General features: G+C 71.9%; 98 protein-coding genes and 3 tRNA genes (2 of these 101 only partly in view). 16 read left to right on the plus strand and 85 right to left on the minus strand.

The window, feature by feature from the left end; genetic code table 11:
* A protein-coding gene (locus tag G339_RS0118550; RefSeq protein ID WP_026341572.1) for a hypothetical protein crosses the window boundary here: on the plus strand, positions 1–1,209 show its 3' portion. 900 nt of this gene lie to the left of the window's left edge; the window shows 1,209 of its 2,109 coding nt (coding positions 901–2,109); its start codon lies off the left edge, out of view; it ends in the stop codon at positions 1,207–1,209.
* Between the two features lie 257 nt (positions 1,210–1,466).
* Here the strand turns inward: G339_RS0118550 and truA are convergent, their stop codons facing one another.
* From truA to infA, 8 genes are all read right to left on the minus strand, one after another.
* A complete protein-coding gene (truA, locus tag G339_RS0118555) occupies positions 1,467–2,321 on the minus strand; it encodes a tRNA pseudouridine(38-40) synthase TruA (protein ID WP_019632580.1) in 855 nt (284 codons plus the stop codon).
* A gap of 149 nt (positions 2,322–2,470) precedes the next feature.
* On the minus strand, positions 2,471–2,959 hold the full coding sequence (rplQ, locus tag G339_RS0118560) for a 50S ribosomal protein L17 (RefSeq protein ID WP_019632581.1): 489 nt from the start codon (positions 2,957–2,959) through the stop codon (positions 2,471–2,473).
* Positions 2,960–3,110: 151 nt separating this feature from the next.
* On the minus strand, positions 3,111–4,124 hold the full coding sequence (locus tag G339_RS0118565; protein WP_019632582.1) for a DNA-directed RNA polymerase subunit alpha: 1,014 nt from the start codon (positions 4,122–4,124) through the stop codon (positions 3,111–3,113).
* Positions 4,125–4,243: 119 nt separating this feature from the next.
* Positions 4,244–4,870, minus strand: coding sequence for a 30S ribosomal protein S4 (gene rpsD / locus G339_RS0118570; RefSeq protein ID WP_026341573.1), 627 nt, complete (start codon positions 4,868–4,870; stop codon positions 4,244–4,246).
* A gap of 22 nt (positions 4,871–4,892) precedes the next feature.
* The gene (gene rpsK / locus G339_RS0118575; RefSeq protein WP_018657564.1) at positions 4,893–5,294 is read right to left on the minus strand and encodes a 30S ribosomal protein S11; all 402 of its coding nucleotides are present in this window, start codon (positions 5,292–5,294) and stop codon (positions 4,893–4,895) included.
* Positions 5,295–5,351: 57 nt separating this feature from the next.
* Positions 5,352–5,732, minus strand: a complete 381-nt coding sequence (gene rpsM, locus G339_RS0118580) for a 30S ribosomal protein S13 (protein WP_019632584.1) — start codon at positions 5,730–5,732, stop codon at positions 5,352–5,354.
* A gap of 199 nt (positions 5,733–5,931) precedes the next feature.
* Positions 5,932–6,045, minus strand: a complete 114-nt coding sequence (rpmJ, locus tag G339_RS0118585; protein ID WP_019632585.1) for a 50S ribosomal protein L36 — start codon at positions 6,043–6,045, stop codon at positions 5,932–5,934.
* 64 nt (positions 6,046–6,109) lie between these two features.
* Entirely contained in the window at positions 6,110–6,331 is a 222-nt protein-coding gene (gene infA, locus G339_RS34335; RefSeq protein ID WP_018657567.1) for a translation initiation factor IF-1, read from the minus strand.
* 312 nt (positions 6,332–6,643) lie between these two features.
* Here infA and G339_RS0118595 point away from each other — a divergent pair, with 312 nt between their 5' ends.
* Entirely contained in the window at positions 6,644–7,225 is a 582-nt protein-coding gene (locus G339_RS0118595; protein ID WP_019632586.1) for a hypothetical protein, read from the plus strand.
* Between the two features lie 36 nt (positions 7,226–7,261).
* On the opposite strand, the gene G339_RS34340 is transcribed toward G339_RS0118595, so the two are convergent.
* Positions 7,262–7,951 carry a sortase domain-containing protein gene (locus G339_RS34340; protein ID WP_019632587.1) on the minus strand — a complete coding sequence of 230 codons (690 nt, stop codon included), beginning with the start codon at positions 7,949–7,951 and terminating at the stop codon, positions 7,262–7,264.
* Positions 7,952–8,206: 255 nt separating this feature from the next.
* On the opposite strand from G339_RS34340, the gene G339_RS34345 reads away from it, so the two are divergent.
* A complete protein-coding gene (locus G339_RS34345; protein WP_019632588.1) occupies positions 8,207–9,028 on the plus strand; it encodes a metallophosphoesterase in 822 nt (273 codons plus the stop codon).
* Here G339_RS34345 and G339_RS34350 read toward each other — a convergent pair.
* From G339_RS34350 to G339_RS39905, 36 genes are all read right to left on the minus strand, one after another.
* Positions 9,012–23,324, minus strand: a complete 14,313-nt coding sequence (locus G339_RS34350) for a non-ribosomal peptide synthetase (protein WP_051107884.1) — start codon at positions 23,322–23,324, stop codon at positions 9,012–9,014. The two genes, G339_RS34345 and G339_RS34350, sit on opposite strands and share 17 nt — an antisense overlap.
* A gap of 3 nt (positions 23,325–23,327) precedes the next feature.
* Entirely contained in the window at positions 23,328–36,287 is a 12,960-nt protein-coding gene (locus tag G339_RS39900) for a non-ribosomal peptide synthetase (protein WP_084693310.1), read from the minus strand.
* 1 nt (position 36,288) lies between these two features.
* Positions 36,289–37,593: a pyridoxal phosphate-dependent aminotransferase gene (locus tag G339_RS0118620; protein ID WP_019632592.1), complete on the minus strand. Its 1,305-nt coding sequence runs from the start codon at positions 37,591–37,593 to the stop codon at positions 36,289–36,291.
* Between the two features lie 2 nt (positions 37,594–37,595).
* On the minus strand, positions 37,596–39,725 hold the full coding sequence (locus tag G339_RS37950; protein WP_019632593.1) for a cytochrome P450: 2,130 nt from the start codon (positions 39,723–39,725) through the stop codon (positions 37,596–37,598).
* Between the two features lie 3 nt (positions 39,726–39,728).
* Positions 39,729–39,971, minus strand: coding sequence for an acyl carrier protein (locus tag G339_RS0118630; protein ID WP_019632594.1), 243 nt, complete (start codon positions 39,969–39,971; stop codon positions 39,729–39,731).
* Positions 39,968–41,515 carry an AMP-binding protein gene (locus G339_RS0118635; protein WP_019632595.1) on the minus strand — a complete coding sequence of 516 codons (1,548 nt, stop codon included), beginning with the start codon at positions 41,513–41,515 and terminating at the stop codon, positions 39,968–39,970. Before G339_RS0118635 ends, G339_RS0118630 begins: the two co-directional genes overlap by 4 nt.
* 348 nt (positions 41,516–41,863) lie before the next feature.
* Positions 41,864–42,289, minus strand: coding sequence for a DUF1707 SHOCT-like domain-containing protein (locus tag G339_RS0118640; RefSeq protein ID WP_033323613.1), 426 nt, complete (start codon positions 42,287–42,289; stop codon positions 41,864–41,866).
* Between the two features lie 48 nt (positions 42,290–42,337).
* Complete coding sequence (gene map, locus G339_RS0118645) at positions 42,338–43,174, minus strand: type I methionyl aminopeptidase (RefSeq protein ID WP_019632597.1); 837 nt, start codon at positions 43,172–43,174, stop codon at positions 42,338–42,340.
* A gap of 20 nt (positions 43,175–43,194) precedes the next feature.
* Positions 43,195–43,845 carry an adenylate kinase gene (locus G339_RS0118650; RefSeq protein WP_019632598.1) on the minus strand — a complete coding sequence of 217 codons (651 nt, stop codon included), beginning with the start codon at positions 43,843–43,845 and terminating at the stop codon, positions 43,195–43,197.
* Complete coding sequence (gene secY / locus G339_RS0118655) at positions 43,846–45,141, minus strand: preprotein translocase subunit SecY (RefSeq protein WP_026341575.1); 1,296 nt, start codon at positions 45,139–45,141, stop codon at positions 43,846–43,848.
* Between the two features lie 195 nt (positions 45,142–45,336).
* A complete protein-coding gene (gene rplO / locus G339_RS0118660) occupies positions 45,337–45,798 on the minus strand; it encodes a 50S ribosomal protein L15 (RefSeq protein WP_019632600.1) in 462 nt (153 codons plus the stop codon).
* Between the two features lie 2 nt (positions 45,799–45,800).
* On the minus strand, positions 45,801–45,983 hold the full coding sequence (rpmD, locus tag G339_RS0118665; RefSeq protein WP_019632601.1) for a 50S ribosomal protein L30: 183 nt from the start codon (positions 45,981–45,983) through the stop codon (positions 45,801–45,803).
* Positions 45,983–46,600, minus strand: coding sequence for a 30S ribosomal protein S5 (gene rpsE / locus G339_RS0118670; protein WP_019632602.1), 618 nt, complete (start codon positions 46,598–46,600; stop codon positions 45,983–45,985). Before rpsE ends, rpmD begins: the two co-directional genes overlap by 1 nt.
* Positions 46,601–46,634: 34 nt before the next feature.
* A complete protein-coding gene (gene rplR, locus G339_RS0118675; protein ID WP_019632603.1) occupies positions 46,635–47,021 on the minus strand; it encodes a 50S ribosomal protein L18 in 387 nt (128 codons plus the stop codon).
* Positions 47,022–47,076: 55 nt separating this feature from the next.
* Positions 47,077–47,613 (minus strand): 50S ribosomal protein L6, encoded by a 537-nt coding sequence (gene rplF, locus G339_RS0118680; RefSeq protein WP_026341578.1) that lies wholly within the window; start codon positions 47,611–47,613, stop codon positions 47,077–47,079.
* Between the two features lie 16 nt (positions 47,614–47,629).
* Entirely contained in the window at positions 47,630–48,028 is a 399-nt protein-coding gene (gene rpsH, locus G339_RS0118685; protein ID WP_019632605.1) for a 30S ribosomal protein S8, read from the minus strand.
* Positions 48,029–48,158: 130 nt separating this feature from the next.
* Positions 48,159–48,344, minus strand: coding sequence for a type Z 30S ribosomal protein S14 (locus G339_RS0118690; protein ID WP_019632606.1), 186 nt, complete (start codon positions 48,342–48,344; stop codon positions 48,159–48,161).
* A 37-nt stretch (positions 48,345–48,381) separates the two neighbouring features.
* On the minus strand, positions 48,382–48,954 hold the full coding sequence (gene rplE / locus G339_RS0118695) for a 50S ribosomal protein L5 (protein WP_019632607.1): 573 nt from the start codon (positions 48,952–48,954) through the stop codon (positions 48,382–48,384).
* Positions 48,955–48,956: 2 nt separating this feature from the next.
* Positions 48,957–49,265 carry a 50S ribosomal protein L24 gene (gene rplX, locus G339_RS0118700; RefSeq protein WP_019632608.1) on the minus strand — a complete coding sequence of 103 codons (309 nt, stop codon included), beginning with the start codon at positions 49,263–49,265 and terminating at the stop codon, positions 48,957–48,959.
* Entirely contained in the window at positions 49,265–49,633 is a 369-nt protein-coding gene (gene rplN / locus G339_RS0118705; protein WP_018657588.1) for a 50S ribosomal protein L14, read from the minus strand. Before rplN ends, rplX begins: the two co-directional genes overlap by 1 nt.
* 105 nt (positions 49,634–49,738) lie before the next feature.
* Entirely contained in the window at positions 49,739–50,014 is a 276-nt protein-coding gene (gene rpsQ / locus G339_RS0118710) for a 30S ribosomal protein S17 (protein ID WP_019632609.1), read from the minus strand.
* A complete protein-coding gene (gene rpmC, locus G339_RS0118715) occupies positions 50,011–50,256 on the minus strand; it encodes a 50S ribosomal protein L29 (protein WP_019632610.1) in 246 nt (81 codons plus the stop codon). The genes rpsQ and rpmC overlap by 4 nt, the downstream gene beginning before the upstream one ends.
* Entirely contained in the window at positions 50,256–50,675 is a 420-nt protein-coding gene (gene rplP, locus G339_RS0118720; RefSeq protein WP_019632611.1) for a 50S ribosomal protein L16, read from the minus strand. Before rplP ends, rpmC begins: the two co-directional genes overlap by 1 nt.
* Positions 50,676–50,683: 8 nt before the next feature.
* The gene (gene rpsC / locus G339_RS0118725; protein ID WP_019632612.1) at positions 50,684–51,547 is read right to left on the minus strand and encodes a 30S ribosomal protein S3; all 864 of its coding nucleotides are present in this window, start codon (positions 51,545–51,547) and stop codon (positions 50,684–50,686) included.
* Positions 51,547–51,924: a 50S ribosomal protein L22 gene (gene rplV, locus G339_RS0118730; RefSeq protein WP_018657593.1), complete on the minus strand. Its 378-nt coding sequence runs from the start codon at positions 51,922–51,924 to the stop codon at positions 51,547–51,549. Before rplV ends, rpsC begins: the two co-directional genes overlap by 1 nt.
* Positions 51,925–51,955: 31 nt before the next feature.
* On the minus strand, positions 51,956–52,237 hold the full coding sequence (gene rpsS / locus G339_RS0118735) for a 30S ribosomal protein S19 (RefSeq protein ID WP_026341579.1): 282 nt from the start codon (positions 52,235–52,237) through the stop codon (positions 51,956–51,958).
* Positions 52,238–52,249: 12 nt separating this feature from the next.
* Positions 52,250–53,083 carry a 50S ribosomal protein L2 gene (rplB, locus tag G339_RS0118740; protein ID WP_026341580.1) on the minus strand — a complete coding sequence of 278 codons (834 nt, stop codon included), beginning with the start codon at positions 53,081–53,083 and terminating at the stop codon, positions 52,250–52,252.
* A gap of 42 nt (positions 53,084–53,125) precedes the next feature.
* A complete protein-coding gene (rplW, locus tag G339_RS0118745; protein ID WP_019632615.1) occupies positions 53,126–53,428 on the minus strand; it encodes a 50S ribosomal protein L23 in 303 nt (100 codons plus the stop codon).
* A gap of 11 nt (positions 53,429–53,439) precedes the next feature.
* Positions 53,440–54,042, minus strand: coding sequence for a 50S ribosomal protein L4 (gene rplD / locus G339_RS0118750; RefSeq protein WP_019632616.1), 603 nt, complete (start codon positions 54,040–54,042; stop codon positions 53,440–53,442).
* The gene (gene rplC, locus G339_RS0118755) at positions 54,039–54,689 is read right to left on the minus strand and encodes a 50S ribosomal protein L3 (protein ID WP_019632617.1); all 651 of its coding nucleotides are present in this window, start codon (positions 54,687–54,689) and stop codon (positions 54,039–54,041) included. Before rplC ends, rplD begins: the two co-directional genes overlap by 4 nt.
* 15 nt (positions 54,690–54,704) lie before the next feature.
* On the minus strand, positions 54,705–55,013 hold the full coding sequence (gene rpsJ / locus G339_RS0118760) for a 30S ribosomal protein S10 (RefSeq protein ID WP_018657599.1): 309 nt from the start codon (positions 55,011–55,013) through the stop codon (positions 54,705–54,707).
* A 132-nt stretch (positions 55,014–55,145) separates the two neighbouring features.
* Positions 55,146–56,339, minus strand: coding sequence for an elongation factor Tu (gene tuf / locus G339_RS0118765; protein WP_019632618.1), 1,194 nt, complete (start codon positions 56,337–56,339; stop codon positions 55,146–55,148).
* An 81-nt stretch (positions 56,340–56,420) separates the two neighbouring features.
* Positions 56,421–58,532 carry an elongation factor G gene (fusA, locus tag G339_RS0118770; protein WP_026341581.1) on the minus strand — a complete coding sequence of 704 codons (2,112 nt, stop codon included), beginning with the start codon at positions 58,530–58,532 and terminating at the stop codon, positions 56,421–56,423.
* Between the two features lie 42 nt (positions 58,533–58,574).
* Complete coding sequence (gene rpsG, locus G339_RS0118775) at positions 58,575–59,045, minus strand: 30S ribosomal protein S7 (RefSeq protein ID WP_019632620.1); 471 nt, start codon at positions 59,043–59,045, stop codon at positions 58,575–58,577.
* Positions 59,045–59,419: a 30S ribosomal protein S12 gene (gene rpsL / locus G339_RS0118780; protein ID WP_019632621.1), complete on the minus strand. Its 375-nt coding sequence runs from the start codon at positions 59,417–59,419 to the stop codon at positions 59,045–59,047. The genes rpsG and rpsL overlap by 1 nt, the downstream gene beginning before the upstream one ends.
* 659 nt (positions 59,420–60,078) lie before the next feature.
* The gene (locus G339_RS39905; RefSeq protein ID WP_026341582.1) at positions 60,079–61,419 is read right to left on the minus strand and encodes a hypothetical protein; all 1,341 of its coding nucleotides are present in this window, start codon (positions 61,417–61,419) and stop codon (positions 60,079–60,081) included.
* A 207-nt stretch (positions 61,420–61,626) separates the two neighbouring features.
* Between G339_RS39905 and G339_RS0118790 the strand changes: the two genes are divergently transcribed.
* Positions 61,627–62,349, plus strand: a complete 723-nt coding sequence (locus tag G339_RS0118790) for a MerR family transcriptional regulator (protein WP_019632622.1) — start codon at positions 61,627–61,629, stop codon at positions 62,347–62,349.
* A 109-nt stretch (positions 62,350–62,458) separates the two neighbouring features.
* Here G339_RS0118790 and G339_RS0118795 read toward each other — a convergent pair whose 3' ends face one another.
* Complete coding sequence (locus G339_RS0118795; RefSeq protein WP_019632623.1) at positions 62,459–62,992, minus strand: hypothetical protein; 534 nt, start codon at positions 62,990–62,992, stop codon at positions 62,459–62,461.
* 220 nt (positions 62,993–63,212) lie between these two features.
* A complete protein-coding gene (locus tag G339_RS0118800; RefSeq protein ID WP_019632624.1) occupies positions 63,213–63,962 on the minus strand; it encodes a GntR family transcriptional regulator in 750 nt (249 codons plus the stop codon).
* Between the two features lie 101 nt (positions 63,963–64,063).
* Between G339_RS0118800 and G339_RS0118805 the strand changes: the two genes are divergently transcribed.
* From G339_RS0118805 to G339_RS0118815, 3 genes are all read left to right on the plus strand, one after another.
* Positions 64,064–64,900, plus strand: a complete 837-nt coding sequence (locus G339_RS0118805) for a phosphoribosylaminoimidazolesuccinocarboxamide synthase (RefSeq protein WP_019632625.1) — start codon at positions 64,064–64,066, stop codon at positions 64,898–64,900.
* Positions 64,901–65,168: 268 nt separating this feature from the next.
* On the plus strand, positions 65,169–65,720 hold the full coding sequence (locus G339_RS0118810) for a UTRA domain-containing protein (RefSeq protein WP_026341584.1): 552 nt from the start codon (positions 65,169–65,171) through the stop codon (positions 65,718–65,720).
* Between the two features lie 68 nt (positions 65,721–65,788).
* On the plus strand, positions 65,789–66,316 hold the full coding sequence (locus tag G339_RS0118815; RefSeq protein ID WP_019632627.1) for a GntR family transcriptional regulator: 528 nt from the start codon (positions 65,789–65,791) through the stop codon (positions 66,314–66,316).
* 133 nt (positions 66,317–66,449) lie between these two features.
* Here the strand turns inward: G339_RS0118815 and G339_RS0118820 are convergent, their stop codons facing one another.
* Entirely contained in the window at positions 66,450–67,040 is a 591-nt protein-coding gene (locus G339_RS0118820) for a TetR/AcrR family transcriptional regulator (RefSeq protein WP_019632628.1), read from the minus strand.
* 123 nt (positions 67,041–67,163) lie between these two features.
* On the opposite strand from G339_RS0118820, the gene G339_RS0118825 reads away from it, so the two are divergent.
* The gene (locus G339_RS0118825; RefSeq protein WP_019632629.1) at positions 67,164–67,616 is read left to right on the plus strand and encodes an iron chaperone; all 453 of its coding nucleotides are present in this window, start codon (positions 67,164–67,166) and stop codon (positions 67,614–67,616) included.
* A gap of 95 nt (positions 67,617–67,711) precedes the next feature.
* Here G339_RS0118825 and G339_RS0118830 read toward each other — a convergent pair whose 3' ends face one another.
* The 22 genes from G339_RS0118830 to G339_RS0118935 form a co-directional block, all read right to left on the minus strand.
* A complete protein-coding gene (locus G339_RS0118830) occupies positions 67,712–71,590 on the minus strand; it encodes a DNA-directed RNA polymerase subunit beta' (protein WP_019632630.1) in 3,879 nt (1,292 codons plus the stop codon).
* A 20-nt stretch (positions 71,591–71,610) separates the two neighbouring features.
* Positions 71,611–75,084, minus strand: a complete 3,474-nt coding sequence (gene rpoB, locus G339_RS0118835) for a DNA-directed RNA polymerase subunit beta (RefSeq protein WP_019632631.1) — start codon at positions 75,082–75,084, stop codon at positions 71,611–71,613.
* Positions 75,085–75,569: 485 nt separating this feature from the next.
* Complete coding sequence (locus tag G339_RS0118840; RefSeq protein WP_026341585.1) at positions 75,570–76,817, minus strand: hypothetical protein; 1,248 nt, start codon at positions 76,815–76,817, stop codon at positions 75,570–75,572.
* On the minus strand, positions 76,814–77,326 hold the full coding sequence (locus G339_RS0118845) for a hypothetical protein (RefSeq protein ID WP_157407859.1): 513 nt from the start codon (positions 77,324–77,326) through the stop codon (positions 76,814–76,816). The genes G339_RS0118840 and G339_RS0118845 overlap by 4 nt, the downstream gene beginning before the upstream one ends.
* Entirely contained in the window at positions 77,293–78,687 is a 1,395-nt protein-coding gene (locus G339_RS0118850; protein WP_019632633.1) for an MCE family protein, read from the minus strand. Before G339_RS0118850 ends, G339_RS0118845 begins: the two co-directional genes overlap by 34 nt.
* Positions 78,684–79,931 (minus strand): MCE family protein, encoded by a 1,248-nt coding sequence (locus G339_RS0118855; RefSeq protein WP_019632634.1) that lies wholly within the window; start codon positions 79,929–79,931, stop codon positions 78,684–78,686. The genes G339_RS0118850 and G339_RS0118855 overlap by 4 nt, the downstream gene beginning before the upstream one ends.
* Positions 79,928–81,160: an MCE family protein gene (locus G339_RS0118860; protein ID WP_240489849.1), complete on the minus strand. Its 1,233-nt coding sequence runs from the start codon at positions 81,158–81,160 to the stop codon at positions 79,928–79,930. Before G339_RS0118860 ends, G339_RS0118855 begins: the two co-directional genes overlap by 4 nt.
* Positions 81,161–81,174: 14 nt before the next feature.
* On the minus strand, positions 81,175–82,245 hold the full coding sequence (locus G339_RS0118865) for an MCE family protein (RefSeq protein ID WP_019632636.1): 1,071 nt from the start codon (positions 82,243–82,245) through the stop codon (positions 81,175–81,177).
* Positions 82,245–83,267, minus strand: a complete 1,023-nt coding sequence (locus tag G339_RS0118870; protein WP_019632637.1) for an MCE family protein — start codon at positions 83,265–83,267, stop codon at positions 82,245–82,247. The genes G339_RS0118865 and G339_RS0118870 overlap by 1 nt, the downstream gene beginning before the upstream one ends.
* A 5-nt stretch (positions 83,268–83,272) precedes the next feature.
* Entirely contained in the window at positions 83,273–84,634 is a 1,362-nt protein-coding gene (locus G339_RS0118875; RefSeq protein ID WP_019632638.1) for an MCE family protein, read from the minus strand.
* A 7-nt stretch (positions 84,635–84,641) separates the two neighbouring features.
* Positions 84,642–85,493 carry an MlaE family ABC transporter permease gene (locus tag G339_RS0118880; RefSeq protein WP_033323615.1) on the minus strand — a complete coding sequence of 284 codons (852 nt, stop codon included), beginning with the start codon at positions 85,491–85,493 and terminating at the stop codon, positions 84,642–84,644.
* A 121-nt stretch (positions 85,494–85,614) separates the two neighbouring features.
* Positions 85,615–86,466 (minus strand): ABC transporter permease, encoded by an 852-nt coding sequence (locus G339_RS0118885; RefSeq protein ID WP_019632640.1) that lies wholly within the window; start codon positions 86,464–86,466, stop codon positions 85,615–85,617.
* A complete protein-coding gene (locus G339_RS0118890) occupies positions 86,466–87,509 on the minus strand; it encodes an ABC transporter ATP-binding protein (protein WP_019632641.1) in 1,044 nt (347 codons plus the stop codon). The genes G339_RS0118885 and G339_RS0118890 overlap by 1 nt, the downstream gene beginning before the upstream one ends.
* Positions 87,510–88,110: 601 nt before the next feature.
* On the minus strand, positions 88,111–88,500 hold the full coding sequence (gene rplL / locus G339_RS0118895; RefSeq protein WP_019632642.1) for a 50S ribosomal protein L7/L12: 390 nt from the start codon (positions 88,498–88,500) through the stop codon (positions 88,111–88,113).
* A 68-nt stretch (positions 88,501–88,568) separates the two neighbouring features.
* Positions 88,569–89,147: a 50S ribosomal protein L10 gene (rplJ, locus tag G339_RS0118900; RefSeq protein ID WP_019632643.1), complete on the minus strand. Its 579-nt coding sequence runs from the start codon at positions 89,145–89,147 to the stop codon at positions 88,569–88,571.
* 340 nt (positions 89,148–89,487) lie between these two features.
* Positions 89,488–90,336, minus strand: a complete 849-nt coding sequence (locus G339_RS0118905) for an SCO4651 family lipoprotein (RefSeq protein WP_240489850.1) — start codon at positions 90,334–90,336, stop codon at positions 89,488–89,490.
* A gap of 282 nt (positions 90,337–90,618) precedes the next feature.
* On the minus strand, positions 90,619–91,479 hold the full coding sequence (locus G339_RS0118910) for an SCO4651 family lipoprotein (RefSeq protein ID WP_240489851.1): 861 nt from the start codon (positions 91,477–91,479) through the stop codon (positions 90,619–90,621).
* A gap of 201 nt (positions 91,480–91,680) precedes the next feature.
* Positions 91,681–92,397 carry a 50S ribosomal protein L1 gene (gene rplA, locus G339_RS0118915; protein WP_019632646.1) on the minus strand — a complete coding sequence of 239 codons (717 nt, stop codon included), beginning with the start codon at positions 92,395–92,397 and terminating at the stop codon, positions 91,681–91,683.
* Between the two features lie 87 nt (positions 92,398–92,484).
* Entirely contained in the window at positions 92,485–92,913 is a 429-nt protein-coding gene (gene rplK / locus G339_RS0118920; RefSeq protein ID WP_019632647.1) for a 50S ribosomal protein L11, read from the minus strand.
* Positions 92,914–93,158: 245 nt separating this feature from the next.
* The gene (gene nusG, locus G339_RS0118925) at positions 93,159–93,986 is read right to left on the minus strand and encodes a transcription termination/antitermination protein NusG (RefSeq protein WP_019632648.1); all 828 of its coding nucleotides are present in this window, start codon (positions 93,984–93,986) and stop codon (positions 93,159–93,161) included.
* Between the two features lie 104 nt (positions 93,987–94,090).
* Positions 94,091–94,339, minus strand: coding sequence for a preprotein translocase subunit SecE (secE, locus tag G339_RS0118930; protein WP_019632649.1), 249 nt, complete (start codon positions 94,337–94,339; stop codon positions 94,091–94,093).
* 120 nt (positions 94,340–94,459) lie between these two features.
* Positions 94,460–94,532: transfer RNA gene (locus tag G339_RS0118935), tRNA-Trp, on the minus strand.
* Positions 94,533–94,847: 315 nt separating this feature from the next.
* On the opposite strand from G339_RS0118935, the gene G339_RS0118940 reads away from it, so the two are divergent.
* Positions 94,848–96,059, plus strand: a complete 1,212-nt coding sequence (locus G339_RS0118940; protein ID WP_019632650.1) for a pyridoxal phosphate-dependent aminotransferase — start codon at positions 94,848–94,850, stop codon at positions 96,057–96,059.
* 168 nt (positions 96,060–96,227) lie between these two features.
* Positions 96,228–97,298 carry an adenosine deaminase gene (locus tag G339_RS0118945; RefSeq protein ID WP_019632651.1) on the plus strand — a complete coding sequence of 357 codons (1,071 nt, stop codon included), beginning with the start codon at positions 96,228–96,230 and terminating at the stop codon, positions 97,296–97,298.
* A gap of 46 nt (positions 97,299–97,344) precedes the next feature.
* On the opposite strand, the gene G339_RS0118950 is transcribed toward G339_RS0118945, so the two are convergent.
* From G339_RS0118950 to G339_RS0118990, 9 genes are all read right to left on the minus strand, one after another.
* Positions 97,345–98,760, minus strand: a complete 1,416-nt coding sequence (locus G339_RS0118950) for a DHA2 family efflux MFS transporter permease subunit (protein WP_019632652.1) — start codon at positions 98,758–98,760, stop codon at positions 97,345–97,347.
* A 54-nt stretch (positions 98,761–98,814) separates the two neighbouring features.
* A complete protein-coding gene (locus G339_RS39910) occupies positions 98,815–99,375 on the minus strand; it encodes a TetR/AcrR family transcriptional regulator (RefSeq protein WP_205625578.1) in 561 nt (186 codons plus the stop codon).
* Between the two features lie 36 nt (positions 99,376–99,411).
* Positions 99,412–99,996: a TMEM165/GDT1 family protein gene (locus G339_RS0118960; RefSeq protein WP_019632654.1), complete on the minus strand. Its 585-nt coding sequence runs from the start codon at positions 99,994–99,996 to the stop codon at positions 99,412–99,414.
* 186 nt (positions 99,997–100,182) lie between these two features.
* Positions 100,183–101,265: a UDP-N-acetylmuramate dehydrogenase gene (locus G339_RS0118965; protein ID WP_019632655.1), complete on the minus strand. Its 1,083-nt coding sequence runs from the start codon at positions 101,263–101,265 to the stop codon at positions 100,183–100,185.
* Between the two features lie 79 nt (positions 101,266–101,344).
* Positions 101,345–101,770: a MaoC family dehydratase gene (locus tag G339_RS0118970; protein ID WP_019632656.1), complete on the minus strand. Its 426-nt coding sequence runs from the start codon at positions 101,768–101,770 to the stop codon at positions 101,345–101,347.
* Complete coding sequence (locus tag G339_RS0118975; protein WP_019632657.1) at positions 101,770–102,207, minus strand: MaoC family dehydratase N-terminal domain-containing protein; 438 nt, start codon at positions 102,205–102,207, stop codon at positions 101,770–101,772. The genes G339_RS0118970 and G339_RS0118975 overlap by 1 nt, the downstream gene beginning before the upstream one ends.
* A gap of 180 nt (positions 102,208–102,387) precedes the next feature.
* Positions 102,388–102,552: a 50S ribosomal protein L33 gene (gene rpmG, locus G339_RS0118980; protein WP_019632658.1), complete on the minus strand. Its 165-nt coding sequence runs from the start codon at positions 102,550–102,552 to the stop codon at positions 102,388–102,390.
* Between the two features lie 117 nt (positions 102,553–102,669).
* Positions 102,670–102,743, minus strand: a tRNA-Met gene (locus G339_RS0118985).
* A 268-nt stretch (positions 102,744–103,011) separates the two neighbouring features.
* Positions 103,012–103,084 (minus strand) — tRNA-Thr (locus G339_RS0118990).
* Between the two features lie 151 nt (positions 103,085–103,235).
* Between G339_RS0118990 and G339_RS34380 the strand changes: the two genes are divergently transcribed.
* Positions 103,236–104,294 (plus strand): hypothetical protein, encoded by a 1,059-nt coding sequence (locus G339_RS34380; protein WP_019632659.1) that lies wholly within the window; start codon positions 103,236–103,238, stop codon positions 104,292–104,294.
* Here the strand turns inward: G339_RS34380 and G339_RS0119000 are convergent.
* Positions 104,275–105,018: a protein phosphatase 2C domain-containing protein gene (locus tag G339_RS0119000; RefSeq protein WP_019632660.1), complete on the minus strand. Its 744-nt coding sequence runs from the start codon at positions 105,016–105,018 to the stop codon at positions 104,275–104,277. The two genes, G339_RS34380 and G339_RS0119000, sit on opposite strands and share 20 nt — an antisense overlap.
* Positions 105,018–105,245, minus strand: a complete 228-nt coding sequence (locus G339_RS0119005; RefSeq protein ID WP_019632661.1) for a hypothetical protein — start codon at positions 105,243–105,245, stop codon at positions 105,018–105,020. Before G339_RS0119005 ends, G339_RS0119000 begins: the two co-directional genes overlap by 1 nt.
* A 465-nt stretch (positions 105,246–105,710) precedes the next feature.
* Here G339_RS0119005 and G339_RS0119015 point away from each other — a divergent pair, with 465 nt between their 5' ends.
* Entirely contained in the window at positions 105,711–106,250 is a 540-nt protein-coding gene (locus G339_RS0119015) for a GlcG/HbpS family heme-binding protein (RefSeq protein ID WP_019632663.1), read from the plus strand.
* Between the two features lie 166 nt (positions 106,251–106,416).
* Here the strand turns inward: G339_RS0119015 and G339_RS41115 are convergent, their stop codons facing one another.
* Positions 106,417–106,953 carry a mycothiol transferase gene (locus tag G339_RS41115; protein WP_420804497.1) on the minus strand — a complete coding sequence of 179 codons (537 nt, stop codon included), beginning with the start codon at positions 106,951–106,953 and terminating at the stop codon, positions 106,417–106,419.
* Positions 106,954–107,803: 850 nt separating this feature from the next.
* On the opposite strand from G339_RS41115, the gene G339_RS37960 reads away from it, so the two are divergent.
* Both G339_RS37960 and G339_RS37965 read left to right on the plus strand, forming a co-directional pair.
* A complete protein-coding gene (locus G339_RS37960) occupies positions 107,804–108,934 on the plus strand; it encodes an AAA family ATPase (protein ID WP_084693311.1) in 1,131 nt (376 codons plus the stop codon).
* Positions 108,935–109,074: 140 nt separating this feature from the next.
* Positions 109,075–111,174 (plus strand): S8 family peptidase, encoded by a 2,100-nt coding sequence (locus G339_RS37965; RefSeq protein ID WP_205625580.1) that lies wholly within the window; start codon positions 109,075–109,077, stop codon positions 111,172–111,174.
* Between the two features lie 48 nt (positions 111,175–111,222).
* On the opposite strand, the gene G339_RS37970 is transcribed toward G339_RS37965, so the two are convergent.
* From G339_RS37970 to G339_RS0119050, 3 genes are read right to left on the minus strand one after another with little or no spacing between them, the layout of a single operon-like run.
* On the minus strand, positions 111,223–112,038 hold the full coding sequence (locus tag G339_RS37970) for a phosphotransferase (protein ID WP_169514765.1): 816 nt from the start codon (positions 112,036–112,038) through the stop codon (positions 111,223–111,225).
* A complete protein-coding gene (locus G339_RS0119045; RefSeq protein WP_033323621.1) occupies positions 112,035–112,703 on the minus strand; it encodes an HAD family hydrolase in 669 nt (222 codons plus the stop codon). The genes G339_RS37970 and G339_RS0119045 overlap by 4 nt, the downstream gene beginning before the upstream one ends.
* 17 nt (positions 112,704–112,720) lie before the next feature.
* Positions 112,721–113,593 (minus strand): GntR family transcriptional regulator, encoded by an 873-nt coding sequence (locus G339_RS0119050; protein WP_019632668.1) that lies wholly within the window; start codon positions 113,591–113,593, stop codon positions 112,721–112,723.
* 335 nt (positions 113,594–113,928) lie between these two features.
* Here G339_RS0119050 and G339_RS34385 point away from each other — a divergent pair, with 335 nt between their 5' ends.
* Together G339_RS34385 and G339_RS0119060 are read left to right on the plus strand one after the other, a co-directional pair.
* The gene (locus G339_RS34385) at positions 113,929–114,303 is read left to right on the plus strand and encodes a hypothetical protein (RefSeq protein WP_157407865.1); all 375 of its coding nucleotides are present in this window, start codon (positions 113,929–113,931) and stop codon (positions 114,301–114,303) included.
* An 84-nt stretch (positions 114,304–114,387) separates the two neighbouring features.
* Positions 114,388–114,929, plus strand: the 5' portion of a protein-coding gene (locus tag G339_RS0119060) for a DUF4097 family beta strand repeat-containing protein (RefSeq protein WP_019632670.1). 325 nt of this gene lie beyond the right edge of the window; the window shows 542 of its 867 coding nt (coding positions 1–542); it begins with the start codon at positions 114,388–114,390; the stop codon falls past the right edge of the window.

Below are 114,929 nucleotides of genomic sequence, written 5' to 3' on the forward strand. Positions count from 1 at the left end.
CTCGTGGACGCGGGCGGTCCCGCATCGACCTCGCCGCCCAACGACCTCCCGCCCGGTGAACGGCCCGGCGCGGGCGGCCTTCCGGCGAACAGCCCTCCGAAGGGCGCGCCGCTGACCGGCGCGGGCAACCCTCCGGCGAACGGCCTCCCGCCCGGCGCTGCGGGCACAAGCGCCCTCGCTCCAGGCAGCGCGGGCGACCGTCCGGACGGGTTTCCGCCGGGCAGCGTCGGCAACCACCCCGGCGCGCTTCCGCCGGGCAGCGCGGGCGACCGCCCCGGCGTGTTTCCGCCGGGCAGCGTGGGCGACCGCCCGGGCGCGCTTCCGCCGGGCGGCGCGGGCGGGCGTCCGCCGGGCGACGCGGGTGATCTCCTGCCGGGCGGGTTCGCGCCGGACGGCGGCGAGCGGGACGCCACCGCCCCGCAGCCCGCCGTCGTCGGCGGGGCGCAGCCGCCGTTCGGTCCCGGGCCGATGGCACAGGGCGCGGGCGCGCCCGCGCGCGGCGGGAACAAGCGGCGCGCGACGCTGTTCGCGGCGGGCGGCGTCGCGGCCGTCATCGTGCTCGGCGCGGCCGGATACGCGCTCGCGGGCGGCGGCGACGGCGCGCCGGAGCGGGCCGCGTCGGCGAAGCCCGCGTCCCCGGCCGCGTCGCCCTCGGTCTCCGGCCAGCCGCCGATCACGCCGACCGCGCCCACCGCGCCGTCCGGCATCGACACCGAGAAGACCGACCCCCGGCCGCTCGCGCTCATCGAGGTCTTCCCCGCCAACGCCGTGACGCTCGGCGGCCACGCCTACGTGCGCGACCGCTCGTCGGTCAACCACGACTGCTCGCTCACCGCGCGCGGCGCGATGGCCGCGGCCCTCGCCCACGAGAAGTGCCGGGGCGTCGTGCGGGCGACGTTCATCGACCGGGAGCGCACCGTCGCCGTGACGACGGGCGTCGCGATCCTCCCGACGAAGGCCGCCGCCCTGCGCGCGGGCCGCGCCGGGGACCCGAGCCGCTACGAGTGGTTCCGGGGCATGCAGGGCAAGCGCTCCACCGAGATCGACCGCGCGGGCGGCTACGCCGCCGCGACCGTCCGCGGCCGCTACATCATCTACGCCTACGCCCAGTACGCGAAGGGCCGCCCCGCCCCGGGCGGCCCGAACCTCAAGACGGTGACACGCCAGTTCATCGACTACGCCGTCCGCCCCATCGAGGCCCGCGCGTAACCCATCCGACGACGCGGCGCCGGGGGCGCCGCGTCACCACCCGCGACCAGAACCGACACGCACGGCCGCATCACGCATCCTCAAGCCCCGTCCGCGGCCGAGCAGGCGGGCACCTAGTCCCGACACGGCGGGTACATCGGACGGCCGAATCAAACGCGACGACGCGTCACGCCATCCCGAGCCACGCCGATCCGCAGCACCCAGGACGCAGCATCGAGCCATCCCGGTGTCGCTGCGGCGAGGCCCGTCGTGGGCGTTCAGGTCTCGTCGGCGGACGGTTCCGGCGCGGAGGCGGCCAGCGTCCGGACGCGGCGCGTGCGTTGGGCGCGTTCGGCGAGGCCCGCGGCGTCCGGATAGCGGACCTCCTCCAGCGTCAGGCCGTGCGCGGGGGCGACGTTCACCGCCGAGTCGCGGACGCGCGCCGCGAGGACGCGCCCCGGCCAGTCCGGCTCGCGGCGGCCGTCGCCGACCGCCAGCAGCGCGCCGACCAGCGCCCGCACCATCGAGTGGCAGAACGCGTCGGCCTCGACGGTCGCGACCGCAAGGCGCGGCTCGACCCGCTCCCACCGCAGCGTCTGCAGCTCGCGGATCGTCGTCGCGCCCTCGCGCTTGCGGCAGTACGCGGCGAAGTCGTGCTCGCCGGTGAGGAGCGCGGCGGCCTCGTTCATCCGGTCCACGTCGAGCGGGCGGGGGTGCCACAGGACGTCGTGGCGGCGCAGCGGATCGACGCCGACCGGGTCGTCGCAGACGCGGTACGCGTAGCGGCGGGCGAGCGCGGAGAAGCGGGCGTCGAACCCGTCCGGCGCGACCGACACCCGCCACACGCGGACGTCGGCGGGCAGCAGCCCGGCGAGGCGGCGCGGCAGCGTCGCGCTGACGGTCCCGTACGCGGCGACGGGCAGCACCACGTGCGCGACCTGCCCGCGCGCGTGGACGCCCGCGTCGGTGCGCCCCGCGACGGTCAGCATCGGCGGCGGGTCGAGCCGCAGCGCGCGCCCCAGGGCGTCCTCGATGACGCCCTGCACGGTGCGCTGGCCCGGCTGGCGCGCCCAGCCCGCGAACGCGGCCCCGTCGTAGCCGAGGTCGAGCCGGAGTCTCACCAGGGCGGTCATGTCGGCCGGGTCTCCCGGCGGCCGGTGATCGTGTTCGGGCACGGTGACGACGACTCCCTCGGCCTGACCATGCGGCCAGTGTGGCAAAGATCAGGCCCGCCGTCCCGTAGCGGGACGGCGGGCCTTCGCGCATGTCGCGCGGGCGCCGATTACTCGGACTTGGCGGTCTCGTCGGCCTCGGCGGCGGGCGCCTCGGTCGGCTCGGCGGCGGCCTCGGTCGCCTCCGGGGCCTCGGCGGGCTCCTCGGCGGCGGGCTTGGCCGTGCCGGTGGACGCGGCGAGCTGCTCCTGCACCAGCTCGATGACCGCCATCGGGGCGTTGTCGCCCTTGCGCGGCCCGAGCTTGGTGATCCGGGTGTAGCCGCCCGGACGGTTCGCGAACCGCGGCGCGATCTCGGTGAACAGCTCGTGGACCACGCCCTTGTCGCGGATCACGGCCGCGACCTGGCGACGGTTGTGCAGGTCGCCCTTCTTGGCCTTGGTGATCAGCTTCTCCGCGAGCGGGCGGACCCGGCGGGCCTTGGCCTCGGTCGTGGTGATGCGGCCGTGCTCGAACAGCGCCGTCGCCAGGTTGGCGAGGATGAGCCGCTGGTGCGCGGCGCTGCCGCCGAGGCGGGCGCCCTTCGTGGGCTGGGGCATGGTCTGTCCTTCCTGCGCCGGCCGTGTCAGGTACCGGCGTCAGCCGAACCCCGGGGCCGACCGGCCCCGGGGGTGTTGCGTGTGGCGTGTCACCTGTGGGGGACGACCCCCACAGCCCCGCGGTACTGAGAAACGACGCGGCGGTCGTTGCTCAGTACTGCTCGGTCTCCGCGTACCCGCCGTCGTCGTCGCCGTAGGAGTCGGCGGCGGCGCTCGGGTCGAACCCGGGCGGGGAGTCCTTCAGCGAGAGGCCCATGTCGTTGAGCTTCTGCTTGACCTCTTCGATCGACTTGGCGCCGAAATTCCTTATATCGAGGAGGTCCTGCTCGCTCCGGGCCACCAGCTCGCCCACCGAGTGGATGCCCTCGCGCTTGAGGCAGTTGTAGGAGCGGACCGTCAGGTTCAGCTCCTCGATCGGCAGCGCGAGGTCGGCGGCGAGCGCGGCGTCCGTCGGCGACGGGCCCATGTCGATGCCCTCGGCCTCGACGTTCAGCTCGCGCGCCAGGCCGAACAGCTCGACCAGCGTCTTGCCCGCCGACGCGACCGCGTCGCGCGGCAGCAGCGACTGCTTGGTCTCGACGTCGAGGATGAGGCGGTCGAAGTCGGTGCGCTGCTCGACTCGGGTCGCCTCGACCTTGTAGACGACCTTGAGGACCGGCGAGTAGATCGAGTCGATCGGGATGCGGCCGATCTCCTGGCCGGGCTGCTTGTTCTGGGCGGCGGAGACGTAGCCGCGACCGCGCTCGACGGTCAGCTCCATCTCCAGCTTCGCCTTGTTGTTCAGCGTGGCGATGTGCAGGTCGGGGTTGTGGACCTCGACGCCCGCGGGCGGCGCGATGTCGGCCGCGGTGACCTCGCCCGGACCCTGCTTGCGCAGGTACATGACGACCGGCTCGTCGTGCTCGGACGAGACGACCAGCTCCTTGAGGTTCAGGATGATGTCGGTGACATCCTCCTTGACCCCCGGGACGGTCGAGAACTCGTGCAGCACGCCCTCGATGCGGATGCTGGTGACCGCCGCGCCCGGAATGGACGACAGCAGCGTGCGCCGCAGCGAGTTGCCGATGGTGTAGCCGAAGCCCGGCTCCAGCGGCTCGATGGTGAACCGGGACCGGTACTCGTCCACCTGCTCTTCGGCGAGGGTGGGACGCTGAGCGATGAGCATGAAAGCTCCTTCTTCCCGCGGTGCCCGCTATTTGACGACCGCGTTCGGTGTTCCGTTCTCGCATTCCCCGCCGGGCGGGCGCGCAATCCGGCGCCCGCCCGGCGGGGAATCCCGAAGCCCTACTTGGAGTAGAGCTCGACGATCAGCTGCTCCTGGACGGGAGCGTCGATCTGCTGCCGGACCGGCAGCGAGTGGACGAGGATGCGCATGCGCTCCGCGTCCTGGCCGAGCCACGCCGGGACGGGGCGCTCGCCCGCCTCGGCCTTGGCGACCTGGAACGGCGTCGACTCCAGCGACTTGGCCTTGACGTCGACGATGTCGGCCTCGTTGACCAGGTACGACGGGATGTCGACCTTCTTGCCGTTGACCCGGATGTGGCCGTGGCGGATGAGCTGCCGGGCCATGTCGCGGGACTTGGCGAAACCGCCGCGGTACACGACGTTGTCCAGGCGGCGCTCCAGCAGCGACAGCAGGTTCTCACCCGTCTTGCCGCCCTGGCGGTTCGCCTCGACGTAGTAGTTGCTGAACTGCCGCTCCAGCACGCCGTAGATGCGCTTGGCCTTCTGCTTCTCGCGGAGCTGGAGCAGGTACTCGGTCTCCTTGGGGCGACCGCGGCCGTGCTCACCCGGCGGGTAGGGCCGGATCTCGATCGGGCACTTCGGCCCCTCGCACTTGCTGCCCTTGAGGAACAGCTTCATCTTCTCCCGACGGCAGAGCTTGCAGTCGGCACCGGTGTAACGAGCCATGTCTCCTGGTTCTCCCTCGGCCTCAGACGCGCCGGCGCTTGGGCGGGCGGCAGCCGTTGTGCGGGACGGGCGTGACGTCCTGGATCGAGCCCACCTCGAGGCCGGTCGCCGACAGCGAGCGGATGGCGGTCTCGCGGCCCGAGCCCGGGCCCTTCACGAAGACGTCGACCTTGCGCATGCCGTGCTCCATCGCGCGCCGGGCGGCGGCCTCGGCGGCCTGCTGGGCGGCGAACGGCGTGGACTTGCGCGAGCCCTTGAACCCCACGTGGCCCGAGGAGGCCCAGGAGATCACGTTGCCGTTGGGGTCGGTGATCGAGACGATCGTGTTGTTGAACGTGCTCTTGATGTGGGCGTGCCCGTGAGCGACGTTCTTCTTCTCCTTGCGGCGCACCTTCTTGGCGCCGACACGGCTCTTGGGAGGCATCTGCTCTCTCTACTGTTGAGGTCGTCGATCCGGCGGACCCGAATCGGCCCGGACGGACTACTTCTTGCCGGCCTTCTTCTTCCCGGCCACGGTCTTCTTCTTGCCCTTGCGGGTGCGCGCGTTGGTCTGGGTGCGCTGGCCGTGGACGGGCAGGCCGCGGCGGTGCCGGATGCCCTGGTAGCAGCCGATCTCGATCTTGCGGCGGATGTCCGCCTGGACCTCGCGGCGCAGGTCGCCCTCGGTCTTGTAGTGCGCCTCGATCCAGTCGCGGAGCTTGACCAGGTCGTCGTCGCCGAGCTGGTGGACCCGCAGGTCGCCGCTCACGCCGGTGCCCGCGAGGGTCTCCAGCGCGCGCGTCCGGCCGATGCCGAAGATGTAGGTGAGAGCGATCTCGACCCGCTTCTCGCGGGGGAGATCGACGCCGAGGAGGCGTGCCATCGTGGGCAGTTCCCTTCATTGGCGGAGGTATCGGCGCATCGCGTCCGCACACACCCTGCCCGGGTGGCGGCCTCGGCCTCCGTGTCCGAGGGTCGGTCCTTCACACGACCGTGCCGCACGGCCCCTGCGGGACGTACGGCATGCGGTGCGCGAAGGCTGCGATGCGTGGTGCTGGGCGCTTCGCCGCGCCCGGGTCGCGTCAGCCCTGGCGCTGCTTGTGGCGCGGGTCGGTGCAGATGACCATGACCCGGCCGTGGCGCCGGATGATCCGGCAGTTCTTGCAGATCTTCTTGACGCTCGGCTTGACCTTCACTGGGTCTCCTCTGGTTCAGGGTCACCCCCGCGCCGCCACGCGCGGGGAAGGCAACCCCAGTGGGTTACTTGTAGCGGTAGACGATCCGACCGCGCGTGAGGTCGTAGGGGCTCAGCTCCACGACGACGCGGTCGTCCGGCAGGATTCGGATGTAGTGCATCCGCATCTTGCCGCTGATGTGGGCGAGCACCTTGTGCCCGTTGTCGAGTTCCACCCGGAACATGGCGTTCGGCAGCGACTCGATGACGGTGCCCTCGATCTCGATGGCGCCTTCCTTCTTGGGCATGTCCTCCGCGCTTCGCTGATCGGCTCATTGGACGTCGGCCCGAGGCGTCCACGACGCGTCCCGGAAAAGGGACCACCGAAGGAAACCCGACCGCGACCTGGAAGAGAGCCCGAGAGGTCGCGCACCCCGTGAGGGGACGCGCGCAGGCATCGTTGAGGGCGGCCGAAAACGGACCGACACAGGAGTGTACGTCACCCACCCACCGGATGCGAAACCGACACATGACCCGAGGGTGGAGACCGCTCCCGATAACAGCATACCTCGCTCGCGCGTTGTACCTTTCGAGGAGAGATACGTCCAAGGAGGATCGGCATGCCGAGCTATGACTTCGCGCTGATCCTCAGCCGTCCGTTCTACGAGGACGAGCTGGACCCGCTCTTCGACCGCACCCGGGGGGACGTCACCGTCTCCATCGTCACCGAGCCGCAGCACGCCGACCGTCCCGGGAACGCGTCCTGCACGTGGTCGGCCCGGACGCTCGCCGCCGCGATCATGGAGGTCGTCGCGCACGTCGAGGAGAGCGCCGCCGGGCTCCGGGTCCTGCGCGTGGAGGCCGATCCGCTGCTGACCATGCGCGACATCGCGGAGCGCACGGGCCGCTCCGTCGACTCGGTGCGGCTGTCGGTCACGGGGGCGCGCGGGTCCGGACGGGGGCTGGGGCGCAGCCCCGAGGAGCGGTTCCCCGCCGCCGAGATGTCCACCGGCGGCCACCGGCTGTGGCGCTGGTCGAAGGTCGCCGCCTGGTACGGCGTCGAGGACCCGGTGCTGCGCGAGGCGCGGCCGACCGCGCGGGCGATCAACGGGTGGCTGGCGCTGCGCGACGTCGTCCCGGACATCGCGCCCGCCGCGGACGACGTGACGACGGCGCTGTCGGCGGTCGTGCAGGTCGCTTGAAGGAACCGCCCGGACGGGACGTGACGTTCGCCTCGGTCAGAGGGACGCCAGGTCCGTCAGGCGGTACGCCGCCGTGAACGCCGCGTAGACGATGACGCGGGCCGGATGGCTGCGGGCGTCCGCGTCGTAGCGGCCCGCGCCCGCGATCAGCCGCAACTCCGGGCCGTCCACCGGCCCGTGGACGCGGGACTCGGGGAAGTCGTCCCACGGCACCCGCTCGGTGCCGGTCACCCGGAACACCGCGACCGTGTCGTCGGCGCGGACGATGCCGACGATGTCGCCGCACGCCAGGTCGCCGAGGCGCGCGAAGCCCGCGCCGGGCGAGCCGAGCGGGTTTCCGACGATCACGGCCGCGCCGGGGCGGCCCGGCGTCGGGCCCGCCGCGTACCAGCCCGCCAGACCGGGCTCGTCGGCGGGCGGCGCGGCGACGCGGCCGGCGGCGTCGCGGCCGACGCCCGCCAGCGCCGCCGAGACGCCGATCGCCGGGATCGCGATCGTGCAGGGCAGCGCGTCGCCGAGGTCGCCCGTCAGCGGGATTGGGCGCAGCCGGTCCGCGCCGGGGGCGTCCGGCGCGTGGTCGGCGTACGGCGTCTCGTGCGGGAACGGGACCGGCGCGGCGTCCCGGCCGAACCGGCAGCCCGGCGGCGGCTGCGGCGCGGGCGGCGCGCAGCGGTTCCGGCCGGTCCGGCGGGCGGCGGCGCGGCCCCACGGGCAGCGCCTAGCCATCGCGTCCGTCCCGGGGCGGCCGCGCGGGCGCGCGCGGCGGGATCGGTGCGCGGTCCCGCGCTCGGGCGGCCGTCCGGTGACGCAGCATGCACTCTCCCCACCCGGCCGCGGTCGGACGCGCCCGGTGTCTTCCTTCTCCCCGGCGAGAGTCGACAGTGCCGCCAATCGGGGTTAAAGATCGTGCCAGCGCTCACGGCGGCGGCTCCCCCACTCTCATCCGCGCCGCCGGACGCCTGACTAGGGGGTTCACGGTCAATGGCGATCATCGCCCAGCTCAGCGACATCCATCTGGCGGCGGGCCGGGACGGCTCCGTCGACGACGGCTCCGGCCCCGTGCGCGCGCTGCGCGCCGCCGTCTCCAGCCTGCTGTCGCTGCCCGCCCGGCCCGACGCGGTCGTCCTCACCGGCGACCTCGCGGACGCGGGGCTCCCGGCGGAGTACGCGCGGCTGCGCGCGCTGCTGTCGCCGCTGCCGATGCCCGTCTTCCCGCTCGCGGGCAACCACGACGTCGCGGACGACCTGCGCGCCGTGTTCGACGACCAGCCCGCCGTCGCGGCGAGCGGGGACCGGCCGGGCGCCGCGCTGCAGTACGCGGTGGACGTCGCGGGGGTCCGGCTCGTCTGCTGCGACACCAGCGTGCAGGGGCGCGCGGCGGGGTTCATGGACGACGACCGGCTCGCGTGGCTCGACGCGGCGCTCGCCGCCGCGCCCGCGGTGCCGACGATCGTCGCGACGCACCATCCGCCGTATCCGATCGGCATCCGGTTCATCGACGACATGCGGTTCCAGAACTCGGAGGCGTTCGTCAAGATCGTCTCGTCGTATCCGCAGGTGGTGCGGGTGATGAGCGGGCACGTCCACCGCGGTTCGGCGGGGTCGCTGGGCGGGGTGGTCTGCACGACGTGCCCGAGTACGTACCGGCAGCTCTTCCTGGACCTGACGCAGCCGGGGCACGCGGCGGTGACCGGGGAGCCGGCGGGGTTCGCGGTGCATCTCGTCACGACGGAGCCGCCCGTGACGGCGACGACGCACTTCGTCCCGACGGGGAGCTACCGGCCGCTCATGGACGTCGAGTAGCGCGCTCGCACAGGACGCGGGCGATGCCGGCCAGGGGGCCGGGGCGGGCCATGAGGGCGTGCTCGGCGTGGACGTCGTGGTTTTCGATCGCGCCGGTGACGTACGGGCGCCAGACCTCGTGGCCGGGGGTCGGGGGGCCGAGGGCGGCGGTGAAGAACACGACGTCGCCGTCGAAGACGGACGGGGTGAACTCGCGGGCCATCCGGGAGTTGTTCGCGCCGATGTCCATCATGGCGGTGAGGTGACGGGGTTCGAGTCCGGCCAGGGCGCTGCCGTGGGCCGAGAGGAGGCGTCGCGCTTGCTCTCGGCTCGGCTCGCCGTGGCCGCGTTCGTCCCGCCCGACTCCGGCCGCGTCGAGCAGGGCGTTGAGCAGACGGGTTTCGTCGGCTGCGGCTTGGTTCGCCGACGGGCGGCCGCCGGCGGGCACGGCGCTGACGGCGGGCGGGTCGGCGAGGGGTTGTGCGGTGGGCGGGTAGGTGTCGAGGAGGGCTAGCAGGGCGACGCTTTCGCCGCGTGTCTGGAGTTCGGTGGCCACGCGGTGGGCGACGAGGCCGCCGAACGACCAGCCGACCAGCAGGTACGGGCCCGCGGGGTGGGCTGCGCGGATGAGGTCGGCGTAGTCGGCGGCCATGTTTTCGAGGGTCGCGGGGAGTGGTTCGGGGCGGGCCAGGCCGCGGGCCTGGAGCGCGTACACGGGCTGGTCCGGGTCGAGGTGGCGCAGCAGGCCCGCGTACGCCCAGCCGAGGCCGCTGCCGGGGTGGACGCAGAAGATCGGCGTCCCCGGCCCGGTGCGGAGCGGGAGCAGCGCGGCGAACGGGTCGTCGTCGCTGTTCTCGTCGAGTCGCGCCGCGAACCGCGCGGGCGTCGGGTTCTCCAGGAGCGTCCGGACGGTCGGCGCGACCCCGAACACCGCACGGACGCGCCGGACGAGGCGCGTCGCGAGCAGCGAGTGGCCGCCGAGCGCGAAGAAGTCCGCGTCGGCCGGGACGGCGGACAGCCCGAGCACGTCCGCGAAGACCCGGCACATCTCTTCCTCACGCGGCGTCCGCGGCGCGCGCGCACGACCGGGCGCGGGCACGGGCAACGCGGCGCGGTCAAGCTTTCCGTTCGGCCCGAGCGGAAGCCGATCGAGCCGCACGAACGCGGCGGGAACCATGTACTCGGGCAACCGCGCGGCAACGAACGCGCGCAGCTCCACGACGTCAAGCGCTTCACCGACCACCGGGCCGGAACCACTCCCCCGGGCGACCCCGGACGCAGCATCGGGCGCGACCCCGAACACGACATCGGACGCGGTGCCAGACCCGGTGCCGGGTGCGGGCGCGACATCGGATGCGGAGGCGGACCCGGTGCCGGGTGCGGGCGCGGCGTCGGATGCGGAGGCGGACTTGGCGCCGGGCGCGGGCACGACATCCGACGTGGAGGCGGACTTGGCGCCGGGCGCGGGCGCAGCGTCGGATGTGGTGGCGGTCCCGGTGGCGGGCGCGGGCACGACATCAGACGCGAAGGCGGACCCGGTGCCGGGCACAGGCACGACATCAGACGTGGAGGCGGACCCGGTGCCGGGCACAGGCACGACATCAGACGCGGAGGCGGACCCGGTGCCGGGCGCGGGCACGACATCAGACGTGGAGGCGGACTTGGCGCCGGGCGCGGGCGCGGCGTCGGATGTGGTGGCGCGGGGTGGGGCGGTGGTTTCGGGCTGGTGGTCGGGTGCGGGTTGCGGGGTGGCGACGATGTAGGCGATGAGGCGTGTCGCTGTGCCGGGGGCGGGTTTCGCGGGCGTCGTGGGGTGGGGGTGCGTGGTCGTGTCGGGGAGGACTGCGGCTGCTGCGATGGCGGGGTGGGACAGGAGGACGGCGGTGATCTCGGCGGGTTCTACTCGGTTGCCGCGGATCTTGACCTGGTCGTCGGCGCGGCCCGCGAATTCCAGTTCGCCGTTTCGCCAGCGGGCCAGGTCGCCCGTTCGGTACATGCGGTCGCCCGGGGGGCCGAACGGGCAGGCGGTGAAGCGTTCGGCGGTCGCGGCGGGCCGTCCCGCGTAGCCGCGTGCCAGGCAGGTTCCGGCGATGTAGAGCTCACCGACGACGCCGTCGGGGACTGGGCGCAGGCGCGCGTCGAGGACGTAGGCGCGTGTGTTGTGGATCGGGCGGCCGATCGGTGCGGGGCCTCCGGTTTCAGCTCTGTTGTAGTCGCTGCTGTGCGTTGGGTCGTCCACCGCCGTCAGGTTTCCGGGCTCGACGGGGATTGTGCCGGGCGCCGGAGGGTTCGTTGCGGGCGAGCTTGCTGGTGGCGGGCCTTGGACGGGTGCAGTTTCGGCGAGGGCGTCGGTCGTGCGCATCTGGGCAGGGGTCGCCATAAGTGCGCGGGTGGAGGTTGTGACGACGGTCGCGGTTGAAACGTGGGTTTCGGTGGGGCCGTAGTGGTTGTGGAGCGTGCGGGACGTGGTGAAGGCGCGCAGGGCGGGGGTCAGGATGAGGGGTTCGCCTGCTTGGGCCAGGCGTTCAAGGTGCTGGAGGCGGTCGGGGGTTTCTTGGGTTGCGGTGGCCAGGGCGTCCAGGACCAGGGCGGGGGCGAGGAGTTCCGTGATGCGCTGATCGTCTAGCCAGGCGGCCAGGGCGGTGGCGTCGCGGCGGGTGGTTTCGGTGGGGATGACCAGGGTCTTTCCGGCGATCAGGGCGGACAGGATCTCCTGGACGGACACGTCGAAGCCGGGGGCGGCGAACTGGGCGGTGCGGTCGCCGGGGGTGCCGCCGAAGGTCGCGTCGTGCCAGGTGAGCAGGTTCGTCAGCGCCGAGTGCGGGACGGCCACGCCCTTGGGCCGTCCGGTGGAGCCCGACGTGTGGATGATGTACGCGGTGTTCGCGGGGAGCGGCGGGACGAGTTCGGCCGTGCCGGTCGCGTCGCAGCCGAGGGTGGCGAGGCCCTCGGGGATCTGGTGCGCGGTGTCGGGCGAGGCGATGACCAGGTGCGGCGCGGTCGCCGCGAGGACGGCGGCGATGCGGTCACGCGGGTGCGCCGGGTCGGCCGGGACGTACACCGCACCGGCCTTGAGCACGGCGAGCATCGCGGTGACCAGCGCGGGCGAGCGCGGCAGCACGACGGCGACGGGCCGTTCAGGGGCCGCTCCGCGGGCGGCTAGCGCTCGGGCGAGCCGGTCGGCGCGGGCGTTCAGCTCCCGGTAGGTCAGGGTTTCGTCGGCGGCCTCGACGGCGGGCGCGGAGGGCATCTGGGCGGCGCGGCGGGCGATCAGGGTGGTGGCGGAAACATCGGGAACGTCGGTGCGGGTGGCGTTGCGGGCGTCCAGGATGTCGGTGCGCTCGCGGTCGCTGAGGACGTCGATCGCGGTGACGCGGCGGGCGGGGTCTGCGGCGCACGCGGCCAGGACGCGGACGAACCGGTCGGCGAGTGCGGCGGCGGTCGCCGGGGCGAAACGGCCCGAGTACTCCAGCGTGCCGCGCAACCCGCCGCCCGGGGTGTGGATAAGCGTGAACGTCAGGTCGAACTTCGCGCGGCCGGACGCGACGGTCAGCGGTTCGCCGAACGTCGGAGATCCAGCCGCGTGCCGGAAGGCGAGCATCACCTGGAACAGCGGATTGCGGCCCGGTTCGCGCGGCGGGTTCAGGACCTCCACGAGCCGTTCGAAGGGGACGTCGGCGTGGGCGTGCGCGGCGAGGTCGGCGGCGCGGACGCGGGCCAGCAGTTCCGCGACGGTGGGGTCGCCGGACAGGTCCGTCCGCAGGACGAGCGTGGTGAGGAAGAACCCGACGAGGTCGTCCAGCGCGTCGTCGGGGCGGCGGGCGGCGGGCGCGCCGATCGGGACGTCGTCGCCGGCCCCGTGGGCGCGCAGCAGCACGGCGAGCGCGGCCTGCGCGACCATGAAGACGGTGACGCGCTCGCGGCGCGCGAGGTCGGCAACGGCGCGGGCGACGTCGTCGGGGACGGTGACGCCGGTGAGGCCGCCGTCCGCCGCGGCCGGGGGGTCGGTGGGGAGGGGGGTCGTCGGGGGTAGGGCGGCGAGGGTTTCGGTCCAGAAGGCGAGTTGGCGGGTAAGGGGGCTTTCGGGGTCGTCCGCGTCGCCCAGGACTCGGCGCTGCCACAGGGCGTAGTCGGCGTACTGGGCTTGGAGCGGGGGCCAGTCGGGGGCGCGGTCGGTCGTGCGGGCTGTGTAGGCGGTGGCCAGGTCCCGTAGGAGGACGTCCGTCGCGCGGGCGTCGGCGGCGATGTGATGGAGGACCAGCAGCAGCACCAGGCCGTCGTCCAGGGCGAAGAGGCGGGCGCGCAGGGGCGGGTCGGTGGTCAGGTCGAAGGGGGCCGCGGTGGCCGCGCGGAGGCGTTCGGGCAGTTCGGCGGGGGGTGTTGGGACGGCGGGCAGTGGGTGGGGCACCGGGTCGAGGACGTGCTGGCGCGGACCGTCGTCGGTGTCGGGGAAGACCGTGCGGAGGATTTCGTGGCGCGCGACGACGTCGTCGAGGGCGGCGGCGAGGGCCGCGCGGTCGAGGTCTGCGGGGAGGCGCAGCGCGCACGGGACGTTGTAGGCGGACGACTCGGGGTTTAGGCGGTTGAGCAGCCAGAGGCCGCGCTGTTCGAGGGAGAGCGGCGCGGTGCGGGCGCGGGCGGCGGTGAGCGGGGGGCGCGCGGGCGCGGCCGTGTCCAGGCGGCGGGCGAGGGCGGCGGGGGTGGGCGCGTCGAAGACGGCGCGGAGCGGGAGTTCGGCGCCGAGCGCGGCGCGGACGCGGGTCACCAGGCGGGCGGCGAGCAGGGAGTGGCCGCCGAGGTCGAAGAAGCCGTCGTCGATGCCGACGCCGTCCACGTCGAGGACTTCGGCGAACAGGGCGCACAGGATCTCTTCCTGCGGTGTGCGCGCGGCCCGGCCCGCGGCGACCGGGCGCGGTTCGGGGAGCGCCGCGCGGTCGATCTTGCCGTTGGGTGACAGCGGCAGCTCGTCCAGCGGTACGAACTGCGGGATCAGCGCGGCGGGCAGGCGCCGAGCGGCGTGGTCGCGCAGTTCGGCGGGCGTCGCGCGGGTGGCGGCGTAGGCGACCAGGCGGCCGTCGCGGGCGACGACGACGGCGCGGCGCACGTCCGGATGCGCCGTGACGACGGCCTCGACCTCGGCGGGCTCGACGCGGTGGCCGCGGACTTTGAGCTGGTCGTCGGCGCGGCCCGCGAACTCCAACCGGCCGTCGCGCCAGCGGGCCAGGTCGCCGGTGCGGTACATGCGGGAGCCGGGCGGTCCGAACGGGTCGGCGACGAAGCGTTCGGCCGTCGGCGCCGGGCGGCCGAGGTAGCCGCGCGCGACGCCCGCGCCGCCGACGTACAGTTCGCCGGTCACGCCGGGCGGGGCCAGGCGCAGCGCCGCGTCCAGGACGTACACGCGGACGCCGGGGATCGGGCGGCCGATCGGCGGCGCGGCCGGGCCGGAGAGCGGGCCGCTCATCGTGGCGCAGACGGTCGTCTCGGTCGGGCCGTAGCCGTTGAACAGGGCCCGGCCGCGCGCCCACCGTTCGGCGAGCGCGCCGGGGCAGACTTCGCCGCCGACGTACAGGGCCCGCAGGTCCGGCAGATCACCGGGCGGCAGGCCGGCCAGCAGCGACGTCGGGGTCTGGGCGTGCGTGATCCGCGCGTCCCGCAGGAACGTGAGCAGCGGTTCGCCGAGCAGCGGCCCCGGCTCGGGCAGGACGAGCGTCGCGCCGCTGAGCAGGGCGGCGCAGAGTTCGATCAGCGAGACGTCGAAGCCGGGCGACACGACGTGCGAGAGGCGGTCGCCGGTCGTGGCGGGATGGGCGGCGACCAGGCCCGCGATGCCGCGATGCGTGACGACGACGCCTTTCGGCTTCCCGGTCGAACCGGACGTGTAGATGACGTAGGCGGCGCTGTCCGGGGCGGCTTCGCCGGGGCACGGCGGGCCGCCGCCCTCGATGCCGTCCTCGGTGACCACGCAGACCGGGCGGGCGTCGTCGCGGAGCGCGGCCAGGCGGTCGGCGGGGTGCTCCGGGTCGAGCGGGAGGTAGGCCGCGCCCGTCTTCGCGACGGCGAGGAACGCGGTCACGAACTCCGCCGAACGCGGCAGCGCGACGCCGACGAGCCGTTCCGGCCCGGCCCCGGCCGCGCGCAGCTCGACGGCGAGCCGCCGCGCGCGGGCGTCGAGCTCCGCGTAGGTGAGCGTTTCCTCGGGCGTCTCCAACGCGAGCGCGTCGGGCGTGCGCGCGGCTTGCGCGGCGAACAGGGCCGGGATCGTGGACGGTCCGGCGGGACGGTTCCGCGCGGGGCGATCGGCGGACGGCGGCACGGGCGCGGGGTGAGGGGCGGACGGCGGCACGGCCGGATCGGACGAACTCTCGGACGCGCGACGAGAAGCAGGCGGCAGTGCGGAATCGAGCGCGGGCTGAGGAGCGGACGGCGGCACGACCGAAGCGGACGGCGGCTCGGGCGCGGGACGAGGCGCGGGCGGCGGTACGGAGTCGGGCGCGGGGTGAAGGGCGGACGGCGTCGCGACCGAAGCGGAGGGCGGCTCGGGCGCGGGACGCGACGCGAGCGGCGGTGCGGAATCGAGCGCGGGGTGAAGGGCGGACGGCGGCGCGACTGAAGCGGACGAATTCTCGGACGCGCGACGAGACGCGGACGGCAGTGCGGAATCGGGCGCGGGGTGAAGGGCGGGCGGTGGCTCGGGTGCGGTTGGGGTGGTGCCGAGGGTGAGGAGGGCGTTGGTTTCGGTGGTGGGCAGGGTCGGGAGGGTTCGGAGGCGGCGGTCCGGGGTTTCGGTGACGGTCGTCAGAAGGTGCTGCAGGCGGGTGGCGAGGGACTGTGCCGTGGTGTGGTCGAAGACGTCTGTCGCGTACTCGACCGCGCCGGTGATTCCGGCGCGGTGTTCGGCGAAGGCGAAGGTCAGGTCGAACTTCGTTGCGCCCAGGTCGACGGAATACGGGGTGGCGCGCAGGGACGGGAAGTCCGGCGGTGGGGCCGCGGCGGGCTGGAAGGCCAGCATCACCTGGAACAGCGGGTTGCGGCCGGGTGGGCGTTCGGGGTTCAGGGCCTCGACCACGCGTTCGAACGGCAGGTCCGCGTGGGCGTGGGCGGCGAGGTCCGTGGCGCGGACTTGGGCGAGGAGTTCCGCGAAGGTCGGGTCGCCCGAGAGGTCCGTCCGCAGGACGACCGTGTTGACGAAGAAGCCCACGAGGTCGTCCAACGCCTCGTCGGGACGGCCCGCGACGGCCGCGCCCAGCGGGACGTCGTCACCGGCGCCGTGCGCGGACAGGAGCACCGCGACCGCCGCCTGAACCACCATGAACACCGTGACGCCGTGCGCGCGGGCGAGCCGGGTGAGCGCAGCGTGTTCGGCGGCGTCCAGGGTGAACGGCGCGGAACCGCCCCGGCCGGACGGGCGCGGCGGGTGCGGCCGGTCAACGGGCAGCGGGACGGCGGGCGGCAGGCCCGCGAGCGCGCCCGTCCAGAAGGCGGTCAGCGCGGGCTCGTCCAGGCGGGCGTGCTGCCAGGCCGCGTAGTCGCCGTACTGGACGGGCAGCGGCGCCCAGCAAGGCGCGGAGCCGCGCGTCCGCGCCGCGTACGCGGTGGCGAGGTCGCGCAGCAGCGGGTCCAGCGACCGCGCGTCGGCGGCGATGTGGTGGAGGACGATCAGCAGCACGTGCGCGCCGTCGTCCACCGCGAACAGGTGGACGCGGATCGGCGGCTCGGCGGCCAGGTCGAACCCGGCGCGGGCGGCCTCGCGCAGGCGCGCGTCCAGATCGCCGCGCCGCACGGTGACGAGGCGCGGCCCCGCGTGGACGGCGGTGTCCCCGATCCGCGGCGCGCGGTCGTCGGGGAAGACGGTCCGCAGGATCTCGTGCCGCGCGACGACGTCGTGGAGCGCGGCGGTCAGCGCGCAGCAGTCGAGCGGCCCGGCGAGGCGCAGCGCGCACGGCACGTTGTAGGCGGGCGACGCGGGGTCGAGCCGGTTGAGGAACCACAGTCCGCGCTGCGCCGGGGAGAGCGGCGCGGGGCCGGTGCGGGCGGCGAGGGGCGGTCCGGCGGGGCGCGCCCCGGCGAGGCGGCGGGCGAGCCCGGCCGGGGCGGGGTCCTCGAAGACGGCGCGGAGCGGGAGTTCGACGCAGAGCGCCCCGCGGACGCGCGCGACGAGACGGGCGGCGAGCAGCGAGTGGCCGCCGAGGTCGAAGAAGCCGTCGTCCGCGCCGACGTCCGGAACGTCCAGGACGTCCGCGAACAGCGCGCACAGGATCTCCTCCTGCGGCGTCCGTGCGGCGCGGCCTCCGGCGGCCGGGCGCGGCTCGGGGAGCGCGGCGCGGTCGATCTTGCCGTTCGGGGACAGCGGCAGCTCGTCCAGCACGACGAAGGACGGGACCATCGCGGCGGGCAGCCGCCGGGCGGTGTGGCGGCGCAGCTCGGCGGGCGTCGCGCGCGACGCGGCGTAGGCGACCAGACGGCCGTCGCGGGCCAGCACGACCGCGCGCCGCACCGCCGGATGCGCCGTCACGACGGCCTCGACCTCGGCGGGCTCGATCCGCAGGCCCCGGACTTTCACCTGGTCGTCGGCGCGCCCCGCGAACTCCAGCTCGCCATTGCGCCAGCGCGCCAGGTCGCCGGTGCGGTACATGCGGGAGCCGGGCGGGCCGAACGGGTCCGCGACGAACCGCTCGGCCGTCAGCCCGAACCGGCGCAGGTACCCGCGCGCGACGCCCGCGCCGCCGACGTACAGCTCCCCCACGACGCCGGGCGGGACGAGCCGCAACGCCGCGTCGAGGACGTACACGCGAACGCCCGGGATCGGACGCCCGATCGGCGGCGCGCCCGCACCCGGCAGCGGCCCGGCCAGCGACGCGCACACCGTCGTCTCGGTCGGCCCGTAGCCGTTGAACAGGGCCCGTCCGCGCGCCCAGCGTTCGGCGAGCGCGCCGGGGCAGACCTCGCCGCCCGCGTACAGCGCCCGCAAGTCCGGCAGATCGCCCGGAGGCAGGCTCGCCAGCAGCGATATCGGGAGCTGCGCGTGCGTGATCCGCGCGTCCCGCAGGAACGCCAGCAGCGGTTCGCCGAGCAGCGGCCCCGGCTCGGGCAGGACGAGCGTCGCGCCGTTCAGCAGCGCCGAGCACAGTTCGATCAGCGACACGTCGAACGCCGGGGAGACGATGTGCGACAGCCGGTCCCCCGGCCCGGCGGGGTGCGCGGCGACCAGGCCCGCGACGCCGCGATGCGTGACGACGGCGCCTTTCGGCTTTCCGGTCGAACCCGACGTGTAGATGACGTACGCCGCGCCGTCCACAGACGCTTCGCCCGGGCACGGCGGGCCGCCGCCCTCGATGCCGTCCTCGATGACCACGCAGACCGGACGCGCGTCGTCGCGCAGTAAGGCGAGGCGTTCGGCGGGATGCCCGACGTCGAGCGGGAGATACGCCGCGCCCGTCTTCACCACGGCGAGGAACGCGACCACGAACTCCGCCGAACGCGGCAGCGCGACGCCGACGAGCCGTTCCGGCCCGGCCCCGGCCGCCCGCAACCGAGCCGCGAGCCGTTCCGCGCGGGCGTCCAGCTCGGCGTAGGTCAGCGTCTCCGTCGGCGTTTCCAGCGCGACGGCGTCGGGGTCCTGCGCGGCGAACAGCGCCGGGATCGTCGCGGGCGGCGGCGCGGCGGGGCTCGCGAGCAGCGCGCGGCGCTCGGCCGCGTCCAGCACCGGCAGCGCCCGGACGCGCCGCTCCGGGTCCGCGACGGCGGCGGCCAGCAGGCGGCGCAGCCGGGCGGCGAGCGCCTCGGCGGTCGCGCGGTCGAACAGGTCCGTCGCGTACTCGACCGCGCCCGCGAGCCCGGTCGGCCGCTCGGCGAACGCGAACGTCAGGTCGAAGCGCGTGCGGTCCGGCTCGACGGCGACCGGCGTCAGCCGCAGCCCCGGCACGCGGGGCGGCTCGGGCTCGGGCGGCTGGAACGCGAGCATCACCTGGAACAGCGGGTGGCGGTGCGGCGCGCGGGCGGGGGCGAGCGCGGCGACGAGCCGGTCGAAGGGGACGTCGGCGTGGGCGTGCGCGGCGAGGTCGGCGGCGCGGACGCGGGCCAGCAGCTCGGCGAACGTCGGGTCGCCGGACAGGTCCGTCCGCAGGACGAGCGTGTTCGCGAAGAGGCCGACGAGATCGTCCAAGGCCTCGTCCGGACGGCCCGCGACGGCCGTGCCGAGCGGGACGTCGTCCCCGCCGCCGTGCGCCGACAGCAGCACCGCGACCGCCGCGCGCACGACCATGAACACCGTGACGCGGCGTTCCCGCGCGAGCGCGGCGATCCCCGCGCGCAGGTCGTCGAGGTCGAACCGGACGACGCCGCCCCGGTGCGTCGGCGCGGGCGGGCGCGGGCGGTCGGCGGGCAGCGGGAGTTCGTCGGGGAGGCCGGCGAGGGCGTCCGTCCAGAACTCCAGCGACGCGGGCTCGGCCGCCGCGCAGTCGGCGTACTGGACGGGCAGCGGCGGCCAGTCCGGCGCGGCCCCGCGCGCCCGCGCCGTGTACGCGGCGGCGAGGTCCCGCAGCAGCGGCCCGGTCGAGGACCCGTCGAACGCGATGTGGTGGACGACGAGCAGCAGCACGTGCTCCTCGGGCGCGACCGCGAACAGCTCGGCGCGCAGCGGCGGCGCGGCGCGCAGGTCGAAGTCGGGCGCGGCGGCGCGCAGCAGCGCGGGCAGGTCGCCGGGCGCGGCGTCGGTGACGGGCAGCGGCACGTCCGCCGCCGGGTGGACGAACTGGACGGGCTCGCCGTCCCGCTCGGGATAGGACGTGCGCAGCGGCTCGTGCCGCGCGACCACGTCCGTCAGCGCGGCGGCGAGCGCGGCCCGGTCCAGGCGGCCGTCGATCCGCACCGCGATCCGCACGCAGTACTCGCCAGAGCCGCCGAGCCGGTCGAGGAACCACAGCCGCCGCTGCGCCGGGGACGGCGGCGGGTCGGGGCGCGGCGCGGCGACGCGCGGCGGGGGCGCGCCGCCGATCCGCGCGGCGAGCGCCGCGACGGTCGGGGCCTCGAACACGGCGCGGACCGGCACGTCCGCGCCGAGGACGGCCCGGGCGCGGCTCGCCAGCCGGATCGCCAGCAGCGAGTGGCCGCCGAGGGCGAAGAAGTCGTCGTCCACGCCGACGCGGGGCAGGTCGAGCAGTTCCGCGACGAGTCCGCACAGCAGTTCCTCGCGGGCGTCGCGCGGCGCGCGGCCTGTCGCGGGGGGCGCGTCGGGCAGCGGGAGGGCGGCGCGGTCCACCTTGCCGTGCGGCGTCAGCGGGAACGCGTCGAGGGCGACGAACGCGGCCGGGACCAGCGGCTCGGGCAGCAGTTCGGCGGCGCGGGCGCGCAGCGCGGACGCGGCGGCGGCGCCCGTCGTGTACGCGGTGAGGCGGCCGTCGCGCGCCACGACCGCCGCGCCGGTCACGCCGGGGCAGCCGGACAGGACGGCCTCGATCTCGCCGGGCTCGACCCGGTGGCCGCGGATCTTGACCTGGCCGTCCGCGCGGGCGACGAACACGATCTCGCCGTCGTCGGTCCAGCGCGCGAGGTCCCCGGTGCGGTACATGCGCGCGCCGGGCGGGCCGAACGGGTCCGCGACGAACCGCTCGGCCGTCAGCGCGGGGCGGCCGAGGTAGCCGCGCGCGACGCCCTCCCCCGCGTTATACAGCTCCCCGACGACGCCGGGCGGGACGGGCCGCAGCGCCGCGTCCAGGACATAGCAGGCCGTGTTGTCCAGCGGACGGCCGATCGGGACCGTGTCCGGCACCGGCTCGCCGGGGGCCAGGACGTGCGCGGTCGACCACACCGTGATCTCGGTCGGGCCGTACGCGTTGACGACCGTCAGGCCGGGGCAGCGCTCCCGGACGTGCCGCACCGCCGCGACCGGAAGCGGCTCCGCGCCGACCCACAGCTCCCGGACGCCCGCGAACGCGTCCGGGACCTCCTCGGCGAGCACCTGGAAGACACCGGCCGTGAGATACAGCGCGGTGACGCCGTGTTCGGCGATCGTGCGGCCGAGCACCGCCGGGTCGGGGCGGCCGGGCGGGGCCAGGACGATCTCGCCGCCGTTCAGCAGCGGCACCCACACCTCGTAGGTGGACGCGTCGAAGGACTGCGCCGAGTGCGCGAGCACCCGCGCGTGCGCGCCGCCGCGCAGCCTCCGGTCGGCGGCGAGCGCGAGCACGTCCCGATGCGCCGCCGCGACGCCCTTCGGCACCCCCGTCGACCCGGACGTGAACATGACGTACACGAGGCCCCGCCCCTGTCCGCCGGGCGCTCCGAATCCGCCCGCGCCACGACCGGACACGCCGCAGCCGGACACGCCGGAACCCGACGTGCCGGTGCCGGACGCACCCGAGTCCGGCGCAACCGAAGCGGACGCGCCCGAGCCCGACGCGCCGGGAGCGAGCGTGTCCGAACCCGACGCACCCGGAACGGATGCGCCTGAGCGCAACGCACCGGGAGGGAGCGCTTCCGAGCCCAACGCGCCGGGAGCGGGCGCGTCCGAGCCCGACGCACCCGGAGCAAGCGCGCCCGAGCCCGACGCACCCAGAACGGGCGCGTCCAAGTCCGGCGTGCCGGGAGCAAGCGGGTCGGAGGCTGGCGTGCCGGGTGTGGCGGGGGTGGGCGGGGTGGTGATGTCGAGGACCGGGACCGTGCAGGGGAACGGGGGCGGCGTGTCGGTGAGGAGGGCTCGGGCGGACGTCGTGTCCAGTGCGGCGCGGAGGCGGGCGGGTGGGTGGCGCGGGTCGAGGGGGACGTAGCAGGCGCCCGCCTTCACGACGGCGAGGATCGAGACGATCAGGTCGGGCGTGCGTTCCTGGAGGATCGCGACGCGGTCCTCCAGTCCGACGCCGAGGGCGCGCAGCCGCGCCGCGAGCCGGGCGGCGCGGGCGTCGAGTTCCGCGTAGGTGAGCGTGCGGCGGCCCGCGCGCACGGCCACGGCGTCCGGGTGTTCGGCCGCGCGGGCGGCGAAGTGCGCGTCCAGCGTCCCGTCCGGGACGGGTTCGCGGGGCGGGTTGAACTCGCGCAGGACGCGCCGCCGCACCGCCGGGTCGAGGGCGTCGGCGCGGCCCAGCGGCGCGTCCGGCGCCCGGACGAACGCGTCCAGGAAACGCGCGAAACACGCCAGCAGCGCGTCGCCGTCCACCGGCGCGCGAGCGTCGAGGCGGAACCGCAGCGACGCGCCCGGCACCGCGACGAGCATCGCCGGGTAGTGCGCCCCGTCGTGCCCCTCGACGCCGGTGACGCGCAGCCCCGCGCAGTCCAGCGCCGCCGGGTCGGACGGATAGTTCTCGAACACCAGCAGCGCGTCGAACAGCGCCCCCAGCCCGGCGGCGCGCCGCACGTCCGCGAGGTTGGCGTGCTCGGCGTCCAGCAGCGCGAGACTTTCGGCGTGCAGCCGGGCGACCAGCGAGGACGGCGGCTCGGCCGGCTCCAGCCGCACCCGCACCGGCACGGTGTTGACGAACAGCCCGACCATCGCCCCCGCGTCCGGCACGTCCGCGGACCGCCCGGAGACGACCGCGCCGAACACCACGTCCGCGCGCCCCGTCGCGGCCCCGAGCGCCGCCGCCCACGCCGCCCGCACGGCCGTGTTGAGCGTGACGCCGTTTCCGCGCGCGAACGCCGCGAGCCGCGCGGTGAGCGTCTCGTCCAGCGAGAGGGAGGCCGTGCGCACCGGCCCGGTCGGCGTGCCGGACGGGACGAGCAGCGTCGGCCCGTCCAGCCCGGCGAGCGCCCGCGCGTGCGCGGCGACGTCGGCGGCGGCGTCGCGCCCCGCCAGCCACGCCAGGTGCGCGCGGTGCGGAACCGGCGGCGGCAGCGCCCGCGACCCGTCGTACAGGGCGAACAGGTCGCGCAGCAGCGTCGGCATCGACCAGCCGTCGAGGATCAGGTGGTGCTTGGTCAGCACGAGCCGGTGCTCGTCCGCGCCCGTCCGGACCAGCGCGGCGCGCAGCAGCGGCGGACGGCCGGGCGCGAACCGGCGCGCGCGGTCGGCGGCCAGAAACGCAGGAAACGACGCGGGCCGCCCAGTGAAATCCAGGAGACGCCACGGCACCGCGACGTCCCGGTACACGGCCTGCACCGGCCGGTCCAGCCCGGCGTGCCGGAACGCGGCGCGCAGCGCGGGATGCCGCGCCACCAGCGCGTCGAGCGCGGCGCGCAGCCGCCCGGCGTCCACCGGGCCGCGCAGCGTCAGGACGAGCTGCGTGACGTACGGGTCGGGGCCGTCGCGCTCCGCGAGGGTGTGGAACAGCATCCCCTCCTGCAGCGGCGTCAGCGGGAGGACGTCCTGTACGCGCGGTCTCGTCACGCCCTACTCCTCGTCGTCGGCTTCGAGCGCGGCCAGTTCGTCCGGCCGGAGCGCCACCAGCGGCGGCGCGGGGCGCCGGGCCGCGAGGCCGCGCAGCACGGTGAACCACGCGTCGGCGAGCGCGCGGACGGTGTGCGCGGGGACGATCCCCGGGCACCACGTCCACGTCGCCGAAAGGCGCGGCCCGGCGGGTCCGTCGCGGGTGACGGCGTTGACCTCGACGGCGTGCGCGGCGACCGCGCGCGGGTCGAGCCCGAGCGCCGCCGGGAGGTCCGGCAGCACGGTGAACGCCCCGAACCCGCCGCCGAACCGCCCGTGGTAGTTGAACCCGAGCCCCGGCCGGGGCAGCGCCGCGAGGACGGGCGCGGTGCGCGGGTTCAGGTGCCGCAGCAGCCCGTACCCGAGGCCGTCGCCGGGCAGTTCGGCGAGCTGCGCGGTGACGCGCGCGACGGCGCGGTCCAGCGCCGGGCCGCCTTCGGCCGCCTCCCGCCACGGGACGTCGCCCGGGTCGAGCCGCACCGGGAACAGCGCGGTGAGCCAGCCGACCGTCCGCGTCAGGTCCGCGCCGTCGCGGCCGTGCCGTTCGACGTCCGCCAGCACCCCGCCCGGCCGCCCCCGGACGCGCGCGGCGGCCAGCGCGAGGCCGGTCAGCAGCTTCTCGGTGACGGCCGCGCCGAGCAGCGGCGCGGTCGCCGCCGCGTCCAGCGTCAGCGTGACGGACCGGGCCGCGGCGGCGGTGTCGCGCGCCGGGTCGGGCGCGCGGTCCCACGGGCAGCCGTCCCCGCCCTCGACGATCCGCCGCCACAGCGGCAGCTCCGCCTCGGTCTCCGGCGCGGCGGCGCGCTCGGCGAGCCGCGCCGACCAGGCCGCCAGCGGCGTCGGGACGGGCGGCAGGACGGGGCGGCGGCCCGCCGCGACGGCCGCCCACGCGTCGTCCAGGTCGTCGAGCAGAATCCGCCACGACACCCCGTCCACGACGAGGTGGTGCGCCATCAGCAGCAGCGTGCCCGGTTCGCACCAGACGGCCTGGAACATCGCGCCCGCGTGCGGGGCGAGCCGGGCGCGCGCCGCCTCGGCCTCCGCGCGCGGGTCCGCCCCGGCGCGGACGCGCAGCAGCTCCGGATACGGCGCGTCGTCGGCGACGGCGAGCGCGCCGCCGGGCAGCAGCCGCGCGCGCAGCACCGGGTGCCGGTCGTGGACCGCGCGGAGCGCCGCCGCGACCAGCGGCGCGGTCGCCCCGGCGGGCGCGCGCAGCAGGACGGCCTGGTTGACGCCGTCGACCCGGCCGCGGTCCACGAGCGCGCGCATCAGCGGCGTCGGCGCGACGCGCCCGGACCCGCTTCCGGCGTCCGCCGGGGCGGCGGCGGGGATCGCCGCCGCGAGGGCCGCGACGGTCCGGTGCCGGAACACGTCCCGCACCGACAGCGCCAGGCCCGCGCGCCGCGCCCGGTTCACCAGCCGGATCGCGACGACGCTGTCGCCGCCGAGCGCGAAGAAGTCGTCCTCGACGCCGACGCCGGGCAGCGCGAGCGCGTCCGCGAACAGCCCGCGCAGCAGTTCCTCGCGGGCGTCGCGGGGCGCGCGGCCGGCCGGGTCGGGCGGCGCGGCGGGCGGGTCGGGCAGCGCGGCCCGGTCGAGTTTGCCGTTGGCGTTGAGCGGCAGCGCGGGCAGGACGACGAGCGCGCTCGGCACCATGTAGTCCGGCAGCGCGGCGGCCAGCCGCTCGCGGACGCCGGAGGCGTCCCCGACGACGTACCCGACGAGCCGCGGCGCCCCGTCCGGCCCGGGCCGCGCGGCGACGGCGGCGCGGACGACGCCGGGGCACGCCGCCAGCCGCGCCTCGACCTCGCCCGGCTCGACGCGGAACCCCCGGATCTTGACCTGGTCGTCGGCGCGCCCCGCGAACTCCAGCTCGCCGCCGCGCAGCCGCGCGAGGTCCCCGGTGCGGTACATGCGCGCGCCGGGCGGCCCGAACGGGTCGGCGGTGAACCGCTCGGCCGTCGCGGCGCGGCGCGCGAGGTAGCCGCGCGCGAGCTGCGCGCCCGCCAGGTACAGCTCCCCGACCGCGCCGGGCGGGACGGGCCGCAGCCGCGCGTCGAGCACGTAGGCGCGCGTCCCGGCGATCGGCCGCCCGATCGGCGGCGGCCCGGTCCCGCCGGGCCGGACGGCGCGGACGGTCGCCTCGATCGTCGCCTCGGTCGGCCCGTAGGTGTCGTGGAACGCGCCCGGCAGGACGCGGTGGAACTCCTCGACCAGGTCGGCGGGCACCTCCTCGCCCCCGCACATCACGATCCGCAGCGACCGGCAGCCCGCCGCGCCCGGTTCGGCGAGGAACGGCCGCAGCATCGACGGGACGAAGTGGACGGCCGTGACGCGCTCCCGCCGGATCAGCCCCGCCAGGTACGCGGGGTCGCGGTGCCCGCCCGGCCGCGCGACGACGACCGCCGCGCCCTCGGCGAGCGGCCACAGCGCCTCCCCGACCGCGACGTCGAACCCGGCCGGGGCCTTGGCGAGCACGCGGTCGCCCGGCCCGATCCGGAACTCCGCCCGCCGCCACAGCAGCGTGTTGGCGAGCGCGCGGTGCGGGATCACGACGCCCTTGGGCCGTCCCGTGGACCCGGACGTGTAGATCACGCACGCGGGGTTCTCCGGATGCGGCGCGCGCGGGACGGCCCGCGGCCCGTCCGGCGCCACGACGGGAATCCCCAGGTCGAGCCCGATCCCGAGGTCGGCGGACGCGGCCGTGGCCCGGGCCCGTTCCGGCGGGAGGTCCGGGTCGATCGGCAGGAACGCCGCCCCGGCCCGCAGCACGGCGAGCTGCGCGACGACGAGTTCCGCCGAGCGCGGCAGCGCCACCGCGACGACCGTTTCGGGGCCCGCGCCGCGCCCCGCGAGGGCGGCGGCGAGCCGGTCCGCCCGGTCCAGCAGCTCGCCGTAGGTGAGGACGCCGTCCTCCGCGATGACGGCCGTGGCCTGCGGGTTCCGCGCGGCCGCCGCCTCGACCAGCTCCGGGACGGTCGTCGGCGCGGCCGGGCGCGGCCCGTCCAGCAGCGCCCCGCGCTCCCCGTCCGCCAGGACCGGGACGCGCGAGACCCGCCGCTCCGGTCCCTCGGCCAGCCCCGCCAGGACCCGCGTCAGCCGCGCGCCGAGCGCCGCGACCGTCGCCGCGTCGAACAGGTCGGGCCGGTACTCGATCTCCCCGGCCAGCCCGGCGGGCGCGCCGCGCGGGCCGCGCCGCTCGGCGAACCCGACCGTCAGGTCGAACTTGGCCGCGCCGACCCGCAGCGTCTCGGCCGCCACCCGGACGCCCGCCCAGTCGGCGGGCGGCGCGGGCGGCTCCTGCCGGGCGAGCATGACCTGGAACAGAGGCGTCCGGGCCAGCGAGCGCTCGGGGTTCAGGGCCTCCACGAGCCGGTCGAACGGGACGTCGGCGTGCGCGAACGCGGCCAGGTCGGCGTCGCGGACGCGGCGCAGCAGCGCGCCGACCGTCGGGTCGCCGGACACGTCGGTGCGCAGCACGAGCGTGTTCACGAAGAACCCGACGAGCCCGTCCAGCGCGGGGTCGCCGCGCCCCGCGAACGGCGTGCCGACCGGGACGTCGTCGCCCGCGCCGTGCCGGGACAGCAGCACCGCGAGCGCGGCCTGCACGACCATGAACACGGTGACGCCGCAGTCGCGGGCGAGACGGTCCACGGCGCGGTGCAGGTCGGCGGGGACCGTCCACGGGACCGCCGCGCCCTCCCCGCCCGCGCCGCGCGGGCGGTCGGCGGGCAGCGCGATCTCGGCGGGGAGCCCGGCGAGCGCGGCCGTCCAGTACGCGAGCCGCTCGTCGGGCGCGGCGGTCTCCCGCTCCCACAGCGCGTAGTCGGCGTACTGGACGGGCAGCGGCGCCCACGCGGGCGCGCGGCCGTCCGCGCGGGCGGTGTACGCGGCGCCGAGGTCGCGCAGCAGCGGGCCGGTGGACCAGGCGTCCGCGACGATGTGGTGCAGGACCAGCAGCAGGACCGCGCCGTCGTCGTCGCGGAACAGGTGCGCGCGGATCGGCGGCTCCGCCGCGAGGTCGAAGCCGCGCCGCGCCGCCGCCGCCACGTCCGCGCGCGCCGTGCCGCGCTCGCGCCGCAGCGGCACCCGGACTGCGGCGGGGTCCAGGACGCGCTGGTCGCCGGACTCGGTGACGAGCGTGCGCAGCGCCTCGTGCCGGGCGACGACGTCGCGCAGCGCCGCCGCGAGCGCCGGTTCGTCCAGCGGGCCGCGCAGCGTCAGCGCGACCGGCACGTTGTAGTCGGCGGCGCGCGGGTCGAGCCGGTGGACGACCCACAGCCGCCGCTGCGCGGACGACAGCGGCACCCGCGCGGGGCGCGGCCGGGGGGCGAGCGGCGGGCGGGCGGCGCGGCCCGCGTCGAGCCGGGCGGCGAGGCGCGCGGGCGTCGGGGCCTCGAAGACGGCGCTCAGCGGAAGATCCGCGCCGAACACCGCGCGGACGCGGCCGAGGAGGCGGGACGCCAGCAGGGAGTGGCCGCCGAGGTCGAAGAACCCGTCGTCCGCGCCGACGTCCTGAACGTCCAGGACGTCGGCGAACAGCCCGCACAGCAGGTCCGCGCGCGGGTCGGCGGCGATCCGGCCGCCGCCGCGCGCGCCGGGCTCGGGCAGCGCGGCCCGGTCGACCTTGCCGTTCGGGGTGAGCGGCAGTTCGTCCAGCGGGACGAGCAGCGACGGGACGAGGTAGGCGGGCAGCGACCGCGCCGCGCGTTCGCGCAGGTCCCGCAGGTCGCCGCCGACGACGTACGCGACGAGCCGGTCGTGCTTCGCCGCGACCGCCGCCGCCGTGACGCCGGGGCACCCGGCGAGGAACGCCTCGACCTCGCCGGGCTCGACGCGGTGGCCGCGCACCTTGACCTGGTCGTCGGCGCGGCCCGCGAACTCCAGCTCGCCGTCGCGCCAGCGCGCCAGGTCGCCCGTGCGGTACATGCGCGCGCCGGGCGGGCCGAACGGGTCCGCGACGAACCGCTCCGCCGTCAGCGCCCGGCGGTCGAGGTACCCGCGCGCGACGCCCGCGCCGCCGACGTACAGCTCGCCGGTCACGCCGGGCGGGACGAGCCGCAGCGCGTGGTCCAGCACGTACGTCCGGACGCCGGGGAACGGCCGCCCGATCGGCGGGACGCCCGCTCTCCCGTCCAGCCGTGCGCTCATCGTCGCGCACACCGTCGTCTCGGTCGGCCCGTAGGAGTTGAACAGCGCCCGGCCCGCCGCCCAGCGCGCCGCCAGGCCCGGCGGGGCGGCCTCGCCGGCCAGGTTCAGCGTCGTGCCGGGCAGGTCGGCGGGGTCCAGGACGGCGAGCAGCGCCGGGGGCAGCGTCGCGTGCGTGACGCCGCGCGCCGCGACGACCCGCGCGACCTCCGCGCCGCCGCGCAGGTCCGCGTCGCCCGCGACGACCAGCGCCGCGCCCGCGAGCCACGCCATCAGCAGCTCCGACACCGACGCGTCGAAGCTCGGGGACGCGAACTGCAGCACCCGCGACGCCGCCGTCACCCCGTACCGCGCGATCTGCGCCCCGGCCAGCCCCGGCAGCCCGGCGTGCGGCACGACGACGCCCTTCGGCCGCCCCGACGACCCGGACGTGTAGATCACGTACGCGGGATGCTCCGGACGCGGCGGGACGGGCCGCGCCCCCGGCTCGTCCGGCGCGTCCACCGGGACCTCGTCGCCCACGACGAGCACCGGCCGCGCGTCCTCCAGCATGAACGCCAGCCGCTCCGCCGGATACGCGGGATCGAGCGGCAGGAACGCCGACCCCGCCTTCCAGACCGCCAGCACCGCGACGAGCTGCTCCACCGACCGGGGCAACGCCACCCCGACGACCCGCTCCGGCCCGGCCCCGCGCGCCACGAGCACCCGCGCCAACCGCTCCGCCCGTACATCCAACTCCCGATAACCGACCACCCCCTCGGGCGCGTCGATCGCCACCGCCTCCGGAGCCCGCGCGACCTGCCGCGCGAACAGGTCCAGCACGGTCCCCCCTGGCGGGACCTCCGACGCGGCACCAGCCCGCGCACCGGACAACGGCCCAGCCCCCGCAGACGGCGGCGCAGGCGGCGGGGCGGCGATCAAGGCTTGGCGTTCGGTGGTGGACAGGGCGTCCACGCGGTGGAGGGGGCGGTTCGGGTCGGTCGCCAGGATTCGGGCGAGGCGGACGTAGCGGGCGGCGATGTCGGCGGCTTCCGCCGGGCCGTAGGCGTCCAGGCGGTGGCCGATGCGCAGGTGGAGCCCGTCGCCGCCGGACGGCAGCAGCGCGCCGGGGATCGCCGCGAGCGACAGCGGGTAGTGCGCGGCGTCGCGGCCCTCGACGCGCGTGACCCGCACGTCCGACGCCGCGGGGATGAACCCGTCCGCGCCCACCGGGTAGTTCTCCAGCACCGCGACCGTGTTGAACAGCGTGTCCGCGCCCGCGAGGCGCGCCAGGTCGGGAAGGCGCGCGTCGTGCGCGTCCAGGAGGCGGGCGGCGCGGTCGCGCAGGTCCGTCAGGATCTCCAGCAGCGTGGCCGCGGGGGCGAGGCGGACGCGGACCGGGAGCGTCGCCGCGTACAGCCCCACCGCGTCGGCCGCCCCCGGCGCGTCGGCGGGGCGGCCCGCGACGATCCCGCCGAACACCACGTCGTCGCGGCCGGTGAGGATGCCGAGCAGCACGCCCCACAGCCCCTGCACGACGGTGTTCAGCGTCAGGCCGCGCCGCCGCGCGAGGTCCCGCAGCGCGTCGGTCGTCGCGGCGTCCAGCTCGACCAGGTGCTCGGCGGGGCGGCGCGGGCCGGGGCGGCGGCCCTCGGGGACGAGCGTCGGCCCGTCCAGCCCGGCCAGTTCCGCGCGCCACGCGCGGTCGGCCGCCGCCCGGTCCCGCGCGGCGAGGCGCGCCAGATGGTCCCGGTACGCGGGCGCGGGCGGCAGCGTCCCGCCCGAGTACAGCGCGAACAGCTCGCGGAGCAGGATCGGCATCGACCAGCCGTCCAGCACCAGGTGGTGGTGGGTGAACAGCAGCCGGTGCCCGGCGTTCACGCGGACGAGCGCGAACCGCAGCAGCGGCGGCTGCGCGGGGTCGAACGGCGCGGCGCGCTCGGCGGCGGCGAGCGCGGCGGCCTCGTCCGGGCGGCCGCGCAGGTCCGCCTCGCGCCACGGGACGGGCACGTCCGCGCGGAGCACCTGGACGGGCGGGTCGCCGGGGTGGAAGGACGCGGCGAGGTTCGGGTGGCGGCGCAGCAGCGCGGCGGCGGCCCGCCGGAGCTGCGCCGCGTCCAGTTCGCCCTCGATGTCCAGGATGAATTGGACTGTGTAGGCGTCCTCCTCGTCGTGCGTCAGGTGGAACAGCAGTCCTTCCTGCAGCGGCGTCAGCGGGAGGACGTCCAGGACCCGGCGGCCCGGCGCGAGTTCGGCGAGGCGGTCCGCGCCGATCCCGGCGAGGGGGACGTCGGCGGGGATCAGCGCGTCCGCACCGGGCTCGTCGGCGCGGTCCGCGAGCGCGGTGAGCGCGGCGAGCCAGGCGCGGGCGAACGCCTCGACCTGCCCGTCGGGGAACAGATCGGGCGGAAACGTCCAGGCGGCGGTGAGCCGGTCGCCGTCGACCAGGGCGTCGATCGTCAGCGCGTGCGCGACGGGCGCGTCCGGCGCGGCGCCGCCCAGCAGCGGGTCGGTCTCCGGCGCGGGCGCCCAGTCGGCGTCGGCGCGCGCGAACCGGCCCAGGTAGTTGACGGCGACGCGCCGCGTCGGCACGTCGAGCGCGGGCGCCCCGACCCCGCCGTGCGGGACCTCGCGCAGCCGGGCCTTCACGCGCGCGACCGCCGCGTCCGGCGCGCCGCCGCCCGGGTCGAGCCGCACCGGGTACAGCGTCGTGAACCAGCCGACCGTCGCGGACAGGTCCAGCCCGGCCAGCTCGCCCTCGCGGCCGTGGCCCTCGACGTCCAGCAGCACCGGGCGGCCCCCGCCGACCGCGAGCGCGACGGCCGTCAGCACCAGCTCGTGCGGCGACGCGCGGAACGCGGCGGTCGCGCGGTCCAGGACGCGCGCGGTGACGTCGGCGGGCAGCGCGACGCGGACCGTCCGGCACGTCGCGGCCGTGTCGCGCGGGCCGGGGTCGCGCAGGCCCGGCGCCACCGCGTCGCCCGCCAGCGCGGCCTGCCGGCTTGCCGCGTCGCCGCCGAGCCGCGGCAGCGCCCGCGCCCAGTCGCGGAACGGCGCGGTCGCCCGCAGCGGCGGCTCGCCGCGCCACGCCGCCCGCAGGTCGGCGGCGATGATCGACCACGAGACGGCGTCCACCGCGAAGTGGTGCGCGACGAGCAGCAGCCGGGCGTCGCACCACACCGCGCGCAGCACCGGGCCGCCGCGCGGGTCGAGCGTCCGCGCCTCGGCGGCGGCGTCCGGGAGCGGCGCGGTCGCGCGGCGCAGCACGTCGGCGGCGCGGACCGCGCCGGGCGGGGCCGCGCTCAGCGTCCGGCCGGTCAGCCGGACGCGCAGCATCGCGTGCCGGTCGAGGACGGTCTGCAGCGCGGCGGCGAGCCGGTCGAACGTCGCGTCCGCCGGGACGCGCAGGACGACCGCCTGGTGGTAGCCCGTCAGCGGGACGCCGCCGTCCAGCAGCGCCCGCATCAGCGGCGTCGGCGGGAACTCGCCCGTGCCGTCGCCCGTGCCGCCCGTCGTCGCGCGGCGCGCCGCCGGGCGGGCCGCCGCCGCGACGGCGCGCGGCGTCCGGTGCTCGAACACCGCGCCCGGCGACGTCTCCAGCCCCGCCGCGCGCACCGCCCGGACCAGCGCGAGCGCCAGGATGCTGTCGCCGCCCAGCTCGAAGAAGTCGTCGTCCGGCGCGGCCGCCGTCCCCAGGACCTCGCCGAACGCCTGCCGGACGGTCTCCTCCGCCGAGCCCGCCGGCCGTCGCGCGACGGGCTCCGGGCGCGGGACGGGCAGCGCCGCCCGGTCGAGCTTGCCGTTCGGCGTCAGCGGGAACCGGTCCACCGGCACCAGCGCGGACGGGACGAGCGGCGCGGGCAGCGTCCCGCGCAGTTCGGCCAGGACGTCCGCCGCGTCGAACCCCGCGCCCGGCACGACGTAGCCGACGAGCCGCCGGTGCCCCGCCGCGTCCGTGGTCGCGACGACGGCCACGTCCGCGACGGACGGCCGCGCCGTCAGCGCCGCCTCGACCTCGCCCGGCTCGATCCGGTAGCCGCGCACCTTCACCTGGTCGTCGGCGCGGCCCGCGAACTCAAGGCCGTCCGGCGTCCACCGGACGAGGTCCCCGGACCGGTACATGCGCGCGCCCGGCGGCCCGAACGGGTCCGCGACGAACCGCTCCGCCGTCAGTCCCGGCCGCCCGAGGTACCCGCGCGCGACGCCGCCGCCCGCGACGTACAGCTCCCCGACCTCGCCCGGCGGGACGGGCCGGAGCGCCGAGTCCAGCACCCGTACGGCGAGATCGGGCAGCGCCGCGCCGATCGGGCTCCCCGCCCGGTGCGTTTCCCGGTCCAGCGCCTGCGCCGTGACGTGGACGGTCGTCTCGGTGATCCCGTACATGTTCACGAGCACGGGCACGTCCGGCCGCCGCCCGTACCACTCCGCGAGCCGCGCGACGTCGAGGGCTTCTCCACCGAGCACGACGGTCCGCAACGCGAGCCGCCGCCCGTCGTCCGCCCGCACGAGCCCGTAGAACGCGGAGGGCGTCTGGCTCAACACCGTGACGCGCTCATCCGCGAGCAGCCCCAAAAAATCCTCCGGCGACCGACTGACCGCATAAGGCACGACAACGAGCCGCCCCCCGAACAACAACGGCCCCCACAACTCCCAAACAGAAAAATCAAACGCACAGGAATGAAACAGCGTCCACACATCCCCGGCCCCGAACCCGAGCAGCCCCCGCGCCACCCCGAACAACCGCACGACATTCCGATGCGTGACGACAACGCCCTTGGGCCGCCCGGTAGACCCGGACGTATAAATGACATAAGCGGCGTTGTCCGCCCCCAACCCGCCCGCCACCCCACCGCACACCTCGTCGCGCCCGCCCCCGCACCCAGACCCACCGCGCGCCCCACCCCCAGAGACCGGACGAGCCGTGTTCTCACACGACCCGCCCGCCCCACCCCGCGCCCCACCACTCAGCCGGTCACGGCCTGCGGCATCGTCCCCACGCAGATCAAACGACGAGCCACCCGCACGCCCCTGCACCCCACCGCAACCCGAGGCGTCGCCCTTGCTCGGGTCGTCCGCCTCGCCCTGCGGATCGCCGCGCAGCCCGCCAGGACCCGACGCATCGTCCTCGCGCGGACCGAACCCCGGAACACCCGCATCGCCCCGTACACCGCCGCGCGAGCGGTCGCGGCCTGCGGCATCGGCCCCGCACAGACCAAGCGACGAGCCGCCCGCCTCACCCTGCACCCCAACGCGCAGCCCACCGAAACCCGAGGCGTCGCCCTTGCCCAGGTCGCCCGCCGGAACACCCGCCTCGCCCTGCGGGTCGCCGCGCAGCCCGCCAGGACCCGACGCATCGTCCTCGCGCGGACCGAACCCCGGAACACCCGCCTCACGCCGCGCGCCGCCGCACGGGCCGCCGGAATCCGAAGCGTCGTCCTCGCTCAGGTCGCCCGCTGGGGCGCCCCCTTCGCTCGGCGCGCCGCCGCGCGGGCTGGTGGAGGTTGGGGCGTCGTCGTCGCGTAGATCCAGCGTCGGGACGCCCGCATCGGCGGCCGCGCGGGCGGCGGCGGGGTCGCCCATGTGGACGAGCAGGGCGGGAGCGGCGTCGGTCAGCGTGAACCGCAGCCGCTCCGGCGGATGGTCGAGGTCGAGCGGGACATAAGCGGCCCCGGCCTTCAACGTCCCGATGATCGCCGCGACGAGGTCCACCGACCGGGGCAGCGCGAGCGCGACCCGCCCCTCCACCCGCGCTCCCGCCGCCACGAGGCGCGCCGCCAGCCGCTCGGCCCGCGCATCCAGCTCCGCGTACGTCACCGAGACATCCCCGCACGTCACGGCCACCGCGCCCGGCAACCGAGCAACCTGCGCGGCGAACAACTCCGGCAACGTCGCACCACAACCCGCCCCGCACCACTCGGCCCACACATCGCCCCGGCTTTCACCACCGCCTGCGCCGCACAGCGCAACATCGCACTCGCCGCACGACGCAACACCGCGCCCACTGCACAACGCGGGGCCAGGCTCGCCGCGCAACGCGCCATCGTGCTCGCCGCAGGACGCGGCACCGCATTCACCGCACAACGCAGGGCCAGGCTCGCCGCACGACGCGGAACCGCGCTCGCCGCACTCGCCGCAGGACGCGGCACCGCATTCGCCGCACAACGCTGGACCGCGCTCGCCGCGCGGCGGGGCGCAGCACGCGCAAGACGCGGCGTCATGCTCGGCGCCCGGCGCAACGTCACGCTCAGCGCAAGGCACGACGTCACGCTCAGCGCCCGGCGCGGCGGCACGCTCAGCACGCGGCGCAACGTCACGCTCAGCGCACGGCGGGACATCACGCTCGGCACGCGGCGCGACGTCACGCTCCGCACGCGGCGCGGCGGCACGCTCAGCGCAAGGCGCAACGTCACGTTCGACGCGCGGCGCAACGTCACGCTCCGCGCGCGGCGCGGCGTGCGGTTTGGTCGGGGCGGCAGAACACCCCGCAGTGAGAGTCCGTTCATTTTCTGTCGAGACGTCGAGGCGGCCGAGTGGGGTCTCCGGGTCGGCCGATGCGAAGGCGCGCAGGAATTCAGTGAAACGCGTCCGGTGGGCGTCGGCGGCTGCGGAGGAATAGCGCGCCGGGTTGAAATCCAGGTCCAGGCGAATGGCGTCCGCGTCGTCGTGAACGGTCAGCAGCACGTCGTCCACCGGCCCGGCCGCGAGGTTGTGCGCCGTCGCCGCGCGGCCGTGGAAGAGCACCGGCCCGCCGAAGCCCACCACGTTGACGACCGGCCCGACCAGCGCCCGTCCCTGCCCGAGAATGCCCAGTTCACGCCGGATGTCCTCGTGCCGGAACCGCTGGTGGCGCAGCATTTCCCCGGTTTCCCGCGCGACGTCCGACGCCAGCGCGCCGACCGTCGTCCACGGCGAGACGGACGCGCGCAGCGGCAGAACCGTCGAGTACATCCCCGGCACGCGCTGCGCCAGCGGCGTCGCGCGGCCCGACACGGTCACGCCCACCACGACGTCCCGCGCGCCCGTCACCCGGTGCAGGTACGCCGTGAGCGCCGCGACGAACACCCGCGCGCGGCTCGCCCCGGCGACCCGCGCGATCCGCCCGAGCCCCACGAGCGAAGGCCGGGGCAGCACCGCGCGCCGCCGCAGCGCCGACCGCGAAGCCGAGGCCGACACGGCGGCCAACGACGGCACTTCGGCGACCCCGGCGAGCCGATCCCGCCAGAACCGCAGATCCGCCTCCCGACGCGGCGACGCCCGGTACGCCGCTTCCTCCGCCAAGCGGTCCGCCTGCGCCGCGAACGGATTCGGCGGCACCGGCGCACCGGCGGCGAGCGCGTCGTACACGGCGGCCGCCCGCCGCGCCAGCAGCACGAACGTGAACCCGTCGGTGACGGCGTGATGCGCCCCCTGGAACCACAGGAAACGTCCGTCCGCGACCTCGACCAGCGCCGTCCGCACCAGCGGCCCCCGCGCCAGGTCGAACGGCCGCGCCAGCTCCGCCCGCATCCACGCGACCGCCGCCTCCAACGGCTCCGACGAGAAGTCCAGCAGCGGGACGTCCACGTCACCCGCCGCGAGAACCTGCCGCAGCCCGTCCGCCGTCTCCACGAACCGCACGCCGAACACCCCGGCGTCCGCCACCGCCCGCCGCACGGCCGCGACGAAGGGCAGCGGATCGACGCCGCCGACGTCCAGGTACTCCCCGACGTTGTAAACCGTGCTCTCCGGGTCCAGCCGCTGCGCGTACCAGACCCCCGCAGCCCCAGCAGCGACCGGCGCGACTTCAGAAGACGTCATCTCACCTCGCCCCCCGCACCCACGCGGCACCGCACGAAGGAGACGCAAGCTCCCCCAGCACCGCCCGCAACCGCGTCAGCGCCCGCGCCACCGGCGGCGCGGCCACCGGATCGGCCGCGCGCAGCACCGCACGACGCTCCTTGGGCGTCGCGCCGTGCAGAAGACTCGTCGCCGCGCGGAACCGCAGAGCCCCCGGATCGTCCCCGAAGTTGTGGCCCCCGAGAACCGCCACCCCGAAGTCGTCCAGAAGCATCCGCTGCAAAGACGGAGAATCCACGACCCCCCGCGAAGCCAGCACCGGCCGAAGCGCCTCCAGATCCGGATACAGATAAAAGCCCCCGCCCGGCTCAGGACAGCGAGCCCCCGCAGCCCGGAACAACGAAGCCACCGCAGCGGTGACCGCCCCGTGCAGCCGCGCGCTCGCCCGGACGTGGTCGCGCACCTCCGGCGGCTCCGCGAACGCCACCCGCGCGACCTCCTGCTGCGGCCCCGCCAGCGCCGACCAGCTCTCGCTCGCCAGCGCCGTCACCCGCTCCCGCAGCGTCCGCCCGCCGGAACCGTCCGGGAACCGGACGACCCCGACCCGCCACCCGCCGAGCGACAGGCTCTTGCTCAGCCCGGTCAGCACGACGGTCCGCTCCGGCAGCGCCTCCGCCGGGCTGAGCACCGCCGCCGCCGGATCGTGCAGCAGGTCCCGGTAGATCTCGTCGGACACCACCAGCAGCCCGAACCGCGCCGCGACCGCGCACACGTCCCGGACGAGGCCCGGCGGCGCGAGCGCACCGGTCGGGTTGTCGGGCAGCGTCAGGACGAGCAGCCGCGGATCGGCCCCCGCCGCCCGCGCCGCCGGGACCGCGCGCGCGAGCCCGTCCGGGTCGGGGACGCCGCCGCAGCCCTCCGGCGCCCGCACGCGGACGGCCCGCCGTCCGAGCAGCCGCGTCTGCGGCGCGTACGTCACCCAGCACGGCGTCGGCAGCACCACGTCCCCCGGCACCGCCGCCAGCACGGCCAGCAGCAGCGCCTTGGCCCCCGGCCCGAGCAGCACCTGGTCCGGCGCGGTCGGCAGCCCGCGCCGCGCGAAGTACCCCGCCGCCTCGGCCCGCACCACCGGACGCCCCGCGACGGGCCCGTAATCCTGGTGGACGGCCCCCGCCGCGAGCCGGTCCACCAGCACGCGCGGCGGCGGCAGCCGCGACTCCCCGAACCCGAGGTGCAGCACGTCCTGCCCGGCCGCGACCCGCTCCCGGACGTGCTGGTCCAGCAGCAGGTTCGGCGACACGACGGGCCGGCCGCGTGGGTGCGCCATCGTCAGCTCCAGTACAGCAGCGGCTCGGCGGGCCCGCGCGACGCGATGAACGCCGCCGTCCCCACCCGGGGCTCGTCGGCCGCCGCCGCGACCGCGTGCAGCAGCACCGAGCTGAACATGATCAGATCCCCGACGGCGGGCCGGAACGTCAGCGCGGCGGGCCCCACCGACTCCGGCTCCAGCCCCTCGACCTCGACGATCACCGCCCGCTCCGCCTCCGTCGGCTCCCGCAGCCACAGGTGCAGCTCGCCGCCCCGCTCCGGCGTCGCCAGATACACGTTCGCGGTGAGCTGCTCCCGGATACCCGCGATCTCCGGCGCGTCGGTCTCCTGGTCGATGCGGTCGTTGTGCGGGAAGAGCTGCGACCCGCCCGGCCGGAACACCCGCAGCGCCCCCACGAAGCACGGCTGCCCGCGCAGCGTCAGCAGCCGCGCGCCGCCCGGCCACAGCTCCTCCAGCAGCAGCCGCAGCCGGTCGATCGGCGACGGGTACGGCGCGAACAGCGCCCGCGACGCCCGCGTCGAGTCCGGCGCGGCCCGGTGGTACTCCGCCACCCGCTCCGGGTCCCACGCCGTGTCGACGTGCGGCGTGAACACCCGCCCCACCGACCCGCTCTTCGCCTTGTGGTAATTGCCCAGCTCGGGATGGTCGAGGGCGCGCGCGGCGGCGGCGCGCGCCGCGTCCGCGGGGAAGAAACCCCGCACGTGGATCGCCGCGAGCCGCCGCCGCAGCAGCGCGTCCAGCGTGTCCGCCGTCAGCTCGTGCGCGACGACGGGCGCGGCGCGCGGCGGCAGCGCGGAATCGGTGGCGGGCATGGCCGGCCTCCCTCGGTGTGTTCGGCTGCGGACCTCGATCGGCAGCGCGCGCGGCCCCCGGAACGCGCCGCCCTCGACGGGCCCCGGCGGCCCGGCGAGCCGGACGTCGGACGTCCGGTCCAGCAGCACGTCCAGCGCCGTCGTCAGTTCGAGCCGCGCGAGCGGCAGGCCGAGGCACAGGTGCGCCCCGAACCCGAACGTCAGCGCGCGCGGCGCGCCGCGCGTCCAGCGGCCGGGGTCCCACCGGTCCGGCGCGGCGTAGGCGCGGTCGTCGCGGTTCGCCCCGGCCAGCAGGACGTGCAGCACCGCGCCCGCCGGGACCTCGACGCCGCCGATCACGGCGTCCTCGGTCGCGAACCGCAGCGTCGAGTGCAGCGGCGGATCGCGGCGCAGCGTCTCCTCGACGGCCGGGCCGACCAGCGAGCGGTCCGCGCGCAACGCCGCCAGCCGCCCCGGCTCCGCGAGCAGCGCCAGCAGCAGGTTCCCCAGCGCGCGGACGGTCGTCTCCGTCCCCGCCGCGATTAGCAACAGCACAAGCCGAACAAGCCCTCGCTCGTCCAACCCGTGGTTGGCCAGCCCGTGGTTGGCCAGCCCGCGCCCGGCCGGTCCGCGCTCGTCCAGTCCGCCCCCGGCCGGCCCATGCCCGGCCAACTCGCGCTCGGCCGACCCGCGCCCAGCCGCCCCATGTCCGATCGGCCCGCGCTCGTCCAACCCGTGCCCGGCCTCGCGCAGCAGCCGCGCCAGCAGCCCCGTCTCGGCGCGGTGCCCGCGGACGAGCCCGGCGATCCGCTCGTCCAGCCGGTCCCGCGCGGCCAGCGCCGCCGCCAGGTTCCCCGCCGGACGGTCCAGGTAGCGGATCACCGGACCGAGCGCCGCGTAGACCTCCGCCGCCCGCGCCGCCGGAATCCCGAGCACGCCCGCGACGACCCGCGCCGGGACGACCGCCGCGAACGCCGCGACCGCGTCCACCGGCCCCCGGTCCACGAGCGCGTCCACCGCCCGCTCCACCACCGGCCGGACGAGCGTCTCCCCGTACCCCGCGACGGTTCGCGCCCGGAACTCCGGCGCGACCGCCCGCCGCAGCGCCCGGTGCCGCGCCCCCTCGGTGTCGAGCAGGTTCGGCCCGAACACCTGCCGCGTCGCGCGGAACGGATGCGTCCCGCCCACGCCGGGCGTGGTCAGCGCCTCGACCGCCGCGTCGTACCGCGCGACGAGATACGTCCCCGCGTCCGACCGCACGACCGGCCCCAGCTCCCGCACCGCCGCGTAGTACTGCCACGGGTCGTCGCGGGGACCGGGCGGCGGCGGCAGGCTCATCGGTCAGCCGCCGAACGCGTCGTAGAGCGACCGCAGCGTGTAGAAGACGTCCGGGTCGTGGTCCTCCGCGCGGATCTCGACGCCCAGGACCCGCTCGGCGAACGCGATCAGCTCCACCATCCGCAGCGAGTCGACGAGCCCGAGCGCGAGCAGGTGGTCGTCCTCCCCGATCCGCTCCACGCCCAGCCGCCGCGCCGGGTCCGCGAGATAGTCCCGCGTGCGCGCGTAGAACTCGTCCCGCGTCATCCCGCCACCGCCTCGTCCAGCGACGCGAGCAGGGCCGCGCGGTCCACCTTCCCGTTCGCGTTGACCGGGATGCCGTTCACGAACCGCAGCACGCGCGGCACCATGTACGCGGGCAGCTCCGCCAGGCACGCCGCCCGCAGCGCCGCCTCGCTCACCCCGCGCGGCGCGACGACGAACGCCGCGAGCCCGTCCGCGACGGCCAGCACCGCCGCGCCCTCGACCCCCGGATACGCCAGCAGCCGCCGCTCGACCTCGGCGGGCTCGACGCGGTTGCCGAGCACCTGCACCTGCGCGTCCCGCCGCCCCGCGAAGTACAGTTCGCCGTCCGCGCCGAGCCGCGCGAGATCGCCCGACCGGAACACCCGCTGCCCCGACTCCGGGCACCGCGGGTCCGGGACGAGCGCCGCCCGCGTCGCCTCCGGGTCCGCCCAGTACCCCGAGAACAGCGCCGCGCCCCGCAGATGGATCTCGCCGACCGCGCCGGGCTCGGTGACGGGCGCGCCGCGCTCGTCCAGCAGCATCATCTCCGCCCCCGGATGCGCGGGCCCGATCGGCAGCCCCGCGTCCGGCACGGCCTCGGGGATCTCCGCGAACGAGCACGCGATCGACTCCGACTGCCCGAACACGTTCACCATCCGCGTCCGGGGCAGCAGCGCCCGCAGCCGCCGGAACTCCGGCACCGGGAACGCCTCCCCGCCCACGATGATCTGCCGCAGCCGGTCCCGCAGCCCGCCCAGCTCGGCGGGCGCGTGCCGCAGCACCGGCCGCCACACCGACGGCACCCCGTCCACCTGGGTGACCCCGGCCGCGTCGAGGAACGCGACGAACCGCCGGGGCTGCCGCAGCAGCCCGCGCGGCACCGGGACGAGCGCCGCGCCGCCGCCGAGCGCCTGGCCGAGGTCGAGCATCGTCATGTCGAACTGGAACGGCGACACCGACGCGACCCGCCCGTCCGCGCCCGGCGCGCACTGCGCCAGCATCCCCCGGAAGAACGCCAGGACCGCGCGGTGGCTCATCACGATGCCCTTGGGCCGCCCGGTCGTCCCGGACGTGAACACGACGTACGCCGGATCGGTCTCCACGACGCGGAACGGCACCGCCGCCCCCACGACGGGACCGCGCAGAACGCGCACTCCGGCGTCATCGAACGTCCCGGCGCCCGCGCCGTCCGGCGCCTCGTCCAGCCGCCCGGCCCCCGCCGCCAGCAGCAGCGACGGCCGGGTGACGGCGATGATCCGCCGCAGCCGCGCGGTCGGCAGCTCCGGCGAGACGGGCACGAACGTCAGCCCGGCCCGAGCGCACGCCAGCAGCACGACCACCGCGGCCGCCGACGTGTCGGACTCGATGAGCACCCGATCGCCCGGCGCGAGCCCCAGCCCGTCGAGGACCGCCGCCGCCCGCGCCACCCGGCCCCGCAACTCGCCGTAGCTGATCTCGACGAACCCGCCGGCGACGGGCTGCACGACCGCCGTCCGCTCCGGCCCCGCGCCCGGCGAGCCGAGCAGGAATCCGTCGATCAGCTCGCCGGCGGCGCTGCGGGCCACGACACCCCCTCGGTCCGGGAGGCCAGGGGACGCGCCGCCGTATCACGATCCGATCTCGATCGCTCGGCGCCGCCCCCGGGCCCGAGGATTGACGCCGCCGACGCTAACCGGGACGATTACGCACCGTCAACGGCAATCAACGCATCGCGGTCCCGTCAGCGCCGCGTGGCGACAACGCCACAGAGACCACCCATGACCAGGACTTTCACCGGAACCCGCCGACCGCGCCGCCGCCACCCGACACCCGCGGCTTTAGCCATTCTTTACCGCGCCGACCGACCCACCGACATGTACGAAACTAAAAGGAATTCGCCCGACAAACCCGCCGACATACCGCCCGAAAAACGGTCAGCGCCGCCGACCCCCGAGCGTCGCCGCGAGCAGCGCCACACCCCACGGCCCCGCCACCCAGAGCCACCACGGATAGACCACGTTGCCCGCCAGCGCCAACGCCAGCCACACCACGAAGTTGATCCCGCTGACCATCGCCCACCCGGACCACGCCAGCGCCCCGACCCGGCCCCCCACGACACCGCGCTCGCGGTCCTTCGTCAACGACCGGTCGTACCGCTGCCCCGCCGGAACCGGATACGCCGGGGAGTCGAAATCCTCCTCCGGCAGGTCCGCCGTCAGCTCCGCCAACTCGCCCAGCGTGCGCGCCGCGTACACCGACTCGATCCGCTCCCGCAGCTCGTCGGTGGTCAAGCGCCCGACCGCGCAGTGCTCCCGCAGGCTCGCCGCGACCCGGTCGCGGTCCGCGTCCGACGCGCGCATCCGCGGGTCCGGCTCAGAGTTCGCCGACGCCACCGGACTCCCCCTCGGTCAGGACGGCGCGTCCCCGCCGGACGCGTCCAGTCCCAGCTTGGCGAACCACTCCCGGCCCTCGTCAAGGGCCGTCAGCACCCGCGGCCCCGCCGGCGTCACCGCGAACGTGTGCTCGAAGTGCGCCGAGTGCCGCCCGTCCGCCGTGACGACCGTCCAGCCGTCGTCCAGCTCGACGGTCTCCTTCGTGCCGAGGTTCACCATCGGCTCGACCGCGAAGCACATCCCCGCCTCCAGCACCGGGCCGTGCCCCGCCGCGCCGTGGTTGGGGATCAGCGGGTCCATGTGCATCTCGGTGCCGATGCCGTGCCCGCCGTAGCCCTCGACGATCCCGTACGCCCCGCGCTCGCGGACGTACGTCTCGACCGCGTTGGACATGTCCGTCAGCCGTGCCCCGACAAGCCCCGCCGCCAGGCCGTGCCACAGCGACGCCTCGGTGACCTCCAGCAGCGTCGCCTGCTCCTCGGTGATCTCCCCCACCGGGACGGTGATCGCGGAGTCCCCGTGCCAGCCCTCGACGATCGCGCCGCAGTCGATCGAGACGACGTCCCCGTCCCGCAGCACCTTGTCCGCGCGCGGGATGCCGTGGACGATCTCCTCGTTGACCGACGCGCAGATCGTCCCGGTGAACCCGTGGTACCCCTTGAACGACGGAACCCCGCCGTGGTCGCGGATGTACTGCTCCGCGACGGTGTCGAGGTCCAGCGTCGTGACGCCCGGCTTCACCGCGCCGCGCAGCACTTCCAGCGTGCGCCCGACGAGCAGGCCCGCCGCCCGCATCAGCTCGACCTGCTCGGCCGTCTTGATCTGGATCGCGGGCCTGCGCCGTCTGAACATGTCTCCCCCCGACCGGCCGGTCACTTCTCCAGCGGCGCCAGCGCGCCCAGCGCCCGCCGCGTGACCTCCTCGACCGAACCGGTCGCCTCGATCTCGACGAGGACGCCCTCGTCGCCGTAGAACTGCACCAGCGGCGCCGTCTCGCGGCGGTACACCTCCAGCCGGTGCCGGATGACCTCTTCCTTGTCATCGTCCCGCTGGAACAGGTGCCCGCCGCACTCGTCGCAGACGTCGTCGTGCTTGTCGTCGAAGTCGACGTGCGAGATCTCGCCGCACGAGTCGCACATGCGGCGGCCCGACAGCCGCCGGACGACTTCTTCCTCGTCCACGACGAGGTCCAGCACGACGTCGATGCGGGTGTCCCACTCGGCCAGCATCTTCTTCAGCGTCTCCGCCTGGGGGACGTTCCGGGGGAACCCGTCCAGGAGGAAGCCGTCGCGGGCGTCGGGCTCGCCGAGCCGGTCACGGACCATCGCGATCGTCACCTCGTCGGGGACGAGATCGCCGCGGTCCATGTACTCCTTGGCCTTGCGGCCCAGCTCGGTGCCCTCGCTCACGTTCGCGCGGAAGATGTCACCGGTCGAGATCTTCGGGATCGACAGATGCGATGCGATGAACTGGGCCTGCGTCCCCTTGCCCGCTCCCGGGGGGCCCACCAAGACGATGCGCATCTACCGGAGGAAGCCCTCGTAGTTGCGCTGCTGGAGCTGAGATTCGATCTGCTTCACGGTGTCCAGTCCCACGCCGACGATGATGAGAATGCTCGTCCCGCCGAAGGGGAAGTCGTTGCTGGTCTTGAGCAGCGAGAACGCGACCATCGGGATCAACGCGACGAGCCCCAGGTACAGCGCACCGGGTGTGGTGATCCGGGTCAGCACGTAGTCGAGGTACTCGGCGGTCGGCCGGCCCGGACGGATGCCTGGGATGAACCCACCATACTTCTTCATGTTGTCGGCCACTTCAGTGGGGTTGAAGGTGATGGCCACGTAGAAGTACGTGAAGAAGATGATGAAGACGAAGAAGACCGCCATGTGCCAGGCGTTGTCCTGCTGCAGGTAGGGCTGGACCTTCTGGAGCCACTTGGTGTTCGGCCAGAGCTGCGTCGCGAGGACCGGCAGGTACAGCAGCGACGAGGCGAAGATCACGGGGATGATGCCCGCCTGGTTCACCTTCAGCGGGATGTAGGTCGACGTCCCGCCGTACATCCGGCGGCCGACCATCCGCTTGGCGTACTGCACCGGGATGCGGCGCTGCGCCTGCTCGACGAACACGACGCCCGTCATGATGGCCAACCCGACCAGGATGACGATCGCGAACGTGAAGCCGCCCTTGGACTTGTAGATGCTCCAGAACTGCGCGGGGAACACCGCGACGACCTGGGTGAAGATCAGGATCGACATGCCGTTGCCGACGCCGCGGTCGGTCACCAGCTCGCCCAGCCACATGATGATCGCCGTACCGGCGGTCATACAGATCACGATCGTGACGATCGTGAACACCTTGGTGTTGTAGAGCACGTCGTCGGCGCCGGAAATGCCCTGGAACAGGTTGCCCGTGCTCGCCATCGCGACGATGCCCGTCGCCTGGAGGATCGCCAAGCCGACCGTCAGGTACCGCGTGTACTGGGTGATCTTCGTGGTCCCGGCCTGGCCCTCCTTCTTCAGGGCCTCCAACCGGGGGATCACGACCGTCAGCAGCTGCAGGATGATGCTCGCCGTGATGTAGGGGTAGATCCCGAGGGCGAACACCGACAGCTTCAGCAGCGCCCCGCCGCTGAACAGGTCGACCAGCCCGTAGAGCTGGCTGCTCGACTTGGCCTTCTCGGCCGTGTCCGCCAACACCTTGGTGTTCACGCCGGGGGCCGGCAGCAGCGCGCCGATCCGGAACACCACGATCATCGAGAGCGTGAACAACAGTTTCTTACGCAGGTCAGGCGTACGGAAAGCCCGAGCGAACGCGGTCAGCACCATTCCTCCTGCGCGACTGACGTATGCATGGCAGCCGTGGGGCCGGTTTCAGGTCCAGGGACGGCGGGGAGACCACAGAGGGTCACCCTCGCCGCTGCGACTCTAACAGCAGATGTGACCGGGGCCGCACCCCCGCGCGCCACGACCTTACGGCCCTTGGCACGCGGTGAGCACGGCCCCAGCATCAGGTGAGCGTTACAGCTCGTCGGCGGTTCCGCCGGCGGCGGCGATCTTCTCCTTGGCCGCGCCGGAGAAGGCGTGCGCCTTCACCTGGACGGCCACCGAGATGTCGCCGGTGCCGAGGATCTTGACCGGACGGTTCCGGCGCACCGCGCCCTTCGCCGCCAGGTCCTCCGCCGTGACCTCGCCGCCCTCCGGGTAGAGCTCCGCGAGCTTGGCCAGGTTCACGACCTGGAACTCGACCCGGTTCGGGTTCTTGAAGCCCTTGAGCTTCGGAAGCCGGCGGATCAGCGGCATCTGGCCGCCCTCGAAGCCGACGGGAACGGTGTTGCGCGCCTTCGTGCCCTTGGTGCCGCGACCGGCCGTCTTGCCCTTCGACGCCTCGCCGCGGCCCTTGCGGGTCTTCGGGCGGTTGGCGCCGGGGGCCGGACGCAGGTCGTGGACCTTGAGCGGGCCGCCCTGGTTGGCGTCCGCCATGATCAGTCCACCTCCTCGACGGCGACCAGGTGGTTCACCGTCCGGATCATGCCGAGCACCTCGGGGCGGTCCTCGCGGACGACGCTCTGCCCGATCTTCTTCAGGCCGAGGGTGCGCAGCGTGTCACGCTGGTTCTGCTTCTCGCTGATCACGGACTTGGTCTGCGTGATCTTCAGCTTCGCCATCAGCCCGCCACCTCCTGCCGGGGCTCGCTGCCCGCGGCGCGGGCGCGCAGCATCGCGGCCGGGGCGACGTCCTCGATCGGCAGGCCGCGCTTGGCCGCGATCTCCTCCGGCCGCTTCAGCGACTTCAGGCCCGCGATCGTCGCGTGGACGATGTTGATCGCGTTGTCGCTGCCCAGCGACTTGCTCAGCACGTCGTGGATGCCGGCGCACTCCAGCACCGCGCGCACCGGGCCGCCGGCGATGACGCCGGTACCGGGGGCGGCCGGACGGAGCAGGACCTCGCCCGCCGCGTCGCGCGCCTGCACCAGGTGCGGGATCGTGCCCTGGATGCGCGGCACCTTGAAGAAGTGCTTCTTGGCCTCCTCGACGCCCTTGGCGATGGCCGCGGGCACCTCCTTGGCCTTGCCGTAGCCGACGCCGACCGTGCCGTTGCCGTCACCGACGATCACCAGGGCGGTGAAGCTGAAGCGACGCCCGCCCTTGACGACCTTGGCGACGCGGTTGATCGCCACGACCTTCTCGATGTACGACTGGCCCTTGTCGGCGCCACCGCGGCGGTCGTCGCGGCGGTCGCGACGGTCGCCACCCTGACCGCCGCCGCGCCTCTGCGCTGCCATCAGTGGTTCCTCTTCTCGTTCGTCGTCGGGACCGTCACAGCTCCAGGCCCCCCTCGCGCGCGCCGTCCGCGACGGCGGCCACGCGCCCGTGGTACTTGTTGCCGCCCCGGTCGAACACGACCGCGGAGACGCCGGCCTCCTTGGCACGGGCCGCGACCAGCTCGCCGACCTTGCGCGACTTGGCGGTCTTGTCGCCGGAGTCGTTGCGCAGGTCCGCCTCCATCGTCGACGCCCAGGCCAGCGTGTGGCCCTTGTCGTCGTCGATGACCTGGACGAACACGTGCTTGGTGGAGCGGGTCACGACCAGGCGCGGACGCGCGGCGCTGCCGACGACCTTCTTCCGGACCCGCAGGTGCCGGCGCCTGCGGGACTTGGCCCGCGCCGACGTGGCCTTTCCGGCCAGGGTCTTGGTGCCTGCCATGACTACTTACCAGCCTTTCCGACCCTTGAGTACCCGTGACGGATCTGCTCGCCCATCACTTACCGGCCTTTCCGACCTTGCGACGGATCTGCTCGCCCTCGTAGCGCACGCCCTTGCCCTTGTACGGGTCGGGCTTGCGCAGCTTCCGGATGCGGGCGGCGATCTCGCCGACGAGCTGCTTGTCGATTCCCTCGACGGTCAGCTGGGTCGGCTTCTCCACCGTGAAGGTGATGCCCTCCGGCGCCTCGAACGGGATCGGGTGGCTGTAGCCGAGGGAGAACTCCAGGTTCTTGCCCTTGGCCACGACGCGGTAGCCGACGCCCTGGATGACCAGGGTCTTCTTGTAGCCCTCGGTCACGCCGACGACCATGTTGTTGATCAGCGACCGGGTGAGTCCGTGGAGCGCCCGGACCGTGTTGACGTCGTTGGGCCGGCTGACGGTGACCTGACCGTCCTCCAGCGCGACCTCGATCGGCTCGGCGACGGTGTGCGACAGCGCGCCCTTCGGCCCCTTGACGGAGACGTCGCGGCCGTCGATCTTCACCTCGACGCCGGCGGGCACGGCCACGGGGAGACGTCCAATGCGAGACATATCTGAGCCCTCCCCTCTACCAGACGTAGGCGAGGACTTCGCCGCCCACGCCGCGCTTGCCGGCCTGCCGGTCCGTCATCAGGCCGGAGGACGTCGAGATGATCGCGACGCCCAGTCCGCCCAGGACCTTCGGCAGGTTGTCCTTCTTCGCGTACACCCGCAGACCGGGCTTGGAGACGCGCTTGATGCCGGCGATCGAACGCTCACGCGTCGGCCCGAACTTCAGGTCGATCACGAGCTTCTTGCCGACCTCGGCGTCCTCGACGCTCCACCCCGAGATGTAGCCCTCCTGCTGGAGGATCTCGGCGATGTGCGCCTTGATCTTCGAGTACGGCATCGCGACGGCGTCGTGGTACGCCGAGTTCGCGTTACGCAGACGCGTCAGCATGTCCGCGATCGGGTCGGTCATCGTCATGGCCTACTGGCCCTCCCTCGCCACGGTTTCCTCTTCCGGACCTTTGGCGCGGTCATGGACGCCTTCGTCAGGCGCCCGGTGGTTATTTACCAGCCGGAGGACCGGCCCCCGCCGCGCGGGGGCCGGGTCGCTACCAGCTCGACTTGGTGATGCCGGGCAGCTCGCCCCGGTGCGCCATCTCGCGGAAGCAGATCCGGCACAGGCCGAACTTCCGGTAGACGGAGCGCGGACGCCCGCAGCGCGAGCAACGAGTGTACGCGCGCACGCCGAACTTGGGCTTCCGGGCCGCCTTGGCGATCAGCGACTTCTTCGCCATCTACTCTCCTTGTTCCAATCCTCGGCCCGAGAGGGGCTCAGGCTTCCTTGAACGGGAAGCCGAGGAGCTTCAGGAGCGCCCGGCCCTCGTCGTTGGTCTTCGCCGTCGTCACCACGGTGATGTCCATCCCGCGCTGCCGGTCGACCTTGTCGGGGTCCACCTCGTGGAACATGACCTGCTCGGTCAGCCCGAAGGTGTAGTTCCCGTTGCCGTCGAACTGCTTCGGCGACAGACCGCGGAAGTCGCGGATGCGCGGGAGCGCCGTGGACAGCAGGCGGTCCAGGAACTCCCACATCCGGTCGCCGCGCAGCGTCACGTGGCAGCCGATCGGCATGCCCTCGCGGAGCTTGAACTGGGCGATGGACTTCTTCGCGCGGTTCACCATCGGCTTCTGGCCCGTGATCAGGGTCAGGTCGCGGACGGCGCCCTCGATCAGCTTGGCGTCCTTCGCCGCGTCGCCGACGCCCATGTTGACCACGATCTTGGTCAGCCCGGGGATCTGCATCACGTTGGCGTAGCCGAACTGCTCCTGCATCGCCTTCGCGATCTCCTCGCGGTAGCGGAGCTTGAGCCTCGGCTGGGGGCGCTGCTCGGTCACGGTCTCGGTCATTCTCAGATCTCCTTGCCGGAACGGCGCGAGATCCGGACCTTGGTGCCGTCGTCGTTCACGCGGTACCCGACGCGGACGGGCTTGCCGTCCTCGACCAGGGCCACGTTGCTGACGTGGAGCGGCGCCTCGACGGTCACGCGCCCGCTCTCCTTGCCGGCCCGCTGCGCGTCGGCCTTGATGTTCTTGGTGATGATGTTGACGCCCTCGACGACCACGCGCTCGCGGCGCACGTCGACGCGCAGGACCTTGCCCGTGGCGCCCTTGTCCTTGCCGGCGATGACGATGACCTCGTCGCCCTTGCGGATCTTCATCACAGCACCTCCGGCGCGAGCGAGACGATGCGCATGAACTTCTTCTCGCGCAGTTCACGGCCGACCGGGCCGAAGATGCGGGTACCGCGCGGGTCGCCGCCGTCCTTGATCAGGACGGCCGCGTTCTCGTCGAAACGGATGTAGGAGCCGTCCGGGCGCCGGCGCTCCTTGCGGGTGCGCACGACGACCGCCTTGACGACGTCACCCTTCTTGACACCCGCGCCGGGAAGGGCGTCCTTCACCGTCGCGACGATGACGTCGCCGACTCCCGCGTAGCGCCGACCCGAGCCGCCGAGAACCCGGATGCAAAGGATCTCCTTCGCACCCGTGTTGTCGGCGACCTTGAGTCGCGACTCCTGCTGGATCACGTTGACTCCTGTTCGTCACACCGGTTCTTGGCCTGCGGCCAAGCCTGGTGGAACCAGTGGCTCTGTCTGTTCGCGGGACGTCCGCCCCGCGGGGGCCCGAAGGCCCTACTTGGCCTTCTCGAGGATCTCGACCACGCGCCAGCGCTTCGTCGCCGACAGCGGCCGGGTCTCCATGAGACGGACGCGGTCGCCGACGCCACACTCGTTGGCCTCGTCGTGCGCCTTGTACTTCGTCGTGCGGCGGATCACCTTGTGGTAGCGACGGTGCGTGATGCGGTCCTCGACGGACACGACCACGGTCTTGTCCATCTTGTCGCTGACCACCAGGCCCTCCAGGACCTTGCGGGTCGGCCGCTGGGCGGTCTCGGTCTGCTCACTCATTCGTTCCCGCCCTCCGCGGCGTCCTCGGCGACCGTGACGATGCCGAGCTCGCGCTCGTTCATCACGGTGTAGATGCGGGCGATCTCGCGCTTCACCGTGCGCAGCCGCCCGTGGCTCTCAAGCTGGCCGGTCGCGGCCTGGAAGCGGAGGTTGAACAGCTCCTCCTTCGCCTCCTTCAGCTTGGTGACCAGGACGTCATCGGGCTCGGTCCGCAGCTCGTCGGCGGTAAGACCCTTGGCCATCAGGACTCACCCACCTCTCGCTTCACGATCTTGCACTTCATCGGCAGCTTGTGGATCGCGCGGGTCAGGGCCTCGCGGGCGATCTGCTCGTTCGGGTACGAGATCTCGAACAGCACGCGACCCGGCTTGATGTTCGCCACCCACCACTCGACCGAGCCCTTGCCGGAACCCATGCGGGTCTCGGCGGGCTTCTTCGTCAGCGGACGGTCCGGGAAGATGTTGATCCAGACCTTGCCGCCACGCTTGATGTGGCGGGTCATCGCGATACGCGCGGCCTCGATCTGCCGGTTCGTCACGTACGCCGGCTCGACGGCCTGGATGCCGTACTCGCCGAACGTCACCTTCGTGCCGCCCTTGGCCATCCCCCGGCGCTTCGGGTGGTGCTGCTTGCGGTGCTTGACCTTACGAGGGATCAGCATCGGTTACTTCAGCTCCCCTCACCACTCGCAGCGGGAGCGCCGGCCTCGGCCGAGGCGGGAGCCTGCTGCTCTGAACTCTGCTGCTGACGCGCGCCGCCGCGCTCGCCGCCACGCTCGCCACCGCGGGCGCCGCCGCGGCCGCCGCGGCCGCCGCCGCCGCGCCGGTCGCCGCCACGGCGGTCCCGGTCACCGCGACCGCCGCCCGCGGCGCGCTGCTGCGCGGCCTTGGCCTCGCGCTCGGCGCGGGTCGGGGCGGCCTCGCCCTTGTAGATCCACACCTTCACGCCGATGCGGCCGAACGTCGTACGGGCCTCGTAGAACCCGTAGTCGATGTCGGCCCGCAGCGTGTGCAGCGGGACCTGGCCCTCGCGGTAGAACTCCGACCGCGACATCTCGGCGCCGCCGAGACGCCCGCCGCACTGGACCTTGATGCCCTTGGCGCCGGACTTCATCGCGGACTGGATCGCCTTGCGCATCGCGCGGCGGAACGCCACGCGGCTCGAAAGCTGCTCGGCGACGCCCTGCGCGACGAGCTGCGCGTCGATCTCGGGGTTCTTGACCTCGAGGATGTTCAGCCGGACCTGCTTGCCGGTCAGCTTCTCCAGGTCGCCCCGGAGCCGCTCGGCCTCCGCGCCGCGGCGGCCGATGACGATGCCCGGCCGCGCCGTGTGGATGTTGACCTCGACACGGTCCCGGGTGCGCTCGATCTCGACCTTGGAGATGCCCGCCCGGTCCATGCCCTTCTGCAGCATGCGCCGGATCTGGACGTCTTCCTTGACGTAGTCCTTGTAGAGCTTCTCGGCGAACCACACGCTCTTGTGGTCGGTGGTGACGCCGAGCCGGAACCCGTGCGGGTTGATCTTCTGACCCACTACCGGGCCCTCCTCGTCTTCTTGCCGCCGCCGGCCGCCGCTTCCTCACGCGACTCCACGACCACGGTGATGTGGCTGGTCCGCTTGTTGATGCGGTAAGCCCGGCCCTGGGCGCGGGGGCGGAAGCGCTTGAGCGTCGGCCCCTCGTCCACCCACGCACGGCTCACGACGAGCGTGCCGGTGTCGAGCTTGAAGTTGTGCTCGGCGTTGGCGATGGCACTCGCCAGCACCTTGCCCACCGGCTCACTCGCAGCCTGGGGGGCGAACCGCAGCACCGCCTGAGCCTCCGCGGCGGGCAGGCCGCGGATGAGGTCCACCACGCGGCGGGCCTTCCTGGGCGTGACGCGGATGAACCGCGCCTGGGCCCTGGCTTCCATCGCTACCTCTCTCCTACGATCTACTGCCCGCTCAGCCGCGACGGCTGCGACGGTCTTCCTTGACGTGGCTGCGGAAGGTGCGGGTCGGCGCGAACTCGCCGAGCTTGTGCCCCACCATGGCGTCGCTGATGAACACCGGGACGTGCTTGCGCCCGTCGTGGACGGCGATCGTGTGCCCGATCATCTCCGGGACGATCATGGAGCGCCGCGACCACGTCTTGATGACGTTCTTGGTGCCCTTCTCGTTCTGGGCGTCCACCTTCTTCTGAAGGTGGTCGTCCACGAAGGGACCCTTCTTCAGGCTACGTGGCATGACTGGCGACTCCTACCGCTTCTTCTTGCTGCGCCGACGGACGATCAGCCGGTCGCTGGACTTGTTCGCCTGGCGAGTACGGCCTTCCTTCTTGCCCTTGGGGTTGACCGGGTGGCGACCACCGGAGGTCTTGCCCTCGCCACCGCCGTGCGGGTGGTCGATCGGGTTCATGGCGACACCGCGGACGGTCGGGCGCTTGCCCTTCCACCGCATGCGGCCGGCCTTGCCCCAGTTGATGTTCGACTGCTCGGCGTTGCCGACCTCGCCGACCGTGGCGCGGCACCGGACGTCCACCATGCGCATCTCGCCGGAGGGCATGCGCAGCGTGGCGTACTTGCCCTCCTTGGCCAGGAGCTGGACGCCCGCGCCCGCGCTGCGGGCGATCTTGGCGCCGCCGCCGGGCCGCAGCTCGATCGCGTGGACGACCGTACCCGTCGGGATGTTGCGCAGCGGGAGGCAGTTGCCGGGCTTGATGTCGCTGCCCGCGCCGTTCTCGACGCGGTCGCCCTGCTTGAGGCCGTGCGGCGCGAGGATGTAGCGCTTCTCGCCGTCCGCGTAGTGCAGCAGCGCGATGCGGGCGGTGCGGTTCGGGTCGTACTCGATGTGCGCGACCTTCGCCGGGATGCCGTCCTTGTCGTGCCGGCGGAAGTCGATCACGCGGTAGGCGCGCTTGTGCCCGCCGCCCTGGTGCCGGGTGGTGATGCGGCCGTGGTTGTTGCGCCCGCCCTTCTTCGGAAGGGGACGCAGCAGCGACTTCTCCGGCTCGCGGCGCGTGACCTCGACGAAGTCGGCCACGCTCGATCCGCGACGACCGGGAGTCGTCGGCTTGTACTTACGGATGCCCATCTTTTTCGTTCATCCCTTATTTCGCTCCGGTGGCCCGGGCCGTCAGGCCCCGCCGCCGAAGATGTCGATCGGCTGCTCACCCTCGGCCAGGCTCACGATGGCGCGCTTGGTGTCCTTGCGCTTGCCGTAACCGAACCGGGTCCGCTTGCGCTTGCCCTGGCGGTTGAGCGTGTTCACCCCCGCGACCTTGACGCCGAACACGGCCTCGACGGCCTGCTTGATCTGCGTCTTGTTGGCGTCGGTGCGGACGAGGAAGGTGTACTTGCCCTCGTCCAGCAGCCCGTAGCTCTTCTCCGAGACGACCGGCGCGATGATGATGTCGCGCGGGTCGGCGATCTTGGCCATTGCGACCCGCCTTACTTCTTCGTCACGCGCGCGATGAACTCGTCGTACGCCTTCTGCGTGAAGACGACGGCGTCGTTCACCATCACGTCGTAGGTGTTGAGCTGGTCGGAGACGAGGAGGTGTACCGACGGCTCGTTGCGCAGGCTCTTCCAGGTGACCTCGTCCTCGCGGTCGAGGACCACCAGGACGCGGCGGGCGTCGGTGACGCCGCGCAGCGCGGCCACGGCCGTCTTCGTCTTCGGGGTGTCGCCCTCGGCGAGCGCGTCCACCACGTACACCAGGCCGTGCGCGGCCCGGTCGGACAGCGCCGCGCGGAGCGCCGCGGCCTTCATCTTCTTGGGCGTCCGCTGCGAGTAGTCGCGCGGCTGCGGCCCGTGGACGATGCCGCCGCCCGCGAACTGCGGGGCGCGCGTCGAACCCTGGCGGGCGCGGCCGGTGCCCTTCTGGCGGTACGGCTTCTTGCCGCCGCCGGACACGTCGCCGCGCGTCTTGGTGGCGTGGGTGCCCTGCCGGGCCGCCGCCTGCTGGGCCACCACGACCTGGTGGATCAGCGGGACGCTCACCTTCGCGCCGAAGATCTCCTGCGGCAGCTCGACGTCGATCTTGGTGGTCACTTGCCCGTCCCCTTCACTGCGTCGCGGACGAGGACGACGCCGCCGTTGGGACCGGGGACCGCGCCCTTGATGAGCAGCAGGCCCTTCTCGGCGTCGATCGCGTGGATCGTCAGGTTCTGCACGGTGGTGCGCGCGTTGCCGTGGCGACCCGCCATCCGCAGGCCCTTGAAGACACGGCCGGGGGTGGCGCAGCCGCCGATGGAACCCGGCGAGCGGTGCTTGCGCTGGGTGCCGTGCGACGCGCCGAGGCCCTTGAAGCCGTGGCGCTTCATGACACCCGCGGTGCCCTTGCCCTTGCTGGTGCCGGTCACGTCGATCCGCTGACCGGTCTCGAAGACGCCGGCGGTGATCTCCTGGCCGAGTTCGTACTCGGTCGTGTCGTCCAGGCGCAGTTCGGCGAGGTAGCGGCGCGGAGTCACGCCCGCCTTCTCGAAGTGACCCTTGCTCGGCTTGTTCACCTTGCGGGGGTCGATCTGGCCATACCCGATCTGGACCGCGGCGTAGCCGTCGCGGTCCTGCGTGCGGATCTGGGTGACGACACACGGCCCGGCCTGGACGACGGTCACCGGGACGACCCGGCCCTCATCGTCGAAGACCTGGGTCATGCCGAGCTTCTCGCCCAGGACGCCCTTCCTCTGCGTACTCATCTCTCGGTGCGTCCCTTAGAGCTTGATCTCGATGTCAACGCCGGCCGGCAGGTCGAGCCGCATCAGCGAGTCGACCGTCTTGGGCGTCGGGTCGATGATGTCGATCAACCGCTTGTGCGTGCGCATCTCGAAGTGCTCGCGCGAGTCCTTGTACTTGTGCGGCGAGCGGATGACGCAGTACACGTTCTTCTCGGTCGGCAGCGGCACCGGGCCCGCGACCTTGGCGCCCGTCCGCGTCACCGTCTCAACGATCTTCTTCGCGGAGGTGTCGATGACCTCGTGGTCGTAGGCCTTGAGCCGGATGCGGATCTTCTGTCCCGCCATGGTGGCCTCGGTGTCCTTTGCTGGTAGTGCCGCTTTGGGGTCAGCCCCACTCGCGCGGGGCGCGTGAGTCCGGTCCCGGATCGGCGGCCCAGTTCCACAACCGAACTGGGCCGCCGGGGTCCGACGAACTCGTTACTTGTTGATCTTGGTGACGCGACCCGCGCCGACGGTCCGGCCACCCTCGCGGATGGCGAACTTCAGGCCCTCCTCCATGGCGACGGGCTGGATCAGCTCGACGCTCATCTCGGTGTTGTCGCCCGGCATGACCATCTCGGTGCCCTCGGGGAGGGTCACCACGCCGGTGACGTCGGTGGTCCGGAAGTAGAACTGCGGACGGTAGTTGTTGAAGAACGGCGTGTGGCGGCCGCCCTCGTCCTTGGACAGGATGTAGACCTGCGCCTCGAACGCGGTGTGCGGGGTGTTGGTGCCCGGCTTGATGACGCACTGGCCGCGCTCGACGTCCTCGCGCTTGATGCCGCGGAGCAGCAGGCCGACGTTGTCGCCCGCCTGGCCCTGGTCGAGGAGCTTGCGGAACATCTCGACACCGGTGACGGTGGTCTTGGCCGCCGTCTCCTTGATGCCGATGATCTCGACTTCCTCGTTGACGTTGACGACGCCGCGCTCGATGCGGCCGGTGACGACCGTGCCGCGGCCGGTGATCGAGAAGACGTCCTCGATCGGCATCAGGAACGGCTTGTCGGTGTCGCGGACCGGCTCGGGGACGTTCTCGTCGACCGCGGCCATCAGCTCGAGGATCGACTGGCCCCACTTCTCGTCGCCCTGGAGCGCCTGGAAGGCGGAGACGCGCACGACCGGCACGTCGTCGCCCGGGAACTCGTACTCGGAGAGCAGCTCGCGGACCTCGAGCTCGACGAGCTCCAGGATCTCCTCGTCGTCCACCATGTCGCACTTGTTCAGCGCGACGACGATGTAGGGGACGCCGACCTGGCGGGCCAGGAGCACGTGCTCCTTGGTCTGCGGCATCGGGCCGTCGGTGGCGGCGACCACCAGGATGGCGCCGTCCATCTGCGCCGCACCGGTGATCATGTTCTTGATGTAGTCGGCGTGCCCGGGGCAGTCGACGTGCGCGTAGTGACGCGACTCGGTCTGGTACTCGACGTGCGCGATGGAGATGGTGATACCGCGCTCGCGCTCCTCCGGCGCCTTGTCGATGTCCTCGAACGGCGTGAAGGGGTTGATGTCCGGGTGCGCGTCGTGCAGCACCTTGGTGATCGCCGCGGTAAGCGTGGTCTTACCGTGGTCGATGTGACCGATGGTGCCGATGTTCACGTGCGGCTTGGTCCGCTCGAACTTGGCCTTAGCCACTGTTGCTCCTTGTTGCGATCCTGGCCGGACGACCGGCCGCTTCGATGTGTGCTGCCTGGTGATCTGTGACTAGGCCGGGTGCTACTCGCCCCGCGCCTTCGCGATGATCTCCTGCGCGACGTTCCCCGGAACCTCCGCATAGGAGTCGAACTGCATCGTGAACACAGCCCGGCCCTGGGTCTTGCTGCGCAGATCACCCACGTAGCCGAACATCTCGGACAGGGGCACCAGCGCCTTGACGATCCGCATCCCGTGCAGCTCGTCCATGCTCTGAACCTGACCGCGCCGGCTGTTGAGGTCGCCGATGACATCGCCCATGTTGTCCTCGGGCGTGGTGACCTCGACGGCCATCACCGGCTCCAGCAGCGCCGGAGACGCCTTGCGGGCGGCCTCCTTGAACGCCATGGACCCGGCGACCTTGAACGCCATCTCCGACGAGTCGACCTCGTGGTAGGCGCCGTCCTGCAGGGTGACCTTCACGCCGACCATCGGGTAGCCGGCGAGGACGCCGAACTCGGCGGCCTCCTGGCAGCCCGCGTCCACCGACGGGATGTACTCCCGGGGGATGCGGCCGCCGGTCACCTTGTTCACGAACTCGTACCCGTCCGACCCGCCGCCGAGCGGCTCCAGGTCGATGATCACGCGGCCGAACTGGCCCGAGCCACCCGTCTGCTTCTTGTGGGTGTACTCGACCTTGGTGACGGCCTTGGTGATCGTCTCGCGGTAGGCCACCTGCGGGCGGCCCACGTTCGCGTCGACCTTGAACTCGCGCTTCATGCGGTCGACGAGGATCTCCAGGTGGAGCTCGCCCATGCCGGAGATGACCGTCTGGCCGGTCTCCTCGTCGGTGTGGACGCGGAACGAGGGGTCCTCCTCGGCCAGCCGCTGGATCGCGGTGCCCAGCTTCTGCTGGTCGGCCTTGGTCTTCGGCTCGATCGCGACGTCGATCACCGGAGCCGGGAAGGTCATCGACTCCAGGATGATCGGGTCCTTCTCGTCGCACAGCGTCTCACCGGTGGTGGTCTGCTTCAGGCCCATCACCGCGACGATGTCCCCGGCGCCGACGTGCGAGATCTCCTCGCGCTTGTTGGCGTGCATCCGGTAGATCTTGCCGATCCGCTCCTTGCGCTCCTTGATGGAGTTCAGCACCGAGGTGCCGGCCTCCAGGACGCCGGAGTAGACGCGGATGAAGGTGAGCTTGCCCAGGTGCGGGTCGCTGGCGATCTTGAACGCGAGCGCGGAGAACGGCTCGTCCTCGCTCGGCTTGCGCTCGATCGACTTCTCCTCGTCGCGGACCGCGTGGCCGACGATGGCCTCGACGTCCAGCGGCGACGGCAGGTAGCGGATGATCGCGTCGAGCAGGGGCTGCACGCCCTTGTTCTTGAACGCGGTCCCGCACAGCACCGGCGTGAGGTTGGCGGCGAGGGTCGCGCGGCGGACGCCGGCGTGGATCTGCTCCTCGGAGAGCTCGGTGCCCTCGAGGTAGGCCTCCATGACCTCGTCGTCGTTCTCGCCCAGCGTCTCGACGAGCTTCTCGCGCCACTCGGCGGCCTGGTCGGCGTAGTCGGCGGGGATGTCGATCTTGTCGTACATCTCGCCGAGCTTGGCCTCGGCGTTCCAGACCAGCGCCTTCATCGCGACCAGGTCGATGACGCCCTGGAAGTCCGACTCGGCGCCGATCGGAAGCTGCATGACCAGCGGCGTGGCGTTCAGCCGCGTCTCGATCATGTCGACGCAGCGCATGAAGTCCGCGCCGGTCCGGTCGAGCTTGTTGACGAAGCAGATGCGCGGGACTTCGTAGCGGTCCGCCTGGCGCCACACCGTCTCGGACTGCGGCTCGACGCCCGCGACGCCGTCGAAGACCGCGACCGCACCGTCGAGCACCCGCAGCGACCGCTCCACCTCGACGGTGAAGTCGACGTGCCCCGGGGTGTCGATGATGTTGATCGTGTGCTCGACGTTCGCGACCGGCCACTTGCAGGTGACGGCGGCGGAGGTGATGGTGATCCCCCGCTCCTGCTCCTGCTCCATCCAGTCGGTCGTGGCCGCACCGTCGTGGACCTCGCCGATCTTGTAGCTCATCCCGGTGTAGTACAGGATGCGCTCGGTCGTCGTGGTCTTGCCCGCGTCGATATGGGCCATGATCCCGATGTTGCGGACCTTGGCCAGGTCTACACCGGTTTTGGTAGCCACTTTCGTCCTCGCGTCGTCTCGTCGTGTCGTGATCCGCCGGGGTTACCAGCGGTAGTGGGCGAAGGCCTTGTTCGACTCCGCCATCTTGTGCGTGTCCTCGCGCTTCTTGACAGACGCGCCGAGTCCGTTGCTGGCGTCGAGCAGCTCGTTCATCAGCCGCTCCATCATGGTCTTCTCGCGACGCTGCCGGGCGTAGAGCACCAGCCAGCGCAGGGCCAGGGTGGTGCTGCGCGCCGGCCGCACCTCGACCGGGACCTGGTAGGTCGCACCGCCGACGCGGCGGCTCTTGACCTCGATGGTCGGCTTCACGTTGTCCAGCGCGCGCTTCAGCGTGACGACCGGGTCGTTGCCGGTCTTCTCGCGAGCGCCCTCCAGGGCCTCGTACACGATGCCCTGGGCGATGGACCGCTTGCCGTCCAGCAGCACCTTGTTGATCAGCGCGGTGACCAGCGGCGAGTTGTACACCGGGTCAGCGATCAGCGGGCGCTTGCCAGGTGATCCCTTGCGCGGCATTAGCTCTTCTCCTTCTTGGCGCCGTAGCGGCTGCGCGCCTGCTTGCGGTTGCGGACGCCCTGCGTGTCCAGCGAACCGCGGATGATCTTGTACCGAACGCCCGGGAGGTCCTTCACTCGGCCGCCGCGCACGAGCACGATCGAGTGCTCCTGCAGGTTGTGCCCGACACCGGGGATGTAGGCCGTGACCTCAATCCCGCTGGTCAGCCGGACACGGGCGACCTTGCGAAGCGCGGAGTTCGGCTTCTTGGGCGTCGTCGTGTAGACGCGCGTGCAAACACCCCGGCGCTGGGGGCTGCCCTTCAGCGCAGGCGTCTTGTTCTTGGTCACCTTGTCCTGGCGGCCCTTTCGGACCAGCTGCTGGATCGTGGGCACCGCGTCTCCGTCTTCCCTCGTACCGAGCCGGTAAGTCTTGTTCTGCCTGAGCACCACTCGCGTGGAACCCGTCATCACCACCTCATGGGAGGCTGTGACCTGCCGGTTTCCCGACCTCTCCGACCCACGCGGTCGGGCGTGTCGCCCTTCAGCGGTGCCGTGGAGGCCACGCCAGAAACGACACAGACCGCCCAGCCCACAACGGGGCCAGATCAAGCCGGGGAGTGATTGCGGCGCCGCGGACCTGCCTCGAGCGCACGCAGACGACCCGCACACGGCGGGCACGAGGAAAGAGGTTACCCAGCCCCACGCGAAAGGTCAAAACGAATCACTGTGGGGGGACGACCCCCCACGCCCCCCGCGGCGCGGGCGATGCGTCCTCGCTCCGCTGGCGCTCCGCTGCGGTGCATCCCCCGCGCTGCGGCCGCCCGGCCGCTCACCCGGGGCTCGCGGCCGTGCGGCCGCGGGTGGCCCTGCTGGTCGCTGCGTGGAAGCTTTCGTTCGCGTCTTGTTTCGATCAGGTCTCTCGGGGTGCCCTTGGGGGTTTCTCGGGCACCGGTCTGGAAGCCCTGTCGGCGGGAAGGCTACATGGTCACGCGGCTCCGCGCAGCCTCCCCGCCCGCCGTGTCGCCGTCCGAACGGCTCCCGCAGGGCCTCTCCTACATGAAGGCGACGGCCGCCACGATGATGATGACCAGCACGATCGCCGCGCCGCCGACGATCATGTAGAGGGTCTTGTTGCTCTTCTCGCCCTCGTTTCCGGCGGGGTAGCCGGGCTGCTGCCCGTGTTGCTGCCCATGCTGCCCATGCTGCCCGTACGCGCCCGGGGCCTGCTGGCCGTAGGGGGACTGCTGGCCCTGCGGGTAGCCGGGGAACTGCTGCTGCTGGTCGCCGGGCTGGCCGTACTGGCCGGGGTAGCCCTGCTGCGGGTACTGCTGCTGGCCCTGCTGCGGCTGGCCGTACTGCTGCTGCCCGTACTGCTGTTGCTGGCCGTACTGCTGCTGGCCCTGCTGGCCGTACTGCTGCTGCGGCTGCTGCTGGGTCTGGGCGTACGGGGTCTGCTGCTGGTTCTGCTGCGGCGCGCCCCACTGCTGCTGGCCGACGTCCATCCGGGTCGCGTCGGCGCTCTGGGGGGCCGGGGCGGCGGACGGGTCGAACGTCTGGGTCGGCTGGGCGTCGTCCACCGGGTTCTCGGCGGTGCGCGGCTCCTCGGCGGCGGCCGCGGGCGGCGCGCCGAAACCGGAGTCGGGCGGCGGGACCATCATCGTGCGCTCGTGGTCGCCGCCGGACTCGCCGGCCTGGTCGGGGGCCTGCCACTGCTGCGGCTGCTGCGGCGCGGGCCGTCCCGCGCCCTGCGCGACGGGGACGTCGGGGCCGGGCGACCAGTGCAGCGTGGCCTGGTCGTCCACGGCGGGCCGGGCCTGCTCGGGCTCGGGCTGGCCGGGCGCGCCGGGGCCGGGGACGATCATCGTCCGCTCGGCGACGGGCTCGCCCGCGGGCGGCTGCTGCTCGGGCGCGCCGGGCTGCCCGCCGAACGGGGGCGGCGGCGGGGCCTGCCCGAACCCGGGCTGCCCGCCGAACGGCTGCTGCTGGTTGTAGGAGTGCTCCTGCGTCGGCCCGTCCGCGACGGGCGGCTGGCCGCCGAACTGCGGCGCGGGCGGCTGGCCCGGCCCGGCCTGCGGGCCGCCGACGACCGGCATGCCCTCGACCATCGTCGGCGGCGCGGGCGGCGGCGCCGGGCGCTGCGGCTCGGGCGCGGGCGGCTGCTGATGCTGGGGCGCGGGCTGCTGCGGCGGCTGGTTCTGCGGGGCGGGCGGGCGGCCGCCCGCGGCGTTGCCGCCGAGCTGGGGGGCGCCGAAGACGACCGTCCGGTCGCCGACGGGCCGCAGCGCGGGCTCGGGGGCCTGCCCGGCGGCGTCGCCGCCGTCCGGCCGCTGCTGGTTCTCCGGGTCCTCGGGCGACGGCCGGCCCGGTCCCTGCGTGCCGTCCTGCTCGGTCATCGTCGGGCTCCTTAGCGCCGCTTCGGGGACTGTTTCCCGTCCCAAGCCTGCCCCGGCGGTTCGGGATAGTGCAAACTCACCGACTCTATAGACGCACGTGACACTACGCCGGTTCGTCCCAAGATAGAACCAGCAGGATACGGCCCCATAAACCGGCGCATCGGCGGCTTGACCTTCGAGTCGGGTCGAACGCCTACCGTCGCGTCCATGACGATGCGGATCTCACGGCTCGCCGAACGCACCGGTGTGCCGGCGACGACATTGCGCTTCTACGAGGACGTCGGGTTGCTGCCCGCCGCCCGAACTCCGTCCGGCTACCGCGTCTACGACGAGGACGCCGTCGCCCGGCTGGCCTTCATCCGCGCGGGCAAGCGGCTGGGCCTGCCGCTGGAGGAGATCGGGGAGCTGCTGGCGGTCTGGGCGGACGGGCCGTGCGCGGACGTCAAGGCGGATCTGCGGCCCCGGATCGAGGCCCGGCTGGCGGACGCCGGGCGGCGGGCCGTGGAGCTGGCGGAGTTCACCGCGTCACTGCGCGCGGCGCTCGCCCACCTGGACGCGCTGCCGGACCGGACGGACCGGTGCGACGCGGCCTGCGATGTCCCGCCCCGGAACGCCCCGCCCCCGGACGCCCCTGCCCGGGACGCCCCGGTGGCGTGCTCGCTCGGCGGCGCGGACCGGGCCGCACGGGCGGACGCCTGGCGCGCGGCCCTGGACGGCGCGGTGCGCACGGCGATCGACGGCGGCCTCCGCCTCACCCTCCCGGCGCCCCGCGCCGCCGCCGTCGCGGAACTGGCGGTCGCCGAACAGGAGTGCTGCCCGTTCTTCGACTTCACCCTCCGGTTCGACGTCCCGGACATGCGGCTAGAGGTACGCACCCCCGCCGAGGGCCTACCGATGCTGACCGAGCTGTTCGACGCCGACCCCGCTTGACGTACGCGAACCTCGCGGACGAAGCACCCCACCAGCTCCCGCAGCTTGAGCCGCTGGCGCGGCCAAGCAGCCGGACGAATACCCCGTAACCCAGGTCATCCGCACGACCTCACCCGAGCGAAACGACGCGGTAGTCCACCAGCCGCATGAGGAGCTGCCCGGCCTGCACCCACCGCAGCCGAGAATCCCCGAACGCCAACGTCGCCGTGTCCTTGATGAACGCCCCACCCAGCCCCGGCACGCACAGAACCCCGAACACGCCGTGCAGCACCGCCCGCGTAGCCCGCACGGCGACATGCCCGTCCCGCAGATGCGGGCACACCTCCACGGCCCGCCGCGCACACCCGAGGCACAACGGCGGATGCGCGGTGATGATCGACTCAGGCCAAGGCCCCACCGCGTACTCCTCCGCCGACTGCAACCAGACGGCGTCCTCGCCGCAGGGCACGGCGCACACCTGGCACAGCAGCTTGCGCATGGCCCGCCGCTGCCGAAGGACATGGAGTTCCCCCAGCACGGGCCGTCCCTGCCCAGGGCTGACGGACATCCGCATCCACAGAATCCCGTCCCGATCCCGATCGACCGGCGTCTCGTCCGCGTACCCGAGCCGCCCCCGCCGAACGACCAGCGAATACGGCTCCATTCCCTCCGAAGACCAAGCCGCGACGTACGGCACGATCCCCCATCGGGCCTGACTCGCTACGCGACGCTGCGGTGCGGACATGTCGAACCCCCGTCTGCCGGCAAGACGTTTGGCCAGTGGCCTAGGCCAATTATTGGCCTAGGCCACTGGCCGGTCAAGACTTTCCGGGGAACACGCAGAGGCCGATCCCGTGCGAGGGGACCGGCCTCTGCGGGGACGTTCAGCGCGGTTCGACGCCGTATGCGTAGGTCGTCCAGCGACCGGGCGGCGCGATGCCCTCCTCGAAACTGAGCGGCCGGTCTTCGTCGTCCCACACGGTGTGCTGGACGACGAGCACCGCGCTCGGATCGGGCAGCGCCAGCTCGCGGATCTCGTCCGGCGTCGCGAGGCGGGCGGCGATCCGGTCCTGGCCGTGGCGCATCCGGCGTCCGGTGGCCTCCTCCACGTACGCGGCGGTCCCCTGGAGAATCCGCTCGGTCGCGGTCAGCAGCGGTGCCGCGCCGGCGAGTTCACCGGCGAACCACGATGTGGAGCAGGAGACGGGCGTGTCCCCGGCGTACGTGACGCGGTGCCTGCGAACGACCTCGGCGTCCGCGTCCACGTGCAGCGCCGCCGCCACATCGGCCGGGGCGGGCACCAGCCCGGCCTCGACCACGCGCGCGTGCTCGCCGGGCGAGTAGATCCGGCCCGTGCGCCGGACCGTGCCGTACCGGTCACCCGCGCTGCGGTGGAGCGGCGGCCGGGCCGTGACGACCGTCCCCGAGCCTTGCCGGGCCTCGATCAGGCCCTCGGTCCGGAGCGCGGCGAGCGCCTTCGTCGCCGTCGCGCGGGAGACGTTCCAGGTCTCCGCGATCAGACGCTCGGAATCCACCTTGTCGCCGGGCCTGAGCTCGCCGTCGATGATCCGCCGCTTGAAGTGATCGGCAATCTGGCGGTAAGGCGGCTTCTGCCGCTGCACCTGCGGAGACATGGGGGTTCCCTTCGCCAACCTACTAGTGGCCTAGGCCAGTGCTACCGTAGCCGCACGAACGGGCCGACGCGATCCGCAGGCCGTCGATCGGAAGGGGAACAGTGGAGCTGGTTCACTCGGGCAAGGTCCGGGACGTCTATGCGGACGGCGACGACCTCGTGCTCGTCGCCACCGACCGCGTGAGCGTCTACGACGTCGTGCTGCCCACCGAGATCCCCGACAAGGGCAAGATCCTCACGCAGCTCTCGCTCTGGTGGTTCCGGCAGCTCGCGGACGTCGTGCCCAACCACGTCATCTCGGCGACCGACGTGCCCGCCGAGTGGGCGGGGCGGGCGATCCGGTGCCGGCGGCTGGAGATGCTGCCCGTCGAGTGGATCGCGCGCGGCTACCTCGCGGGGCTGGGTTTGAAGGAGTACGAGAAGTCCGGCGCGGTGTCGGGCGTCGCGCTGCCGTCCGGGCTGGTCGAGGCGTCGAAGCTCCCCGAGCCGATCTTCACGCCGACGACGAAGGCCACCGAGGGCCACGACGAGTTCATCACCTACGCCGACGTGGTCGAGGAGATCGGAGCGGACACCGCCGACCGCCTGCGCGACGTCACGCTGGAGGTCTACCGGCGCGGGGCGGCCATCGCCGCCGAGCGCGGCATCATCATCGCCGACACCAAGCTGGAGTTCGGCCGGGCCGCCGACGGGACGCTGGTCCTGGGCGACGAGGTGCTGACGTCCGACTCGTCCCGCTTCTGGCCCGCCGCCGACTGGGAGCCCGGCCGCCCGCAGCACGCGCTCGACAAGCAGTTCGTCCGCGACTGGTCGGCCACCGTCACCGGCTGGGACCGCACGCCGCCCGGCCCGGAGATCCCCGAGGACGTCGTCGCCGCGACCCGCGCCCGCTACGTCGAGGTCTACGAGACGCTGACGGGCGAGCGCTGGGAATCCTGACGCCGACGACGCGAACCGCTGAACCTCAACCGCGACGACCAGCGCTGAACACGGGGCGGCCGACTCACTGCGAGCCGACCGCCCCGAGCGCTAGTACCTTTCCGGCGACACCACCCTTTCCAGCCGCGCCGCCAGATCCGCATCGCGAGGGCGCTGGACGGACGCGCCGGGCGATGCGCCGCACCGCGCCCCCTTCTTAGCCTCGAAGCCGTCCGGGCCACGACGCGCGACGACCCGCTCCTCGCGCGCCGCGAGAGAGGGAACGCACGTGACCGCTACCAGCACGCCCATCGCACGCCGGGCGATGCACCGCTACACGCGTCGGAACCGCGAGCACCAGGGCGGCGGCGGGCCGTTCGACTTCGAGGTCCGCGCGCTCGGCATGACGCCGCGCGTCGAGTCGGCGATCGGCCGCGTACAGGCCCCGGCCGAAGTCAGCGCCGTCCTCGGCACGGACGACGTCGTCTCGCGCGCACGCCGGATGTTCGCCGACGACGTCCCCGTGCAGCTCGCCACCAGCTACATTCCCGCCGACATCGCGGCGGGCACCGCGCTGGAGCAGCAGGCCACCGGCCCCGGCGGGATGATCAGCCGCCTGGCCGACCTCGGGTACGCGCAGGTCCGCATGACCGAGCGCATCACCGTCCGGCCGCCGACCGAGGCGGAGGCCGACTTCTTCGCGATGTCGGCGGACCAGGCCGTCTACGAGATCGTCCACGTCGGCCACGCCGCCGACCGCGCTGTCGAGGTCTGCCACCACGTCCTGCCCGCCCACCGCTGGGTCCTCGACTACGAATGGAACCCCGACGCGGCGAACTGAGCCGCGCCGCATGGCGGAGACTGAAGGCGGCAGGGTCGCCGCCTTCAGTCCGGGTTCGGGAGGGATGCATGGCCGAGGGTTGGATCAGCACGTCGATGCCGTACGTCGTGCCGGGCGAGCGCGGGCGGCCGGACGCGTGGACCGCGCAGGGCACGGAAGCCGCGCGGACGACGCAGCGCGTCCTTCACGCGGGCCGCGTTCCGATGCCCGAGGACGTTGGTCGGTTGCTGGATCTTCCCGACGCCGAGGTCATCGTTCGCCGCCGGGCCATGTACGTGAACGACCGGCCCGTCGAGCTGACGGACTCCTACTTCCCACTCTCGATCGCCGCCGGAACCCGGCTGGCCGAGCCGCGCAAGATCCCCGGCGGCGCGGTGCGGCTGCTCGCCGACCTCGGGCACGTCGCGCACCGCGTCCACGAGGACGTGACCGTCCGCCCGCCCGACGACGACGAACGCGCGCTCCTCGACCTGCCCGCGAACGAACCGCTGCTGATCCTCACCCGCCTCACGCTCGACACCGACGACCGCCCCTTCCAGGCCGACGTCATGGCGATGCCGAACGGCCACCTGCGCTACGAACTCACGATCGGCTGACCATGCCCGACGCCGCTCCTCCCCGTGACGGGCGGTGCGTTGCACTCCGTGAGCGTCGTCGTGGACGAGCGCTGGCGCGCGCTGGTCGTTCAGCGGCAGGACGACAAAGGCCGGGGTTCGTGCTGGCCTACGTCTACCGCCGGGGGGCGTGGGCGGTGAGGACCAGGTCTATGAGGGCGTCGATCGCTTCGTCGTCGACCGGGCGGGTCGAGAGCAGGTGGCGGTAGTAGAGGGTGCCGCAGAGGACTTCGGCGGCGAACTCCAGGTTCAAGTCGGGGGCTAGTTCGCCGCGTTGCCGGGCTCGGGTGATGCGGGCCAGGGTGCTTTTCTCGACGTTGGCCAGGAAGCGTTCGTGGAGGGCCGCGCGCAGGGTCTCGTCGGCCTGGGCCTCCGCGATGATGGCGCGGTAGACGGGGCCGATGGGCGGGCTCGCCAGGGCGGTGCCCGATCGGACGAACTGCTCCCGCAGGTCCGCGCGGAGGTCGCCGGTGTCGCGGTAGTCCAGGTCGCTCTGCCACACCCGGCTGAGCGCGTCGAGCAGGAGCGCGGGCAGGGACGGCCAGCGGCGGTAGACCGTGTGCTTCCCGACCCCGGCGCGGCGGCTGATCGCCTCGATGCTCAGGCCCGCGTAACCGACCTCGGCGGCGAGGTCGAGGGTGGTCTGGAGCAGTTCCTCGGTGCGGACGGCGCCGCGGCGGCGCGGGGCGGCGGGGGTGGCGGACATGGCGGCAGTTTATCGGCACGAGCCGTGCCGTTGACAAGTGTCGCAGGTCGTGGGCAGGATTCACGCCATGATCGGCGGCGCCCGCCGACCACGTCAGCACGTGTCCACCGGAAGGACCCCGCCATGAGCGGAACTCAGAACAGCAAGCACGAGGGCTTCTCCGCCGAGGAGCGGGCCGCGATGAAGGACCACGCGCAGGAGCTGAAGAAGGCCGCCAGGCGCGGCTCGCGCGCGGAGAAGGCCGCCGAGGCGGTCCGCGACGTCCTCGCCAAGATCGCGGAGATGGACGGCTCCGACCGCGTCATGGCCGAGCGCGTCCACGCCGTCGTCACCGAGAACGCCCCGGTCCTCGCGCCGAAGCTCTGGTACGGCATGCCCGCCTACGCCCGGGACGACAAGATCGTCTGCTTCTTCCAGAGCGCCGCGAAGTTCAAGGCCCGCTACGCCACCCTCGGCTTCAACGACGCCGCGAAACTCGACGACGGCGCCATGTGGCCCACGGGCTTCGCCCTCACCGAGGTCACCCCCGAGGTGGAGAACCGAATCGCCGAACTCGTCAAACGAGCGGTCGCCTGACCCGAGAAAACGGCGAGGCCCCTCCCGGAGAACCCGGGAGGGGCCTCGCCGTGCGAGTGCCCGGGGCCGCGCCGATGCGCGGCCCCGCACAACAATTACCGGTTGTACTGCCCGAAGTCGTACTCCTCCAGCGGCACGGCCTCGCCCGAGCCCTGACCGAACGCGTACTCCGCGCCGTCGTCATAGGAGCCGACGGAGTACACCGCCGCCTTCGCCTCCTCGGTCGGCTCCACCCGGACGTTGCGGTACTGGGGCATCCCCGTACCGGCCGGGATCAGCTTGCCGATGATGACGTTCTCCTTGAGGCCGAGCAGCGGGTCGCTCTTGGCGTGCATGGCCGCCTCGGTGAGCACCCGCGTCGTCTCCTGGAAGGACGCGGCCGACAGCCACGACTCCGTCGCCAGCGACGCCTTGGTGATGCCCATGAGGACCGGACGGCCCGCGGCGGGCACCCCGCCCTCGGCGACGACGTTGCGGTTGGTCTCCTCGAAGAGGGGACGCTCCACCAGGTCGCCGGGCAGCAGCTCGGTGTCGCCGGACTCCAGGATGTTCACCCGCTTGAGCATCTGCCGCACGATGATCTCGATGTGCTTGTCGTGGATCGACACGCCCTGCGAGCGGTAGACCTCCTGGACCTCCTGGACCAGGTGGAGCTGGACCGCGCGCGGGCCGAGGATCCGCAGCACCTCGTGCGGGTTCTGCGCACCGCGGATGAGCTGCTGGCCGACGTCGACGTGCGCGCCCTCGCGGACGCCCTCCGACAGCCGCGACCGCATCGGCACCGGGTAGGCGACCTCTTCGGAGCCGTCGTCCGGCACGATGACGATCTTGCGCGTCTTCTCGGTCTCGTCGATCTTGACGCGGCCGGCGACCTCGCTGATCGGCGCGACGCCCTTGGGGATGCGCGCCTCGAACAGCTCCTGGACACGCGGCAGACCGTGCGTGATGTCGCCGCCGGCGACACCGCCGGTGTGGAACGTCCGCATGGTGAGCTGCGTGCCGGGCTCGCCGATCGACTGGGCGGCGATGATGCCGACCGCCTCGCCGACGTCCACCCGCTTGCCGGTGGCCAGCGAGCGGCCGTAGCACGCCGCGCAGACCCCGATCTTCGCCTCGCAGACCAGCGCGCTGCGGGTGCGGACCCGCTCCACGCCCGCCTCGACGAGCCGCGTCACGACCGCGTCGGACAGGTCGGTGTCGGCCGGGAACACGACGGTCCCGTCGACCACGACGTCCTCGGCGATGGTCCGGCCGATGAGGCTGGTCTCCGTCGTCGCGGGCTTGACCAGCGTGCCGTCGGGCAGCTTGTCGGCGACCTCGAAGGGGATCGTGCGGTCGGTGCCGCAGTCCTCCTCGCGGACGATGACGTCCTGCGCGACGTCCACCAGGCGCCGGGTCAGGTACCCCGAGTCGGCGGTGCGCAGCGCGGTGTCGGCCAGGCCCTTGCGGGCGCCGTGCGTCGAGATGAAGTACTCGACGACCGACAGGCCCTCGCGGAACGACGACTTGATCGGCCGCGGGATCGTCTCGCCCTTCGGGTTCGACACCAGGCCGCGCATGCCGGCGATCTGGCGGAGCTGGAGCGGGTTGCCGCGGGCGCCCGACTGGATCATCATCCAGATCGGGTTGGCCTTCGGGAACGCCTTCTCCATGTCCACCGCGACGTCGGCGGTCGCCTTGTTCCAGATCTCGATGAGCTCCTGCTTGCGCTCGTCGTCGGTGATCAGACCGCGGTTGAACTCGCGCTGCACCTTGTCCGCGCGCGCCTCGTACGAGGTGAGGATGTCCTGCTTGTTCGGCGGGGTCACCACGTCCTCGATGGAGATCGTGACGCCGGACCGGGTGGCCCAGTGGAACCCGGCCGCCTTCAGGGCGTCCAGCGCGTTCGCGACCTCGACCTTGGGGTAGGTCTCGGCCAGCTCGTTGACGATCGCCGAAAGCTGCTTCTTGCCGATCTCCGCGTTCACGAACGGGAAGTCGGCGGGCAGCGTCTCGTTGAACAGCGCGCGGCCCAGCGTGGTCTCCAGCCGGTACGGCTGGCCGGGCTCGTAGCCCTCGGGCGCCTGCCAGCCGCGCGGCGGCGGGACGTCCTTGAGCCGGATCTGGATCGTCGCCTGCATCGCGAGCTCGTCGCGGTCGTAGGCCATGATCGCCTCGGAGATCGAGCCGAACGCGCGGCCCTCGCCCGTGGCGCCGTCCTTCTGCGTCGTCAGCCAGTACAGGCCGATGACCATGTCCTGGGTGGGCATGGTGACGGGCTTGCCGTCCGACGGCTTCAGGATGTTGTTCGTCGACAGCATCAGAATCCGCGCCTCGGCCTGCGCCTCCGCCGACAGCGGCAGGTGGACCGCCATCTGGTCGCCGTCGAAGTCGGCGTTGAAGGCGGTGCAGACCAGCGGGTGGATCTGGATGGCCTTGCCCTCGACGAGCTGCGGCTCGAACGCCTGGATGCCGAGGCGGTGCAGGGTCGGCGCGCGGTTCAGCAGCACCGGGTGCTCGGTGATGACCTCTTCGAGGACGTCCCACACGACCGGCCGGGCGCGCTCCACCATCCGCTTGGCGCTCTTGATGTTCTGCGCGTGGTTCAGGTCGACCAGGCGCTTCATCACGAACGGCTTGAACAGCTCCAGCGCCATCTGCTTCGGCAGGCCGCACTGGTGCAGCTTGAGCTGCGGGCCGACGACGATGACCGAACGGCCGGAGTAGTCGACGCGCTTGCCCAGCAGGTTCTGGCGGAACCGGCCCTGCTTGCCCTTGAGCATGTCCGACAGCGACTTCAGCGGCCGGTTGCCCGGCCCGGTGACCGGGCGGCCGCGGCGGCCGTTGTCGAACAGCGCGTCGACGGCCTCCTGCAGCATCCGCTTCTCGTTGTTGACGATGATCTCGGGCGCGCCGAGGTCCAGCAGCCGCTTGAGGCGGTTGTTGCGGTTGATGACCCGGCGGTACAGGTCGTTCAGGTCGGACGTGGCGAACCGGCCGCCGTCGAGCTGCACCATCGGGCGCAGGTCCGGCGGGATGACCGGGATGCAGTCCAGCACCATGCCAAGCGGGCTGTTGCGCGTGTTGAGGAACGCCGAGACGACCTTGAGCCGCTTGAGCGCGCGGGCCTTCTTCTGGCCCTTGCCGGTGCGGATGATCTCGCGGAGCTTCTCGGCCTCGGCGTCGAGGTCGAAGTTCTGGAGCCGCGCCTGGATGGCCGCGGCGCCCATGCCGCCCTCGAAGTACTTGCCGAACCGGTCCCGCATCTCGCGGTACAGCAGCTCGTCGCCCTCCAGGTCCTGGACCTTGAGGTTCTTGAACCGGCTCCACACCTCGTCGAGGCGGTCCAGCTCGCGCTGGGCCCGGTCGCGGAGCTGCTTCATCTCGCGCTCGGCCCCGTCGCGGACCTTGCGCTTCTGGTCGGCCTTGGCCCCGGCCTCCTCCAGCGCGGCCAGGTCCCCCTCCAGCTTCTGCTGGCGGTTCTCGATCTGCGCGTCGCGGGCCTGCTCGATCTGCTGGCGCTCCACCGAGATGTGCGCCTCCAGCGTGGGCAGGTCGCGGTCGCGCCGCTCCGCGTCCACGCTGGTGATCATGTAGGCCGCGAAGTAGATGATCTTCTCAAGGTCCTTCGGGGCCAGGTCGAGCAGGTAGCCCAGGCGCGACGGCACGCCCTTGAAGTACCAGATGTGCGTGACCGGAGCGGCCAGCTCGATGTGGCCCATCCGCTCGCGGCGCACCTTCGCGCGGGTCACCTCGACGCCGCAGCGCTCGCAGATGATGCCCTTGAACCGGACGCGCTTGTACTTGCCGCAGTAGCACTCCCAGTCCCGGGTCGGACCGAAGATCTTCTCGCAGAAGAGCCCGTCCTTCTCCGGCTTGAGGGTCCGGTAGTTGATCGTCTCCGGCTTCTTCACCTCACCGTGCGACCACTGGCGGATGTCGTCGGCGGTCGCCAGACCGATGCGAAGCTCGTCGAAGAAGTTGACGTCAAGCAACGTGATTCCCCTTGTGTTGATCAGACCTCGTCGACGCTCAACGCACCCTCGTTCGGGCGCCGAGACAGGTCGATGCCGAGCTCCTCCGCCGCGCGGAAGACGTCCTCGTCGGTGTCGCGCATCTCGATGGACATGCCGTCGCTGGAGAGCACCTCAACGTTCAGGCACAGCGACTGCATCTCCTTGATGAGGACCTTGAAGGACTCGGGAATCCCGGGCTCGGGGATGTTCTCGCCCTTGACGATCGCCTCGTACACCTTGACGCGGCCGAGGACGTCGTCGGACTTGATGGTGAGCAGCTCCTGCAGGGCGTAGGCCGCGCCGTACGCCTCCAGCGCCCACACCTCCATCTCACCGAAGCGCTGGCCGCCGAACTGGGCCTTACCGCCGAGCGGCTGCTGGGTGATCATGGAGTAGGGGCCGGTGGACCGGGCGTGGATCTTGTCGTCCACCAGGTGGAGCAGCTTCAGGATGTAGATGTAGCCGACCGAGATCGGGTCCTTGTACGGCTCGCCGGTGCGGCCGTCGAACAGCCGCGCCTTCCCGCCGGGGCCGACCATCCGGTTGCCGTCGCGGTTGGGCAGCGTGCTGGAGATCAGCCCGGTGACGTCGGTCTCGCGCGCGCCGTCGAACACCGGCGTGGCGGTGTTCGTCCAGGCCGGGGCCTCGTCCACGCCCAGCTCCTTGAGCTGGCGCTTCCAGTCGGCGTCGTCGCCCTCGACCTTCCAGCCGCGCGAGGCGACCCAGCCGAGGTGCGTCTCCAGGACCTGGCCGACGTTCATGCGGCCGGGCACGCCGAGCGGGTTCAGGACGATGTCGACCGGGGTGCCGTCCTCCAGGAACGGCATGTCCTCGACCGGCAGCACCTTGGAGATGACGCCCTTGTTGCCGTGGCGGCCCGCCAGCTTGTCGCCGTCGGTGATCTTGCGCTTCTGCGCGACGTACACCCGGACCAGCTCGTTGACGCCGGGCGGCAGCTCGTCGCCCTCCTCGCGGGAGAACACCCGGACGCCGATGACCTTGCCCTGCTCGCCGTGCGGCACCTTCAGCGACGTGTCGCGGACCTCGCGCGCCTTCTCACCGAAGATCGCGCGCAGCAGCCGCTCCTCCGGGGTCAGCTCGGTCTCGCCCTTCGGGGTGACCTTGCCGACGAGGATGTCGCCGGGCCGGACGTCCGCGCCGATGCGGATGATGCCGCGCTCGTCGAGGTCGGCCAGGACCTCCTCGGAGACGTTCGGGATGTCCCGGGTGATCTCCTCGGGGCCCAGCTTGGTGTCGCGGGCGTCGACCTCGTGCTCCTCGATGTGGATCGAGGACAGGACGTCGTCCTGCACGAGGCGCTGCGACAGGATGATCGCGTCCTCGTAGTTGTGGCCCTCCCACGGCATGAACGCCACCAGGAGGTTCTTGCCGAGCGCCATCTCGCCCTGGTCGGTGCAGGGGCCGTCCGCGACGACCTGGCCGACCTCGACGCGCTGGCCCTCGTCCACGATGGGCTTCTGGTTGAAGCAGGTGCCCTGGTTGGAGCGCTTGAACTTCGCGACGCGGTAGGTCGTCCGGGTGCCGTCGTCGTTCATGACGGTCACGTAGTCGGCCGAGACCTCCTCGACGACGCCGGCCTTCTCGGCGACGATGACGTCGCCCGCGTCGACCGCCGCGCGGTACTCCATGCCGGTGCCGACCAGCGGCGCCTCGCTGCGCAGCAGCGGGACGGACTGGCGCTGCATGTTGGAGCCCATCAGCGCGCGGTTGGCGTCGTCGTGCTCCAGGAACGGGATCATCGCGGTGGCGACCGAGGTCATCTGCCGCGCGGAGACGTCCATGTACTGGATCTCCGACGGCGCGACCAGCTCGACCTCGCCGCCCTTCTTGCGGGCCAGGACCTTGGACTCGGCGAACGCGCCGTCGTCGGTCATCAGCGAGTTGGCCTGCGCGATGGTGTAGCGGTCCTCCTCGTCGGCGGTGAGGTAGTCCACCTGGTCGGTGACCACGCCGTCGACGACCTTGCGGTACGGCGTCTCGACGAACCCGAACGGGTTGACGCGGCCGAACGCGGCGAGCGAGCCGATGAGGCCGATGTTCGGGCCTTCCGGCGTCTCGATCGGGCACATGCGGCCGTAGTGCGACGGGTGGACGTCCCGGACCTCCATGCCCGCCCGCTCGCGGGACAGACCGCCGGGGCCCAGCGCCGACAGGCGGCGCTTGTGGGTCAGCCCGGCCAGGGGGTTGGTCTGGTCCATGAACTGGGAGAGCTGGCTGGTGCCGAAGAACTCCTTGATGGACGCCACGACCGGCCGGATGTTGATCAGGGTCTGCGGCGTGATCGCCTCGACGTCCTGGGTCGTCATCCGCTCGCGGACGACGCGCTCCATCCGGGCCAGGCCGAGGCGGACCTGGTTCTGGATCAGCTCGCCGACCGTGCGCAGGCGCCGGTTGCCGAAGTGGTCGATGTCGTCGACCTCGATCGGCACGGGCACCGCGCCGAGCGTGCCCTCGTCCTCGCCGGCGTGCAGCCGGACCAGGTACTCGATGGTGGCGACGATGTCGTCCTCGGTGAGCGTGCCCTGGTTCATGTCCAGGTCGAGCCCGAGCTTCTTGTTCACCTTGTAGCGGCCGACCTTGGCGAGGTCGTAGCGCTTGGGGTTGAAGTACAGGTTCTCCAGCAGCGTCTGCGCGGACTCGCGCGTCGGCGGCTCGCCCGGCCGCAGCTTGCGGTAGATGTCGAGCAGCGCGTCGTCCTGGGTGGACGTGTGGTCCTTCTCCAGGGTGACGTTGATCGACTCGTAGGCGCCGAAGCGCTCGCGGATGCGCGCCTCGTCCCAGCCCAGCGCCTTGAGCAGCACCGTGACGGGCTGCTTGCGCTTGCGGTCGATGCGCACGCCGACGTTGTCGCGCTTGTCGATCTCGAACTCGAGCCAGGCGCCGCGGCTGGGGATGACCTTGCAGCCGTAGATGTCCTTGTCGCTGGCCTTGTCGAGCGCGCGGTCGTAGTACACGCCCGGCGAGCGGACGAGCTGGGAGACGACGACCCGCTCGGTGCCGTTGATGATGAAGGTGCCCTTCGACGTCATGAGCGGGAAGTCGCCCATGAACACCGTCTGGCTCTTGATCTCACCGGTGGTGTTGTTGATGAACTCCGCCGTGACGAACATCGGGGCGGAGTAGGTCATGTCCTTGTCCTTGCACTCCTCTACGGAGTACTTGGGCGGCTCGAAGCGGTGGTCCCGGAACGACAGGGACATGGTGCCGGAGAAGTCCTCGATGGGACTGATCTCCTCGAAGATCTCTTCGAGGCCGGACTGGGTCGGAACGCTCCTGCCTCCGGCATTCTGCTCCTCGACCCGGGACTTCCACTTCTCGTTTCCCAGCAGCCAGTCGAACGAGTAGGTCTGCAGAGCAAGGAGGTCCGGGACTTCGAGCGGCTCCTTGATGCGCGCGAAGGAGACGCGGTTCGGACCGGTTGCGGTAATCGAGGCGTTGCGCGAGGCTGCCAAGAGTGGTCCTTCCGAGGGCTCGCGGGTGACGACACGCACGCCAGACCACCCCGGTGCGAGACTGCCGAAAAAGCCAGTAAACGGGCGCGGGCAGGGTTGCTCTCACACGAGGATAGTCAGAGGGCAGCGCAAAGGGGCAGTGTAGCCGACCGCTACACCGCTTGCAAGTACAGCATCGCAGTATGCATCACAGTTGCCTGCGAGCATCGCCCCTCAGCCGCCGCTAGTCAAGACCGGACTTGGACTTTTCCCACCCTGACCTGCAGTGAGGAAGGCCATAGTTTACGGTCCTTCCGGCAACCCCGGCCCCGGACGCGGGAACGCCGAGAGCGGCCGCCCCGGCGGGGTGGCCGCTCTCCGGTCGTCTTCTTCGGCCTCTTCGCGCGACACGCCGCGCGTCGGCGTGTCGCGGGTGTCCGGGCGGCCCGTGGCCGCTCCGGCGCGGCCGGGGTGCGCAGGGGGCCGTTCGCGGCCGTCCGGCGGGGTCAGAGCACGACGATCCGGGAGGCGAGCCAGCGGTCGCCCTTCTTCACCATCGTGATCTTGATGCGGAGGCTCTCCGGGACCGGGGTCTCCTTGGTGTTCTTGGTGACCGACGTCCGGTTCGCGTAGACCAGGACGTCCACCTTGGACGACCCCGTCGTCATCGCGCCCGTCTTGACCACGGTCGTGGTCGAGACGGCCTGGAGGTCCACCGCCGTCGTGGTGAGCTGCTGGGCGAGCTTGTCGTACTGGGTGCGGAGCTGGCCCGTCGTCAGCGGACCGGTCGTCTTGATGTCGTCCTTGAGCGTCCGGTAGTCGTACGACGAGACGGCCTGGGCGACCCGGGCGGCGGCGGACGTGGCGTCCCGCGTGCCGCGCTCGACGGCCGCCTGGTGGCGGTCCTTGAGGAACAGCACGACGCCCGCGACGAGAAGACCCGCCACGACGATCGACAGCACCGAGATCAGCGGCACGCTCCACGACGAGAGCTTCGCCAGGAAGCCGGGCCGCTCGACGCGGTCGCGGTGCGCGCGGGCGCCGGCGGACTCGCCGTCCCGCTCGGCGTCCTCGGCCGCGAGGGCGGCCTTGGCGGCCTTGCGCGCGGCCCGGCGGGAGACGGGCTCGGGCTTGGTCGCGGGCGCGTCGTCCTTGTCGTCCTTGTCCTCGGACGCCTCGTCCGCGGACTCGTCCCCGGCCGTCTCGGCGGGCTTCCCGGCCCCGGCCGGCTCGTCCGCGGACTCGTCCTCGGCGGGCTCGGAAGCGGGCTTCACCTCGGCTTCCGCGGCCTCGTCTTCGGCGGCCTCGGAAGCGGGCTTCACCCCGCCTTCCACGGGCTCGGCGTCCTTGCCGCCGGGCTCCGCGTCCTCGCCGGCAGACTCGGCGTCCTTGCCGGGCTCCGCGTCCTCGCCGGCGGGCTCGGCGGGCTCGGCGGGCTCGTCGGCGGCGTCGTCCCCGGCGGCGTCCGCGGCGTCCTCGGCCGCCGCGACGGCCTCGGCGGCGACCTGCGCCAGCCGGGCGGCCTCACGGGCGCGCTCGGCGGCCTCCTCCGCCAGCGCGGCGACGCGCGCGGCCTCCGCCGCCCGGCGCGCGGCGCGGCGCGCCCGCTCGGCCTCGCGGGCGGCGTCCGCCGCCGACCCGGTCTCGGTCCCGGCCGTCTCGTCCGGCTTCTCCCCGGCGGTCTCCGTCACGACTCCCCCGTCGTCCTCCAGCTCGTCCGCGCGGGTCCGTCCGCCCCGCCCCCGGGTCGTCACGGGACCAGCTCCAGGTCCGACACCAGCCAGCGGTCACCGTGCCGCTCCAGGTTCATCTGCGCCCGCCAGGCGCGGGCCGCGGCGTTCTTGACCTTCTCGTTGGTCACCGTGTAGTCCATCGACACGATCACCTCGGCGGAGTCGTCGTCGATCGAGACGACCCCCGCCTGCGGGTTGCCGATGGTGACCTTCGCCTTGTTCTTGGTGAGCTGGTCGAGCAGCGTCTTGGTCTGCGACGCGAGCTGGTCGCGGAGGGTGCCGGTCGCGCCCGCGATGATGCGGTCCACGTCCTTCTGCCCGCTCTGGTAGTCGAGGGTGTTGAGGTTGACGCCCAGTTGCCGCGCGGCCTGCAGCGCGTGCTCGCGCCGCGTCGCCTTGGTGCTGCCCTCCCGGGCCCGGAGGCCCAGGACGGCGACCACCGAGAGCAGCGCGAGCGCCGCGACGACCAGCGCCAGGATCGCCGTCAGCCGACCCCTCAGGATTGGCTGAGCGGCCCCATCAGCAGCCACTTCCACGAAGCCTCCTCCCCCAGCTCGCGCACCCCGGCGGTCCGGGGCAGCGTGTAACGGGCCCCATCCGGCCCGTAAGCGATTCCGGTCGTCGGATCGTATCCGGCGTACTGCACCGTTTCGTCCGTTCCGGCCGCGGCGGTCTTGCCCTTCTTTCCGCCGGTCGCCCCGCCGGCGGGGAAGCCCGCGCCGTCCGTCGCGCCCGCCGGGACCTTCGGGTACGGCAGGAGCGCGTCCTGCGGGATGTTGCGCGGCCCACGCACGTCGGTCTGGGAGCTCTTGGGGAGCGTGCAGCCGTTGTCCAGGCGCGGTTCGCGGAGCGTGGTGTCCTGCGGCCAGCGCTTCTTGGTGCCCTCGTAGCCCTTGGTGCAGGCGGGCGGCGAGCCGAAGTTCAGCTCCAGGCCCATGTGCTGGGTGCCGTCGCCCGGCATGACGGTGAACGCGCCCGCCACGGTGACCGGGTACAGGATCAGCAGGGACCGCAGCCCGTTCACGCGGGACGCGATGATCTGGCCCGTCGTGGTGAGGTTCGCCAGCAGGACGGGCAGCGTCGGCTCCAGCCCCGTGACGAGCTTGTCGGTCTGCGCGACGGTGCCCGGCACCGCGTCGATCGTGCCCCGCAGCGCGGAGTCGTCCTTGCGCAGCTCGGCGGTGAGGGTGTTGAGGTTCCGCGCGAAGCCCTGGATGTCGGCGGCCGAGTTCCGCTGCGTGTCCAGGACGGTCCGGCTGTTGTCGAGCAGCTTCTTGGTGTCCGGGTACGCCTGGTCGGCGGTGTCGAGCAGCCGGTCGGTGTCGTCGAGGATCTTCTGCAGGTCGGTGGCCGAACCGGCGAACGCCTTGTCCAGCTCGTCCACGATCGTCCCCAGGTTCTTGGGGTCGACGGAGCCGACGAGCTTGTCCACGTTGCGCAGCAGGTCCGCGGTGGACACCGGCAGCTTCGTGTTCTCGCGCGGGATCGTGTACGGCCCGCCCTTGTCGAGCGTCGGCACGCCCTTGGCCATCGCCACCGACGGCTCCAGGTCGATGTACTGCTCGCCGATCGCGGAGCGGTTCGCGACGATCGCCTTCAGGTTCTCGCGCGGGATCTCCTTGCCCTTCTGCCGCTCCAGCAGCAGCTTGACGCGGATGCCGTCCTTGGTCAGCTCGATCGGCCCGACCCGGCCCACCGGGACGCCCCGGTAGGTCACCTCGGCGTTGGTGAAGACGCCGCCGGAGTCGGTGAGGTCCACGTAGGCGACGTACTGCTTGCCGAGCAGGCCGCGCCCGAACCCGATGTACTTCACGGCCACGATCGAGACGCCCACGACCGTGATCACCGCGAAGACCAGGAGTTGGAACTTGACGCCGCGCTTGAGGATCACGAGAGGCCCCCCATCATCAGGCTGCCGAGGCCGCCGTCGCCGAGCGCGGCGGGCTTGCCCGCGCCCTTGGACGTCTTCTTCGTCGGGGTCGGAGTCGGGCTCGGCTTGGCGCCGCCGCCGCTGTTCGCGTCCGGCAGCGCGCCGACCGGCGACTGCGGCAGCGCCACGTTCGGGACCTTGAGCTGCGACGCCATCTGCTTGCCGGTGAGCGTCGGGTCGAGGTCGGTGCCGCCGAGCAGGTTCTGCGAGATCGAGTCGAAGTCGAGGTCGACGGTCAGCTTCACGTTGCCGTAGTCGCCCTTGACGACGTTGTTGAACGTCGCCGGGAACGGGAAGGTGATCAGCCCTTCCAGGTTCTTCGGCAGCGCGTCGCCCGCCTTGTTCAGGTTCTTGATCGTGACGTTCAGGTCCTTGAGGTTGGCGAGCAGGTCGTCGCGCGACCGGTTCACCACGTTCGTCGTCGTCCGGCTGAGCTTGTCGAGCGACGTGAGCATCTTCGTCAGGTCCGCCCGGTTCTGGTTCAGGACGGTCAGCGCCGGGCCGGTCTTGTCGATCGTGTCCCTGATCGTCGCGCGCTCGGCGGACAGCTTGGCCGTCAGCCGGTCGATGCTGTCCAGCGCGCGGGTGATCGCGGAGCGGTTCCGGTCGAGCGTGCCGACGAAGGTGTCCACCCGGCCGAGCACCGACCTGATCGTCGATTCGCGGCCGTTCATCGCGGCCGTCAGCTCGTGGGTGATCGTGGAGACCTGCTCGATCCCGCCGCCGTTGAGCAGCAGCGACATCGCCGACAGGACCTCCTCGATCTCGGTGCCGCGCGAGGTGCGCGCCAGCGGGATCAGGTCGCCCGACGACAGCCGGTTCGCGCTCGGCTGCTCGTTCGGCGGCGGCGAGAGGGCGATGTACTTCTCACCGAGGAGGCTCGTCTGGTCCACCGAGGCGACCGCGTTGTCGGGCAGCTTGGCGTCCCGGCGGATCTTGACGGTGACCAGGGCGTGCCAGCCGCCCGCGCCGCCCGCCAGGTCCACCTTCTCGACCTTGCCGACCGACACGTCGTTGACCTTCACCACCGACTGCGGGACGAGGTCCAGGACGTTCTGGAACTCGATCTTCACGGTGATGGGGCGGCTGCCGAGGCCTGGGCCGCCGGGCAGCGGGATCGACGAGACGCCGTTGAACCCGCAGCCGGACAGCGCCGCCGCCGCGGCGGTCGCCGCGACGCCGAGCCGGGTCGCGCGCCGGATCATTGGCCACCTCCGGGGAGGAACGCGCTGAGGTCGCGGGGCGTGCCCGTCTGCTTCGCGGTCGCGTTCGTCTTCTTCTTCGCGTTCGGCCCGTAGGCGTCCGGCGGGATCGGGACCGGGTCGTAGTGCGTGGTCAGCGCGGTGATCCACGACAGGTCGAGGCTGAAGTCCGCCAGCGCCTTGCCGATGCCGTTGTAGGGGGTCACGAAGTCCATGCACTGCTTGGGCTCGGTGCCCACCGAGTAGGCGAGGGAGCAGATCCAGTCCGCGAGGTTGTCGAACTGCTTGAAGTTGTCGCGGGTGTGGATCGTCCCGCTGATCGGGTCGTAGGCCCGCGCGAGGTTGTTGATGGCGAGCGGCGCGTCGGTGAGGAACTCGGCCAGCGAGTCCTTCTCCTTCACCAGGACGCCGGTGATCTGGGCGAGCTGGCGGACGCTCGTGGACAGGTCGTCGCGGTTGTCCTTGACGAACTTCTGGACGTTCCGCAGCGTCGGCCCGAGCGTGTTCAGCGCCGCCGTCAGCTCTTCCTTCTCGCCCGCGAGCTGTCCGGAGACGCCGTTGAGGCGGCTGCCGAACTCCTTGATCTGCGCGTCGCTGGCCTTCATCGCGTCGGTGATGATCCGCAGGTTCTCGACGGTCTTGGCGATGTCGCCGCGGTCCGCGCTGAACGTGCTGAGCATCTTGGACGTGTCGGAGATCGTCTGCCGGATGTCGTCGCCCTGGCCGTCGAGGTTGTTCGCGCCGACCTGGAGCAGCCGCGACAGCGACCCGTTCTGGTTGGCGCCGTCGGGGCCGAGGGCCTTGCTGAGGTCGCTGAGGCTGCCGCTGATCTCGTCCACCTCGACGGGGACGGCCGTGCGGGTGACGGGCAGGACGGTGTTGTCGGCGAGCACCGACCCGCCCTTGTAGACGGGCGTGAGCTGCACGTACCGGTCCGACACCAGCGTCTGGTTGACGATGACGGCCTGCGCGTTCGCCGGGACCTTGTACTTGGCGTCGTACTTCAGGTCCACGCGGACCGCGTCGCCCGTCGGCTTGACGGCCGTGACGCTGCCCACCGAGATCCCGAGGATGCGGACGTCCGCGCCCTTGTAGAGCCCGACGGTGCTGGTGAAGTACGCCGTCAGGTGCCGCTGCTTCGGTTCCCGCAGCAGCACCACCAGGACGGCCGCCACGATCGCGATCACGAGGACCCCGATCCCGGCGCGGAGGATGGTTGCTGAGTTGCGCACGAAAAACCTGCCTGCTACGGGAGGAACGGCAACGGGTTGTCCTTGTTGCCGGACTGTTGGTTGCCGGACTGGGTGCTCTGGCTCGGCCCGCGCGTGCCGCTGCCGCCCTGCGGCTTGTCCGGGTCCTTGATGGACGCCGGGATGGGCAGCAGGTTCTGGATGTAGCTGTCGAACCAGCGGCCGGTGCCCGTCACGTCGGTGAACTGGCGGACGAACGGCGCGTAGAGCTGCAGCGTGCGGTCCAGGTTGTCCTGGTTCTTCAGCAGGACCTTGCTGACGCTCTGCAGGTTCGCCAGCATCGGCTTGAGCTGCGCGTTGTTGTCCTTGATCAGCCCGTTGACCTGCTGCGAGAACAGCACCGTGTTGATCAGGAGCTGGTGGATCACGTCCCGCCGCGCCTGCACGGCCTCCATGACCTTGTTGCTGTCCTGCACGAGCTTGGTCAGGTCGGCGTTGCGGTCCGCGATGAGGCCCGACACGGACTTGGCGTGCTGCGCCAGCTCGTGCAGCTCGTCGTCGCGGGACGCGACCGTGTTCGACAGGCGGCGCAGCCCCTTGAGGGACGCCTTGATCTCCTCCGGCGAGTTCTGGAACGTCTCCGACAGCGTGTCGAACGACTTCGCCAGCTCGGTGGTGTTGATCTGGCTGACGCGCTGCCCCAGCTCGCTGATCGCCGGGACGACCTCGAACGGCGTCGCGGTGCGCTCGATCGGGATGTTCTTCGCGAGCTTCCCGCCGCCGCGCGGGTCCAGCGACAGGTAGTGCTGGCCCAGCATCGTCTTGATCTTGATCTCGGCGCGGGTCAGCGACCCCAGCTTCACCCCGTCGTCCACCCGGAAGGTGACCTTCACGTGGTCGCCCGCGAGGTCGAGGCCGGTCACCTGGCCGACCTTGACGCCCGCGACGCGGACCTCCTCGCCGGACTTCAGCCCCGCCGCCTCGGCGAACGACGCCGTGTGCGTCTTCCCGCCGTTGACGAACGGGATGTTCTTCAGGTTCATCGCAAGCAGCAGCGCCACGATGATGATCGCGAACCCGCCGAGGGCGATGGGGAGAGGGCTCTTCTCCCGGAACGGAACCCTCATCACTTGCACCTCGCGTTCTCGTTCATGATCGCGGGCGTCTGGTACACGGGGCCGCCGGGCAGCTTCACCCGGGCGTCGAGCCCGCAGATGTACATGTTGAACCAGGACCCGTACGACGAGATGTTGACCAGGCCGCGCAGCCGGTCGGGCGTCCGCTTGAGGCCCTTGTCGATCGTCCCCTCGTTGCGGACGAGCGTCGCGGTGAGCTGGTTCAGCCCCGAGATGTCGTCCTTGATGTCGGGCCGGCCGTCCTTGAGCAGCCCCGCGGTCGTCCCCGCGAGCTGGTTCATCGCCGCGACCGAGTCGAAGATCGCCTTGCGGTCGTTGGACAGCCCCGCGACGAACCCGCCGAGGTCGGTGACCATCTGGTCGACCTGCTCGTGGCGGGCGTCGATCGTGGCCAGCACGTTGTTGAGGTTGTCGATGACGCCGCCGATGACCTCGTCCCGGTCGGCGAGCGTGTTCGTCAGCGACGCGACGTGCGTGAGCAGGCTGTTGACCGTGCCGCCCTCGCCCTGGAGCGTCTGGACGATCTGCATCGCCAGCGTGTTGACGTCCTTGGGCTCCAGCGCCTGGAACAGCGGCCGGAAGCCGTTGAACAGCACCGTCAGGTCCAGCGCGGGCTGGGTCTGCCCGACCGGGATCGTCCCGCCCGGCCGCAGGTACTGGTTCGGCGCGCCCGGCCCCTGCGTCAGCGCGAGGTACCGCTGGCCCATCAGGTTGCGGTAGCGGATCTGCGCCTGCGTGGACGTGGGGAGGCCCGCCGAGAGCGCGCCGCCCTTGTCCACATCGAACGTCACCACGGCCTGGTTGCCGTGGTACAGCTTGATGTCCTTCACCTCGCCGACGCGGACGCCGGAGATGCGCACGTCGTCGTTCTTCAGCAGCCCGGCGACGTCGGTGAACACCGCCTTGTACGAGCGGGTGTCGGAGAACCGGGTGTTCATGATCGTCATCGCCAGGACGCCGGTCATGGTCGCGGTCACGACGACGAAGACGAGCAGCTTGACGCCCGCGCTCATGGTCCTCACTTGACCGTCACCACCGATCCCTGCAGCAGCGGGCCGTACATGAGCACCGAGAGGTCGGACAGGTCGTCGGCGTTCGTGCGGATCATCGGGCCGACGATGCTCTTGATCTTGTCCTTCTCGCTCATGTCCGAGCCCGGGTCGACGAACACGTTCGAGACGGTCCGGTTGCGCGTGCCCGCCGTCGACGTCGGATGGTCGATCGGCTCATCCTTGCCGTGCGGGTTCTTCCACCACAGGTCGTCCTCGGTGCCGTCGAGCGCGAGGTAGTCGGGGAAGGGCGTCTTCGGGTTCGGCAGGTTGTAGCAGCGCGGACCGCGGTAGTCCTTGACCTCGGGGAGGTCCAAGGGGTTCTTGTACGCGGGGCGCGGCTTCACGATCTCGATCGTCAGGTTGTAGGTCGTGGACCCGTTGCCGCCCGCAGCGGCCTCCATGCGCGGCCGGAGCTTGTCCAGTCCCTGGAAGACGCACGGCAGCGACGGCGAGTACTTGGCGATCAGGTCCAGCCCGGCCCGGTTCGCGACGTTGAACCCGATGATCTTCGGGGCGTTGTTCGTCATGAACTGGTTCGCGTGCGTGGCGAACGCTGCGGTCTGCGGCAGCAGTTCCTCGATCGTCGCCTTCTTGTCGGTGACGGTCTTGCTGGTGACGTTCAGGTTCCGCAGCGTCTGCAGCAGGTCCGGCGCGGCCTTGGTATAGACGTCGGAGACGTCCGCGAGGCCGTTCAGGTCGTAGACCAGGTTCCCGAGCTGCGGGTTGATCTTCTTCAGCAGCCCGTCGGCCTTCTCCAGGTCGCCGCCGAGCTGGTCGCCGCGGCCCTGCAGCGCCGTCGCGAGCGCGTTCAGCGTCGCGTTCAACTGCTCGGGCTTGACGGCCTGCAGCAGCGGCAGCAGGTTGTCGAGCACTTTGTCGATCTCGACGGCGGCCTGCGAGCGGTCCTGCTCGATGACCTGGCCCTTGCGGAGGCCGAGCGGCCCGGCGTCCGCCGGGATCTCCAGGTCCACGTACTTCTCGCCGAAGAGCGTCTTGGGCAGCAGGCGCGCCTGCACGTTGCTCGGGACGATCTTGGCCTTGCCGGGGTCGAGCGCCAGGTCGAGGACCGCGCCGTCCGCCGTCGCGTGCGTGGACCGCACCTCGCCGACGATCAGGCCGCGCACCTTGACGTCCGAGTGCGGCAGGAGCTGGAGCCCCGCCCGCTCGGTGCGCACCTTCACCTTCACCACCGGGGTGAACGTCTTGTTGAACAGGGCGGCGGTCAGCGCGAGCAGCAGCGCGACCACCAGCACCAGGGCGACGCCGAGGAGCCGGTAGCGCGTCCGCTCGGACAGGCCGCGGCCGCCCGGGTTGGCTGCGTGGGTCATCGCGCCGTCACCCCGCGATCCGGACGTCGGTGGAGGTGCCCCAGATCGCCATGCCGAGCAGCAGGTCGACGATGCTGACCATCACGATGCTCGTGCGGACCGCGCGGCCCACGGCCGTGCCGACGCCCGCCGGGCCGCCGCTGGCCGTGTAGCCGAAGTAGCAGTGGATCAGCATCACCAGCACCGCGAAGATGAGGATCTTCCCGAAGGACCACAGGATGTCGTGGGGCGGGAGGAACAGATTGAAATAGTGGTCGTAGGTGCCCGTGGACTGCCCGTACGTCGCCGTGACGATCAGCCGCGTCGCGCCGTAGGACGCCAGCAGGCCGACGACGTACAGCGGGATGACGGCGATCAGCCCGGCGATCATCCGGGTCGTGACCAGGTACGGCATCGACGGGATGCCCATGACCTCCAGCGCGTCGATCTCGTCGGAGATCCGCATCGCGCCGAGCTGGGCGGTGAACCCGCAGCCGACCGTCGCCGACAGCGCCAGCGCCGACACCAGCGGCGCGATCTCGCGCGTGTTGAAGTACGACGCGACGAAGCCGGTGAGCGCGGACGTGCCAATCTGGTCGAGCGAGTTGAAGCCCTGGAGGCCGACCTGGCTGCCGGTGAAGAACGTCATGAACGCGACGATCACCACGGAGCCGCCGATGACGGCGAGACCGCCGGTGCCGAGGCTGACCTCGGCGAGCAGCCGCAGCACCTCGGTGCGGTACCGGCGCAGGACGCGGAACGTCCACGCGAACGCCCGCGAGTAGAACGAGACCTGCTTGCCCAGCTCGTCGAGGGACTGCAGGGGGGCGTTGATCGCCCGGGAGACGGCCTTGCCCGTCCTGGTGGGGGCAGCGCTCATGGCCTCGCTCCGCTCGGCGGCGGGCAAGCGGCCTTGCGCGGACGCTTCCCTCGTCGCGTGCTCGCTCGTTCCTCGCTCCGCGCGCTCCTCGGTCCAGCGCCCGCGCGCTTTCCCGCAGCCATCACATGCCCTTCGACGGAACGAACTGGAAGTACAGCGTGGAGGTGATGAAGTTCTCCACGAACAGGAGCATGAAGGTGATGACGACGGTCTGGTTGACCGCGTCGCCGACGCCCTTCGGACCGCCCTTGGCGTTGAGGCCCTTGTAGGAGGCCACGAGACCGGCGGTGACGCCGAACAGGAACGCCTTGAACTCGGCCTGGAGCAGGTCGGGGAGCTGCGCCATCGCGTTGAAGGACGCCAGGTACGCGCCGGGCGTCCCGTCCTGCAGCATGACGTTGAAGACGTAGCCGCCGATCAGGCCGACGACCGAGACCAGGCCGTTGAGGAACAGCGCGATGAACGCGCACGCGAACACGCGCGGGACCACCAGGCGGTGCAGGGGGTTGATCCCCAGCACCTCCATCGCGTCGATCTCCTCGCGGATCTTGCGGGCGCCGATGTCGGCGCACATCGCCGAGCCCGCGGCCCCCGCGACCAGCAGCGAGGTCACCAGCGGGCTCGCCTCGCGGACGATCGCGACGACGGCCGTCGCACCGGTGTAGGACTGCGCGCCGAGCTGCCGGATGAGGCCGCCGACCTGCAGCGACAGGACGCCGCCGAAGGGGATGGCGACCAGCATCGTCGGAACGACGGTCACACTGACGATGAACCAGGACTGCTCGATGAACTCGCGCCACTGGAACGGCCACTTGAACATCGCCCGGAAGGTGTCGAGCACCATGGCGAAGAAGCGTCCGGGTTCCTTGACCGCGACGTTGGTCGCACCGTCGGAGAACTTGCGGAGGGCGGCGGAACCGCCGCCCCCCTTCCTTCCCGCTCCCTGGTCCGCGCCGATACCAGGAGTGGACATCAGTACTGAGCACCTCCGGGGTGCCCCGGCTGAACGCCCGGGGCCGAGGCCGCCGTCTGCTGCGCCGCGACGTAGCGCGGCCACTCCTCGACCCAGTTGCGGCCGAGGTCGTCGATGAACGACCCGGCGGGCGGCGTGACGCCGTGCGCGGCGCACCACGCGCCGGGCGCGTGCTGGGCGGCGCGGACGCGGCCGTCGCTCGGCATGAGCTGCGGCTGGATCGGCGGCAGCGTGCCGACGTCGAGCCCCATCTTGGACTCCGCCTCCAGCTCGGAGACGTCCTTCTCCTCCGACATCCCGATCGGGCCGGCCCGCCGCGCGTTGAGGAACTGCCGGACGACCGGCTCCTCGCTGGACAGCAGCATCTCGCGCGGCCCGAACATCACCAGCTCGCGGCGGTACAGCATCCCGATGTTGTCGGGGATGGTCCGCGCGGTGTTGATGTCGTGGGTGACGATGAGGAACGTCGCGTTGATCTGCGCGTTCAGGTCGATGAAGAGCTGGTTGAGCAGTGCCGTGCGGACGGGGTCGAGGCCGGAGTCCGGCTCGTCCACCAGCAGGATCTCGGGGTCCAGGACGAGCGCGCGGGCCAGGCCGGCGCGCTTCTTCATCCCGCCGGAGATCTCGCCGGGCAGCTTGGTCTCGGCGCCGAGGAGTCCGACCATGTCCATCTTCTCAAGCACGATGCGCTTGATCTCGGACTCGGACTTCTTGGTGTGCTCGCGCAGGGGGAACGCGATGTTGTCGAACAGGTTCATCGACCCGAACAGCGCGCCGTCCTGGAACAGGACGCCGAACAGCTTGCGGGTCTCGTACAGGTCGTGCTCGGGGAGGTAGGGCAGGTCCCGGTCCCCGATCCAGATGTGGCCGCGGTCGGGCTTCAGAAGGCCCACCAGGGACTTCAGGAAGACCGACTTGCCCGTACCGGACGGGCCGAGGAGAACGGAGATCTCTCCTGCGGGCACGGTCAGCGACACGTCCTGCCAGATCGTCTGACGGCCGAAGGACTTCGTCAGACCTTCGACTCTGATTTCGACGCCCACTCGTCACCTTTCGTCCAGGCCGGGGGGTATCCGGATCCACCTGCGCGCGAGCCGGTGGCCGCGCGGTCATCGTCCGTCACACCTGGTATCCGCACCGTTGCTACTACCCGGTAGCTGTGGCGGGTGCCACTACGGTAGCGCCCTCTTATCGAAATGGAAGAGGTCGAGGTCCGGAACCGCGACAGAACGCATCGTTGTAAGGGAATCGTTACGAACGTCACCTATGAGACTAGTGGTCCAAGAACGCGCACCTCAAGCCGGGGGTGGAGGGCCTCACGGGGCGGGAGCTGCCCCTGTGCCTGCTGGGACGCTACGCGAAGTGGGTCACACCGGACAACGCGCCCGCCGACACTGTTCGACCTCGGGATTTATCACGTACGTACAGACTTCAGCGGGCGGGACCGGGGGGCCTGCTCACCGATGAAGGTCCGGGTCAGGGCATTATGGCCGCCCGTACGAGGCCGCGTCGAGGGGTCGCCGCGAACGATCCGGAACGCCGCGAGGGCGGCCGCCCCACCTTCGTGGGGTGACCGCCCTCGCGAGGAAGACGAACGGCGACGGACCGGCCGGAACCGACCCGCCTCCGCCGGGAGAAGCGCCCTTACTTGACGGTGACCGTCGCGCCGGCCTTCTCCAGGGCCTCCTTGGCCTTCTCGGCCGTCTCCTTGTTGACCTTCTCCAGCAGCGGCTTCGGCGCGCCGTCGACCAGGTCCTTGGCCTCCTTGAGGCCCAGGCTCGTGAGGCCGCGGACCTCCTTGATGACCTGGATCTTCTTGTCGCCGGCGGCCTCGAGGACGACGTCGAACTCGTCCTGCTCGGCGGCGGCCTCGGCCGGGGCGCCCGCGGCACCCGGGGCGGCGGCGACGGCGGCGACCGGGGCGGCGGCCTTGACGTCGAAGACTTCCTCGAACTGCTTCACGAACTCGGACAGCTCAAGGAGGGTCATCTCCTTGAAAGCGTCGAGCAGCTCGTCGGTGCTGAGCTTCGCCATGATGTTTCCTCCGCTAATGCCTGAATGTCAGTGGTGGATCTGGTACCGCGGTTCGGTCCGGGACGGACCTACTCGGCGGGCGCCTCGGCGGCGGCCGGAGCGGCGTCGACGGCCTCGGCCGTCTCGCCCGCGGCCTCGCGCTTGGCCCGCAGGGCCTCGGCGAGCTGCGCCGTCTGCGTCGGCAGGGCGTTGAACAGACCCGCGGCCTTCGCCATCGAGCCCTTCATCGCGCCGGCCAGCTTCGCGAGGAGGACCTCGCGCGATTCGAGGTCCGCGAGCTGGCCGATCTGGCCGGCGTCCATCGACTTGCCGTCGATGAAGCCGCCCTTGATCACCAGAAGCGGGTTCGCCTTCGCGAAGTCACGCAGGCCCTTGGCGGCCTCGACCACGTCGCCGGTCACGAACGCGATCGCCGAGGGGCCCTCGAGCAGCGCCCGGAACTCCTCGTCGACGCCGGCGTCCGACGCGGCGATCTTGGTCAGCGTGTTCTTCACGACGGCGAACTTCGCGTTCTCGCCGAGGTTGGTGCGCAGCTCCTTGAGCTGCGCGACCGTGAGCCCGCGGTACTCGGTCAGCACGGCGCCGTTCGAGCTCTCGAAGTCGCTCTTGAGCTCGGCGATCGCCGTGGCCTTCTCGGCCTTGGCCATGGGCCTCCTTCCGATTACCTGGGTGGTCGCCGCCCCCGCCGGTGCGGGCGGGCGCGTCGGGTGGAAGCCGCCGGGGCGAGAAGCCTGCAAAAAAGCGAACGCCCCGGCGCAGGCGCGCGGGGCGTGGACACGACGCGGAGGTCATGCGGAGGCTCTCGTCACACCTACGCGGGCCGCCCGAATCTCTTCGGGTCCTTCGGCCGCCCTGACGGGCGGCGACCGGCGGTCTTCGGCAGGCAACAGGGTACGTGCGCGACGGCGCGGCGGCAAATCCGGTTCAGTGGCCGGACGCGCGAAGGGCCGCGGCCCCCCGGCCGCGGCCCTCCCGAAGTCCTCGCCGTCAGGCGCCCGAGGTGCCGGGCAGCTTCAGCGGGCCGACCTCCGACGCGGGCGGCGGCGACACGTCCACCTGCTTGCCGTAGTCGGAGTACTGCGCGGTCGTGGTCATCGGGCCCTGCGCCGTCGCGATCTTGGCGACCATCTTGCGCGGCAGGTCGTCGTCGCCCACCCAGATGTCGAAGTTCATCGAGGACGCGCCGATCTGCTGGTACTGCTTCTCCATCGCGGCGCGCGTCTCGGCGTCGAGCTTGCCGAGCGCCTCCGTGAGCTGCACGGTGCCGGTGAAGTGGCGCGTCTTGACGCCGTCGACCGTCTCGGTGCCGACCTCGCGGGCGTCCTTGGACGCGGTGAGCATCTTCGTCTGCTCGGCCGGGCTCTGCTTCTTGGCCTGGTCCATCAGGCCGCTCAGGTTCATGCCCGACATCGCGCCGAGGTCGGACAGCAGCACCTTCGACCACGGCTTGCCGCCGTTGGCCTGGGACAGCGCGGCCATCTTCATATACATGGCCTTCGAGTCCATGATCATTTCCATGCCGGGGACCGTGGTGCCCTGCACGCTCGTCGGCTCGGTGGTCATGTGCATCGCCACGGTCGGGCGGAGGCGCACGTCCGCCTTCATCTTCATCGTCATCGCGGCCTGCGAGACCTGGCTGTCCACCGCCACGTTCATCGAGAACGTGTCCACCTTGCTGGTGTTCTGCGCGGACTTGCCGAGGATCTCGGCGGCCGTCAGTTTGACCTGCTTGCCGGCCTCCTTGCCCGCCTCGCCCGCGGAACCGAGGCATCCGGTCAGGGACAGGGACAGCGCGGCGACCGCGGCGGTCCCCACGGCGAAACGGCGCAACTTCAAGGCTCTCCTCCAGGGTTGGGAGCGACGGGGTGATCCGCGCCCGTACGTCCCTATTGGACGCACGACCTGCCGATTCGGTTCGACCCGCCGCCCGGGATCGTACTCAACCCCCCGGACGTTCACCCCCCGAGCCCCGCCCCGCGCCGGTCGGACGGCGCGGGTTCAAGGCGTTCCTCCCGGGGTGGGAGCGGGCGGGCCCTGCCCGCTCCTCCCCTGGAGGACGCCCGAGGCGGCGGCGCGGTCAACGCACGGACCGAATCATGATCAACCGCGCCGGCCCGCTCAGTTCCCCGGCGTCCCGCCGAACAGCCCGTCGAGCGTCAGCGCGCCCGTCTCGTCGGCGGGCGGCGGGTTCACCGAGAACTTCTTCCCGAAGTCGCTGTAGAGCACCTTCAGCGAACCGTCCCCGCCGGACCGGCCCACGCCCTTGACGACGACCTCGCGCGGCAGCCCGGCGCCGTCCACCCACAGGTCGAACGTCAGCTTGGAGTTCGCCGCCTCCTGCGGCAGGTACGGCTTCGCCGCGTCGCGCGCCTGGGCGTCGAGCCGCCGCAGCGCCTCGTCCACCGTCACCGTGCCCGCGTAGCGCGTGGTCTTCACGCCGTCCACCGTCTCGGTGCCGACGCGCCGCACGTCCTCGGAGCCGGTGAACATCGCCGTCAGCTTCGCCGGGTCCACCTGCTGGAGCCGGTCCACGAGCCCCCGCACGTCGAACCCGGTCCGCTGCTGGACCTGCGCGAGGTCGACCTTCAGCCACGGCTTCCCGCCCGACACGAACTTCGCCGCCTGCGGCAGCTTCGCGTACAGCGTGTCGCCGGTGAAGATCGCCTGGCCGGACGCGGTCGCGCCCGCGCCGCCGAACCCGATCCCGTCGAGCTGCCCGGTGAACTGCAGCTTCGGCCGCAGCCGGAACCGCGCCGTGCCGCTCACCTGGCCGCCGTCGCCGTCCTTCAGCGTCAGCGCCGCCTTGAACGTGTCGGTGCCCTGCGTCTTCTTCGACGCGGCGAGCACCACGTCGCTCGCGCTCAGCCGCACATTGTTCGCATTGGCGTTCGTACCGTCGTTCGCGTCGCACGCGGTCAGCGCGAGCGCCGCACCGAGCGCCGCCGTCGCGCCGACCGCCATCGTGATCCGACGTCCCATCCCGGCCCCCTATCTCGTCTTCCGAACGCCCCCAGTCTCATCCGCGGCCCGAACCCGCCGCATCCCCCGCCGGGACGAATCCCGGCGCACCCGGTCAACCCTTCGGCGTACCCCCCGCTGCGCCGCGCCGCCGACCCCCGGGCACGCGAAAGGGCGTCCCCCCAACGGGAGGACGCCCCCAGAACGCGCGAACCGGACGGATCAGGCTTCGTCCAGCTCCGCCAGCAGGTTCCGCACCGCGTTCGGGTCCACCGGGATGCCGGGGCCCATCGACGTGGTCAGCGTGGCCTTCTTGACGTAGCGGCCCTTGGCCGCGGACGGCTTGAGCCGCTGGATCTCCTCGACCGCCGCCGCGTAGTTCTCCAGGAGCTGCCGCTCGCCGAAGGACGCCTTGCCGATGATGAAGTGCAGGTTCGCGTGCCGGTCCACCCGGAACTCGATCTTGCCGCCCTTGATGTCGGACACGGCCTTGGCCACGTCCATCGTCACGGTGCCGGTCTTCGGGTTCGGCATGAGGCCGCGCGGGCCGAGCACCCGGCCGAGGCGGCCGACCTTGCCCATCTGGTCCGGCGTCGCGACGACCGCGTCGAAGTCGAGGAAGCCGCCCTGGATCTTCTCGATCAGGTCGTCCGAGCCGACGATGTCGGCGCCGGCCTCGCGGGCCTCCTCCGCCTTCGCGCCACCGGCGAAGACCAGCACGCGGGCGGTCTTGCCGGTGCCGTTCGGCAGGTTGACGGTGCCGCGCACCATCTGGTCGGCCTTGCGCGGGTCCACGCCGAGCCGCAGCGCGACCTCGACGGTCGCGTCGAACTTGGCGGTCGCCGTCTCCTTGGCGAGCCGGACGGCCTCGATCGGGCTATACAGCCGGTCGCGGTCGATCTTCTCGACGGCGTTGCGGTACGCCTTGCTGCGCTGCATTTCCACTCCTTCGTGGTGCGGGCCGCGCGCGGCCCTCCCACTGTCGTCCGGCCCCTGCGGGACCGGCGGTACGTTCCCGTACCCGGGTTACTTGACCTCGATGCCCATCGAGCGGGCGGTGCCCGCCACGATCTTCTCCGCCGCCTCCAGCGTGGTGGCGTTGAGGTCGGGCATCTTGGTGGTGGCGATCTCGCGGATCTGGTCCACGGTCACCGAGCCGACCTTCGTCTTGTGGGGCTCGCCGGAGCCCTTCTCGACACCGGCGGCCTTCAGGATGAGCTGCGCCGCGGGCGGGGTCTTGGTGACGAAGGTGAACGACCGGTCCTCGTAGATGGTGATCTCTACGGGGATGACGTTGCCGCGCTGGGCTTCCGTCGCGGCGTTGTACTGCTTGCAGAAGTCCATGATGTTGACGCCGTGCGGACCGAGGGCGGTACCGACCGGCGGCGCGGGGGTCGCGGCACCCGCGTTCAACTGGACCTTGACGATCGCGGCGATCTTCTTCTTCGGAGGCATGGCTGCCTTCCTTCCGTTCCTCTTCACGGTGATCCCGACTCCCGCACGGCGGGCAACACCCGGGCCGGAACGAACGCCCGGGTGTTGGGATCTGGACGGTCCCCCGCTCCGGGGCGTTCCCGTGTCGGGAACCGCCCCGCCTGCGCGGGGTGAGCACACGGCCGACGCGGAGGCGCGGGCCGACGTGCAAGTCTAGGCCACGGAAAACGCCCCCGCGTACGCGAGGGCGTCTCCGACGAGCGGGATCAGATCTTGGAGACCTGGTTGAACGACAGCTCGACCGGCGTTTCCCTACCGAAGATCGAAACCAGGACCTTGAGCTTCTGCTGCTCGGCGTTGATCTCGTTGACCGTGGCGGGCAGCGTCGCGAACGGGCCGTCCATGACGGTGACGGACTCGCCGACCTCGAAGTCCACGGTCGGGGCGGCCTTGGCCTGCTTCTCGGCCCGCACCGCGCCCTCCTCGGGCTCGGGCGCGAGCAGGTTGGCGACCTCGTCCAGGCTCAGCGGCGACGGCTTGTTCAGCAGCCCCACGAACCCGGTGACGCCCGGGGTGTTGCGGACGGCGGCCCACGACTCGTCGGTCAGCTCCATCCGCACCAGGATGTAGCCCGGCAGGACCTTCTCGTTGACCTTCTGCCGCTTGCCGCCCTTGATCTCGGTGACCTCGTGCTGGGGCACCTCGATCTGGAAGATGTAGTCCTCCATGTTGAGGGTCTGCGTGCGGGTCTCGATGTTGGTCTTGACCCGGTTCTCGTAGCCCGCGTAGGAGTGGACGACGTACCAGTCGCCGGGCTGCAGCCGCATCTCGGCCTTGAACTCGGCGTACGGGTCGACGGGCGGCGCGGGGGGCTCGTCGGCCTCGTCGGCGTCGGCGTCCTCGGCCTCGTCGGCGGACGCCTCGTCCGCGCCGGTCTCCGCGTCGGTCTCGCCCGCGGTCTCCGCCGCGGCGTCCACGGGGACGTCGGTGCCGGCGGACTCCGCGACGGGCTCGGCGTCGGCGGCCTGCTCGGCCGCCGCAGCCGCCAGCGCCTCGTCGGCGGCCTCGTCGCGGGACTGTGGGGACTCGGACACGGTGACTGACTCTTTCTCTCGTTCGGGCAGGAAGTTCCACATGGCGGGACGCGCGTGCGCGCCGCCGCCACGCCGGCCCGCGACCGGGCCGACGGCGTACCGGCTCAGGTGAAGAGCCAGAACACGCCCTTCTGCAGAGCCCAGTCGAGAACGGCGACGAGCGCGAACATGAACAGCACGAACACCAGGGAGACCGTGGTGTAGGTGATGAGCTCGCGGCGCGTCGGCCAGATGACCTTGCGCAGTTCGCCGACCACCTGGCGCACGAACAGCGGCGGGGTCGTCCGCTTGGGAGCGGGCTTCCCCTTGCCCTCGTCCTTGGCCGCCGCGTCGCCGCGCGTCTCAGTCGCCATAGTGCCGCCGTTCGCTCGTAGGTCGTGTCAACCACCCAGTGGTTGTTGCGCATTCCCGTACCACGGACGCCGGACGGCGCCCCGGAACGTGGCCGGTACGGGTGCGCGCACCGCACCTCGCAGGGCAGGAGGGACTCGAACCCCCAACCGCCGGTTTTGGAGACCGGTGCTCTACCAATTGAGCCACTGCCCTTCGCCTCTTCCCCGAAGGAAAGAACACCCGACCTGGATCGGGCACGTACCGGACACAGTTTACGGCTTGTGCGGACATGGCCGTATCCCGTCTTCGCGGTACTAGGAGGGTGAGTCTACGGTGCGATGCCGTCCACGTCGAACCGGAACGCGCGGGGGCGTCCGCGCGGGCCCCGTCCGGCGGCCCCGCGCGGCGGGCGGCGCGGGCGGCGTCCGGCGACCGGGCGCGACGGCCGTGACCAGCGGCGGCGCGGCCGTTCCACCCGTCCGGGATATCCCGCTGAAGTCATCGGCGCGTGTCTGTAACGATAGGGACATGAGCACTGACCGACCTCGCATCTCCCGGCGCATCGCCGCCATCTCCGAGTCCGCCACGCTGGCCGTCGACGCCAAGGCCAAGGCGCTGAAGGCGGCGGGCCGCCCGGTCATCGGGTTCGGTGCCGGCGAACCGGACTTCCCCACCCCCGACTACATCGTCGAGGCGGCGGTCACCGCGTGCCGCGTGCCGCGCTTCCACAAGTACACCCCGGCGGGCGGGCTGCCCGAACTGCGCTCGGCCATCGCCGAGAAGACGGCGCGCGACTCCGGCTACGCCGTGGAAGCGTCGCAGGTGCTCGTGACCAACGGCGGCAAGCAGGCCGTCTACGAGGCGTTCGCGGCGCTGCTCGACCCGGGCGACGAGGTGATCGTCCCGACGCCGTACTGGACGACCTACCCCGAGTCGATCAAGCTGGCGGGCGGCGTGCCGGTGGACGTCGTCGCCGACGAGACGACGGGCTACCGCGTCACCGTCGAGCAGCTCGAGGCGGCCCGCACCGACCGCACGAAGGTGCTGCTGTTCGTCTCCCCCTCGAACCCGACCGGCGCGGTCTACACCCGCGACCAGATCGAGGCGATCGGCCGCTGGGCCGACGAGCACGGCCTGTGGGTCGTCACCGACGAGATCTACGAGCACCTGGTGTACGGCGGCGCCGAGTTCCACTCGATGCCGGTCGTCGTGCCGGAGCTGGCCGACCGCACGATCGTCCTGAACGGCGTCGCCAAGACGTACGCGATGACGGGCTGGCGCGTGGGCTGGCTGATCGGCCCGCAGGACGTGGTGAAGGCGGCGGCGAACCTGCAGTCGCACGCCACCTCCAACGTCGCGAACGTCTCGCAGGCGGCGGCGCTCGCGGCCGTCACCGGCGACCTGTCGGCGGTGGACGAGATGCGCGTCGCGTTCGACCGCCGCCGCCGCACGATGGTGCGGATGCTGAACGAGATCCCCGGCGTCGTCTGCCCCGAGCCGGAGGGCGCGTTCTACGTGTACCCGTCGGTCAAGGAGCTGATCGGCAAGGAGATCCGGGGCAGGCGCCCGCAGTCGTCGGTTGAACTGGCGGCGCTGATCCTGGAGGAGGCCGAGGTCGCGCTGGTGCCCGGTGAGGCGTTCGGGACGCCGGGCTACTTCCGGCTGTCCTACGCGCTCGGGGACGACGACCTCGTCGAGGGCGTCTCGCGGGTCGCCAAGCTGCTCGCCGAGGCCCGCTGACGGTCCGGCGCGTTCTGGGGATCATGGACCGGTTCGCCCGGTCCATGATCCTTTTTTGCGGTCCGGCATGGCCGCGGCGTGCCAGGCCGCGCGCCGCGCGGATGGCCCGGACGGGCGGTTCCCGGTGCCGGTCGTCCGCCGCCGGGCCGCGTCCGGCAACATTGGCGCATGGAGGCCGAACCCACTTCCGGCCGCTCCCCCGCGGCCCGCGACGACCCGCCCCGGCCCGCCGAGCGGGACGTCGCCGCGCTGCCGAAGGCCCATCTGCACCTGCACTTCACCGGTTCCATGCGGCACTCGACGCTGGTGGAACTCGCCGACCGGCACGGCGTCCACCTGCCCGACGCGCTCGTGGAGGACTGGCCGCCGCGCCTGCGCGCGACCGACGAGCGCGGCTGGTTCCGGTTCCAGCGGCTGTACGACATCGCCCGGTCGGTGCTCGTCACGCCGGACGACCTGCGGCGGCTGCTCCGCGAGACCGCGCAGGACGAGGCCGCCGAGGGCTCGCGCTGGCTGGAGATCCAGGTGGACCCCAGCGGCTACGCCGCGCGGTTCGGCGGACTGACGCCGACGGTCGAGCTCGTCCTGGACGCGGCGCGCGAGGCGGGCGCGGCGGCGGGCGTCGGCATCGGGATCGTCGTCGCGGCGAACCGCACGCGGCATCCGCTGGACGCGAAGACGCTCGCGCGGCTCGCCGTCCGCTACACGGATCAGGGCGTCGTCGGGTTCGGGCTGTCCAACGACGAGCGGCGCGGGCGCGCGTACGACTTCGAGGGCGCGTTCCGGATCGCGCGGCGCGGGGGGCTGCTGTCCGTCCCGCACGGCGGGGAGCTGCTCGGCCCGGCGAGCGTCCGGGAGTGCGTGGAGACGCTGGGCGCGGACCGTCTCGGGCACGGCGTGCGCGCCGTCGAGGACCCGGCGCTGCTGCGGTCGGTGATCGAGCGCGGCGTCGCGCTGGAGGTGTGCCCGGCGTCCAATGTCAGCCTGGGCGTCGCGCCGACCGTCGCGGACGTCCCGCTGCGCGCGCTGTACGAGGCGGGCGCGCGGATCGCCCTCGGCGCGGACGACCCGCTGCTGTTCGGCTCCCGCCTGGCCCGGCAGTACTCCCTCGCCCGCACCGAGCACGGTTTCACCGACGCGGAGCTGGCGGAGCTGGCCCGCCACTCGATCCTCGCCTCGGCCGCCCCGGAGAGCCTGAAGAAGGAAGTCCTGGAGGGCATCCAAGCCTGGCTGGAATAGCGCGCGATCCCCGGCCGCCGCAGCGGCCGGGGATCGCGCGGGTCGGCTAGGCGGCCGCGGGGACGGCTTCGGCCGTCTCCGGTCGGCGCGCCGTCGCGGCCCGGCGGGCGGCCGGGATCGCGAACGCGCCGGCGGCCCCCGCCGCGAGGACCCCGACCGCCGTCCACAGCGTCACGTGCATCCCGTCGGTGAACGCCGCCGGGTCCGCCATGTCGCCGGTGGCGCTGAACACGGCCGTCAGGACGGCGATCCCGAGGACGGTCCCGAGCTGCCGGAGCGTGTTGTTCACCCCGGACGCGACCCCGCTCAGCGCGGGCGGGGCGAACGCCAGGACGAGCTGCGCGGTCGGCGCGAAGAACAGCCCCATCCCGATCCCGCAGAGCACGAGCCCCGGAACGTACGCCCCGTACGCGGTGTCCGGCCCGAGGGACGCGGCCAGCCACGCGAGCCCGGACGCCTGGAGCGCGAGGGCCAGCGCGAGGACCGTCCGCGCGCCGAGCCGGGCGGCGAGCGGCGCGGTGAGCGGCGCGGCCAGCAGCGGCATCGCGGTCCAGGGCAGCGTCCGGACGCCCGCGCCCAGCGGCGACATGTGGTTGACGGCCTGGAGGTACTGGATCAGCAGGAACGCCGACCCGAACACCGCGAACGCCATCGCGAGCATCAGCAGGTTGACGACGGTGAACCCCCGGGCGCGGAACAGCGCGAGCGGCAGCATCGGCGCGTCGGTGCGGGTCTCGTGGACGAGGAACGCGGCGAGCAGCACCGTCCCGCCGATGAGCCCGGCGAGGACGAGCGGGCTGGTCCAGCCGTGCTCGTTGCCGCGGACGAGGCCGAGGACGACTCCGACGAGCCCGAACGAGAGCAGCAGCGTCCCGGCGGGGTCGAGCCGGCGCGCGTCGCCGCGGCTCTCCCGCAGGAAGCCGGGCGCGAGGCAGAGCAGGACGAGCCCGACCGGCACGTTGATCCAGAAGATCCACTGCCAGGACGCGTACTCGGTGACGGCCCCGCCGACGACGGGCCCGAGCGCGACGCCGAGGCCGCTCATGACGCTCCAGCCGGCGAGCGCGAGCCCGCGCCGCGCGGTGGGGACGGCGGCGGCGAGCAGTGTGAGGGTGAGCGGGGTGACGACGGCCCCGCCGACGCCCTGGACGGCGCGCGCGGCGATGAGCGCCCCGGTGCCGGGCGCGAGCGCGGCGGCGGCGGACGCGAGGGTGAACAGCGCGAGCCCGCCGAGGAACAGCCGCCGCCGCCCGAAGCGGTCGGCGAGCGCGGCGGCGGGCAGGAGCAGGACCGCGAACGTCAGCGTGTAGGCGTTGACGGTCCACTGGAGCCCTTCGAGCCCGGAGCCGAGATCCTCGCGGATGGCGGGCAGGGCGTTGGTCACGATGAGGTTGTCGAGCGTGACCATGAAGAGGGCGAGTCCGGTGATGACGAACGTGCGGAGTGCGCTGGGGGGTCGCATGGCCCGGTCCCTTCTGCTTAGTTATCAGTCACTAACTTCGTGGGGCAAAAAAAATCACTCGCGGGCGGCCTCGCGCGCCCACTCCGCGAGACCCGCGCCGGTGATCCTGCGGTCGCGGTCGAAGGGCACGTCGAACGCCCGCAGGACGTTCGTCAGCATGCCCATCGCCACGAACCGCATGATCTCGTCGGGGTCCTCGCCGGAGAGGTCGCCGAGCCGCTTCCACAGCGCGGCGAACCGCGCGTGCCCCACGCGGCGGATCTCCTCGTCCCCGAGGGCTGCCGCGTAGATCTGGAGCTGGAGGCGGAGGATCGTGGGGTCGTCGTACAGGACGTCCCGGTAGGCGGTGATCATCGCGTCGATCGCCGGCTGCCCGGTGCGCCCGCCCGCGGCCTCGCGCAGCCGCTCCGTCAGGACGGCGAAGCAGCGGTCGACCGCGGCCAGGAACAGCGCGTGCTTGGTCGGGAAGAGCCGGAACAGGTACGGCTGCGAGACGCCCACCCGGCGTGCGATGGCCGCCGTCGAGGTGCCCTCGTAGCCGCCGTGGGCGAACTCGGCCACGGCGGCCTCGATCACCTGCTCACGGCGCTCGTCGGCGCTCATCCGGGGGCTCATGGGAGTAAGTTAGCGACCAATCACTAACTCTGTCAATCACCAGTTCTTGATTCCCTCGGCGAGCAGCAGCAGCCCGAACACCACGAACCCGGCCGCCGCCGCGTACCGGATGACGCGTTCGGGCAGCCTGCGGCCCAGCACGCGGCCCACGACGATCGCGAGCGCGTCCGCGACCACCATGCCGATCGTCGAACCCGCCCACACGCCGACCAGCCCGGCGACGCCGCCGTGGTCGGCGGCGAGCGTGATCGTCGCCAGCATCGTCTTGTCGCCGAGTTCGGCCAGGAAGAACGCCGCCCCGACCGCGAGGACCGCGGAACCGCGCGCCCGCTCGACCTTGCGGGACTCGTCGTCGTCGAGGGCGTCGCCGCGCAGCGTCCACGCCGCGAAGCCGAGGAACGCCACGCCCGCGATCACCGAGACCGGCCCCTGCGGGATGGCGACGCCGAGCACCGCGCCGAGCAGCACGCTCGCCAGATGGACGAGCGCGGTCGCGGCGGTGATCCCGGCCAGGACGGGCAGCGTCCGGAACCGCGTCGCGAAGGTGAGGGCCATGAGCTGGCTCTTGTCGCCCAGCTCGGCGACGAAGATCACGACCAGACTGATGAGGAAGGCGGACACCGGGTGCCTCTCGCTCGGGCCGGGCGAGGGGGGATGTCACGCGGGAGCGTGCGACCTCGGCCCGGCGTGACTGCCGGGCCGAAGGTCTCGTCCGCCTCGTGGAGGCCGCGTGCCCGGGCGCGAGCGCCAGTGTGTCGAGCACGTCGTTGTGGACTACTCCCCTTCGACGCGGTCGAGGCTAGCAGGTCACAGCGCCACGCCGACCAGCACGGGCTCGTTGACCAGCTCGACGCCGAACGCGGCGCGGACCCCGTCGCGGACCTCGCGGGCCAGCGCGAGCAGGTCGGCGGTGGTGCCGCAGCCGGGGTTGGTGAGCGCGAGGGTGTGCTTGGACGAGATCCGCGCGGGCCCGTCCCCGTACCCCTTCGCGAACCCGGCGCGGTCGATGAGCCACGCGGCGGACGTCTTCACGCGCGGCGCCCCGTCCGGCCCCGGCTTCTCCGGGTAGCGTGGGAACGCGGCCTCCGGGCCGAACCGGTCCGCGACGCGGCGCTCCAGTTCGGCGAGCGCGTCCGGGCCGAGGATCGGGTTCGTGAAGAACGACCCGGCGCTGCGGGTGTCGGGGTCGGCGGGGTCCACGACCATGCCCTTGCCGCGCCGCAGCTCCAGGACGGCCTCGCGCGCCTCCTTCAGCGGCACCCGGTCGCCCGCCGCGACGCCGAGGGACCGCGCCAGCTCCGCGTACGCGATCGGCTGCGACTCGTCGGACTCGCGCAGCAGGTACCCGACCTCCAGCACGACGTACCGGTCGGAGCCCTTGAAGACGCTGTGCCGGTAGGTGAACCGGCACTCCTCCCGATCCAGGGTGACGGTCTGCCGGGTCTCGCGGTCGTACGCGCGCACCCACGCGATGGTCTCCGCGACGTCCTGCCCGTACGCGCCGACGTTCTGGATCGGCGTCGCGCCGACCCGGCCGGGGATGCCCGCCAGGCACTCGACGCCCGCGAGCCCGTCCGCGACACAACGCGCGGCGAACCGGTCCCACTCCTCGCCCGCCTGGACGGCCAGCAGCGCGCCGTCGCCCTCGGCGGGCCGCCGCTCCGCGCCGCGCGTCCCGACGTGGACGACCGTGCCCGCGAACCCGTCGTCGGACACGACCACGTTGCTGCCGCCGCCGAGCACCAGGACGGGCTCGCCCGCGTCGTCGGCCGCGCGGACCGCCGACACCACGTCGGCCTCCGTCGTGGCCTCCACGAACCGGCGGGCCGGCCCGCCGAGCCGCAGCGTCGTGTATCCGGCCAGGTTGACCTCTTCGGCGAACACCGCCACGTCGTCCGTCCCTCCCTGGAAGCCCGCTCAGCGCCGAGGCGACTCTACGTGCCCCGGCGCCCGCGGCGCGTCAGGAGGGTCAGGCGAGGCGGACGACGGCCTTCGCGCGGGTCAGGACCTTCTGGTCGGCGGCGCGGGCGGTGAGCGCCACGACGACCTTGTTGCCGTCGAGCTTCTCCTCGACCTTCCCGCTGATCTCCAGTTGCGCGCCGCCGTCGTCGGGCACGACGACCGGCGAGGAGAACCGCACGCCGTAGTCCACGACCGCGCCCGGGTCGCCGGCCCAGTCGGTCACGAACCGGCCGGCCTGCGCCATCGTGAACATGCCGTGCGCGATGACGTCCGGCAGCCCGACCGCCTTGGCGACGCTCTCCCGCCAGTGGATCGGGTTGAAGTCGCCGGACGCGCCCGCGTACATGACGAGGTTCGCGCGGTCCACCGGGAACGTGCGCGCGGGGATCTCCGTGCCGACCTCGACGTCGGCGTACTTCACCTGCGCGGTCATCAGGCCCCCCGCTCCACGATCGTGTTGTAGGTCTTGCAGATCAACTCGCCGTCGGTGGTCGAGATGTCGGTCTCGATGACCAGCTTCTCGTTGTTCCCGATGCTGCGGATCTCGGTGATCGTGGACGTGCAGACCACGACGTCGCCCGCGCGCACGGGCCGCGTGTACTCGAACCGCTGCTCGCCGTGGACGACCATCGCGTAGTTCAGGCCGAGCTCGGGGTCCACGAGCGCGGGGCTGCCGAGCGAGACGACGATCGGGAACGTCGGGGGCGCGATGACGTCCGGGTGCCCGGCGGCCTTCGCGGCGTCGGCGTCCCGGTAGACGGGGTTCTGATCCCCGATCGCGTCCGCGAACTCCCGGATCTTCACCCGGCTGACCTCGTAGGGCTCGCCGGGCGGGAAACTCCGCCCGACGAAGTCACGGTTGAGTGCCATGCAGTCGTCCCTCCGGCGCTAAGCGCTCGCTTACTACGTCTGCCGAGACCCTAACAGAACGACGTTCAGCCCGCCCCCGCGCACTGCGGGAACGGGCTGGAGGACGTCAGGGCAAGCGGTCGCGCCGTCACGCGGGCGGCGCCGCGGCGCGCGCCCCGAGGGAAGTACCGGGACTCGCGGTCAGCGGGTCTCGCGGTGCGCGCGGTGGCACCGGCAGTTCGGGCAGTACTTCTTCAGCTCGAGGCGGTCCGGGTCGTTGCGCCGGTTCTTCCGCGTGATGTAGTTGCGGTGCTTGCACTCCTGGCAGGCCAGCGTGATCTTCGGCCGTACGTCGGTGGCAGCCACGGTGGAGTGCCTTTCTGCTAGGTACAGGGACGTGACATCGGACGCCTGGTGAGGGGCGTCCGGTCGGTTCAACCCAGCCCGCTCGCCCCCGGGTCGGGGGGCGAGAGGCCAAGGTAGTAGCGAGGGCCGGACTTGAACCGGCGACACAGCGATTATGAGCCGCTTGCTCTGCCTGACTGAGCTACCCCGCCGTGATGGTCAGCGCGGACCGGGACGCCAGAATACCCGATGTCCACTCGACCCAGGAAACCCGAGAAGTTCCGCTTCGGAGGAAACGGCCCGGTTCCTGAGCTTCCGCCGCTGGCCGTCCCCAGGTTACCGCCTGTGGCGATGACCTGCGAATCGTCCCGTCCGGAACGCGAGGACGCTATCACACGGCCCGATCGGCCGCGAACCGCAGCGCGAGGCGCCGCCCGGAACGCGAAAACCCCCCGGAGACCGGGGGGTGCGACGAGCCGGAGCCCCTTTACGGAATCGAACCGTAGACCTTCTCCTTACCATGGAGACGCTCTGCCGACTGAGCTAAAGGGGCCTGCCGCGCGCTTCCTCGCGGTCGCGGCGACGGGTGTAACCATACACGGCGGCGAGGGTCGGTGGGAAACCGGGTTTTCGGCGGCCGCCGGACCGAAGGCCGTTCGGAAATCGTCCTGGTCTGTCCCCCGGCTGTGTCACAGTGGCCCGTTATGGATCATGGATTCACGCCGTCCGGGGGCGACGACGGCTTCCTCCGGCACCTGGACGCCACCGTCCGCGCGGCCGAGGCCCAGGACCCGGCCTTCGGCGAGCTGATGCCGGAGCTGATGCAGCGCTCCCGGAACGTTCCAGTCGCCGCCCTCGACGCGGCCATGCCCCGGATGGCCGAGGGCGTCGAGGGCGCCGCGCTCGGCGCGGCCGCGTTCCTCGCCGTCATCACCGGGTCGTGGATCGAGCGGGGCGCGACCGCGCGGGGCGTCGACCGGCCCGTCCTGCGGCGGCTGCTGGAGGCCGCGGACCTGTCCACGACGTTCCTGCTGACCTGGTCGCAGGCCGTGGACGCGCCGCCGCCCGACCCCGCGCAGGACAGCCCGTCGCAGGAGGTCTTCGACGTCGTCGCGCCCGCGCTGGACGACCCGGCGTCCGCGATGCTCGCGTGGTTCGCGCTGGAGAAGCTGGCGCTCGCGGCGAACACCGTCCTGTCGTCGTCGCGCCCGCTGCGCGCGTCGATCACCGGCCGCGAGGACAAGGCGCGGCTCGTCGGCGGGCTGGAGCGGTACTGCCCGGTGACGGGGTGGGTCGCGAGCCTGCTCCGCGTCCTGGAGGACGAGCGGGTGCTCGTCCTCGACCGGGCCACGCGGCGCGGCTGGACGGTCTCGCTGACCGGGATCGGGGACAACTTCCAGCTCCACGTCCTGCTCGCCGACGCCCTCGCGGGGCGGCCCGGCGGCATGCCCGGCACGCCGCCGCCGCGCGACATCGCGGCGTACTTCCGCGACACCGAGGCGCCCGAGCCGCCGCCGACCGCGCACAGCGAGTGGAACCTCGTGGACGCGCACGGCGAGTGGATCTACAACGAGGGCGTGCCCGCCGACATCCCGGACGTCAACGGGACGCGGGTCGTCGTGCTGGACCCGCCGTCCTACCCGCGGGCGTTCCCGGCCGGGCGCAAGTACCCGATGATGCCCGGCGACGTGGTGTTGGAGGGGATGCACCTGCCGGAGGACCTGGCGGCCTGGTGGCCGCACGTCAAGCCGGCGACGCGGTGAGGTAGGCGACGGTGGCGTCGTCGCGGGGCTTGCCCCTCTCGATGACGACGCCGTCCTCGTCCTCGGCGGCCCGCGTGCGGCGGACCAGCTCGGCCGGGCCCGCCTCGTCCAGCAGGTCGAGCAGGCCCGCCCACGTCAGCACGCCGAAGACTTCGACGAGCCGGGACGCGCCGTCGCTCAGCAGCGCGGCGCGCCGCACGTTCCCGGCCGTCCCAGTCAGCGCCCGGAACGCTGCCTCGGGCCGCGCGGCGGCGACCCAGAACCCGCCTTCTTGATTACGCAGCCGCCGGACCGTCTCGACGGAGTGATCCGGAAGGCGGTCCGCCCGGTCGTCCCGATGAACGGTGATGGTCCCGTCATCCAGGACGATCGGGGAATCCGCGAGCACCAACCAGTCGAGTTCCGTTCCCCTCCACCGAACAATCGAGGCGGTCGCGGACGGACTGTCGGGGTTGTCGAGATCGCACCCGGGATGCAGCGTACGGACGTGCGTGATCGCCTCGGCGAGGACGCCCGCCAGCTCCGCGCCGTCGCCCACGGCCAGCCGCGCGGCGACCGCGCCGCCCAGCCGCCGCACGAGCCACGCCGGGCCGTGCGCGCAGCCGGAGTCGACCCCCGGCCGCTGCGTCGCGCCATCCAGCACAACGGCCCACCCGTCCCCGGCGGCGACGAAGTCCTCGTTCACGCCGCCCGGCGTGGGTTCGGTGCGCAGGCGGACGTCCATCACGCGGGCACCGACCCTTCCAGCGGGTTGTGCTCCCGGCCGGTGTTCGCGCACATCCGGCACGGCTCCTCGACGCGGACCCAGCGCAGCGCGCCCGCCGCGTCCCGCTCGGGCTTCTCGGGCCGCCACCAACCCGTCCCGCCGCAGAACCGGCAGTCCCGGCCACCGCGGTCGCACCAGCGGCACGGCCCGTCGCCGCACCGGTCGCGCCTGCCGTTCACCGGCATCTCCCCGTCCCTCCGCAGACGTGGCAGTCCTCGCGGCTCGCGCGCCAGACCACCGAACCGTCCTCGGCCCGCCGCGGGCGCTCGTAGTCGATCTCCCCCGACCCGCCGCAGTGCCCGCACGGCGGGGAATCGTCCCGGTCGTCCACGCTCCCCCTCGCCGCCGCCCCCAGCATCCCGCAGATCTCCGACGCCCGTCCACGCGAACGTCCGCTCGCCGGACCGCCGACATCGGCCGTTCGCCGACGCTGTGGACGACCCGCACGGGCTGACGTTCGGGGCCACCGCCCCGGGCACGCGGGCCGAGATCATCACCAGCCCGGACCGGGAGCTCCGCGTGACCGTGACCAGGGTTTTTCTCGATCTCCGCTCGGGAACCGAACCCTCAGCCGCCGTCCGGCCCGCCGGACGAGCCGCGCGGCGCACGCCGCCCGCCGATCCACCGAGCCCGTTGAAGGAGCCCTTGCGATGACCTTTCCGCTTGTCCGCGCCCTCGCCGCCGGAGCCGCGCTCACCGCCGCGTCCGCCGCCCTCACCGCACCCGCCGCACACGCCGCGCCTGCCGCGCCCGCCGCGCCGGGAACGGAGACCCCGGCGCGGAACGTCTACAGCACCGCCCACCTCACGGTCGCGGCGGCGACGCGGGCGGCGCGCGGCGCGCTCGCCGCCGCACGGCGCGCCGGGCAGCGGGTGTCGGTGGCGGTCGTGGACCGCGACGGCCGGACGATCGCCGCGCTGCGCGGCGACGGCTCGGGCCCGCAGTCCTGGACGTCGGCGAGACGAAAGGCGTTCACCGCCGTCTCTTGGAACGCACCAACCTCAGAACTCGTCAAGCGCCTCGCGACGACCCCGACTCTTCGCGACATCCCCGGCACCCTGTTCCTCGCCGGCGCGGTCCCGATCCGCCACCGAAACACCCCGATCGCCGCAATCGGCGTAGCAGGCGCCCCCAGCGGCGCCCAAGACGAGTCTTTCGCCCGAGCAGGCGCCGCAACCATCACCCACTAGCCAAACCCACAAACCGTCGCCTCTCGCACCCAAACCCACGAGAGGCGACACTCCCACCGCCCGACCACGAGTCCCCAAGACACCGACCCGGGAAGATCCTCCCCGCAGCCGAACAATGCGCCCCGACCTACGACCCGCTTCCGAAATCGAACGGTAGACCTTCTCCTTACCATGGAGACGCTCTACCGTCCGAGCTAACCGACTCGCCCGCCACCCGCAGCACAACCACTAAACCCCGGCCGATCATCCTCGTCAGCCTCCCACGCGGCGCGCTCCACCCTGACGCGGTAATCCACCCACCACGCCGATTAATCCGATGAGATGTTGGTCTACCCGGATTAATTCCCACCGAGCCGTCGATCAACTCCCGCACGATGTCGGCCTGCCCGGCATGCCGACACATATCCGCGAACACGCGCACGACAGCGTGATGCACCGCGCCCCCGTCCCTCCGGCCACCAGGACGCCCGACCGACGGCGCCCAACTCCAGCACCCTGATCGTCGCGTCCACCTGCACCCAAGCACCCCGATACAACTCGAAGATGCAAGCACGCAACTCGTCTGCGGCAGCCCACACATCAGCGTTAGCCTCAGCCCCTCCATCAACCACGGCAACACCTCCCCGAAAGGCCGCCCGAAAGCATTCCCGAGACACCCGAACTCGAAACCGGCAACATTCTTCACAAGCCCGAGAAAAATCATACCGTTCGGCGGACATCGCACCCCGAGAGCCCGTCAAATTCCCCCACCAAGGCGTCCCGCGCGGACTGCAGGTAGAAGATCAAGCCAGCGTCGCCCTCCGAGACACCCATCCGACCGCACCACCCCGCCAAATAAACCGAGGCACACAAAATCCATCCGCGAACGTCCGACAAGAAGGCCGCTCATGCTTCTGAGGACTCTGACAGCGCACCACGGCACGCCGCCGCCTCCGAGCCGATGACGACCGAGCACAACAAAAGGGCCGCCACCGGCATGAAAACCGATGGCGGCCCTCCGACAAGATGTGGCGGGTGCAGGGTTCGAACCTGCGTAGGCTAAGCCGACGGATTTACAGAGTGCATCCCCACCTGACGAACCAACCACCTGACCTGGTGCAACGTCACCACGAATCGCGCAGCGGGCCCGCTGGATCGCGGATGGGGCAGGATTGCAGCCACTCAGCGCCACGCCTGTACAAGGCTGCTTCCCTCTCTGGACCGGCGCGTGGCCCGCTAACGGGCAACATCGCCCAGCGACCAGGACGCTGCTCTCCCACGACCTCATGCAGAGCGCTCCGCGGTAGGGCCACAACCGGCCATGGCCGGAGAGCGCATGCGGGCAACCAGACGATCGCAGGCGATCGCGCGACCTCGATGAGAGCCGAGTTGACGCAACCGCCCTCCGCTCACGACCTGCCAGATTCGACAGTGTGTTCGATCGCCAGGCGTTCGCCACACCCAAAGATGCACCAGCCACGTGAACCAACACAACGGACCCGAGTCGCATCCCACAGTGGGCGAGATCCCCAGCAACCATAGATGCCTAGTCCAGTAGCTGTTAGAGTAGCCCAATGACCAGGCAAGATATGAGTTTGACAGTGGACGATGATCGCCAGCTTGACGACGATGTAGTCCATCTCGCGCGCATGGCTCTCACGGCCAGCGACCCAGCGGCCCAGTCAACCATTCGCACACTCGCGCGCCGTTACCGCGACCGAAGACCAACGCTTTCAAGGGGCCTCATCGACCTGCTACGCGAGAGCCCCCTCAGGGGCATCTCACGAGGCTCATCGGTACCCAAGCCGCTTGACGCCGACTCCCGCCTTCCACTCATTAATGAAGAGTACCCCGTACCCATTTCGGACGTACCGATTCTGCCCCTGGATGTCGAGACCGCTCTCACGCAGTTGACGGAGGAGCATCTCAACGCGGACAATCTTCTTGAAGCGGGACTCCATCCAACCCGGACAGCACTATTCGTAGGGCCGCCCGGCGTCGGAAAGACTATGGCGTCTCGATGGATCGCCTATTCACTCGATCGCCCATTGGTCATACTTGACCTCGCATCGGTTATGAGTAGTTTCCTCGGCAGGACAGGAGTCAACGTAAAGCGCGTTCTTGATTACGCAAAGAAGGCAAATTGCGTTCTACTTTTGGATGAGCTTGATGCCGTAGCCAAGAGACGAGATGACGCAACAGAGGTCGGCGAACTCAAGCGCTTGGTGACGGTACTTCTCCAGGAGATCGACAATTGGCCACACGGCTCGATCCTTCTTGCTGCAACAAACCATGCCGAATTGCTCGACCCTGCGGTTTGGCGTCGCTTCGAAAGCATTATCGACTTTCCACTCCCCAGCGATCGAGAAATCGCTTCCGTGGTAACGCGCTTTTTGGATAATGGTCAAGTCTCAATAGAAATACTACCCGCCCTCGTTGTCCTGTTTCGAGGGATGTCACCAAGCGACATTGAGCGCGAAATTATGCGCGCACGACGGCTGGCCGTGCTTAAAAAGATTAATTTCATCGACGCCGTGACTACCACCAACAAGGATCGTATAAAGAACTTGGCGAGCAACGAGCGGATCAATATAGCAGTAGAACTTTGCAGGAAGACTCAACTGTCGCAACGGAGAATTAGCAACATCACCGCCATAAGTCGAGACACTTTGCGTAAGCACACCACTCAAAGCACTGCTACCTAGGTAGAGCACACATGCCAGACGAACCGCGTTTTCTCCTCGGTCGAGGCGAAAGTCTAACCGAAAATATTGCACCGCCCAGGCGCGGAGGCGGCCCAGAGCCTGCATATTCTTACGCTGAAGCAGTTACACGTTTGCAGCCGATGGTGCGTGACGTGGCAACTGACATGCAAACGCTGCCCGCTCTTGCTCGCCCAGATAATCAGAGCGTGGGTGTAGTCACGATGCATCCTCAAGCTCTTGCGAAGTCCTATCATCCACAAACAGTGCTGGATCGAGTCGGCCTTCGCCAAGTCGGGAGCCGGCCTAGCTCCATTCGTCCGGAGAAGTGGAAACGACAGAACGAACCAACTACCACTGCAACCACAGATCTTTTCGTAGCCGGAAAGGTCGAATCATTCGAATATTGGGCGCGTCTCCTGGCAGCTGGCGGCGGTCAACTACCAGCACAGATCCAGAGGATCGAGATGGTACGGTCGCTTTCGATTGACGACCGGCTGCGAGACATTCCAACTGATCTACCGCAGCCTGAGCCGCTCGTACTTGAGGTCGTTCTGCACGTGAGCGATTCTCCGCGAGAAGACTTCGTCCTCTCTGGTTTCGAGAATTTCGTCAACACGCTCGGAGTGCTCGCCGACTTCGATCGCCGTATCTACGCTGGTGGCCTCTGCTTTATACCTGTTGAAATCCTCTCGGATCGTGTACGTCAACTGGCCGAGTTTTCTTTCCTCCGCGTTGCACGACCGATATCGGGGCTACGGGATATTTCCCCCATTGAACGAGCGGTTCCCCAACCAAGCCTTCCTGAATCTCCTCTCCCCTCCGAAGGGCCAGTTGATCCGGACCTGCGTATCGCAATATTTGATGGCGGCCTAGACAAAAGCACACCATTGAGTCGATGGGCACGTTCATTCGATGGTCAAGGCGTGGGCAGCACGACTCCTGGACTTACCGCACACGGAAGTGCCGTAACCTCAGCAGCGTTGTTCGGGACGCTCGATCCTGGTGAACCTGCTCCTACACCCTATGCGTCAATCGATCACTACCGCGTCGTGGACAAGAAAAGTGAAGACGACCCATACGAGCTTTACGATGTGCTAAAAAGGATCGAAGCTGTCCTACGTGAACGCAGGTACGAGTTCATCAGTCTGAGCATCGGTCCCGCACTGCCCATCGAGAACGATGAAGTACATCCTTGGACTGCCCTATTGGATGACCTCCTTTCGGATGGCCACACTTTTGCATCCGTAGCGGTCGGGAACAACGGGAAGAATCTTCCGGTAGAAGAAGCGCGTATTCTAGTGCCAAGCGACTCCGTCAACGCGCTAAGTGTGGGGTCGGCCGACACGGTCAAAGATGGTTGGGCTCGTGCTGACTACAGCGCGATCGGCCCAGGTCGACAGCCAGGCAGGATCAAGCCTGACGTACTAAGCTTCGGCGGCACGCAGCGCGAACCGTTCATTGTCTACGACGCATATGATGCACCGCTCATTGCGGCTATTTGCGGCACGTCATTTGCAACCCCCGCAGCCGTAAGGATTGCCGCGGGATTGCGGGCGCATTTCGGCGGTCGCCTAAGCTCGCTCGCATTGAAATCGCTTTTGATTCATTCCGCCCAACGCAGCGACCACGATCCATCCGAGGTTGGCTGGGGACGCATTCCTACCGACCTACAGGATATTGTGGTATGCGATGGTGACACGATTCGAGTACTCTACCAAGGCGAGCTTCCGCCAAGCCAGTATCTTCGCGCTCCCGTCCCTTTGCCTGACGAGCAGCTCACTGGGATAGTCGAGATTAAGGCGACATTCTGTTACGCGACTCCCGTCGATCCCCAGGACCCGAGCAGTTACACGCGCAGCGGGCTCGACGTCACGTTTAGGCCACATGCGCTACGGTTTACCAACGACCGGTCTCCGGACCCTGCACCGAAACCATTTTTCCGGCGCACAAAGTTCGACACGGAGGAAATGCTTCGGCAGGATGGGCAAAAGTGGGAGACCACTCTTCACGCCACGAAGAAGCTGAGGGGTAGCTCGCTGCATATTCCAGTTTTCGATATTCACCACAATGCTCGACTCGCTGGTGGTGCAACTCAAACGGCAGAAACCATGAAGTATGCCCTGGTGGTCACTGTACGCTCGGTTAAAACTAGCGATCTCTACGAGAAGGTGGCGACACAGTATGCTGGGCGACTGGAAGCGCTACAGCCACTCGTAGAAGTTCCAATTCGCATCCGTTAATGTGTACTACCCACCGACGATTTAGAACGTCTTCGCAATTGTGGCCAGTTAAACACGGGCGACGTCTGCGATCTTCAGCCACGTGCGAACGCGCCGCGGGTTGAGACCAGCGAGACGTGCTAGGTCTGACGCTCTTGTAGTGGGTAGTTCATTTGAAGCCGTCTTCCACGCAGCGACGGCGACATCGTAGGCGGCGTCGCCAGAGACGCCACGCGGGTCAATGAGAACGAGCTGGCCCGCTTCATCCGCGAGTAGGTTGTTTGGCGAGGCGTCTCCGTGGCACAGCATGTCAGCCGCGTTTGAACCGAGCTGGTCGAGTAGTCGGCAGGCTCGCTCTCGGTCGTCGGCTGGTGCGGGTGTTCGCCCAGGGGCTAGGTCGGTTAGGTTGTCGTCGCGGAGTCTGGAGAGCAGCCAGTCGGTCAGTCTCGGTGTCCCGGCCGGCGCAGGTTGGTCCTTCATTGCTCGGAAGACGGTGACCAGCGCTTCGAGCGGCACGGATCTGCCTGAGAGCGTGTTGCCTGGTTCGATGCGGCTGGCTAGCGTCCACACGCTCGTCGGAGTCTCGATGACGTCTACGAGTTCGGGGCCTATGCCCAGCTCTGCCAGGCGTCGGGAGACGGCGGCTTGGTGGAGGCTCGCGGGGTCGGGGCTCGTTCTGGCGACGAGCGGGCCGTCGGGGCCTTCGATTTCCACGACGAAGGCGTAGCGCGCGTCGAAGACCCTCACCGGGCGGGCGCGGTACCGGGCGCAGATCCGGTCCAGGTCGCCGAGAACGTCGCGCTGCCACGGTCCGACGAGGTTCGGCCAGCGGAGCGATGCGGCCTCGATGACTTCCGGCGGGACGTCGATGGGCTGGCCTGTCACGGGAGGGTCATCTCCTCGATCGCGTCGGCCACTGCTTGCATGTCTTCTAGGACGATGTCGGCGCCAGCGTCGGTGAGTTCGGGGATGCGGGTCTCTCTCTTCGCGTAGCCGATGCAGATGGTCCCGGCCTTCTTGCCCGCGGTCATGTCGCTGGGTGAGTCCCCGATGAACACGCAGGCGGATTCCGCTGCGCCGACGGCCGCCGCTCCCCGATGCACCAGGTACGGTTCCGGCTTCATCAGAGTCGGGCGTCCAGCTACCCGGCCGACGACGGCTTCGACCAGGTGGCCGAGTTCGCTTCGGTTGAGGTACTTCTGAATCGCCGAAGCTGAGTTGTTGCTGACGATGGCCACGGGGGTGCCGTAGATTGCGGCGGCGCGCAGCAGTTCTGATGCGCCCGGCGTCGGGTCAGCCACTGCTGCGGCCTCCTGCTCGAAGCGCTCCTGCGCGCGTTCAACGTCTCGGAGGACGCTCGGCGCTGAATCCGCCGTCCACCGCAGTAGGACGAGCGGGTCGGGTTCGGACTGGAGCTTCTGGGGAAGGTCCGCCCCCCGGTCGCGGAGGATTGCCCTGATGCCGTCCGCTACCTGGGGAGCCGGGAGACCTGAGAAGAGGCGGCAGACTGGGCCGTCGAAGTCGAGAAGGATCGCCTCGGCCCGGGCCATCAGGGCCTTCAACTGGTTCAGGGCCGGTACTCGCGCGCCACCGTTTCCCACAGTGCTTCGAACCATTCCTGCAGCTCCTTCACCATTTGCGGCGAGCTGGACGTGTCGCTGTCGTCGTTGAGGGAGAAGTGGAACAGGGTCGAGTCCTTGCCGAGCAGGTCGAAGATGTCGGCCTGCTCTCCCCCGTTGAGTCGGATCGTGTGCTGCTTCACCGGGTAGAGGCCGAAGAAGACCTCCTCGGAGTTGATGACGTACAGCTTGAACGCCGGCGCGAGGTTGTGGACGCGGACCTCGGCGCTCGCGGACTTTATGAGGCCCAGGTCCGCCAGCTCGTGGACGATGTCGATGATGCTGTCGACCGAGCGCTTCGTGATGCGTTCCGCTCGCTCGCGGATCGCCTCCTCCGCGATGTCGGTACCGACTCGTCGCGGCAGCGCCATGGTCGTCGAGGTGTCGCACATCATGATCCGCACCTTGAGGGATTCGGGCGTGAGCCGTCCCAGCCGGATCTTGTCGAGCACTTCGACCAGCATGTTGTGCAGCGTCTCGCCGGAGAAACCCGCGAAGTCGAGCGAGACGTGCGGGCGCTCGAACGCCGCCTCGATGTGGGGGCGGAGACCGACGGGAGTCTCGGTCCGCGCGCGGACGAAGGTTCCGCTGCCCTGCCTGCTGATGGTCAAGCGCTCGGCGTGCAGCGTTCGCAACGCCGCCTTCACGGTCTCGCGAGCGACGCCGTAGCGCCGGGCGAGGTCGGGCTGCGAGGGCAGCTTCTCCCCCGGCTTGAGCTTGCCGGTCTGGATCGCGGCACGAAGCCTCATGGCGATTTGTTGCGAGGCCGTCCGGGGGTCGTCGGGGTCGAGTTCGCCGAGGTAGTCGTTGTCCGCGCTCACGCCTTCAGGGTAACCCCTGGCTAGCCAGGCCGGGCAGATCCTAGATTCGCGCTTGACTTGGCTAGCCAAGCTAGTCCATGATGCTTCCATGCCTGGCCAGCCAGGCTAGACAAATGGATAAGGCATCGGCGATCGGAACCCGAGTGCGTACGGGTTGACGTGTCACGAGGTCCCCGGACCGGTTCTGATCTGTGCGATGCCGAGCTTTCTGGCTTGTAGCGCTCTGCGCTGCCTGTCCCGCGCTCGTCGGTTCGCTTCTCACCTGGTCGGTGGGTCGTCCGGTTCGAGTGCGGGGTGGAGAACGCAGAGACTCGGTTCCTGATCTGGAGATGCTGATGCGGCACAACGGACGTCCGGTCATCCTCGCCTCACGCCTCACCCCGAACCTGCTGAGCCTGTCCGACCAGGGCGGCTGCGCGCTGGTCGCGTGCCCGGACTGCGGGTGCTGGCGGTCGGTCAAGCGCGGGATGGTCACCGCGCATCGCGGGCCGGACGTTCCCGGCGCGGACGCCTGGCCGGCCGAGTTCCGGCCGAGCCCGCCCCGCTGCCCCGGTTCGGGGCAGCGGGTGCGGATCGACGTCACATTCGAGCAGTGGCGCAAGGAGCTGGCGGAAGCGTGCTTCGAAGCCGGGAAGCGGCGCCCCACGCGTGTGCTGCCCCGGCCCAAGCCGCCCGTCGCGCCGAGCGTCATGCAGCTCGCCGCTCGCTGAGTCCACGTTCTTCCCATTGAGCGCCCTGGCCGATCGGCCAGGGCGCTCTTTCGTGTCCCTGCCTGCTCATGGAGAGAGGTCCATATGAACGTCGAGAAGTCGGCCGCCCGGACGCTGCGGTTCGCGCCGTCCGGCCCGGTGCCCCTGCGGGTGAACGTGCCGGTCGGCACGGTGGAGGTGTTCGCCGAGGCGGGCATCAGCCAGGGGTCGGTGACGCTGGAGGCGCTCGGCGACGATCCGGCCGTCGGCCGGACGATCGACCGGGCGCTGCTGAGCTGGGACGAGCGTCAGGAAACGCTCGCGGTGGACGTGCCCGACCTGGACGACAACGCCGCGGCCGTCGGCGGGGTGACCGTCATCGGCGGCGTCACCATCGGCAGCGTCTCGAACGGCGCGACGCTCACGCAGATCGTCGGCAGCGTCATGGACGGCGTCGTCATCGACGGGTCGTCGGTCACGGTCATGGGCGGGACGTCGGCGCGGCGTGGAGTTCGCGTTGTGGTCCGACTGCCCGAAGGTTCCACGGTCGCGGCCCGGACCCGGACGGCGTCGGTGTCGGCGGTCGGCGAGTACGCCGGCGTCCGCGTCCGCACGTCGAGCGGATCGGTGACGATCGGCGACGCCGA

The sequence above is a fragment of the Actinomadura atramentaria DSM 43919 genome (genome assembly GCF_000381885.1).
Lineage (GTDB): Bacteria > Actinomycetota > Actinomycetes > Streptosporangiales > Streptosporangiaceae > Spirillospora > Spirillospora atramentaria.

Excerpts from the sequence above, each read along its gene's own strand:
- truA (WP_019632580.1), bottom strand. The coding sequence starts at position 2,321 with ATGACCGCCCTGGTGAGACTCCGGCTCGACCTCGGCTACGACGGGGCC.
- rplQ (WP_019632581.1), bottom strand. The coding sequence starts at position 2,959 with ATGCCCCAGCCCACGAAGGGCGCCCGCCTCGGCGGCAGCGCCGCGCAC.
- G339_RS0118565 (WP_019632582.1), bottom strand. The coding sequence starts at position 4,124 with ATGCTCATCGCTCAGCGTCCCACCCTCGCCGAAGAGCAGGTGGACGAG.
- rpsD (WP_026341573.1), bottom strand. The coding sequence starts at position 4,870 with ATGGCTCGTTACACCGGTGCCGACTGCAAGCTCTGCCGTCGGGAGAAG.
- rpsK (WP_018657564.1), bottom strand. The coding sequence starts at position 5,294 with ATGCCTCCCAAGAGCCGTGTCGGCGCCAAGAAGGTGCGCCGCAAGGAG.
- rpsM (WP_019632584.1), bottom strand. The coding sequence starts at position 5,732 with ATGGCACGCCTCCTCGGCGTCGATCTCCCCCGCGAGAAGCGGGTCGAG.
- infA (WP_018657567.1), bottom strand. The coding sequence starts at position 6,331 with ATGCCCAAGAAGGAAGGCGCCATCGAGATCGAGGGCACCGTCATCGAG.
- G339_RS0118595 (WP_019632586.1), top strand. The coding sequence starts at position 6,644 with ATGCCGAGCTATGACTTCGCGCTGATCCTCAGCCGTCCGTTCTACGAG.
- G339_RS34340 (WP_019632587.1), bottom strand. The coding sequence starts at position 7,951 with ATGGCTAGGCGCTGCCCGTGGGGCCGCGCCGCCGCCCGCCGGACCGGC.
- G339_RS34345 (WP_019632588.1), top strand. The coding sequence starts at position 8,207 with ATGGCGATCATCGCCCAGCTCAGCGACATCCATCTGGCGGCGGGCCGG.
- G339_RS39900 (WP_084693310.1), bottom strand. The coding sequence starts at position 36,287 with ATGACGTCTTCTGAAGTCGCGCCGGTCGCTGCTGGGGCTGCGGGGGTC.
- G339_RS0118620 (WP_019632592.1), bottom strand. The coding sequence starts at position 37,593 with ATGGCGCACCCACGCGGCCGGCCCGTCGTGTCGCCGAACCTGCTGCTG.
- G339_RS37950 (WP_019632593.1), bottom strand. The coding sequence starts at position 39,725 with ATGAGCCTGCCGCCGCCGCCCGGTCCCCGCGACGACCCGTGGCAGTAC.
- G339_RS0118630 (WP_019632594.1), bottom strand. The coding sequence starts at position 39,971 with ATGACGCGGGACGAGTTCTACGCGCGCACGCGGGACTATCTCGCGGAC.
- G339_RS0118640 (WP_033323613.1), bottom strand. The coding sequence starts at position 42,289 with ATGCGCGCGTCGGACGCGGACCGCGACCGGGTCGCGGCGAGCCTGCGG.
- map (WP_019632597.1), bottom strand. The coding sequence starts at position 43,174 with ATGTTCAGACGGCGCAGGCCCGCGATCCAGATCAAGACGGCCGAGCAG.
- G339_RS0118650 (WP_019632598.1), bottom strand. The coding sequence starts at position 43,845 with ATGCGCATCGTCTTGGTGGGCCCCCCGGGAGCGGGCAAGGGGACGCAG.
- rplO (WP_019632600.1), bottom strand. The coding sequence starts at position 45,798 with ATGGCGGACGCCAACCAGGGCGGCCCGCTCAAGGTCCACGACCTGCGT.
- rpmD (WP_019632601.1), bottom strand. The coding sequence starts at position 45,983 with ATGGCGAAGCTGAAGATCACGCAGACCAAGTCCGTGATCAGCGAGAAG.
- rpsE (WP_019632602.1), bottom strand. The coding sequence starts at position 46,600 with ATGGCAGCGCAGAGGCGCGGCGGCGGTCAGGGTGGCGACCGTCGCGAC.
- rplR (WP_019632603.1), bottom strand. The coding sequence starts at position 47,021 with ATGGCAGGCACCAAGACCCTGGCCGGAAAGGCCACGTCGGCGCGGGCC.
- rplF (WP_026341578.1), bottom strand. The coding sequence starts at position 47,613 with ATGTCTCGCATTGGACGTCTCCCCGTGGCCGTGCCCGCCGGCGTCGAG.
- rpsH (WP_019632605.1), bottom strand. The coding sequence starts at position 48,028 with ATGACGATGACCGACCCGATCGCGGACATGCTGACGCGTCTGCGTAAC.
- G339_RS0118690 (WP_019632606.1), bottom strand. The coding sequence starts at position 48,344 with ATGGCGAAGAAGTCGCTGATCGCCAAGGCGGCCCGGAAGCCCAAGTTC.
- rplE (WP_019632607.1), bottom strand. The coding sequence starts at position 48,954 with ATGACCGAGACCGTGACCGAGCAGCGCCCCCAGCCGAGGCTCAAGCTC.
- rplX (WP_019632608.1), bottom strand. The coding sequence starts at position 49,265 with ATGAAGATCCGCAAGGGCGACGAGGTCATCGTCATCGCCGGCAAGGAC.
- rpsQ (WP_019632609.1), bottom strand. The coding sequence starts at position 50,014 with ATGAGTGAGCAGACCGAGACCGCCCAGCGGCCGACCCGCAAGGTCCTG.
- rpmC (WP_019632610.1), bottom strand. The coding sequence starts at position 50,256 with ATGGCCAAGGGTCTTACCGCCGACGAGCTGCGGACCGAGCCCGATGAC.
- rplP (WP_019632611.1), bottom strand. The coding sequence starts at position 50,675 with ATGCTGATCCCTCGTAAGGTCAAGCACCGCAAGCAGCACCACCCGAAG.
- rplV (WP_018657593.1), bottom strand. The coding sequence starts at position 51,924 with ATGGAAGCCAGGGCCCAGGCGCGGTTCATCCGCGTCACGCCCAGGAAG.
- rpsS (WP_026341579.1), bottom strand. The coding sequence starts at position 52,237 with ATGCCACGTAGCCTGAAGAAGGGTCCCTTCGTGGACGACCACCTTCAG.
- rplB (WP_026341580.1), bottom strand. The coding sequence starts at position 53,083 with ATGGGCATCCGTAAGTACAAGCCGACGACTCCCGGTCGTCGCGGATCG.
- rplW (WP_019632615.1), bottom strand. The coding sequence starts at position 53,428 with ATGGCCAAGATCGCCGACCCGCGCGACATCATCATCGCGCCGGTCGTC.
- rplC (WP_019632617.1), bottom strand. The coding sequence starts at position 54,689 with ATGAGTACGCAGAGGAAGGGCGTCCTGGGCGAGAAGCTCGGCATGACC.
- rpsJ (WP_018657599.1), bottom strand. The coding sequence starts at position 55,013 with ATGGCGGGACAGAAGATCCGCATCCGGCTCAAGGCCTACGACCACGAG.
- rpsG (WP_019632620.1), bottom strand. The coding sequence starts at position 59,045 with ATGCCGCGCAAGGGATCACCTGGCAAGCGCCCGCTGATCGCTGACCCG.
- G339_RS39905 (WP_026341582.1), bottom strand. The coding sequence starts at position 61,419 with ATGACCGAGCAGGACGGCACGCAGGGACCGGGCCGGCCGTCGCCCGAG.
- G339_RS0118790 (WP_019632622.1), top strand. The coding sequence starts at position 61,627 with ATGACGATGCGGATCTCACGGCTCGCCGAACGCACCGGTGTGCCGGCG.
- G339_RS0118795 (WP_019632623.1), bottom strand. The coding sequence starts at position 62,992 with ATGGAGCCGTATTCGCTGGTCGTTCGGCGGGGGCGGCTCGGGTACGCG.
- G339_RS0118800 (WP_019632624.1), bottom strand. The coding sequence starts at position 63,962 with ATGTCTCCGCAGGTGCAGCGGCAGAAGCCGCCTTACCGCCAGATTGCC.
- G339_RS0118815 (WP_019632627.1), top strand. The coding sequence starts at position 65,789 with ATGGCCGAGGGTTGGATCAGCACGTCGATGCCGTACGTCGTGCCGGGC.
- G339_RS0118820 (WP_019632628.1), bottom strand. The coding sequence starts at position 67,040 with ATGTCCGCCACCCCCGCCGCCCCGCGCCGCCGCGGCGCCGTCCGCACC.
- G339_RS0118825 (WP_019632629.1), top strand. The coding sequence starts at position 67,164 with ATGAGCGGAACTCAGAACAGCAAGCACGAGGGCTTCTCCGCCGAGGAG.
- G339_RS0118855 (WP_019632634.1), bottom strand. The coding sequence starts at position 79,931 with ATGATCCGGCGCGCGACCCGGCTCGGCGTCGCGGCGACCGCCGCGGCG.
- G339_RS0118865 (WP_019632636.1), bottom strand. The coding sequence starts at position 82,245 with ATGAGGGTTCCGTTCCGGGAGAAGAGCCCTCTCCCCATCGCCCTCGGC.
- G339_RS0118870 (WP_019632637.1), bottom strand. The coding sequence starts at position 83,267 with ATGAGCGCGGGCGTCAAGCTGCTCGTCTTCGTCGTCGTGACCGCGACC.
- G339_RS0118875 (WP_019632638.1), bottom strand. The coding sequence starts at position 84,634 with ATGACCCACGCAGCCAACCCGGGCGGCCGCGGCCTGTCCGAGCGGACG.
- G339_RS0118880 (WP_033323615.1), bottom strand. The coding sequence starts at position 85,493 with ATGAGCGCTGCCCCCACCAGGACGGGCAAGGCCGTCTCCCGGGCGATC.
- G339_RS0118885 (WP_019632640.1), bottom strand. The coding sequence starts at position 86,466 with ATGTCCACTCCTGGTATCGGCGCGGACCAGGGAGCGGGAAGGAAGGGG.
- rplL (WP_019632642.1), bottom strand. The coding sequence starts at position 88,500 with ATGGCGAAGCTCAGCACCGACGAGCTGCTCGACGCTTTCAAGGAGATG.
- rplJ (WP_019632643.1), bottom strand. The coding sequence starts at position 89,147 with ATGGCCAAGGCCGAGAAGGCCACGGCGATCGCCGAGCTCAAGAGCGAC.
- G339_RS0118910 (WP_240489851.1), bottom strand. The coding sequence starts at position 91,479 with ATGGGACGTCGGATCACGATGGCGGTCGGCGCGACGGCGGCGCTCGGT.
- rplA (WP_019632646.1), bottom strand. The coding sequence starts at position 92,397 with ATGCAGCGCAGCAAGGCGTACCGCAACGCCGTCGAGAAGATCGACCGC.
- rplK (WP_019632647.1), bottom strand. The coding sequence starts at position 92,913 with ATGCCTCCGAAGAAGAAGATCGCCGCGATCGTCAAGGTCCAGTTGAAC.
- secE (WP_019632649.1), bottom strand. The coding sequence starts at position 94,339 with ATGGCGACTGAGACGCGCGGCGACGCGGCGGCCAAGGACGAGGGCAAG.
- G339_RS0118940 (WP_019632650.1), top strand. The coding sequence starts at position 94,848 with ATGAGCACTGACCGACCTCGCATCTCCCGGCGCATCGCCGCCATCTCC.
- G339_RS0118945 (WP_019632651.1), top strand. The coding sequence starts at position 96,228 with ATGGAGGCCGAACCCACTTCCGGCCGCTCCCCCGCGGCCCGCGACGAC.
- G339_RS0118950 (WP_019632652.1), bottom strand. The coding sequence starts at position 98,760 with ATGCGACCCCCCAGCGCACTCCGCACGTTCGTCATCACCGGACTCGCC.
- G339_RS39910 (WP_205625578.1), bottom strand. The coding sequence starts at position 99,375 with ATGAGCCCCCGGATGAGCGCCGACGAGCGCCGTGAGCAGGTGATCGAG.
- G339_RS0118970 (WP_019632656.1), bottom strand. The coding sequence starts at position 101,770 with ATGACCGCGCAGGTGAAGTACGCCGACGTCGAGGTCGGCACGGAGATC.
- G339_RS0118975 (WP_019632657.1), bottom strand. The coding sequence starts at position 102,207 with ATGGCACTCAACCGTGACTTCGTCGGGCGGAGTTTCCCGCCCGGCGAG.
- G339_RS34380 (WP_019632659.1), top strand. The coding sequence starts at position 103,236 with ATGGATCATGGATTCACGCCGTCCGGGGGCGACGACGGCTTCCTCCGG.
- G339_RS0119000 (WP_019632660.1), bottom strand. The coding sequence starts at position 105,018 with ATGGACGTCCGCCTGCGCACCGAACCCACGCCGGGCGGCGTGAACGAG.
- G339_RS0119005 (WP_019632661.1), bottom strand. The coding sequence starts at position 105,245 with ATGCCGGTGAACGGCAGGCGCGACCGGTGCGGCGACGGGCCGTGCCGC.
- G339_RS0119015 (WP_019632663.1), top strand. The coding sequence starts at position 105,711 with ATGACCTTTCCGCTTGTCCGCGCCCTCGCCGCCGGAGCCGCGCTCACC.
- G339_RS41115 (WP_420804497.1), bottom strand. The coding sequence starts at position 106,953 with ATGATTTTTCTCGGGCTTGTGAAGAATGTTGCCGGTTTCGAGTTCGGG.
- G339_RS37960 (WP_084693311.1), top strand. The coding sequence starts at position 107,804 with ATGACCAGGCAAGATATGAGTTTGACAGTGGACGATGATCGCCAGCTT.
- G339_RS37965 (WP_205625580.1), top strand. The coding sequence starts at position 109,075 with ATGGTGCGTGACGTGGCAACTGACATGCAAACGCTGCCCGCTCTTGCT.
- G339_RS0119045 (WP_033323621.1), bottom strand. The coding sequence starts at position 112,703 with ATGGCCCGGGCCGAGGCGATCCTTCTCGACTTCGACGGCCCAGTCTGC.
- G339_RS34385 (WP_157407865.1), top strand. The coding sequence starts at position 113,929 with ATGCGGCACAACGGACGTCCGGTCATCCTCGCCTCACGCCTCACCCCG.